The sequence below is a fragment of the Streptomyces tibetensis genome (assembly GCF_007655005.1).
GTDB lineage: Bacteria > Actinomycetota > Actinomycetes > Streptomycetales > Streptomycetaceae > Streptomyces > Streptomyces tibetensis.
This window is the reverse complement of the sequence record NZ_SZVW01000026.1, coordinates 57672-141838: the sequence shown is the minus strand read 5'-3', so window position 1 is coordinate 141838 and position 84167 is coordinate 57672. Positions and strand designations below refer to the sequence as shown.

At 71.8% G+C, this 84167-nt stretch carries 76 protein-coding genes, 1 other RNA gene and 5 pseudogenes (1 of these 82 only partly in view); 36 read left to right on the top strand and 46 right to left on the bottom strand.

The genetic code is table 11. The annotated features are described in order from the left end of the window. Window positions 1-101: 101 nt before the first annotated feature. Window positions 102-653, bottom strand: a complete 552-nt coding sequence (locus FDO69_RS35615) for a hypothetical protein (RefSeq protein ID WP_104786831.1) — start codon at window positions 651-653, stop codon at window positions 102-104. Window positions 654-831: 178 nt separating this feature from the next. Here FDO69_RS35615 and FDO69_RS35610 point away from each other — a divergent pair, with 178 nt between their 5' ends. After that, the gene (locus FDO69_RS35610) at window positions 832-1260 is read left to right on the top strand and encodes a DUF6153 family protein (RefSeq protein ID WP_234388238.1); all 429 of its coding nucleotides are present in this window, start codon (window positions 832-834) and stop codon (window positions 1258-1260) included. A 97-nt stretch (window positions 1261-1357) separates the two neighbouring features. Beyond that, window positions 1358-2005 carry a DUF305 domain-containing protein gene (locus FDO69_RS35605; RefSeq protein WP_104786826.1) on the top strand — a complete coding sequence of 216 codons (648 nt, stop codon included), beginning with the start codon at window positions 1358-1360 and terminating at the stop codon, window positions 2003-2005. 98 nt (window positions 2006-2103) lie between these two features. Here FDO69_RS35605 and FDO69_RS35600 read toward each other — a convergent pair whose 3' ends face one another. After that, complete coding sequence (locus tag FDO69_RS35600; protein ID WP_104786823.1) at window positions 2104-2457, bottom strand: hypothetical protein; 354 nt, start codon at window positions 2455-2457, stop codon at window positions 2104-2106. Window positions 2458-2508: 51 nt separating this feature from the next. Continuing rightward, window positions 2509-3405: a ketopantoate reductase family protein gene (locus FDO69_RS35595; protein WP_104786820.1), complete on the bottom strand. Its 897-nt coding sequence runs from the start codon at window positions 3403-3405 to the stop codon at window positions 2509-2511. 102 nt (window positions 3406-3507) lie between these two features. Here FDO69_RS35595 and FDO69_RS35590 point away from each other — a divergent pair, with 102 nt between their 5' ends. Next, complete coding sequence (locus tag FDO69_RS35590) at window positions 3508-3738, top strand: DUF2277 domain-containing protein (RefSeq protein ID WP_030836998.1); 231 nt, start codon at window positions 3508-3510, stop codon at window positions 3736-3738. 42 nt (window positions 3739-3780) lie between these two features. Here FDO69_RS35590 and FDO69_RS35585 read toward each other — a convergent pair whose 3' ends face one another. The 6 genes from FDO69_RS35585 to FDO69_RS35560 all read right to left on the bottom strand — a co-directional run bounded on the left by FDO69_RS35585 (window position 3781) and on the right by FDO69_RS35560 (window position 11219). Further along, on the bottom strand, window positions 3781-5067 hold the full coding sequence (locus tag FDO69_RS35585; RefSeq protein WP_104786818.1) for a phosphatase PAP2 family protein: 1287 nt from the start codon (window positions 5065-5067) through the stop codon (window positions 3781-3783). Window positions 5068-5198: 131 nt separating this feature from the next. Beyond that, window positions 5199-5795, bottom strand: coding sequence for a DedA family protein (locus FDO69_RS35580; RefSeq protein ID WP_104786815.1), 597 nt, complete (start codon window positions 5793-5795; stop codon window positions 5199-5201). A gap of 285 nt (window positions 5796-6080) precedes the next feature. Next, window positions 6081-6533, bottom strand: a complete 453-nt coding sequence (locus tag FDO69_RS35575) for a DoxX family protein (protein WP_104786812.1) — start codon at window positions 6531-6533, stop codon at window positions 6081-6083. Window positions 6534-6615: 82 nt separating this feature from the next. Further along, the gene (locus tag FDO69_RS35570) at window positions 6616-8487 is read right to left on the bottom strand and encodes an FAD/NAD(P)-binding protein (RefSeq protein WP_104786855.1); all 1872 of its coding nucleotides are present in this window, start codon (window positions 8485-8487) and stop codon (window positions 6616-6618) included. A gap of 371 nt (window positions 8488-8858) precedes the next feature. After that, the gene (locus FDO69_RS35565; protein WP_104786809.1) at window positions 8859-10496 is read right to left on the bottom strand and encodes an alkaline phosphatase D family protein; all 1638 of its coding nucleotides are present in this window, start codon (window positions 10494-10496) and stop codon (window positions 8859-8861) included. A 78-nt stretch (window positions 10497-10574) separates the two neighbouring features. Then, window positions 10575-11219, bottom strand: coding sequence for an HNH endonuclease family protein (locus FDO69_RS35560; RefSeq protein WP_104786806.1), 645 nt, complete (start codon window positions 11217-11219; stop codon window positions 10575-10577). 389 nt (window positions 11220-11608) lie between these two features. Here FDO69_RS35560 and FDO69_RS35555 point away from each other — a divergent pair, with 389 nt between their 5' ends. After that, window positions 11609-12196, top strand: a complete 588-nt coding sequence (locus FDO69_RS35555) for a TMEM165/GDT1 family protein (protein ID WP_104786804.1) — start codon at window positions 11609-11611, stop codon at window positions 12194-12196. Between the two features lie 208 nt (window positions 12197-12404). After that, the gene (locus FDO69_RS35550) at window positions 12405-13064 is read left to right on the top strand and encodes an HAD-IA family hydrolase (RefSeq protein WP_104786852.1); all 660 of its coding nucleotides are present in this window, start codon (window positions 12405-12407) and stop codon (window positions 13062-13064) included. Window positions 13065-13110: 46 nt separating this feature from the next. Here the strand turns inward: FDO69_RS35550 and FDO69_RS35545 are convergent, their stop codons facing one another. Then, window positions 13111-14235, bottom strand: coding sequence for a peptidoglycan-binding domain-containing protein (locus FDO69_RS35545; RefSeq protein WP_234388237.1), 1125 nt, complete (start codon window positions 14233-14235; stop codon window positions 13111-13113). 159 nt (window positions 14236-14394) lie between these two features. On the opposite strand from FDO69_RS35545, the gene FDO69_RS35540 reads away from it, so the two are divergent. Further along, window positions 14395-16446 (top strand): MDR family MFS transporter, encoded by a 2052-nt coding sequence (locus FDO69_RS35540; protein WP_104786798.1) that lies wholly within the window; start codon window positions 14395-14397, stop codon window positions 16444-16446. On the opposite strand, the gene FDO69_RS35535 is transcribed toward FDO69_RS35540, so the two are convergent. Next, window positions 16413-16940, bottom strand: a complete 528-nt coding sequence (locus FDO69_RS35535) for a GNAT family N-acetyltransferase (RefSeq protein ID WP_104786850.1) — start codon at window positions 16938-16940, stop codon at window positions 16413-16415. The two genes, FDO69_RS35540 and FDO69_RS35535, sit on opposite strands and share 34 nt — an antisense overlap. A 170-nt stretch (window positions 16941-17110) precedes the next feature. On the opposite strand from FDO69_RS35535, the gene FDO69_RS35530 reads away from it, so the two are divergent. Further along, window positions 17111-17806 (top strand): hypothetical protein, encoded by a 696-nt coding sequence (locus FDO69_RS35530; RefSeq protein WP_104786796.1) that lies wholly within the window; start codon window positions 17111-17113, stop codon window positions 17804-17806. Between the two features lie 4 nt (window positions 17807-17810). Then, window positions 17811-18533: a hypothetical protein gene (locus tag FDO69_RS35525; RefSeq protein WP_170320987.1), complete on the top strand. Its 723-nt coding sequence runs from the start codon at window positions 17811-17813 to the stop codon at window positions 18531-18533. Between the two features lie 19 nt (window positions 18534-18552). On the opposite strand, the gene FDO69_RS35520 is transcribed toward FDO69_RS35525, so the two are convergent. Beyond that, the gene (locus FDO69_RS35520; protein WP_104786793.1) at window positions 18553-18960 is read right to left on the bottom strand and encodes a DnaJ family domain-containing protein; all 408 of its coding nucleotides are present in this window, start codon (window positions 18958-18960) and stop codon (window positions 18553-18555) included. 96 nt (window positions 18961-19056) lie between these two features. Between FDO69_RS35520 and FDO69_RS35515 the strand changes: the two genes are divergently transcribed. Further along, complete coding sequence (locus tag FDO69_RS35515) at window positions 19057-19449, top strand: hypothetical protein (RefSeq protein WP_167526745.1); 393 nt, start codon at window positions 19057-19059, stop codon at window positions 19447-19449. Window positions 19450-19459: 10 nt separating this feature from the next. Here FDO69_RS35515 and FDO69_RS35510 read toward each other — a convergent pair whose 3' ends face one another. Together FDO69_RS35510 and proP are read right to left on the bottom strand one after the other, a co-directional pair. Then, a complete protein-coding gene (locus FDO69_RS35510) occupies window positions 19460-20131 on the bottom strand; it encodes an O-methyltransferase (RefSeq protein ID WP_104786790.1) in 672 nt (223 codons plus the stop codon). Window positions 20132-20220: 89 nt separating this feature from the next. Further along, window positions 20221-21606 carry a glycine betaine/L-proline transporter ProP gene (proP, locus tag FDO69_RS35505; protein ID WP_104786788.1) on the bottom strand — a complete coding sequence of 462 codons (1386 nt, stop codon included), beginning with the start codon at window positions 21604-21606 and terminating at the stop codon, window positions 20221-20223. 346 nt (window positions 21607-21952) lie between these two features. Between proP and FDO69_RS35500 the strand changes: the two genes are divergently transcribed. The 3 genes from FDO69_RS35500 to FDO69_RS41415 all read left to right on the top strand — a co-directional run bounded on the left by FDO69_RS35500 (window position 21953) and on the right by FDO69_RS41415 (window position 25600). After that, window positions 21953-24007, top strand: a complete 2055-nt coding sequence (locus FDO69_RS35500; RefSeq protein ID WP_104786785.1) for a bifunctional glycosyltransferase 87/phosphatase PAP2 family protein — start codon at window positions 21953-21955, stop codon at window positions 24005-24007. Between the two features lie 182 nt (window positions 24008-24189). Further along, the gene (locus tag FDO69_RS41665; RefSeq protein WP_159030680.1) at window positions 24190-24465 is read left to right on the top strand and encodes a peptidoglycan-binding domain-containing protein; all 276 of its coding nucleotides are present in this window, start codon (window positions 24190-24192) and stop codon (window positions 24463-24465) included. 85 nt (window positions 24466-24550) lie between these two features. Further along, complete coding sequence (locus FDO69_RS41415; RefSeq protein WP_159030679.1) at window positions 24551-25600, top strand: M23 family metallopeptidase; 1050 nt, start codon at window positions 24551-24553, stop codon at window positions 25598-25600. A gap of 31 nt (window positions 25601-25631) precedes the next feature. Here the strand turns inward: FDO69_RS41415 and FDO69_RS42475 are convergent. Next, a pseudogene (locus FDO69_RS42475) lies at window positions 25632-25856 on the bottom strand (hypothetical protein); the annotation flags it as partial. On the opposite strand from FDO69_RS42475, the pseudogene FDO69_RS35485 reads away from it, so the two are divergent. Together FDO69_RS35485 and FDO69_RS35480 are read left to right on the top strand one after the other, a co-directional pair. Then, window positions 25831-26130 (top strand): annotated as a pseudogene (locus FDO69_RS35485) (Scr1 family TA system antitoxin-like transcriptional regulator); the annotation flags it as partial. The pseudogenes FDO69_RS42475 and FDO69_RS35485 overlap by 26 nt on opposite strands. Beyond that, entirely contained in the window at window positions 26090-26365 is a 276-nt protein-coding gene (locus tag FDO69_RS35480) for a DUF397 domain-containing protein (RefSeq protein WP_104786778.1), read from the top strand. The pseudogene FDO69_RS35485 and the gene FDO69_RS35480, both read left to right, overlap by 41 nt. Here the strand turns inward: FDO69_RS35480 and FDO69_RS35475 are convergent. Next, a complete protein-coding gene (locus FDO69_RS35475) occupies window positions 26349-27518 on the bottom strand; it encodes a steroid 3-ketoacyl-CoA thiolase (protein WP_104786775.1) in 1170 nt (389 codons plus the stop codon). The two genes, FDO69_RS35480 and FDO69_RS35475, sit on opposite strands and share 17 nt — an antisense overlap. A gap of 218 nt (window positions 27519-27736) precedes the next feature. On the opposite strand from FDO69_RS35475, the gene FDO69_RS35470 reads away from it, so the two are divergent. Next, entirely contained in the window at window positions 27737-28972 is a 1236-nt protein-coding gene (locus FDO69_RS35470) for a cytochrome P450 (RefSeq protein WP_104786772.1), read from the top strand. A gap of 27 nt (window positions 28973-28999) precedes the next feature. On the opposite strand, the gene FDO69_RS35465 is transcribed toward FDO69_RS35470, so the two are convergent. Beyond that, window positions 29000-29812 carry a type 1 periplasmic-binding domain-containing protein gene (locus tag FDO69_RS35465; RefSeq protein WP_104786769.1) on the bottom strand — a complete coding sequence of 271 codons (813 nt, stop codon included), beginning with the start codon at window positions 29810-29812 and terminating at the stop codon, window positions 29000-29002. Between the two features lie 4 nt (window positions 29813-29816). Then, entirely contained in the window at window positions 29817-29957 is a 141-nt protein-coding gene (locus FDO69_RS41410) for a hypothetical protein (protein ID WP_159030678.1), read from the bottom strand. 323 nt (window positions 29958-30280) lie between these two features. Here FDO69_RS41410 and FDO69_RS35460 point away from each other — a divergent pair, with 323 nt between their 5' ends. Next, a complete protein-coding gene (locus FDO69_RS35460; RefSeq protein ID WP_104786767.1) occupies window positions 30281-31273 on the top strand; it encodes a helix-turn-helix transcriptional regulator in 993 nt (330 codons plus the stop codon). On the opposite strand, the gene FDO69_RS35455 is transcribed toward FDO69_RS35460, so the two are convergent. From FDO69_RS35455 to FDO69_RS35420, 8 genes and pseudogenes are all read right to left on the bottom strand, one after another. Next, on the bottom strand, window positions 31208-32176 hold the full coding sequence (locus tag FDO69_RS35455) for a DMT family transporter (RefSeq protein WP_104786764.1): 969 nt from the start codon (window positions 32174-32176) through the stop codon (window positions 31208-31210). The two genes, FDO69_RS35460 and FDO69_RS35455, sit on opposite strands and share 66 nt — an antisense overlap. Window positions 32177-32225: 49 nt before the next feature. Beyond that, entirely contained in the window at window positions 32226-32957 is a 732-nt protein-coding gene (locus FDO69_RS35450) for a 2OG-Fe dioxygenase family protein (protein WP_104786761.1), read from the bottom strand. Window positions 32958-33062: 105 nt separating this feature from the next. After that, window positions 33063-34270, bottom strand: a pseudogene (locus FDO69_RS35445) (argininosuccinate synthase-related protein). A gap of 340 nt (window positions 34271-34610) precedes the next feature. Continuing rightward, window positions 34611-35447 (bottom strand): ECF transporter S component, encoded by an 837-nt coding sequence (locus FDO69_RS35440; RefSeq protein ID WP_104786758.1) that lies wholly within the window; start codon window positions 35445-35447, stop codon window positions 34611-34613. Then, the gene (locus FDO69_RS35435) at window positions 35447-37102 is read right to left on the bottom strand and encodes an ABC transporter ATP-binding protein (protein WP_104786755.1); all 1656 of its coding nucleotides are present in this window, start codon (window positions 37100-37102) and stop codon (window positions 35447-35449) included. Before FDO69_RS35435 ends, FDO69_RS35440 begins: the two co-directional genes overlap by 1 nt. Continuing rightward, complete coding sequence (locus tag FDO69_RS35430; RefSeq protein WP_104786752.1) at window positions 37099-38271, bottom strand: energy-coupling factor transporter transmembrane component T; 1173 nt, start codon at window positions 38269-38271, stop codon at window positions 37099-37101. The genes FDO69_RS35435 and FDO69_RS35430 overlap by 4 nt, the downstream gene beginning before the upstream one ends. 40 nt (window positions 38272-38311) lie before the next feature. After that, on the bottom strand, window positions 38312-38962 hold the full coding sequence (locus FDO69_RS35425; RefSeq protein WP_104786750.1) for an SCO2322 family protein: 651 nt from the start codon (window positions 38960-38962) through the stop codon (window positions 38312-38314). Further along, the gene (locus tag FDO69_RS35420; RefSeq protein WP_104786747.1) at window positions 38959-40188 is read right to left on the bottom strand and encodes a prenyltransferase/squalene oxidase repeat-containing protein; all 1230 of its coding nucleotides are present in this window, start codon (window positions 40186-40188) and stop codon (window positions 38959-38961) included. The genes FDO69_RS35425 and FDO69_RS35420 overlap by 4 nt, the downstream gene beginning before the upstream one ends. Before the next feature lie 368 nt (window positions 40189-40556). Between FDO69_RS35420 and FDO69_RS35415 the strand changes: the two genes are divergently transcribed. Beyond that, complete coding sequence (locus tag FDO69_RS35415; RefSeq protein ID WP_104786744.1) at window positions 40557-41237, top strand: phosphotransferase; 681 nt, start codon at window positions 40557-40559, stop codon at window positions 41235-41237. 183 nt (window positions 41238-41420) lie between these two features. On the opposite strand, the gene FDO69_RS35410 is transcribed toward FDO69_RS35415, so the two are convergent. After that, window positions 41421-42485, bottom strand: a complete 1065-nt coding sequence (locus tag FDO69_RS35410; RefSeq protein ID WP_104786742.1) for an MBL fold metallo-hydrolase — start codon at window positions 42483-42485, stop codon at window positions 41421-41423. Window positions 42486-42644: 159 nt separating this feature from the next. On the opposite strand from FDO69_RS35410, the gene FDO69_RS35405 reads away from it, so the two are divergent. Both FDO69_RS35405 and FDO69_RS35400 read left to right on the top strand, forming a co-directional pair. Continuing rightward, window positions 42645-44096, top strand: a complete 1452-nt coding sequence (locus FDO69_RS35405; RefSeq protein ID WP_104786739.1) for an aldehyde dehydrogenase — start codon at window positions 42645-42647, stop codon at window positions 44094-44096. A gap of 2 nt (window positions 44097-44098) precedes the next feature. Then, window positions 44099-44332 (top strand): ferredoxin, encoded by a 234-nt coding sequence (locus tag FDO69_RS35400; RefSeq protein WP_104786736.1) that lies wholly within the window; start codon window positions 44099-44101, stop codon window positions 44330-44332. Window positions 44333-44618: 286 nt separating this feature from the next. Here the strand turns inward: FDO69_RS35400 and FDO69_RS35395 are convergent, their stop codons facing one another. After that, window positions 44619-45278: a TetR family transcriptional regulator gene (locus tag FDO69_RS35395; RefSeq protein ID WP_104786734.1), complete on the bottom strand. Its 660-nt coding sequence runs from the start codon at window positions 45276-45278 to the stop codon at window positions 44619-44621. A gap of 211 nt (window positions 45279-45489) precedes the next feature. On the opposite strand from FDO69_RS35395, the gene FDO69_RS35390 reads away from it, so the two are divergent. From FDO69_RS35390 to FDO69_RS35380, 3 genes are read left to right on the top strand one after another with little or no spacing between them, the layout of a single operon-like run. Then, on the top strand, window positions 45490-46935 hold the full coding sequence (locus FDO69_RS35390) for a glycosyltransferase family 4 protein (RefSeq protein ID WP_104786731.1): 1446 nt from the start codon (window positions 45490-45492) through the stop codon (window positions 46933-46935). Beyond that, window positions 46929-47678: a class I SAM-dependent methyltransferase gene (locus FDO69_RS35385; protein ID WP_104786729.1), complete on the top strand. Its 750-nt coding sequence runs from the start codon at window positions 46929-46931 to the stop codon at window positions 47676-47678. Before FDO69_RS35390 ends, FDO69_RS35385 begins: the two co-directional genes overlap by 7 nt. Then, a complete protein-coding gene (locus tag FDO69_RS35380) occupies window positions 47675-48745 on the top strand; it encodes a prenyltransferase/squalene oxidase repeat-containing protein (protein ID WP_104786726.1) in 1071 nt (356 codons plus the stop codon). The genes FDO69_RS35385 and FDO69_RS35380 overlap by 4 nt, the downstream gene beginning before the upstream one ends. A 97-nt stretch (window positions 48746-48842) precedes the next feature. Here the strand turns inward: FDO69_RS35380 and FDO69_RS35375 are convergent, their stop codons facing one another. The 7 genes from FDO69_RS35375 to FDO69_RS35345 form a co-directional block, all read right to left on the bottom strand. Continuing rightward, on the bottom strand, window positions 48843-49139 hold the full coding sequence (locus FDO69_RS35375; protein WP_104786724.1) for a hypothetical protein: 297 nt from the start codon (window positions 49137-49139) through the stop codon (window positions 48843-48845). 46 nt (window positions 49140-49185) lie between these two features. After that, the gene (locus FDO69_RS35370) at window positions 49186-50196 is read right to left on the bottom strand and encodes an LLM class F420-dependent oxidoreductase (protein WP_104786721.1); all 1011 of its coding nucleotides are present in this window, start codon (window positions 50194-50196) and stop codon (window positions 49186-49188) included. Window positions 50197-50295: 99 nt separating this feature from the next. Then, on the bottom strand, window positions 50296-51123 hold the full coding sequence (locus FDO69_RS35365) for a DUF5336 domain-containing protein (RefSeq protein ID WP_104786718.1): 828 nt from the start codon (window positions 51121-51123) through the stop codon (window positions 50296-50298). A gap of 158 nt (window positions 51124-51281) precedes the next feature. Beyond that, window positions 51282-52232, bottom strand: coding sequence for an N-acetylmuramoyl-L-alanine amidase (locus tag FDO69_RS35360; protein WP_104786716.1), 951 nt, complete (start codon window positions 52230-52232; stop codon window positions 51282-51284). Between the two features lie 187 nt (window positions 52233-52419). Continuing rightward, window positions 52420-52707, bottom strand: coding sequence for a hypothetical protein (locus FDO69_RS35355; RefSeq protein WP_104786714.1), 288 nt, complete (start codon window positions 52705-52707; stop codon window positions 52420-52422). Window positions 52708-52828: 121 nt separating this feature from the next. Beyond that, entirely contained in the window at window positions 52829-53479 is a 651-nt protein-coding gene (locus FDO69_RS35350; RefSeq protein WP_104786711.1) for a class I SAM-dependent methyltransferase, read from the bottom strand. A gap of 90 nt (window positions 53480-53569) precedes the next feature. Continuing rightward, entirely contained in the window at window positions 53570-55309 is a 1740-nt protein-coding gene (locus FDO69_RS35345) for an MFS transporter (protein WP_104786708.1), read from the bottom strand. 228 nt (window positions 55310-55537) lie between these two features. Between FDO69_RS35345 and FDO69_RS35340 the strand changes: the two genes are divergently transcribed. Then, a complete protein-coding gene (locus FDO69_RS35340) occupies window positions 55538-57010 on the top strand; it encodes an MFS transporter (RefSeq protein ID WP_420878568.1) in 1473 nt (490 codons plus the stop codon). A gap of 11 nt (window positions 57011-57021) precedes the next feature. On the opposite strand, the gene FDO69_RS35335 is transcribed toward FDO69_RS35340, so the two are convergent. Genes FDO69_RS35335 through FDO69_RS35325 form a run of 3 tightly spaced genes read right to left on the bottom strand, consistent with a single transcriptional unit; the run spans window position 57022 to window position 60427 of the window. After that, window positions 57022-57639, bottom strand: a complete 618-nt coding sequence (locus tag FDO69_RS35335; RefSeq protein WP_104786706.1) for a response regulator transcription factor — start codon at window positions 57637-57639, stop codon at window positions 57022-57024. Next, window positions 57636-58850, bottom strand: coding sequence for a hypothetical protein (locus FDO69_RS35330; protein WP_104786703.1), 1215 nt, complete (start codon window positions 58848-58850; stop codon window positions 57636-57638). The genes FDO69_RS35335 and FDO69_RS35330 overlap by 4 nt, the downstream gene beginning before the upstream one ends. Before the next feature lie 23 nt (window positions 58851-58873). Then, window positions 58874-60427 (bottom strand): sensor histidine kinase, encoded by a 1554-nt coding sequence (locus tag FDO69_RS35325; protein ID WP_170320989.1) that lies wholly within the window; start codon window positions 60425-60427, stop codon window positions 58874-58876. A gap of 315 nt (window positions 60428-60742) precedes the next feature. Here FDO69_RS35325 and FDO69_RS35320 point away from each other — a divergent pair, with 315 nt between their 5' ends. Genes FDO69_RS35320 through FDO69_RS35310 form a run of 3 tightly spaced genes read left to right on the top strand, consistent with a single transcriptional unit; the run spans window position 60743 to window position 63700 of the window. Continuing rightward, window positions 60743-61600: a MaoC/PaaZ C-terminal domain-containing protein gene (locus FDO69_RS35320; RefSeq protein ID WP_104786700.1), complete on the top strand. Its 858-nt coding sequence runs from the start codon at window positions 60743-60745 to the stop codon at window positions 61598-61600. Between the two features lie 31 nt (window positions 61601-61631). After that, window positions 61632-62708 (top strand): Zn-dependent alcohol dehydrogenase, encoded by a 1077-nt coding sequence (locus FDO69_RS35315; RefSeq protein ID WP_104786697.1) that lies wholly within the window; start codon window positions 61632-61634, stop codon window positions 62706-62708. A gap of 11 nt (window positions 62709-62719) precedes the next feature. Beyond that, a complete protein-coding gene (locus FDO69_RS35310) occupies window positions 62720-63700 on the top strand; it encodes a 3-oxoacyl-ACP reductase (RefSeq protein WP_104786694.1) in 981 nt (326 codons plus the stop codon). Window positions 63701-63808: 108 nt separating this feature from the next. On the opposite strand, the gene FDO69_RS41405 is transcribed toward FDO69_RS35310, so the two are convergent. Next, on the bottom strand, window positions 63809-63976 hold the full coding sequence (locus FDO69_RS41405) for a hypothetical protein (protein ID WP_167526744.1): 168 nt from the start codon (window positions 63974-63976) through the stop codon (window positions 63809-63811). Window positions 63977-64073: 97 nt separating this feature from the next. After that, complete coding sequence (locus tag FDO69_RS35305) at window positions 64074-65372, bottom strand: hypothetical protein (RefSeq protein ID WP_104786691.1); 1299 nt, start codon at window positions 65370-65372, stop codon at window positions 64074-64076. 197 nt (window positions 65373-65569) lie between these two features. On the opposite strand from FDO69_RS35305, the gene FDO69_RS35300 reads away from it, so the two are divergent. Genes FDO69_RS35300 through FDO69_RS35290 form a run of 3 tightly spaced genes read left to right on the top strand, consistent with a single transcriptional unit; the run spans window position 65570 to window position 68888 of the window. Then, window positions 65570-66424 (top strand): Nif3-like dinuclear metal center hexameric protein, encoded by an 855-nt coding sequence (locus tag FDO69_RS35300; protein ID WP_104786688.1) that lies wholly within the window; start codon window positions 65570-65572, stop codon window positions 66422-66424. Then, a complete protein-coding gene (locus FDO69_RS41660) occupies window positions 66421-67164 on the top strand; it encodes a zinc ribbon domain-containing protein (RefSeq protein ID WP_104786685.1) in 744 nt (247 codons plus the stop codon). The genes FDO69_RS35300 and FDO69_RS41660 overlap by 4 nt, the downstream gene beginning before the upstream one ends. Window positions 67165-67184: 20 nt before the next feature. Further along, window positions 67185-68888, top strand: coding sequence for a bifunctional RNase H/acid phosphatase (locus FDO69_RS35290; protein ID WP_104786682.1), 1704 nt, complete (start codon window positions 67185-67187; stop codon window positions 68886-68888). Here the strand turns inward: FDO69_RS35290 and eda are convergent. The 4 genes from eda to FDO69_RS35270 form a co-directional block, all read right to left on the bottom strand. Beyond that, a complete protein-coding gene (gene eda / locus FDO69_RS35285; RefSeq protein WP_104786679.1) occupies window positions 68863-69513 on the bottom strand; it encodes a bifunctional 4-hydroxy-2-oxoglutarate aldolase/2-dehydro-3-deoxy-phosphogluconate aldolase in 651 nt (216 codons plus the stop codon). The genes FDO69_RS35290 and eda overlap by 26 nt on opposite strands. A 61-nt stretch (window positions 69514-69574) precedes the next feature. Then, a complete protein-coding gene (gene yaaA / locus FDO69_RS35280; protein WP_104786676.1) occupies window positions 69575-70357 on the bottom strand; it encodes a peroxide stress protein YaaA in 783 nt (260 codons plus the stop codon). Window positions 70358-70458: 101 nt separating this feature from the next. Next, window positions 70459-71037 (bottom strand): hypothetical protein, encoded by a 579-nt coding sequence (locus tag FDO69_RS35275; protein ID WP_104786673.1) that lies wholly within the window; start codon window positions 71035-71037, stop codon window positions 70459-70461. Then, the gene (locus FDO69_RS35270; RefSeq protein WP_104786670.1) at window positions 71034-71789 is read right to left on the bottom strand and encodes a MerR family transcriptional regulator; all 756 of its coding nucleotides are present in this window, start codon (window positions 71787-71789) and stop codon (window positions 71034-71036) included. The genes FDO69_RS35275 and FDO69_RS35270 overlap by 4 nt, the downstream gene beginning before the upstream one ends. 163 nt (window positions 71790-71952) lie before the next feature. On the opposite strand from FDO69_RS35270, the pseudogene FDO69_RS35265 reads away from it, so the two are divergent. The 7 genes and pseudogenes from FDO69_RS35265 (at window position 71953) to FDO69_RS35235 (ending at window position 80382) form a co-directional block, all read left to right on the top strand. Next, window positions 71953-72532: pseudogene (locus FDO69_RS35265) on the top strand (Uma2 family endonuclease). Between the two features lie 23 nt (window positions 72533-72555). After that, window positions 72556-73410, top strand: coding sequence for an AraC family transcriptional regulator (locus FDO69_RS35260; RefSeq protein ID WP_104786668.1), 855 nt, complete (start codon window positions 72556-72558; stop codon window positions 73408-73410). 19 nt (window positions 73411-73429) lie between these two features. Beyond that, a pseudogene (locus tag FDO69_RS43155) lies at window positions 73430-74209 on the top strand (DMT family transporter); the annotation flags it as partial. 121 nt (window positions 74210-74330) lie between these two features. Beyond that, window positions 74331-74740, top strand: an RNA gene (gene rnpB / locus FDO69_RS35250) — RNase P RNA component class A. 722 nt (window positions 74741-75462) lie between these two features. Further along, window positions 75463-77382, top strand: a complete 1920-nt coding sequence (locus tag FDO69_RS35245; RefSeq protein WP_104786665.1) for a hypothetical protein — start codon at window positions 75463-75465, stop codon at window positions 77380-77382. A gap of 508 nt (window positions 77383-77890) precedes the next feature. Further along, a complete protein-coding gene (locus FDO69_RS35240; protein ID WP_104786662.1) occupies window positions 77891-79981 on the top strand; it encodes a hypothetical protein in 2091 nt (696 codons plus the stop codon). A gap of 143 nt (window positions 79982-80124) precedes the next feature. Continuing rightward, window positions 80125-80382: a hypothetical protein gene (locus tag FDO69_RS35235; protein ID WP_086799884.1), complete on the top strand. Its 258-nt coding sequence runs from the start codon at window positions 80125-80127 to the stop codon at window positions 80380-80382. A gap of 295 nt (window positions 80383-80677) precedes the next feature. On the opposite strand, the gene FDO69_RS35230 is transcribed toward FDO69_RS35235, so the two are convergent. Together FDO69_RS35230 and FDO69_RS35225 are read right to left on the bottom strand one after the other, a co-directional pair. Further along, the gene (locus tag FDO69_RS35230; RefSeq protein WP_324828290.1) at window positions 80678-81181 is read right to left on the bottom strand and encodes a sensor histidine kinase; all 504 of its coding nucleotides are present in this window, start codon (window positions 81179-81181) and stop codon (window positions 80678-80680) included. A 465-nt stretch (window positions 81182-81646) separates the two neighbouring features. Continuing rightward, window positions 81647-84167: the 3' portion of an NACHT domain-containing protein gene (locus FDO69_RS35225; protein ID WP_104786653.1), read on the bottom strand. 1490 nt of this gene lie beyond the right edge of the window; 2521 of the gene's 4011 nt are visible here — the last part of the coding sequence; its start codon lies off the right edge, out of view — the gene reads right to left on this strand; it ends in the stop codon at window positions 81647-81649.

Sequence of the window (84167 nt, the reverse complement as noted above, 5' to 3'; positions counted from 1 at the left end):
ATCTCGAACATCGCACCCCTTGAGCTGGGGTGTTGCGACGATCGCTAGAACTCAAGATTTCCCCGGGGGGCCTTTCACGTTGCCACGCCCCGGCGGCGGGATCAGTAGTTCGCGTTGGCGAGCAGCTCCCCGTCCTTGTCGTAGACCGTGACGAGGCCGTTCTTCGACTCGTAGCAGGAGGTGAACGCGGAGGCGATGAGTTTGCCCTCGCCCTGGTGGGGGCCCATCAGGCCGCCGCTGAAGTCCGTGAAGACCTCCGCGGCGTCGAGGATGTCGTTGCGCTTGTCCGCGCCGGTCACCTTCGTGACGTGTGCGACCGCGGCCTTCTCCGTGTCCGTGCCGTTCTCGGCGACGCAGTCCCTGAACTGCTCGGCCTGGGGCTTCTCCTCGGTCGCCCCGGCCTTCTTCGGCTTGTCGTCGCCCGGCCTGCCGTCGGCGACGACGGCCTTGTCCTTGTTCGAGGTGTCCCCGCTGTCGTCACCCCCGCCGCTCGTGGCGACGGCGGCGACGACGAAGAGGGCGAGGATGCCCGCGCAGCCGAGGCCCGCGATCTTGCCCACGCCGCGCTTCTTCGGCGGCTGGGGCGCCGGGGCGCCGTAGAAGGGCCGCTGCGGGTGGGGCTCGGTGGGCGGCTGCGGGTACTGCTGGCTCATGGGTCCCCCTCGGGATCATTCGTGTCGTGCGTACGACATGCCGGAGGAGCCGCGTGGTTGTAGAAGGCTGAACGAATTCACCTGATGGGGGTACGGGCGGTCGCACAGCCGCAGTGGACCCGTACGCGCGTCCGCCCCGGGTCGGTGGTTGCTCCGGGCCCTTCTCTACGATGGGCGGGTGAACAGCCCCCGCCGACGCGCACCGCGACTCGTCCTGGGGCCGTGGCATGTGCTGGGCGTGCTGGGGCTGTTGGTGGGGTTGCTGGGGATGCACGGGCTGGCGCCCGGGGGTGGTCTGCCCGGGCAGGGCCATGGGGAGCAGGCGCACGCCTCGCAGGCGGCCGTGCCCCGGAGCCATGGGTTCGAGACCCACGAACCCCCGACGCAGCTCATGCCCTACGGGCACTGCGGTGACGGGCACGTCCAGCACGCCGACGCGACCTGTGCGTCGGGTGCCGTGGGAGGTGGGCCGGTGGTGCCGCCGCTCGTTCCCGACCCGGTCCCCGTGGGTGAGGGGGAGAGCGCCGTTCGGGCGTATGCCGTCGTGGATTCGGAGGGGGCCCGGGCCCCGCCTTCCCTCTCCGAGCTTCAGCTTCTGCGGATCTAGACACCACGTGTCACGCCGGCCGGTACCGACCGGTGGCGGCGTGACGCCTGAGTCGTGTCCGCGATCCTCAGTTCCGTGCAGAAGCAGGAGTTCACACATGAGCAACAGCATTCGTACCCTCGCGCGCCGTGCCGCCCTGGTGGTGGCGACGAGTGCCGCGGCCGTCGTTCTCGCCGCCTGCGGCGGTGACGGTGCCGACCGGGCCGCCGCCGGTCACGGCGACGCCGCAAGCCACAGCCCCACGGGGGCCCCGTCGCCCGCCGGCGCCCACAACGCCCAGGACGTCGCCTTCGCGCAGGGCATGATCCCGCACCACCGGCAGGCGCTGGAGATGGCGCGGCTGGCCGGTGACCGGGCCTCCTCGGACAGGGTCAAGGACCTCGCGGGGCGGATCGAGAAGGCGCAGGATCCGGAGATCCGGACCATGACCGGCTGGCTGAAGACCTGGGGCGAGGACGTCCCCGCGGCCTCCGGCGGCGGCATGGACCACTCCGCGTCGGGCCACTCCGGTATGCCCGGCATGATGGGCGCCGAGGACATGGCCGCGCTGGAGAGGCTGACGGGCAAGGCCTTCGACGTGCAGTTCCTGACCCTGATGGTCGAGCACCACGAAGGGGCCGTGGACATGGCCCGGACCGAGCAGGGCAAGGGCCGCTACGGCCACGCCAAGAGCATGGCCGACGACATCGTCACTGCTCAGAAAGCCGAGATCGGCGAGATGAACAAGCTCCTCGGCAAGAGCTAGAGCCCGAGCTGGCTAGAGCTGGCGCTGGAGCGGACGTGAGAGCCGGCTGGAGTACGTGCTGCAGCGGGTGCAGGGGCTGAGCCGCCAGCCCGGCCCCGTCATGAGGCTCCGCCGGTCTCCTCCGGTGGAGCCTCATGCGCGTGCTTCAGTTCCGAGCGGGCCGCCACCCGCTCGGAACCCGCGAGTTCGGACCAGTAGCGGTGGGTGCTGACGAACACCGCGAGTTCGTGCTCCCGCTGCCGGAGCTTCTCCACCTCGGCCTGTTCGTCCGCGCTCCAGCCGGGGGAGGCGGGCCGTTCCACCTTGCGCCAGCCGTTGTCGTCGCTGAAGCCGTCCAGTGGCACCACCGACCACGGGAGCCGCTTCAGCAGGGCCGACAGCTCGGCCCGGACCTGATGGAGTTCCTCCTGGCCGGCCAGGAGGTCACTCGGAAAGTCATAGGTCGCAGCCACGACCCAATGATACGCCTGTTCGAATTTAGCAGGCGAGTTCCTTCCTGGGGTTCATGCGAACGGGTGCAGCTCACCCACCACCTGAGCCGCCACCGGAGCCGGGATCCCGTGCCGCTCGGCCGCGCGCAGCAACGCGCCGCCGATGGCGTCCAGTTCCAGGGGCCGACCGGCCTCGGCGTCGCGTTGCATCGAGGACTTCATGGCCGGCGGGAAGGCGTCGTACCGGGCGAGCGCCTGGGCCGGGTCCGCCGGGCCGCCGCACGCGCGGCTGACCGCGGCCGTCTCCTCGACCAACGCGGTCAGCTCGTCGCGGTGGCGGGTGCGGACCTCGCCCATGGGGAGGCCGTAGCGCGTGGTGAGCAGGGCGAACGGCGCCAGGAACGACATCTTCGCCCACAGGGCCGCCGTCTCGTCCTCCAGGACGCGGGTGTCCGGACCGGCCGCGGCGAAGGCCTCGGCCAGGGCGTCGAGGCGGGCCCGGGGCACGCCCGTGCCGGCCAGGTCGATCTCCGCGAACGGGCTGCCGTGTTCGACGTCGCCCGGAGCGACACGGGTCGACTCGACGCGGATCACTGCGGGGGCCACCCGGTCGGGCCGGTAGCGGGCGCGCAGGGCCGCCGGGTGTTCGACGCCGTTCAGGAACGGCACGAGGAGGCCGTCGGACAGCACCGGAGCGGGGACCCGGCCCAGGGCGGCGTCGAGTGCCGTGTGTTTGACGGTGACCAGGCACGCGTCGACCGGCTCCCGCAGCTCGGTGTCCGCCTCGACGCGGGCCGTGAAGTCGCCGAAGCGGGCGCTGCGCACCCGGATGCCCTCGGTGCGCAGGGTCTCGGCGGTCTTCTCGCCGGACAGGCAGGTCACTCGGTGGCCGGTGCGGGAGAGCAGGGCGGCGAGCAGACCGCCCACGCCGCCGGGGCCGAGAACGGCCACGGTGAGTGCGTTCGCCATGAGGAGTTCCTCTCGTCGGTCGGCCCCGGGACGGTGGCCGCCTCGCAGCGATCATGGCAGGCGTCGCTGTCGTACGGGGGCCGAAAGGGTGAGACTGGGGGCATGTGCCGGAGTATCAAGACGCTGCGCCCGCCCGCGATGCCCGAAGAGGCCACCGAGGCGGATGTGCGCGCTGCCGCCCTGCAGTACGTGCGGAAGGTTTCGGGATTCCGCGCCCCCGCCGCTCACAACCAGGAGGTGTTCGACCGCGCCGTGGAGGCCGTCGCGCAGGCCACGGCCGAGCTGCTGGACGGCCTCGAGGTCCGCGGAGCCGGGGCCCGGAAGGCGAGCTAGCCGGGCCCCAGGCGCAGACAGCGAGCCAGTCGGCCCGGCGCTTCAGACCGCCGGTTCCGGCTGTGGTTCGGAGCGCGGTGCGGGGACGGGCTTCTCCTCCCACAGCCTGATGGTCCGCAGGTAGCCGTGGACCACCGAGGCCATCGCCAGCAGGAGCAGAGGCGCGAAGAGCCACGGGTACGCGGCCATCTCCAGCGGCAGGAAGCGGTAGGACACGAGCAGCACCGCGAAGACGACCGTCCCGTATCCGACCAGCCGCAGACCCGCCCGGTCCCAGCCGCGGTCGTACGTGCGCAGCGCCGTCTCGACCGTGTATGCGAAGACCACGCCGGCGATGAGGTCCACGCCGTAGTGCCAGCCGAACCCGAGCGTCGCGGCGAGGGTGGCGATCAGCCAGAACGTGCCGGCGAGACGCAGAGCGCGCGGGCCCCTGCGCGAGTGGATGAAGATCGTGGTGGCCCACGCCGTGTGCAGGCTGGGCATGCAGTTGCGCGGGGTGATCCCGTCGAACGGCACCGCGTACGGGGTGGCGACCGGCGGCAGCGTGTCCGGCCACAGGTCGGCCACCGCCCAGTGCCCGCCCTCGGGGCCGTAGGCGAACATCGGCCCGACCACGGGGTAGATCATGTAGACGGCCGGCCCGAGCACGCCGATCAGCAGGAACGTGCGCACCAGGTGGTGGCGCGGGAAGCGCTGCTCGGCGGCCACGTTGCGCAGCTGGTACAGCGCCACACACACCGCGGCCACCGCGAGCTGGGCGTAGACGTAGTCCAGGGCGTGCTCGCCGACCGGGCCGCTCGCCCTGAGGAGCCGGCCCGCCAGCCACGACGGGTTGCCCAGCGCGTGATCGGCCATGGCGATGTACGGGTCGAGTACCAGCGGTCGGGTCTTCGACGTGATCAGCAGCCAGGTGTCCCCGGTCTTGCGGCCGGTCACCAGCAGCAGGCCGAGCCCCACGCCCTTCAGCATCAGGACGCGTTCCGGGCCGGTGCGGCGGGTGAGGGCGACGACCCCGACGCCCAGGATCACCCACAGCGCGCCGTTGCCGAACGGGTGGCCTTCGTCGGGATAGGTGCCGGTCGCCCAGCGGACCAGCAGGAACACGAGGTCGATGCCGATCGCGGCGCCGAGGGCGACGAGCCGTTGCCGCCAGGTGAGCACCACCATCGTCAGGGCGAGGCTGGCGTACAGCAGGAACCCTGACTTGGGGGCGTAGATCACCTCACGTGCCTGCGTGGTGATCGGCCCCGGTATGCCGAGGTGGTACGCGGTGATCTGGAGGGCGACGAGGAATCCGAGAGTGATCACGCCTGCGGCGGCCCACAGCATCGCCCGCGGGTGCCGCCGCGCGGCGGAGGTGATCCGTTCTGCTCGGGAGGCTTCCCGCGACGCCGTCGTCGTCAATGTCTCAGCCGCTTCCAGGTCGTGGTGGTCGGGGGTGGGGTGAGCCGGAGGCCGGACTACGACGTCCGCGGCTCTCGCCGCATCAGGTACGCCGCTCCTGCCCCGGCGCCGAACAGCGCTCCCACCGACACCGCCGTAGCCAGCCAGGTCGCACCCAGCCAGTGGGCGCCAAAGTAGCCGAGGGCGACGCTGTACACGGCCCAGGTGAAGCCGGCGAGGGCCGACCAGGGCAGGAAGTCACGGGCGCGGCGGTGGGCGGCTCCCGCGCCGAGGGAGACCACCGAGCGGCCGGCGGGAGCGAAGCGGGCGACGACGACGAGCGCGCCGCCGCCCCGGGCGAGCGCCGCGCCGAGACGTTCCTGGGCGGTGGTCAGCCGCCGGGAGCGGGAGATCGCCCGGTCGAGGCGGGCGCCGCCGCGCCAGGCGAGGCGGTAGGCGGCCAGGTCACCCAGGACGGAGGCGGTGGCCGCGCAGAGGGTCAGGGCGAGGATGTCGGGCACGTCGGTCGCGGTGCCCGCTGCCGTCGCCGTGGCCGCCGTGATCACCAGGACACCGCTGGGCAGCACCGGCAGGAACACGTCGAGCAGGACGGACAAGGCCACCACCGCGTAGATCCACGGGCTGCCGATCGGCAACCCCACTTGCTCCAGCACCGCGACTCCCCGTGGCTCCCCCGTGGGCCAGACCGTGCCGCGATGGCGCGGGGGGAACGGCAGGAGTGGCCATGACAGCCATAGAGCGTACGCCTGGGGTGTGACGGTCGGTTCACGGGGGGCTCATACGTTCGGTGCGGACTGTTCACCTCGCCTCGGCTTGTCCCGGGTTGTCGCTTATCCACACATGATGTCCGCCTTGCCCCGGCAGTGGGTTGCCGCAGACGGAAACGGCGCCTTCCCCGAGAGGAAGGCGCCGCTGTCGTGTCCGAGGGGCCGGGCGGCTCAGGCGGCCACCGGGGTCTGGTCGGCGGAGCGCTGCTCCTGCGTGGAGGTGCGCTTGGCCAGCAGCCGGTCCAGGCCGAACGCGCCGGAGCCCGTGAAGATCAGCAGGAACATGGCCCAGCAGTACATGGCCGCGCCCTCGCCGCTGTTCTCGATCGGCCACAGGCCCTGGGGCTGGTGGACCTTGAAGTACGCGTACGCCATCGCGCCGGACGAGATGAACGCCGCGATGCGGGTGCCGAGGCCCAGCAGCACCAGTATGCCGCCGACGAGTTCGATCACGGCCGCGTACCAGTTGGGCCAGGCGCCGGTCGCGGCGGTGCCGCCCTTGCCGTCCGCACCGCCGAGGACGCCGAAGAGTGCGACGGCGCCGTGGCAGGCGAAGAGCAGGCCGATGACGATCCGGAACAGTCCGAGCGCGTACGGCTGGGCGCCGTTGAGGCGAGCGGTCATGTGGGGGGTCTCTCCTTCGGTTGGCCGGCCTGGGGAGGCCGGTCGGGGACGGATACCGCGGAGTAACCCACGTTAGGTGCGCCTAATTGATGCTTGCAAGTTCAACATTTGGCCACTGCTTTGCCTCCCGTTGAGGCTGAATTTCAGGCCCAGCCGCACGTAGAACGGCTCTCGCCACCGCATCCGCGTCCGAAAGTGTGACCGAATCCACCCCTGGCCGGGCGCCCGCGGCGGTCACCCAGTGCACGCCTTCTGTCGGCACACCGATCGCGAACCGCCGTGTGTGTGCAACTCCTTGACGATCCACCAGGCGATAGGGGCGCGCAGTGACGTCCAACCCGCCTGTCTCATAACCATCGACGGTGTGCGGGCGGCACCGCCCGCCGCGCAGCAGGCCGGCCAGAAGGGCGTCGGCGGTGTGCCGCAGGTCCGGTTCCGGCAGGCGGGCCTCTATGAGCGTGCTCACACGCACGGCCGACCCCGGAACGTCGGGGGAGTGCGCCACCCAGCCCCCGTCCTCGTGTGTCACCCGCAACCGCGGCCCGAGCACCCGCACCACCCCCGCCTGCACCAGCGCCGCGAGTTCCTCGACGCGGCGACGCGGCGGGCCGATGGACAGGAACGCGTTGAGCGGGGTGTACCAGCGGTCCAGGTGATCCCGGCGGGAGGCACCGGCCAGGCCCCCGTGGTCGACGATCAGCCGCAGTTCGTTGCGCAGGTCGCGCAGCACGTCCAGCGCCGCCTTCGACGGGCCGTGCACATTGCCCAGGGCGGCCTGCGCGGCGTCCTCGCGCAGATACGACAGCAGCCAGTCGTCCCACGCGCCGGGATGCCCGAAGACCCGCCCGGCGTACGGGCGGGACACCCGCTCCCAGCACCAGCGGTCGGCGTCCGGCACCCCGAACTCCGCCGGCAGCAGGGCCTGAAGGGGATCGCCGTGCGGGACGGCGAGGAAGCGGTCGGTGAACTCCCGCTCGCGCCCCGCATGCCCCGCGGCCCGCCGGATCAGCGCGCCGTAGTAGACCGTCTCCACCTCCTTCGCCACCAACGGCCATATCTCCGTCAGGAAATCGGGCGCCTCCCCGGAGTCCGCGCGCTTGCGGAACCCGGCGATCACCTCCGGGGTGAGGACGAGCGGGACGTGCCGGCCGTACGGCCCCTTCGCGTTGTCTCCGCGCGCCTGGTACGGAACTCCGCGCCTGGAACCGGCGAAGAGCCGCGGCTCACGGCCCGAGGGCAGGTACCGCAGCCCCTCGGCGTCCCGTACGAAACGGCCGCCCCGGCCGGTCGTCAGCAGGGCCGTGTGGTCGAAGAAGTTGAGGCCGAGACCGCGCAGCAGCACGGGCTCGCCCGGGGGCACGGAGGACAGGTCGACGTCGGCCGGGTTCGCGGGCGGGACGTGACGCAGGCCGTGCCGCGCGGCGTGGGCCGCGTGCCGCAGCAGATCCGGGCCGGCGGTCCTCGGCAGATGCCCCTGGGCCAGCACCACCGCGGACAGGCCGGTCAGGGTGGGGCCGTCGTCGAGGGTGAGGGCCTGGCGGTCGCCGGGGGAGTCGTCGAGCCGCACCGCGCGGGCCCGGTGCGTCTCGACCCGTACGGACGGCGGCGCGTGCCGTACCACCTCGGCGAACACCCACTCCAGGTAGCGGCCGTAGTCGGCCCGGGTCGGGTACTCGTCCGGGCCCAGCCTGCCGCCCGCCCACTCGTGCAGGCTCGGACCCGGGCGGATCGGGCCCGAGCAGTCCACGCTGTCGTCGGTGAACAGGGTCACCTGGCAGGCCACGGTGTTCATCAGCAGCTCGGGCGACTGGGCGGTGCGCCAGACGCGGCCGGGGCCGGGCGGGTCCGGGTCGATCACGTGGACCGTCAGCCGGGCGCCGGGTGGCAGGAGTTCCGGGGCGGAGGCGCACAGGCGTTCCAGGACGCTGGTGCCGCGTGGCCCGGCGCCGACCAGGGCGACGGAGACACCCTCGGGTCTCGTGGCAGGTCCGGGACCCTCGGCCGGTCCGGGACCCTCGGCCGGTCCGGGACCCTCGGCCGGTCCGGGACCCTCGGCCTCCTCCGTCTCCTGGGTTCCCTCGGCCTCCTGGCTTTCCTCGGTTTCCTGGGTTTCCTCGTGCGACGCAGACAAGGGTGGGACTCCCGGGCGTGGGGGGGCGCGTTCGGCGGTCCGCCGGGCAGGAAGCGGACGGTCCGCCTCATCATGCCGTCGCCGGAGAGGGGTACCGGGGTTCGTGGGGAAGGATTGACGGTCGCTGTGGGATGCCTCACGAGCATCACGGGACATCCCCGAGCACAGCACGGCAAACGGGTGGAACAGCCGGATTACGGGGCGAGCTCGGAGTCCAGCAGCGTCATCAGGCGGGGGCCCGCCCCCTCGCGGGCCTTGGCCTGCTCCAGCCGCAGCCGGGCGGAGCGGCCGCGCATGGTGAGGGTCATGAGCTGGTTGCCGAACCAGGGGCCGCCCGTCTTTCGCCAGCCGACCGGCGAGCTCGGGAGGCGGCCGTGCCGGGCCAGGCCGCGGCCGAGACCCCGCGCCAGCGCGCTCCACCCGATGCGGAAGGCCAGCCGCATCGACAGCGGCACCGAGTTGTGGACGGGGGAGCAGACGAGCTGCACGACCCGGGCGTCCGGGCCCCCGTCGGGCCACGAGGGCTCGGCGATGTAGGCGTGGTGCACGTCCCCGGACAGCACGCACACCGTCGCCGGCGCGTCCCGACCCGAGCCCGCCTCGGCGATCAGCTCCGCCAGCCCCGCGAAGGACTCGGGGAACGCCGACCAGTGCTCCAGGTCCGCGGCGCGCCGCACCTTCTCCCCGAACCGCGCCCAGCGCTCGCCCCGTTCACCACCGCACAGTGCCGCGTTCCATCCCTCGGCGTCGTGCACCAGGTGCGGCAGCAGCCAGGGCAGCGAGGTGCCGATCAGCAGGTGGTCGTAGGCCTCGGACCTGTCCCGCACCTGCTCGCGCAGCCAGGCCTCCTCGCCCGGATCGAGCATCGCGCGCTCGTCCTCGGCGAGGACCCGGGCGGCCCGGCTGTCCACCATCACCAGACGTACGCGCCCGAAGTCACGCCGGTAGCTCCAGCGGGCCGTGGCCGCGTCGGCGTCGGCCCGGGCGGCGAAGGTGCGCAGCACGTCGGTGCCGTCGGGGACCGTGCACACCGCCTCGTACACCGGGTCGGCCGCCAGCTCCTCCAGGGAGAGGTTGCCCAGGTGCTGGTGGACCCAGTACGACATCAGGCCGCTCAGCAGCCGCTCCTGCCACCAGCCGGTGGAGCGCATGTCGGCGAGCCAGGCGGCGGAGGTGTTCCAGTCGTCGATCACGTCGTGGTCGTCGAAGATCATGAAACTGGGCACGGTGGACAGCAGCCAGCGGATGCGCGGGTCGAGCCAGGACTCGTAGTAGAGGTGGGTGTACTCCTCGTAGTCCGCGACCCCGCTGCCCGGTCCCTCCTTCAGGTCGCGGCGGCCCGCCAGCCAGCGTTGGGTGGAGTCGGAGGTCTCGTCGGCGTACACCTGGTCGCCGAGCAGCAGCAGCACGTGCGGCCGCTCGCCCTCGGGGTCGGCGGCTAGGCGGGTGGCGAGGGCGTCCAGGGCGTCCGGGCCGACGGGGTCGTCGCCGCCCGCCGGCGGGGAGGCCCAGCGGCAGGAGCCGAAGGCGACCTCGAAGTCGCCGTCCGGGCCCGGCGCGTGGATCGCCGAGGGCGGGAAGGGAGAGCCGGGCAGCGGCCACACCCGGGTGCCGTCGAGGTGCACCTCGTACGTCGTGGTCGTCCCTGCCGTCAGGCCCCTCACCGGGATCAGCGCGTAGTGGTGACCCGCGATCTGGAAGCTGCGGGCCGTGCCGCCGGCGCCGTCGGCGCAGTGCACCTCGGCGGTGCACGGACGGCTCGTCTCGACCCACACGGTCGCGGACGAGCCGTCGGTGTACCTCAGCAGCGGTCCGAGGCGCAGTGCGCTCATGTCGTTCCCCTCTCCGTCGCCCCGTACGGTACGCAGCGACGGAGGCCGACGGGGAGGTCCCGGCACGACTTCAGCGTGTCAGCAGCTCGCGAGGTAGTTCTGCAGCGCGGACTTCTCGGCCGAGTCGACCGAGAGGCCGTAGTAGTACTTCACCTGCACCCAGGCGCGGACGTAGGTGCAGCGGTACGCCGTCCGGGAGGGCATCCAGGTGGCCGGGTCCTGGTCGCCCTTGGCCTGGTTGACGTTGTCGGTGACCGCGATGAGCTGCGGGCGGGTGAGGTCGTTGGCGAACGACTGGCGGCGGGACGTCGTCCAGGAGTCGGCGCCGGAGTCCCAGGCCTCGGCCAGCGGGACCAGGTGGTCGATGTCCAGGTCGGCGGCGGCGGTCCAGGTGGCGCCGTCGTAGACGGAGTACCAGCTGCCGCTGGTGGCGGCGCAGGAGGAGTCCTGCTGGACGTTGGTGCCGTCGCGCTTGAGGACGACCTCGCGGGTGTTGCAGGCGCCGGACTGGGTGATCCAGTGCGGGAAGAGGTCGCGGTCGTAGCCGGTGCGGTCCTCGGCCGCCACGGTGAGCGAGGCGAGGTAGGTGCGGGCGGTGGCGGCGCTCACGGGGGTGGGGAGGGCGGCGGAGGCCGTGGGGGCGTTGAAGAGGCCCACGGAGGATATGAGCGCGGCGGCCGCGGCGGCGACACTCAGCCGTCGACGCGCGTAGAACCTGGGCATGCGAACTCCCTGGGGAGAGGGGGGTGTTGGCTTTGCGAGCGAGGGAATGCTCGCGCTGCCGTGTGACGCACAGATGTGCGCCCGGTGAGAAGTTAGTGACGCGGCCATGACATGACAAGATTCAAGGCGGAACTTTTCACTCCGGGCGCGTCCCGTACCATGGACGGCGCAGAAGGGGAGTAGCTCTTCGCCGGACCGTCGACATACTGCTCAGCCCGCCTGAGCCGGCGCCCGGAGGCCGGTCCTTTCCCGGACCTGCCAGCGAGACCTTCGGCAGAGCAGTGCACGCCCGTGCCCCCGGCACGGGTCCCGATGTGCTGCCGTGCCGAGGTGTCGCGTACGAAGGTTCAGCACTCTCGGTGGGGCAGCCCCGACCGATTGAGGAACCCTTGATCAGCCTGACCGTGACGGCCGTCGTCTTCGGCGTCGTCTTCCTCGCAGAACTGCCGGACAAGACCGCCCTCGCCGGCCTCGTCCTCGGCACCCGCTACCGCGCCTCCTACGTCTTCGCCGGTGTCGCCGCCGCCTTCGCGCTGCACGTCGTGCTCGCCGTCGCGGCGGGCAGTGTGCTGACCCTGCTGCCGCAGCAGATCGTGCAGGCCCTCACGGGCGTGCTCTTCCTGGGCGGGGCCGCGGTGCTGCTGCTGACGAAGGGTGGGGCCGATGGTGACGCGGAGGTCCGCAAGCCGGAGAACCAGTCCTTCTGGAAGGTCTCCGGTGCCGGATTCATGCTCATCCTGGTCGCCGAGTTCGGCGATCTGACCCAGATCATGACGGCCAACCTGGCCGCCCGCTACGACGACCCGCTCTCCGTCGGCCTGGGCGCGGTGCTCGCGCTGTGGGCGGTGGCCGGGATCGGCATCGTCGGCGGAAAGGCCCTGATGAAGAAGGTGCCGCTGCGGCTGATCACGCAGATCGCGGCGCTGGTCATGCTGGCGCTCGGGCTGTGGAGCCTGTGGGAGGCCGTGACCGGCTGAGCCGGGCGGGCTGAACAGTGGGTGAACGCCGGCAGGGGCCCCTGGCGCGAAGGCGGCCTTGTTTTGTACCGTGGGGGAACAAAGTGGCCTCCGCCCGTTTTCCCTGACCGGCGGGCGGGGCCGCCTTGTCTCCCCGGGGCGTGCCGGTCGCGATCCGTCGTCAGCCCCTCTCCCGCGCTGGAACGCGCCCCGAGCCTTGGAGCTGCCGATGACGGCCACCGCCGTGCTCACCGCCCGCGCCCTCCTGCTGGACATGGACGGCACCCTCGTCAACTCCGACGCCTCGGTCGAGCGCGTCTGGCGGCGCTGGGCCGAGCGCCACGGGCTGGACGGGGACGAGGTCATGAAGGTCGTGCACGGCCGGCAGGGCTACGCCTCCATGGCGCTGCTGCTGCCCGAGCGGCCCATGGAGCACAACCACGCGGACAACGCCCGGATGCTCGCCGAGGAGACGGCCGACACGGAGGGTGTCGTCGCGATCCCCGGGGCGCTGGAGTTCCTGGCCTCGCTGCGGGGGCTGCCGCACGCGCTGGTGACCTCGGCCGACGTGCCGCTCTCGACGGCGCGGATGGCCGCGGCCGGTCTCGAACCGCCCGCGGTGCGGGTGACGGCGGAGTCCGTCGGGGCGAGCAAGCCCGACCCCGAGGGTTTCCTGAAGGGTGCCGCCGAGCTGGGGATCGCTCCCGCCGACTGTGTGGTGTTCGAGGACTCCGGAGCCGGCATAGCGGCCGGCCGCGCCGCCGGGATGACGGTGGTCGGCATCGGTCCCCGGGCCGCGGTCCACGAGCCGGACGTGGTGGTCGAGGACCTCACGAAGGTGCGCGTGTCGCACGCGGGCGACGGGACGATCCACCTGCACATCGGCTGAGCCCGCGGCCGTGCGACGCGGCATCACCGCACGACGGCCCCGGGCGTCACGGCTCCCGGGTTTCCGACTCCAGCTCGGCCCGGGTCTCCCGGTCGTAGACGCCGAGGTCGTCGCTCTGGATGCCGCGTGACCACTGGTAGGTACGCACCGCTTCCTGGAGGCGGTCGTCGAAGGTGCCGTCGGTGTCGTCGTCGTACATGTACAACTGGCGCAGCCGGAGCTGGAGTTCGGTGACCTCCGGGCCGCGGTCGCCGAGGCGCAGGACGGTGGGGCCGCCCTTCTGGCGGGAGTTGTCCGGGGATGCCTGCTCGGCGCCGGTCGCCGTGGCGGACGGCTGTGATGCCGACGGGGAGGGCGACCGCGACGGGCTCGCCGAGGCGCTCGGCGCGGACGGCGACGGCGAGACGGACGGGCTCCCGGTACGGGACGGCGACGGCCGTGGTGCCGCCGGGGCCGGGGGAGCCGCCGAGGCGCTGCCCGGCGGGGGTGTGGAGGCCGCGCTGCTCGATGGGGCGTCCGGCACACTCGCGCGGATGTCGTCCGGCAGGGCGGTGTCGCGGGAGGGGCTCTCGTAGGAGAACAGCCCGCTCGCGTACCCGGCCGCCGCGACGACGGCGACACACGCACCGGCGGTGGCGAGCAGCAGGGTGCGCCGCCGTCGCCCGGACCTCGGCGCGCCGGGCCCGCTCCCGTCCGGCGCGCCGCGGCGCGCCCGCGCCGTTCCGTCGAACAGCCGTAGGTCGGTGACGCTCGGCTCGGTCGCGGCGGGCGCCGGGGGAGTCGGGGCCACGGAAGTGGGCGGCGCGGCCGGGAGCACGGCGGTGGCGTCCGTCTCGACGGGCCGCATCGGCAGGGTGACGTCGGCGGTGGCGTCCGTCTCGACGGGCCGCATCGGCAGGGTGACGTCGGCGGGGCCGGCCGGCCGGGCGGCACTCCCGGCAGGGCCGGTCGCGTCGCCCGGGAGCGGAGCGGGAGGAGCCTTCGTGGTGGGGTCGATCTCCACGTACGGGCGGATCCGCAGCGGGTCGAAGTCCTCCGCTGCCGCCGCCTGGGCCGTGCGGGCGTCGTGCAGGGCCTCGGCGGCCCGGTGCGTGCAGGCGCAGGCGGGGGTGTTGTCCCGCTGTCTGGGCGCGCCGCACTCCGGGCACGGGTGGCCGTTCGGCGGTTCCACGCGTTCCTCCCTCCCCTCGCGAACTCCAGAGATTATCCAGATCTTCTCCACAGTGTGGTCGGGGAGCCCCCGGAAGCGCGGCTTCCAAAAGGGCCCGGCAGGCCATAACGGGTCACAGCGGTCACGATGGAAAAAGTCACAGGAGACGCGGGAGGTCGGATGGCCGAGGACGGGTACGCCACCACGCTGACGCCCCCGGGCACGGCCCCTCGGGAGCAGGTGCCCGGCAACGTCCTGGTCTCCATCGGCGCCCTGCTCCTCGGCATGCTGCTGGCCGCCCTCGACCAGACCATCGTGGCGACAGCGCTGCCCACGATCGTCAGCGATCTCGGCGGGCTGGACCACCTGTCCTGGGTGGTCACCGCGTATCTGCTGGCCGCGACCGCCGCCACCCCCCTGTGGGGCAAGCTCGGCGACCAGTACGGACGCAAGAGGCTGTTCCAGACCGCGATCGTGATCTTCCTGATCGGGTCCGCGCTGTGCGGCGCCGCACAGGACATGGGCCAGCTGATCGCGTTCCGGGCCCTGCAGGGGCTCGGCGGCGGCGGACTGATCGTGCTGTCGATGGCGATCGTCGGCGACCTGGTGCCCCCTCGCGAACGCGGCCGCTACCAGGGGCTGTTCGGGGCCGTCTTCGGCGCGACCAGCGTGCTCGGACCGCTGCTGGGCGGCCTGTTCACCCAGCATCTGAGCTGGCGCTGGGTGTTCTACGTCAACCTGCCCGTCGGCGTCGTGGCGCTCGCCGTGATCGCAGCCGTCCTGCACATCCCGCGCCGGGCGCGACGACACGTCATCGACTACCTCGGCACCTTCCTCATCGCCTCGGTCGCCACCTGCCTGGTCCTGGTCGCATCGCTCGGCGGGACGACCTGGGCATGGGGGTCCTGGCAGATCGTCGGCCTCGCGGTCCTGGGCGTCGTCCTCGCCGTCGCCTTCGTGGCCGTCGAGCAGCGGGCCGCCGAACCCGTCCTGCCGCTCAAACTGTTCCGGGTACGCACCTTCACGCTCGCCGCCGTGATCAGCTTCGTCGTCGGGTTCGCCATGTTCGGCGCCATGACGTACCTGCCGACCTTCCTCCAGGTCGTGCAGGGCATCAGCCCGACCATGTCCGGGGTCCACATGCTGCCGATGGTGCTGGGCCTGCTGCTGGCCTCGACCGCCTCCGGGCAGATCGTCAGCCGGACCGGCCGCTGGAAGGTGTTCCCGATCGCCGGCACCGGCATCACCACGCTCGGGCTGCTCCTGCTCCACCGACTCGACGAGCACAGCTCCACCGCCCAGCTGAGCGGCTACTTCTTCGTCTTCGGGCTCGGGCTCGGGCTGGTGATGCAGGTCCTCGTGCTCATCGTGCAGAACGCCGTCCCCTACGAGGATCTTGGCGTGGCCACCTCCGGCGCGACCTTCTTCCGCTCCATCGGCGCCTCGTTCGGCGTGGCCGTCTTCGGCACGGTCTTCGCGGGCCGGCTCGGCGACCAGCTCACCGACGCCTTCCGGGGCGCCCGGCTGCCGCCCGGCACCTCCGTGGACACGCTGGAGGCCGACCCGCGGGGCATCGCCGCCCTGCCGCCCGGCCTGCGCCCGCCGGCCCTGCACGCCTACGCCGTCTCCATCACGGACGTCTTCCTGTACGCAGCCCCCGTCGCGCTCCTCGGCTTCGTACTGGCCTGGTTCCTGAAGGAGGACCGGCTGCGCGGCTCGGTCACCGCACCCGACGCCAGCGAGACCCTCGCCAGCAACCCCGTCGAGCGGTCCTCGTACGACGAGGTGTGCCGGGCGCTGTCGGTGCTCGGCACCCGCGCGGGACGACGCGAGATCTACCGGAAGATCACCGCCCGTGCGGGCTACGACCTGCTGCCCGCGACGAGCTGGCTGCTGCTGCGGATGCGGCGCTACGGCTCCGTGGAGCCGGGCGTGCTCGCCGACGCCATGCCCCTGCCGCTGACCGTGATCATGGAGGCCGCCCGGCAGGCCGAGGAACGCCGCCTCGCCGTGCGCCGGGGCGTCGACATGGCCCTGACCGACGAGGGACGCGAGGTCGCCGGCCGGCTGGCCCAGGCCCGCGAGGAGTCCCTCGCCGAGCTCCTCGGCGACTGGTGGGGGCCGGACCGGCCGGCCGACCTGGAGCAGCTCGTGCGGGAGCTGAACGCCGAACTGTGCGGCTCGCGACGCGAGCGGCCCTACCGGGTGCGCCCTTCGCAGGAGCCCGCCTGAGGCCGGGTCAGTTCCTTGCTGAACCAGTGCTCCGCGTACCGGTCGTCGTTGTGCGGTTCGGTCTCCGTGTAGCCGAGGCGGGCGTACAGACCGCGGGCCTCGACGAGATCGCCGCGGGTGTCGAGGATCATCCGGGTGGCGCCGAGCGCGCGTGCGGCGTCCTCGGCGGCCCGGACCAGGAGCGGCGCGCCGCCCCGACCGCGCATCACCTCGTACAGGAACACCCGCTTCAGCTCGGCGGTCGCGCCGTCCAGCAGCCGTACGCCCGCGCTGCCGGCCGGCTCACCGCCGTACCGGGCGACGAGCAACCGGCCGCCCGGCGGGGCGAGATCGGCGCCCGACTGGGCCGCGATCTCCCGCTCCAGCTCGGCCGGGTCGGTCCGGCGCCCCTCGTGCAGCAGGTACCAGCGATCGCTGACCTCGGTGTAGTACGCCCGCCACAGGGCGGCGGCGACGGGTGAGTCGTACGGTTCCGGCGTCACGGTCCACATCACGAACCGCATTCTCCGCAGCCGCCCCCTCGGACACGCAACCGAATAATTCCGGCTACGTGTTCCCGCCCTCGTGCGGCCGGGCGCCGTTTGGAGACGGGCTTTGGGGCTACCCGACGGGCGAACCGGCTCGCGAGGAGAGCCGGTTGGGCCGAGAAACCCGGAAGGCATTCATGTCCACTGGCCTGATCATTGCTCTGATCGTGATCGCGGCGGTCGTCATCATCGCGGCCGTCATGACCCTGCGCGCCCGCGGCCCTCGGCAGGGCCCGAGCCTGAAGCGGCGCTTCGGACCCGAGTACGACCGGGCCGTCGCCCGGCACGACGGTGACGCCAAAGCGGCCGAGCGCGAACTGACCGAGCGCGTGCAGCGCCACGGCGATCTGCGCGAGCGGTCGCTGGAGCCGGCGCAGCGCGAGCAGTACGAGGCGCGCTGGACGGCCGCTCAGGAGCGGTTCGTCGACTCGCCGCGCGAGGCCGTCGCCGAAGCGGACCGGTTGCTCGCCGAGCTCGCCGGTGCCCGGGGTTTCCCGGACGGCGGGCAGTACGAGGAACAGCTGGCCGCGCTGTCCGTGCACCACGCCCACCACGTGGACGGCTACCGGCGCGTGCACCGCGCGGCGCACCTGCGCGCGGAGGACGCCCGTGACGGCGGCCAGGGCACGGAAGACATGCGTGAGGCCTTTGTGGCGGCCCGCGCCCTGTTCGAGGAACTGGTGAAGCCGGCCCGCCACGACGGCGGTGGCCACACCGGTGCACGGCACGACAGCGGCCGCGAGCGCGCGGCTGTGAACGGCGGCCGCAAGGCCCCGGCCCGCGGCGGGCACCTGCCCTGGGCGATGAACCGACGTCAGGCGAAGGAGAGTTGAGGCAATGACCGACATGACCCGACCGCCCGGTGACCAGACGCCGGCCGCCCCGGACGCCCGCGGCGAGAGCGCCCTGGGCACCGGCCACCGCCCGACCGCACCGGGCACGGACCGCCGCGAGACGGCCCGGGACCTGGAACCGGACCGCGGCGCGGACCGTGACCTCGCAACGGACCGCGGCGCCACGCACGGCACCGACGCGGACCGCGCCGCGGCGCACGGCACGGACGTGCCCGCCACCGACCGGAACGACCTCGGCCGGAACGACCTCGGCCGGAACGACCTCGGCCGGAACGACCTCGGCCGGAACGACCTCGACAGGAACGACCTCGACCGGACGGGAACCGACCCGCACGGCACCGGCCGGCACGGCACCGACGCCCTGCGCGGCGAGCACGGCACCGGCCCCGGCAAGGTCGGCTCCGCCAAGAACCGGGCCAACCTCCTCGCCCACGAGGAGTGCGACAAGCTCGGCTCGCAGCTGCACCATGCCGTCGCCGGGTTCGTCGACGGGCCCCGGGCCGCCGTCGAGGAGGCCGACCACGTGCTGGAGGAGATCGCGGCCCGCTTCACCGAGGCCGTGACGCAGCGCCGTCGCACCCTGCGCCACTCCTGGCAGTCCGTCGAGGGCGGCGAGAGCAGGTCCGTGTCGTCGGCCGACACCGAGCAGCTCCGGCTGGCCCTGAAGGACTACCGCGAGCTGGCCGAGAAACTGCTGCATGTGTGACGCGGGGTGATCGCCCCGGTCAGTGATCCGCCCGGCGCTCCCGCCACAGCCGTACGACGTCCTCGACGTCGTACGGCTTCTTTCCCAGCGGGGGGCCGGGCGGCGGCTTGAACATCATGTCGCGGATCTTCACGTTGACCTCGTCGATGATCTTCCGGACGATCCGCTCCGAGGGGGCCGCGAGCGCGGCCTCCAGCGCGTCCTCCGCCTCCTTGCGCAGGGCCAGCGCCGGCGGGAGGACGGAGAAGCCCTCGCGGGCCATCTTCCGCTTGACCCACCACAGTTCGTCGTAGGTGCTCTCGACCTCAGGGGGGAGCGGTGCGCCCGCGCCCGGCAGCCGGTCGAACTCCCCGCGTGCCTCCGCGTCACGGATCTGCTTGTCGACCCAGGACTCGAAGTCGACGCCCGGTGGCTTTCGCTCGGTCATGAGGCCATTGTGCCGGACACCGCGTGGCCGGGCGTTTTATCATGCGGCGGGTCAAGAACCTGGCTGACCCACCAGGACGTCTCAGGAGGAGCGCACGTGCTCGAACTCACCATGGCCACCGTCGCGGAGGCGGAGGCGGGCGCCACGGCCGGCATGCTCATGGCCGACGCGCCCAGCGAGCCGGGCGCGGTGCTGCGGGTGGGCCGCGACAAGTCCGTGTGCCGGCTGAGCACGCCGGACGACTGGCTGTTCGTCTCCCGCGTCCACCTGGAGTTCCTGTGCGGGCCGGAGGGGACCTGGCAGGTCACCTGGCTGCGCGGCTCCCAGCCCGACCCGTCCTCCGAGGTACGGCTGATGATGGGGGAGCACGCCCGGCCCCTGACCTACGGCGGCACCGTCCCGCTGCCCCGGGGCGGCAGCGGCGAGATCATCATCCAGGACCGCACCGCCCCGCGCAGCGTCAACGTGGGCTTCTACCACGAGGTGTGACGGCCCGGCCTCACGCCAGCACGCGTGCCAGCGCGAACCCGTCGTAGCCCTTCATCCCCACCGTCTGGATCGCCGTGCCGCTCAGCCTCGGATGGCCGGCGATCAGCTCGATCGCCGTGCGGGTGCCCGTCACGTCCGGGGCGGTGCTGTCCGCGTCGACGACCCGGCCGCCCCGTACGACGTTGTCGAGGACGATCAGGCTGCCCGTGCTGGTGAGCCTGATCGCCCACTCCACGTAGTGCGGGTTGTTGGCCTTGTCGGCGTCGATGAAGACCAGGTCGAACGGGGGCGGGTTCTCGTCGGCCAGCTTGGGCAGCGACTCCAGTGCCGGGCCCACCCGCACCTCGACCAGATTCTCCAGGCCCGCGCGGGCGATGTTGCGGACGGCGACCTCGGCGTGCCGGGGGTCGTACTCCAGGGAGACCAGCCGGCCGTCGGCGGGCAGGGCGCGGCCCAGCCAGATGGTGCTGTAGCCGCCGAGCGTGCCGATCTCCAGGATGTGCCGGGCGCCCTGGATCTGGGCGAGGAGCTGGAGGAGCTTGCCCTGGTTCCCGGCGACGTTGATGTGCGGAAGCCCGGCGGCGTCGCTGTCCCGCAGGGCGGCCGCCAGGGCATCGTCGTCCGGGGCGAGGTGGGCGGTGAAGTAGGCGTCGACCTCGTCCCAGACGTGCGACTCGCTCATGCACCTCTACCTTTCGTCGGCATTGTTAGCATCCCTAACTACTGGCGCTGACGAAGATAGTTGGTGCGCGCGGCGCTGTCAGCGGGATTTCACTCGGCGTGTCGACCCGCCACCGAGGGCGCCGAACCGGGCAGCGGACGCCCCGCCGACTCCGCCATGCGCCACACCGCGAAACCGCCGATCACGGCTGCGGCCATCATGTAGTACGCGGGCATCATCATGTTCCCGGTCGCGCCGATCAGGGCCGTGACCACCAGCGGGGTCGTGCCGCCGAACAGGGACACCGAGACGTTGAAGCCGATGGACAGCGAGCCGTAGCGGACCTTCGTCGGGAACAGCGCGGGCAGGGCCGAGGGCATCGACGCCGTGAAGCAGACCAGCAGCATGCCGAGGGCGCCCATGCCGAGCGCGACGGCCAGCAGGCTGCCCTGGCGGATCAGCAGCAGGGCCGGGACGGACAGCAGCAGGAAGCCCGCACAGCCGGTGGCGATCACCGGGCGGCGGCCGACCCGGTCGGTCAGCGCGCCGACGAACGGCTGGGCGATCATCATCACGGCCATCACGGCGAGCACGACCAGCAGGCCGTGCGTCTCGTCGTAGTGGAGCTGACCGGTCAGGTAGCTCGGCATGTACGACAGCAGCATGTAGTCGGTGACGTTGAAGACCAGCACCAGGCCGACGCAGAGCAGCAGTGCGCGCCACTGGCCGGTGACCATCTCGCGCAGGGGGGTCTTCGGGCGGTTGTTCTCGGCCTTCTCCGCCTCGGCCGCGAACGCCGGGGTCTCCTCCAGGCGCAGCCGGAGGTAGAGGCCGATGATGCCCATGGGGCCCGCTACCAGGAACGGGATGCGCCAGCCCCAGGAGGTCAGGTCGTCGGCGGAGAGCAGGGCGGTCATGATCGTGACCAGGCCGGCGCCGCCGATGTAGCCGGCGAGCGTGCCGAACTCCAGCCAGCTGCCGAGGAAGCCGCGCCGCTTGTCGGGGGCGTACTCGGCGATGAACGTGGAGGCGCCGGCGTACTCGCCGCCGGTGGAGAAGCCCTGCACGAGGCGGGCGACCAGGAGCAGGATCGGCGCGCCGACACCGATCGTCGCGTACGACGGGATCAGACCGATCGCGAAGGTGCCCGCCGCCATCATGATCATGGTGACGGCGAGGACCTTCTGGCGGCCCACGCGGTCGCCGAGCGGGCCGAAGATCATGCCGCCGAGGGGGCGGACCAGGAAGGCCGCGGCGAAGGCGCCGAACGTGGACAGCAGCTGGGCGGTGGGGTTGCCCGACGGGAAGAAGACCTTGCCCAGCGTGACGGCGATGTAGCTGTAGACACCGAAGTCGAACCATTCCATCGCGTTGCCGAGCGCGGCCGCCTTCACGGCGCGCTTGACGAGCGCGGGGTCGGTGACGGTGGGGTCGGGGGTTTTCGCTTTGCGGGTCTTCACGAGAGAAGCGGGGGTGACGACTGAGGCAGTCGACAAGGCTCGCTCGCCTACCTTTCGACGGGGACAGGGGTGCGGTCCCGCGCGGCGGCGCTGTCGTACGGGCCGAATGAGCGACGATAGGCGGATTTGCTCCGCTCACGGACGGTACGAAAGTCATTGCACGCTGCACGTAAACCGTCGCTGTGCAGGTGCTTCTGCCCCCTCTCCAGCGGTTCCCACCTGATCTTCATGTGATCCTTGTCGCTTCCAGGTGTGCAGTTGCCAAGGGATCCGTGGTTGCCCGCGCCTTCTTTCCCGGGCTCGCGTGATCCCCATAGGGTTCGCGGGAGAAACCCCTCATTCTGGATATATGGGGTGAACTGCTGCGGAAGGCCGATGAGACGTGGCGAATGCGGATCACGGCGGACGACCGGCGGAGGGCTTCGGAGCGACGGCCGTCGACGGGGTCCGCACACGCCTGCGCGCCGCCCGGCTCGGGCTGTGGCTGATCGCCGCCGTCCTCGCCGCCCGGCAGGTGGCCGCGGTCCTCGCCACTCCGCGCGGTGAGCGGCTGACGGACCTGGAGACCTGGGTCGGCCCGAACGGCGTCCTCCATGTCAACGGCTCGCTCTACGACTCCACCCGCTTCACGGGCACACCCTTCTCGGGCCTGGCCCTCAAACCCCTCACCCGTTCGGCCGAACAGGCCCTCGGCTGGGGCTGGACCTTCGGCACGCTGCTGCTCGTGGTCGCCCTCGGCCTGACCGTCGCCCGCGCCCTGCCCCAGCCGGTCAGCCGCCGTACGGCACTGCTGGCCGCGCCGGTCGCCGTCAGCCTGCTGATGCTGTCCCTGCCCGTCCGCAGCACCCTGTCACTCGGCCAGACCAGCATCATCCCGGTCCTGCTCGTTCTGCTGGGCTGCTTCACCGTCCGCGGCCAGCGGACCAGCGGCCTGCTGATCGGCGTCGCGGCGGCGCTCCAGCCCACGCTGCTGCTGTTCACACCCCTGTTGTGGTGCACCGGCCGCAGACGCGCCGCGCTCGCCACCGGCGTCACCTTCGCCGCCTGCACCGGGCTCACCTGGGCGGCGATGCCGCACGACTCCTCCCAGTACTGGGTCCACCACCTGGCGGGCGCCGGCCTCGGCGGCCGGGCCGACGACCTCGCCAACCAGTCCCTGCACGGCGCCCTGCTCCGGCTCGGACTGGACGGCCCCGCGGAGGTCGCGCTCTTCCTGTCGCTCGGCGCGGCCGTCGCCGTCCTCGCCCTGCGCCGGGCCGTGCGCTGCTTCCAGGACGGCAGGCCGCTGCTCGCTGTCGCGATCACCGGCTGTGCCGCGATCGTCGTCTCGCCCACGGCCTGGCAGCACCAGCTGTTGTGGGTGCTGCTCGCGGTGGTCGGCCGGGTCGGCACGCGCGCGTCGGACCGGTACGTGTGGCCGGTCACCATCGTCCTGGTGATGACCCTTCCGGCCCGGATGCTGCTGCCCGACATGGCGCTCCTGCGGCCGCTGCGCGACAACGTCGTCCTGCTGGCCGCTCTCGCCGCCGCCACCGCCGTGCCGTTCCTGTCCCGCTCCTCGCCCGCCTACCGGTCACCGGAACCGCCCGCCTACGCGCCCACCGCCCCGGCCCGCTTCCGGCACGTGCCGCTGATGCCGTTCCTGCGCCGGGTCCTCGGCAGGCCCAACCTCCTGCTCGAACTGCTCCTCCTGCGCGTCACCTACGCCGCCTACTCGCAGGTCCGTCTCGCCGCCACCGGCGGCAGCAACTCGGCCGGGCGCGTCGAGGCCGAGGAGCACGGCAGGCGGATCTACGACCTCGAACGCGCCCTGCGCCTCGACATCGAGCACTGGCTCAACCGCACCGTCGTCACGATCGACTGGCTGCGCGACGTCCTCGACTTCTACTACACCTCATTGCACTTCGTGGTCCCGCTGGCCGTCCTCGCGTTCCTCTACCGGCGCCGCCCCGGCGACTACCGCTGGGCCCGCTCCGCACTCGGCCTCGCCACGCTGCTCGCCCTGGTCGGATTCTGGCTCTACCCGCTCGCCCCGCCCCGACTGATGCCGACGCTCGGCTTCATCGACACCGTGCACGGCACCCAGGACTTCTCCCGGCCCGACTACGGCACGCTCACGCACCTCACCAACCAGTACGCGGCCATGCCGTCCCTGCACTTCGGCTGGGCGCTGTGGTGCGGCATCGTGATCGCGGTGCTGGCGTCACGGTGGTGGGTGAAGGCGCTGGCCGTGCTGCATCCGCTGCTCACGGCCGCCTCCATCGTGGCGACCGGCAACCACTGGGTGCTCGACGCGGCCGGGGGAGCGGTGGTGGTGGCGGTGGGCTTCGGGCTCACGTACGCCCTCCAGGGGCCACGCCGGCCTGCCTCCACCGCCCGGCCGCCCGGGCGCGATCCGTCTCCGAGATGCAACTCGGTTCAGGGCCGCGCACGATGAGAAAAAGGCACCCTCCCTGGAGGTGAACCGGGATGCGACGTCTGCTCACCGCCGTAGCGGCGCTGGCCGTTCCCATCTCCCTTGCCGGCGCACCGGCTGTAGCGGCATCACATGGCACTTCTGCGACCGCCGTGGTGAAACACGCCCAAGTCGCCGGAAAGTTGAACGGTCCAACAGCCCTCGTGGCTCAGGGGCCGGATGACATATGCAACTTCACCGACAGCCGACCGACCCTCCAGAGGGGGTCCTCCGGGGCGGCAGTCCAGCAGGCCCAGTGCTACCTGAACCAGGCGATCGGCGCGGGCCTGGACGAGGACGGCGACTTCGGCCGACTCACGCAGTCCGCGACGAGGGACTTCCAGCGGTGTGCCGGCATCGTCGTCGACGGCCGCATCGGAGCTCAGACCTGGTCGTTCCTCTCCTTCTGGGCCAACGCGCCGGGCGCTCCCTTCTGCTGACGGGCTTCGGAGGGATTCCGAGCATCGTGATCGTGCCGAGCACGTGACCGGATCGCGCGCTGATGCAGGTGGAGGACCCAGTTCGATGACCGCCCCTCTTCGCACGTGGGCATCTTGGCTCGCGCTGGCAACGACCGCCGCGTTCCTGGTGCCTGTTCCTTCGGGGGAGGCCGCACCGAGTGACCGGCCGACCGTGGTGTCCCGGGTTTCCGCCACCAAGGGGTGGCAGGACACGGGGTTCAAGGTCGAGGCAGGCGAGACCTACACGGTCTCCTATCTGAGCGGCACCTGGACGGTCGACCACCGGACCTTCCCACGCGTTGGGGCCAGTGGTTACGCATCGTCGGCGGACAGCCGGATCCACCAAGGATGCAAGCTGGACGACCACAGGCCTTACGGAACCCTCTACCTGGCGGAAGGAACGGGCGATGCCGCTGCGCCGGTGGCACAGGGGCGGATCCTTCACGCATCACGGGGCGGTCGGGTTCGCCTGCGTATCAACGACGACGATCGCTGCCTCGCGGACAACGCGGGATCGGTGAGGGTGAAGCTCTCCAGGGGGGTCCCCGCCACAGCACTCACCGATCCGTTCCGCCACGGCTCCGGCGAAGGCCGAGCGCCGTACCGCGTTGTTCAGGGGTACCACAACAACAAGGGCCGTTGTGTCATCGGGCGCGGCCCTGATCACTGCGCCAACCAGCTGTTCTCCGTCGACCTGGAGCCGACGGACAAGGCAGCTGTCTCGGCGAAGGTCTATTCCCCTGCCCCCGGAACGGTGAGGTGGCGGGACAGCGACACCGGATGCCTCGGGATGGACCTGGCCGACGGCATGAATCTCACCGTCTGTCACATGTCCTCGTTCAATGTCGCCGCAGGGGCCTCGGTGCGACGGAACGAGGTACTGGGCGTACGGCGCACGCCCTGGGTTCATCTCGGTGTAGATGATCGCAGGGCCGGCAGGCCGTACCGGCCCGTGACCCTGACGGCCACCACGAGCGGGTGGGATCACACGCTGGACGGTGCGGCCTTGACTTCCGGTCATGAGGACGGTGTCGGTGACGTGGAAGCCGTTCAATGGGGCGGGCGCTCCTACCGTGTCCGAAACGAGGAGTGGGCTGGACTGGAAGGACCTTGATCCTCGGAGGGCCCGCCGCATTCGACACCTGCGGGATGCGCGGCAGTTCATCGCTGCCGTCCGTGACCTCCACCCGCACACCGGTGCGCTGCCGCAGCAACAGCAGCGCGCAGCGCCGGTCCGGGACGTGCCGTACGACGTTGGCGAGCAGCTCGGTCACGCCCACCTCCACGGCGTCCGACAGCTCGGGCATCCGCCACTCCTCCAAGAAGGAGCGGACGATGCGGCGGTTTGAAGGCAACCCACGGGTCAACATTCAGATCTTGCCGTTCTCGGCTGGAGCGCACGCAGGAATGCAGGGCTCGTTCGACGTCTACCGCTTCGCAAGCGATGCCAGCATCGTCTATACGGAGGGATACGGCAGCGGGCATCCCACCGCGAATCCGGAGACCGTCAAGGACTGCTCGCTCCGTTACGATCATCTCCAGGCCGCCGCGCTCTCCCTCAGGGACTCGGCGAAGTTGATCCGGCGAGTGATGGAGGAGCGCTATGGCGAGCATCACGATTCCGGCGGGGACTCAGTGGCGTAGTTCCAGCTATAGCGGCGATCAGGGCGGCAATTGCGTGGAGTGCGCGCCAGTCGGCACGCTGACCTGGCGCAAGTCGAGGCACAGCGGTGACCAAGGCGGTGATTGTGTGGAGGTCGCCGAAACCTCTGCCACCGTCGCGCTGCGCGACAGCAAGACCCCGGCGGGACCGATCCTCACCCTCGATCCCGCCGCCTTCACCACCTTCGTCAACTGGGCGTCTACAACCGCTGAATGATCGTGCCGGTGGCCAAACCGCCCCCCGCACACATGGTGATCAGCGCGAACTCCTTGTCGGCCCGCTCCAGTTCGTGAAGTGCCGTCGTGATGAGCCGGGCCCCGGTCGCTCCCACCGGGTGCCCGAGCGCGATCGCGCCGCCGTTGACGTTCACCTTCGACAGGTCCTGGTCGAAGACCCGCGCCCAGCTCAGCACCACCGACGCGAACGCCTCGTTGATCTCCACGAGGTCGATGTCCTTCAACGACATCCCGGCCTTGCCCAGCACGGCGTTCGTCGCGTCGATGGGGCCGTCGAGGTGGAAGTGCGGGTCGGAACCGACCAGCGCCTGGGCCACGATCCGGGCCCGGGGCCTCAGCTTCAACGCCCGGGCCATCCTCTTCGACGCCCACATGATCGCCGCCGCCCCGTCGGAGATCTGGGACGAGTTGCCCGCCGTATGCACCGCCGTCGGCATGATCGGCTTCAGCGCGGCCAGCGCCTCTGCCGTGGTGTCGCGCAGACCCTCGTCCTTGTCGACCAGGCGCCACATGCCCTGCCCGGCGTGCTGCTCCTCCTCGGTCGTGGGCACCTGGACCGCGAACGTCTCTCGTTTGAAACGCTCCTCCGCCCAGGCGTGGGCGGCCCGTTCCTGCGAGGCGAGGCCCAGCGCGTCGACGTCCTCACGGGTCAGGCCACGGTGGCGGGCGATCCGCTCGGCCGCCTCGAACTGGTTGGGGAGGTCCACGTTCCACTCGTCGGGGAACGGCTTGCCCGGCCCGTGCTTGGAGCCCGACCCCAGCGGTACCCGGGACATCGACTCCACCCCGCAGGAGATGCCGACGTCGATCACGCCCGCCGCGACCATGTTGGCCACCATGTGCGAGGCCTGCTGGGAGGACCCGCACTGCGCGTCCACGGTCGTCGCGGCCGTCTCGTACGGGAGCCCCATGGTCAGCCAGGCCGTGCGCGCGGGGTTCATGGACTGCTCGCCGGCGTGGGTGACCGTACCGCCGACGATCTGCTCGACGCAGTCCGCGGGAATGCCGGTGCGGCCGAGGAGTTCGCGATAGGTCTCGCCCAGGAGGTAGGCGGGGTGCAGATGGGCGAGCGCGCCGCCGCGCTTGCCGATCGGGGTGCGTACGGCTTCGACGATCACGGGTTCGGCAGCCATGGGTGCGGGTCCTCTCCGGGAGGCTCAGCGGAACTAGTACGCGTTCTAGTTCTGCAAGCAGTGTGCTGAGCGCCACTCGGTGACCGCAATAGTCGTGCGGGCAATTGGCGGGCCCGTGCCTCTTGCTACTTGTAGAACCCGTTACTACCGTCACCGCAACTCCGCACAGCTGATGGGCCGTCAGACCGATGAGTCGGTACGAATGGTGGGAGCCGCCCATGCCCTGTCCCGCGCTGCCCGACGGGTTCGACTTCACCGACCCCGACCTGCTGCACCACCGCGTGCCCCTGCCGGAGTTCGCCGAGCTGCGCCGGGCCGAACCGGTCTGCTGGGTGCCGCAGCCGGCCGGTCTCGCCGGCTTCCAGGACGAGGGCTACTGGGCCGTCACCCGGCACGCCGACGTCAAGTACGTCTCCACACACCCGGAGCTGTTCTCGTCGTCCCTCAACACGGCGATCATCCGCTTCAACGAGCACATCGAGCGCGACGCCATCGACGCGCAGCGGCTCATCCTGCTGAACATGGACCCCCCGGAGCACACCCGGGTCCGGCAGATCGTGCAGCGCGGCTTCACGCCCCGGGCGATCCGGGCGCTGGAGGACCGGCTGCGGGCGCGGGCCCGGGCCATCGTCGCGTCCGCCCGCGCGCACACCGGCCCGTTCGACTTCGTCACCCAGGTCGCCTGCGAACTGCCCCTCCAGGCGATCGCCGAGCTGATGGGCGTCCCCCAGGAGGACCGGGACAAGATCTTCGACTGGTCCAACAAGATGATCGCCTACGACGATCCCGAGTACGCCATCACCGAGGAGGTCGGCGCCGAATCGGCCACGGAGATCATCGCCTACGCGATGAACATGGCCGCCGACCGCAAGCAGTGCCCGGCCCACGACATCGTCACACAGCTCGTCGCGGCGGAGGACGAGGGCAACCTCGGCTCCGACGAGTTCGGCTTCTTCGTGCTGATGCTGGCCGTCGCGGGCAACGAGACCACCCGCAACGCCATCACCCACGGCATGCACGCCTTCCTCACCCACCCCGATCAGTGGGAGCTGTACAAGAGCGAGCGCCCGGAGACGGCGGCGGAGGAGATCGTGCGCTGGGCGACCCCGGTCGCCGCCTTCCAGCGCACGGCCACCCAGGACACCGAACTCGGCGGCAAGCGCATCCGCAAGGGCGACCGGCTGGGGCTGTTCTACGCCTCGGCCAACCACGACCCCGAGGTCTTCGACGACCCGGACACCTTCGACGTCACCCGCGATCCCAACCCGCACCTCGGCTTCGGCGGCGGCGGCCCGCACTACTGCCTGGGCAAGTCCCTCGCCGTGCTGGAGATCAACCTCATCTTCAACGCGATCGCCGACGCCATGCCCGGGCTGAGGCTGGTCGGGGACCCGCGGCGGTTGCGGTCGGCGTGGATCAACGGGGTCAAGGAGCTGCCGGTGAGCACGGGCTGACGGTGAACCCCGCCGGTGGGAGGGAGGTCACAGCGGCGTTCTCGCCGCGCACGTCCACGGGAGCCGGGAGATCAGCCAGCCGTCACCCAGGGGGGCTCCGTCGGCGGTGAGCAGGATTCCCGAACGCGCCCGCACGGCGTCCGTCAGCGCCGTTCCGCGCGGTGCGTGATCCTCGGACACGGCCTGCGCGAGTGCCGTGAGAGCGGCTCTGGCGCGGCGTACCGCGCACGTCTGGGGGTGGATGGCCCACACCTCGCGGCCCGATGCCGCCTGGCGCAGGTGAGCGAACGAGACCAGCCCGCAGTCCGTCGGCATGAGGACGGGACCCGTGCCCCGCAGGAAACGCGCGAACCGGTCCTGCGGCGCCAGCACCGCCAGCGCGCCACCGGGGCCCGGCGCGAGCCCCACCCTGTCGGCCTCCTCGACGACCGCGCGCCCGAGCGCGCGCCAGCGGGGTTCCTCGTCCGGGGCGACGGCGAGCGCGCTCACGCCGAGAGCCGTCGCCGCCTCGACGATCCTGCGGGCCAGTACGTCCCCGTCCGGTGCCCAGCTCAGCGCGGGCGCCCCGGCTCTGACGAAGGGAAGCAGACAGGGGAGCCGGGCGGCTCGGTACACCGGCAGGGCCCTGCGGGCGTCCTCCGTGTCGCTGTGGCCGACGACGGCCGCGTGTCCGGCGCAGGCCACGGTCCGGGCGACCTCCGGCGCCTCGTCGTAGACGTGCCACTCGGCGGCGTCCGGGCGGGCCCTGCGGATCCGTTCCAGCTGGCCGAGGAGAGCCGCTCCCCAGTCCGTGCGCGGCCCGGTCAGCGGCGCGACGACGGCGATGCTCGGTCTGGCCACCCGGTCAGCCCCAGATCAGTGAGTCGCCGCTGGTCACGACGGCCCGGGTCGCGGTCGTGGTCGCCGCGGCGCTCTGCACGCCACCGAGGACGAGAGCGGTGGCGAGAAGCGCGAACAGGCCACGGAGCAGCTGGGAATCGGACATGAGGGTCCCCCTGGGTGATCGTCGCTCGACGGGCGTCGAGTCGCTGGTCGGTCGCTGCGTGGTCGGCGGCGACGCTGGGCGATCATCATGGTCCGGCGGAACCGTCCGCGGCCATCCGGAGGGAGGTCCGGCACCGGCCATGTCCAGGGGCGGACGGCGTGCGGAGCACGGTGGGCAGCCGTCCGTCGCTCGTCCGTTCAGCCATCCACGGCGGTCCGAATGGCGGACCACCGCTTTCCCGCTGCGGGGGACCCTTCCTAAGATCCCCGAGGGAGCGCTTCACGGGGGACAGCGCTCATCACTCAGTAGGGGGACCCATTCCGGTGGACGTGCGTGCCCGAGCCCAGGAGCTCTACCGCCTCGCTCTCGACAACGCGGACTGGAACCCGCAGACCCTCACCGAACACCGCGGCTGGAGCGGGAGCGAGCTCGCCGGCGCGCTCCAACTGCTCGGCGAACTTGGCCTGTTGGTGCCGTCGTCGGGTCACCGCAACGGCTGGACGGCCCTCGCCCCGGACACCGCACTGCGCAAGCTGCTTCTCGACGAGGAACAGCACACGGACGCCCTGCTGAGCGCCGTCCGGCAGACCCGCTCCGCGCTCGCCCAGGTGTTGGCGGACTTCCAGCCGGTGTACGCCCGGGAGTTGGCCTCCGTTCAGATGGAGGTGGTCAATGGTATGGCCAATGTATCCGCGGTTCTGGAGGACGCCTCGCGGCGGGCGGAGGAGGAAGTGCTGTCCCTGCACCCCGGTCGCCCGCTGCCCGCGGAGATGGTGGAGGCGGGGCTCGAACGCGACCGGCTCGTGCTGGGCCGCGGCGTGAGGATGCGGACGATCCATCTGCGCTCGGCGGCCTCCACCCCCCACGTGACGGCGTATCTGCGGCGGCTGAACGGCGCGGGCGCCCAGGTCCGCACCGCGCACACCCTGCCCATGCGGCTCATCGTGGTGGACGGCTCGCTGGCGATCGTGCCGGCGTCCCGGACCGCGGACGGGGAGATCGCCGCCATCGTGCTGCGCGGCGAAACGCTGGCCGGGGTGTTCCGGGGGATCTTCCAGCACAGCTGGGAAAGCGCCACTGTGCTGACCGAGTCGGCGACCGACAGCCCCGAGGGCGACTGGCACCCGACCGGCCGCCACCGTGAGCTGGTGCGGATGCTCGGGGGCGGACTCACAGACGAGGCGATGGCCCGCAAGCTCGGGGTCTCCGAGCGCACGGTCCGCCGCCTCGTCTCCGAACTGACCGAACGGCTAGGAACGGCCAGCCGGTTCCAGGCCGGTGTCTGCGCCGTCCGGCTCGGCTGGCTCGACGACTGACGTCTGCCGCGGGGCGGCCGCGCTGCGGCCCCACGCCGTGCCCGCGAGCACGAGGAGCGCGCCCAGCAGCCCCACCCAGCCCGGCCGGTCCCCCGCGAGGGTGACCCCCACGACGGCGGCCCACACCGGCTCGGTGCCCAGCAGCAGGCTGACCCGGGAGGGCGAGGTACGGCGTACGGCCCACATCTGCACGAAGAACGCGAACAGGGTGCAGAACACCGACAGATAGAGCAGCCAGAGCCAGTCCCCGGCGTCCAGATCCGCCGCGGCGGCCCACGTGGTGCTGCCGGTGCCGGGCAGCGTGGACAGCACCGCGAACACCGCGACCGCGCCGCCCAGTTGCACCGTGGTCATCGACATCGAGTCCGCGCCCTGCACCGACCGCATGCGCGACATCGCCAGCACGTGCACGGTACGGGCCACGGCCGCGCCCAGCATCAGCAGATCACCGAGGGACGGCGCGGTGAACCCGGCGCCCTGCGTGAGGAGCAGAACACCCAGCACCGACAGACCCGCCGCCGCCAGGAACGACCCGGAGGGCCGCCTGCCCGTGATCCGGCTCTCCGCGAGCGGCGTGAAGATCATGGTGAGGCTGATGATGAGCCCGGCGTTGGTCGCCGAGGTGTGCACGACGCCGTACGTCTCCAACAGGAAGATCCCGGACAGGATCAGCCCGAGGACGCCGGCCCCGCGCAGCTGCGCCCCCTCCAGCGCCCTGAGCTTGCGCCACCCGGTGCCGACCAGGACCGGCAGCACCACACCGAACCGCAGGACGAGCACGGCCAGCACGGTCTGCGCCGTGGTGACCTCCTTGGCGGCTAGATAACTGGAGCCCCACACCACCGCCACCAGCAGGACGGGCAGATCGGTCAGCCAGGCGCGGCGGGCCGCTTTGACGGTCATGGGGGCTCCTAGGGCAGCGGACGGTGGAGGTCGGAGGGGTGGAGGTGGCTCAGCGCGCCGTGTAGGCGATCACCAGCACGTCGCGGTGGGCGGCGCGTTCGGGGTCCACCGGGCGCACCGGGGTCACCGAGTGCAGCGTGCGGCGGTCGTCGCCCAGCAGCAGGTCACCGGGCTCGGACAGGGTAGCTGTGATCAGGTGTTCGCCGGCGTTGGTGTAGACGGCGCTCTCACCGCCGGTGACGTTGTTGCGGCCGATGAGCAGCGAGGTGATGAAGGTGACACCGTCTCGGTGCCGTCCTTCGGGCGCGGGCTGCCCCTGCTGGTCGGCGGAGGCGCTGATGCGGTACGGGTGCAGTTTCACGTTCCATGACGCCGTGCCGTCGACGTCGGTGAAGATCCGGCCGAGTTCGACGATGACGGACCGCAGCAGCGGCTCACCGGTGAAGGACTCCGTCAGCGGGGCGAAGACGCGCTCGATGCCGCCGTTGAGCGGATTGATGTCCGACTCCTGACGGTACGGCGCGTGCGGCAGCAGGGTGAGGGCGCCCGCGGCCGGGTCGAGCTCGAACTGGCCGTAGCGGCGGTACCGGTAGGTGCCCCCGTCGGCCATGTACGTGTCGAGGGTGAGCTCGTCCCAGTGGGCGGCGAACCGCGCCCAGTCGGCGGCGCCGACACCGGCGAGCGCGGAGAGCTGCGCGGAGGCCATCAGATGACCGCCGCGCCCGGCGAGGGCGTTGACGGCGTCGTCGGCGGCGGGGTGGCGGGTTGCGGCAGTGGTCATGGCGTACTCCGTGGGTGAGACCGCGGTGAGGTCCGCGGGTGGGATCCGCGTGTGGAATCCGCGAATGAAGGAGAAGGGGGCGAGAAGGGGGGCGCGCAGGGTCGGTCAGACGGCGGCGAGGGCCGGGGCGGCCGCAGGGGCGAACGGCGCGGACTCCGCGCTGATCGACCGCTCCTCCCACGCCTCCCGGTCGCGCAGATACAGCGGCTCTCCGGCGGTGATGGAGCGCGTGTCGGCACCACCGCTGCGCAGCCGCCAGGTCACGGACCCGGTGGTGCGGGCGGCGCAGGCATCGATGAACACCTGTGCGGCGAGCCGCAGTTCGCCGAACCAGCGGCCTTCGAGGGCCTCGCGTGTCCAGACCTGCTCCAGATGCCGCTTCTCGCGGATGAGTTCGGCGTCCAGGCAGGCGCTCTCGATGTGCCGGTAGCCGCTGAGCAGGAGCCAGGCGGCGGGCTCTCCCGGATCTCGAGGACCTTCTCGCCGTGGTCGAGGTGCTCCAGGCCGGAGTAGCGGCCGAGTCCGTACGCGCCGACCCTTCGGTTGAGGCGCTCGATCAGCCGGGTCAGAGGCAGCCGCTCTCCGTCGAGAGCGACGGGCAGTCCCTGCTCGAAGGTGACGGTGAGGGTGTCGGTGTCGCCGGGGAGGGCGGTCGGCCGGCTCCAGGTGTACATCTCCTCGGGGACCTCGTGGAGCTCGGGGTCGTCGAGGATGCCCGACTCGAACTCGCGGCACCACAGGTTGGAATCGCCGCTGACGATCCGCCCGGCGAGCAGATCGATGCCGGCGTCGCGCAGCTCGGCCAGCTTGTCGTCGCGCGTGACGGGATCGAGGTCGTAGGGGCTGCCGAACACGCCCTCGTAACCGAGCAGCGTCAGCGCACCGTTGAGGCGGCGCAGGGTGTTCTGGGAGCGGTTGGCGGTGTGCAGCACGGCCTGCGCGCCGAGCGCACGGGCCAATTCGACCGCGCTGTGCGCGATCAGCGGACGGCTCAGCGTGGAGCTGACGGGGTGGATCCCGAGGTACACGGCCTGGGCGGCGATCGCGGGAGCGACGTACTGCTCGGCGAACTCGGCCCGGCGGTGGAGGATGTGGATCGTCGCGCCGAGCGCCTCGGCGACCTGGCGTTTGTAGCCGCTCGACTCGTCCTCGCCGATGTCCACGCTCACGGCGTGCACCTCGCGGATGCCCATCCGCCGCAGCCGCAGCAGCAGATACGAACTGTCGAGCCCGCCGCTGAACAGCGTCACGACGGGGAGGTCCGGGTCCAGGGAGTCGAGCTGCGAGAAGGAACGTATGAGCGGGGAACGCATGGCCTCTCCAACCTCTGCACTGGTCACAGGCAAGGAGACTTCCGTGCGGACCCCCGGCCCGACAATGCGTCCCGGCAGTCCGCGCCCGGCCATGACCGGACCCGGACGCGGATCTCGACGCCGGTTACGGGCGAGCCGCCCCTCAAGATCGCCCCATGAGAAAGGCGGCGGCCGAGGGGATCAGAGGCCGCCGCCTTCGCTCCAGAGGAACAGCTCCTGCGGCTGCCCGCAAAGCTCCCTGTTCCTACGAGTGGCCGTATGCGGGACGAGGGTTCCGGCAGTGACCTGGTGCGGTCTCCACGACCTCGCTTCGTACGTGACCCGGGTCATGTGGGGCGTTTCACTGCCGGGGCGCCTCGAACGTGACCGGCGCCTCGAAGGCCGCCCGTCGCGTGGCCCGGCGCAGCGCCCTGAGGACCGCGGGCCCCAGGACGAGGGTCAGCACGACCGTGACGAGGGCCCGGCCCAGATCCCAGCCGAGCGATGTGGCGACGCAGTACGCGACGAAACGGGCCAGGTTCTCGGCGACCGGCGCCTGCGGGTCGAAGGCCACGTTCGAGGCGAGAGCGCCCATGAAAGGCCAGCCCGCCATGTTCATCACCGTGCCGTAGGCGAACGCGGCGAGGAAGCCGTAACCGGCGAGCAGCGCGAGCTCGGCCCGGCCGCGCAGCCGGTCCGGGCCGGGCAGCAGGCCCGCGCCCATCGCGAACCAGCCCATCGCCAGCATCTGGAACGGCAGCCACGGCCCGACCCCGCCCGTGAGCAGCGCCGACGCGAACATCGTCACCGAGCCGAGCACGAACCCGAAGCCCGGGCCGAGCACCCGGCCGCTCAGCACCATCAGGAAGAACATCGGCTCGATACCGGCGGTACCGGCCCCGATCGGCCGCAGGGCCGCTCCCGTGGCGGCCAGCACGCCCAGCATCGCGACCGCCTTGGGTCCCAGACCGGCCTCCGAGACGGCCGCGCCCACGACCGCCACGAGCAGCACCAGCAGGCCCGCGAAGAGCCAGGGCGCGTCCTGCGCGTGCGCGCTGATCCGCGAGGTGGGCGGGGTGAGGAAAGGCCAGCCGAAAGCGGCCACGCCCACCGCGCTGACCAGGGCCAGGGCGGCGAGGGAGCGGGGGCCGAGGCGGACGGCCCGGGCCTGCCGCTGCGGGGTCGTCGGGGTGTCCATCAGCCGGCCTCGGGGTGCAGGGCCGCGCGGACCTGGGAGACCGTGAGCCAGTGCTGGGGCGCCAGGATCTTGGTGACCTGCGGTGCGAAGGACGGCGAGGAGACCACGATGTCGGCCGTCGGGCCGTCGGCGATCACCTCGCCCTCGGCCAGCAGCACCACCCGGTGGGCGATCTCGGCCGCGAGTTCCACGTCGTGCGTCGCCAGGACGATGGCATGCCCCTCGGCGGCCAGCGCGCGCAGCACCGCCACCAGCCGGGCCTTGGCCGCGTAGTCCAGGCCCCGGGTCGGCTCGTCCAGCAGGAGCAGCGGCGGCCGGGCGGTCAGCACCACGGCCAGGGCCAGCGCGAGCCGCTGCCCCTCCGAGAGGTCCCGGGGGTGGGTGCCGTCGGTGACGCCCGGCAGCAGCTCGGTGACCAGGGCCCGGCAGGTGCCGGGGGCTGCGCCCGCGTCCCTGTCGGCCGCCGCGCACTCGGCGGCGACGGTGTCGGCGCAGAGCAGGTCGCGAGGCTCCTGCGGGACCAGGCCGACCATGCGGACGAGGTCCTTGGGGGCGGTGCGGTGGGGGGTGGCTTCGCCGAGACGGACGGTTCCGGAGCTGGGTTTGACGAGGCCGACCAGGGCGTTGAGCAGGGTGGATTTGCCGGCGCCGTTGCGGCCCATGAGGGCGACGGTCTCGCCGGGGGTGATGGTCAGGTCGATGTGGTGCAGGGCTTGGACGCGGCCGCGGGTGACCGAGAGGGCTCGTACTTCGCCTACGGGGGTGGGGTGTGCGGAGTGTTGGCGGGAGCAGGTGGGTTGTGGTTGATCGCGCAGTTCCCCGCGCCCCTTTGGGGCGGCGTTTTCCAGCTGTTGCTTGAGGTTTCCTGCCCTGCGGCGGGCGTCGCGGACTGTCAGGGGGAGCGGGGACCAGCCCGCCAGGCGGCCCAGGGCCACCACCGGGGGGTACACCGGGGACACGGCCATCACCTCGGCCGGGGGGCCGAGGACCGGGGCGGCGCCCGGGCCGGGCAGGAGGACGACCTGGTCGGCGTACTGGATGACGCGTTCCAGCCGGTGCTCGGCCATGAGGACCGTCGTGCCGAGGTCGTGGACGAGCCGCTGCAGGACGGCCAGCACCTCCTCGGCGGCCGCCGGGTCCAGCGCGGAGGTCGGCTCGTCCAGGACGAGGACGCTCGGGTGCGGGGTGAGGACCGAGCCGATCGCGACGCGCTGCTGCTGGCCTCCGGAGAGGGTGGCGATGGGTCGGTCCCGCAGGCCGGCGAGGCCGAGCAGGTCGAGCGTCTCCTCGACGCGGCGGCGCATCACGTCCGGGGCGAGGCCCAGCGACTCCATGCCGTAGGCGAGTTCGTCCTCGACGGTGTCGGTGACGAAGTGGGCGAGCGGGTCCTGACCGACCGTGCCCACGACGTCGGCCAGTTCGCGCGGCTTGTGGGTGCGGGTGTCGCGGCCGGCGACCGTGACCCGGCCGCGCAGGGTGCCGCCGGTGAAGTGCGGTACGAGACCGCTGACCGCGCCCAGCACCGTGGACTTGCCCACGCCGGAGGGGCCCGCCAGCAGGACGAGTTCGCCTTCCGGGACCTCGAAGTCGATGCCCCGCACAGTGGGTCCGTCGGCCCCGTCGTAGGTCACGGAGACATCCTCGAAGCGGATCACGACGGCTCCTTGGGGTCGGGGGCGACGAACGCGGGCAGCAGACCGAGGAGTACGGCCGCGGCCGGCCCGAGGGGGAGGGCGGGGGCCACCAGGGGGACCACGCCCGGGTGCAGGGCCGCGGGGTCGCGGGCCGCGGCGAGGGCGAGCAGAGCCGCGACCGCCACGCCGGAGGCGACGACCAGCCAGGCGCGCACGTCCCAGCGGTCCGGACGGTAGCGGGTGCGCAGGGACCGGCGGCCGCCGAGCTTCAGGCCCGCGAGGGCGGCGGTGAGACCCGCGAGGAGTACGGGGAAGCCGTAGCCGGCGCCCTCGGCCGTGAGCAGCCCGTACGTTCCCGCGCAGACGCCCAGCAGGCCGCCGAGGGTGAGGGCGGCGGTGGTACGGCGTATGGCGGGCGGGACCCGGGCGGTACGGCCGTAGCCGCGGGCGTCCATCGCGGCGGCCAGGGAGACCGAGCGCTCGAGCGCGCCCTCCAGGACCGGGAGCGCCACCTGCAACAGACCCCTGAGGCCCTTGTCCGGGCGGCCGCGCAGACGGCGGGCGGCTCGCAGGCGCTGGACGTCGGCGATGAGGTTCGGGGCGAAGGTGAGGGCGACGACGACCGCGACGCCCAGCTCGTACAGGGCGCCCGGCAGGGACTTCAGGAGGCGGGAGGGGTTGGCGAGGGCGTTCGCGGCGCCGACACAGACAAGGAGCGTGGCCAGTCTCAGCCCGTCGTACAGGGCGAAGGTGAGGGCCTCCGCGGTCACCTCGCCGCCCAGGCGGATGCCCTGGGCCCAGGCGGGGAGGGGAAGCTCGGGGAGGGTGAGGAGGGTGTGCGTGCCCGGGATGGGGGAGCCGAGGACGGTCGCGAAGAGCAGACGGACGAGGATCACGGCGAGGGCGAGTTTCACGAAGGCGCCGTAGGAGCGGGACCAGGGGGTGTCGGGGCGGCGGGTGGCCACGACGTAGGCGGAGACCGTGATGAGGAGGGCGAGGAGCAGGGGGTTGGTGGTGCGGGTGGCCGCGGTGCCGAGGGCGAGCGCCCAGAGCCACCAGGCTCCGGGGTGCAGTTGTGCGCGGCGTTGGCGCCCGGGCCGGGGTGGGTGCGCAACCCGGCGCTGCGGGGTGCCGCCTGCGCCCACCCTCCCCCGAGCTCTCGGCTCCGCTCGAGCAGGGGGGACCCCCATCGCCCCGGCGGCACGACTGCCCGCAGGCTGGGCGGGACGGTTATCCACGCCGTCGTACCTGCCAGATCGCCGCTCCGCCCAGGAGCACCACCACGGCGACACCCGCGACCAGGCCGAGGGACGGGCCGCCGTCCGACGGGTTCCTCTTCTCCGCCGCCGGCTTCTGCTGCTCCTTGTGGTTCTCCTTCTGACGCTGCCGGACCTGTTCGCCGCAGCCCTGCTCCGGATAGCCCGAGATCGCGCACAGCAGGGCGTTGGTGTCGTAGCGCAGCGGCTTGGCGACTGCCGCCAGGGCCTCGGCCGTCGTCGCGTCGGGGGAGATCCGGGCGCAGACCGTGCGGGCGGCGGGCGGGGTTTCGCCCTCGGGGGCGTCCGAGGGTGTGCCGAAGTCGAGGACCAGGGCCACTCGCTTGCTGCCGTCCCGCGCGGGCGTCTTCGCGCAGATCGTCGCGAAGTCGGCCTTGCCGCGCGGCCGGGCCGCGTCCGCGGAGTCCTCGCTCACCGCGAAACGGAAGCCCTGGACGTCGCCGTCCGAGGGGCGGGCCAGGGACGGGCCCTGCGTGGCGTAGACCCAGTGGCCGGCGTCGCGCTCCCAGAACGACCAGTACCGGTAACCGGCGGCCTGGGCCTGACCAGCGCCCGCGCACAGCAGGAGCGAGGCCAGGAGGAGGAGAAGGGCCCGGCGGATCACAGCTGCTGCTTCTTGCGGCCGGTGAACAGGAAGCCGATGCCGATGCCGGCGACCAGGCAGACACCGACGTACCACCAGACGCCGAAGAAGTCCGAGCCGGACTCCTCCTTCTGCTCCGAGGACTTGGTCGTCCCGGCGGTCTTCCCGGCGGTCTGCGGGGCCGGGCCCGTCGCGCCCAGCTGCTTCACGAGGTCCGCGCCGCCGAAGTCGCGCGGGTTCGTGCCCGTCGCGTGGGCGGCGAGGATCAGCTGGGCGTAGGCGGCCGGACCGCTCTGGGCGGCCCAGGACGCGGAGTTCTTCTCCAGCCACCGCACCGACTTCTCGGCCTGCGCGGTCTCACCCAGCGCGGCGAGCGCGACGACCGCGTCGGCGGTGTTGCCGTAGTCGGGCTGGGGCTCGGCACCGGCCAGGGCGGACATGAGGTGCCCGTCGTCCTTGGCGAGGGCGGTGGTGAGGTAGGCGGCCCCGTTGGCCGCGGCCTGCTCCGGCGTCCCGGCCTTCGCGCAGCCCGCACCGGACTTCTCACCGGCCCTCTCGCCGGGCTTGACGACCATGCCCTGGCCCAGCGCGCCCAGCACACCGGCGGCCGTGGCGTCCGCGTTGGCGGCGAGCTCGCCCTTCTTGTCCGGCTGGAACGCGAAGGCGCCGCCGTCGTCCCCGCCGCAGGGCAGGGCGAGCTTCAGCAGCGCGTCGTAGGGCGACTTGCCGTCCTTCTCGACCCGGCCGGGCTTCTCGCCCGCGGCGGCGAGCGCGCCTATGACGACCGACGTCGAGTTGGTGTCGCTGGCGCCGCCGGGCGAGTAGCCCCAGCCGCCGTCCTTGTTCTGAACGGACTTCAGCCAGCCGACGGCCTTGCCGGTGACGTCGTCGTGCCCGCCGAGCGCGGTCAGGGCCTGGACGGCGGCGGACGTGGCGTTGGTGTCCCGCAGGGTCTTGGCGTCGCACGCGGTGGTGGGGTCGGGGCGGTACGAGGCGAAGGAGCCGTCCGCGCACTGCTGACGCGCCAGCCACTGTACGGACTTCGCCGCCGACTTCACCCCCACCGTGTCCTGCGCGAGCAGCGCGAGGGACTGCCGCCAGACCCCGTCGTACTTCGGGTCGGTGCCGCCGTACAGGGCGGAGGGGAACGCCTGGGAGGGCGACGGGGACGGGGCGGCGGCGGCCGGGGTGGCGGCGCCGATCACGGCGACGGCGGCCAGGACCGCGGCGCTGCGGCGGACGTTCATGATCGGCGGGTGCCTCTCCCTGTGGGGGAGCCGGGCAGCGCGGGACACCCCCGGGCGGCTCGGCTCCGTATACCTCGACGGTGCCGCGCACCGGCGGGCTGCCGGGCACGCGAGCCGGTCACGAACCGTACGAAGCGATCCGGCTCCCGCCTGTGCGCGACGGTCACGATAAGGGCCTCCCCTGCTCGAGCGAAGTCGAGAGCTTGGGGAAGGGTCAGCGCCGGAATTGCACCGGCTTCCCCCCGTACGGCGTGATGACGACCCGCTTACTGTACCCGCACGTAGGAATCGGGCCGAGGGTGCCCGGTGGGGCACCCGCAGGGAGGAAACGGGCCGAGGGGGTGCCGGTCGAGGGGTAGCTTCGGCCCATGCCGACCACACCGCCACCGGGAAAGCTGCTCGGCTCGGGACGCCGTGCCGACGTCTACGAGATCGACGAGGCGTGGGTGCTGCGCCGTGAGCGCGACGGTGGGGGTGACGCGGTGGCCGAGGGGGCGGTGATGGAGCACGTGCGCGCCCACGGGTATCCGGTGCCGCGGGTCCGCCCGGCCGGTTCCCGCTCCGACCTGGTGATGGAACGGCTCTCCGGCCCGACCATGCTCCAGGCCTGCCTGGCGGGCACCCTCGCCCCGACCGAGGCGGGCTCCGTCCTCGCCCGGCTGCTGCGCGACCTCCACGCCGTCCCCGCCCCGCGCTCCGCCGACCCGGCCGTCAGCGTCCTCCACCTGGACCTGCACCCGGAGAACGTGATCCTCACCGCCGACGGCCCCCGGGTCATCGACTGGTCCGACGCGGAGGAGGGCGACCCGGGGCTGGACTGGGCGGCGACCGCGGTGATCGTCGCGCAGGCCGCCGTCACCGGTGACGCCCTGTCCGCGCCTGCCGAGGCCATGCTGACCGCCCTTTTGGCCGGCCCGTCCCCGCTCACGCGCCCGGCCCTGACCGAAGCCCTGCGTCGCCGGGGCGCGAGTCCGACGATGAACCGGGGTGAAGCCGAACTCCTGGGACCCGCCGAGGAGTTGATTCTTGCTCGGAGGTGGAGAGGCTGACGTGGGGCCTCCGGCCACACGCAGGAGCGCGGCGTCGCCCGCAAGAACTGAGCCGTCAGGTCCGAGCCGTCAAATCCGAGCCGTCAGGTCCGAGCCGTCCGGTCTCCTGAACGCACTCAGCAGGCCGGGGACGCGCTGGACCCGTAAAGCAGCGGCGGAACGTGTCCCGGTCCGACCTGGACTTCACACCGCCACGTACGTCACCGGCTCACTCCCCGGCACCGCCTCCGCCCGGCCCAGCTTCACCAGCCGCCGCAGGTGCGCCTCGGCCTCCGAGACGGCGATGGTGCGGGAGCCGTAGGGGATCTGGTCCCAGGGGCGGTTCCACTCCATGCGTTCGGCGAGCTGCCAGGGGGTGAGGGGCTCGGCGAGCAGGGTCAGCAGGTCGGTCAGGCGGGACTCGTGGTGGGTGAGCAGCGCGCCGACGCGGGCGGCGGCGTCGGAGAACGGGTGCTGGTGGGCCGGGAGGATCTCGGCGGGGGCCAGTCGGCCGACGCGTTCGAGGGAGTCGAGGTAGTCGCCCAGGGGGTCGGTGACGTCCCCCAAGCTCTCGGCTTCGCTCGAGCAGGGGGGACCCCCACTGTCCTCGGGGTCCTCGTAGAGGCCGATGTGCGGGGTGATCCCGGGCAGCAGGTGGTCGCCGGAGAACAGGCGTCCGTGGCCGGGGAGTTGCGCGGGGTGGGCCTCTTCGAGGTGGAGGCAGACGTGGCCGGGCGTGTGCCCCGGGGTCCAGATCGCGCGCAGCCGGCGGCCGGGGAGGTCGAGGAGTTCTCCGGGGACGATGTCGCGGTCGGGCAGGGCGGGGGAGAGGCCGGGCAGGGTGCGGCGGCCTGGCCGGCGCAGGGGCGCGATGTGCTCCTCGGGCGCACCGGCCGCGGCGAGCTTGGCCGCCATGTACGTGAACCAGCGCTCGGGACGGGCCTGGCGGGTCCGCCGTACGACCGCGGTGTCCGCCGCGTGCATCGCGATCCAGGCGCCCGACGCCCGACGGACCCGGCCGGACAGGCCGTGGTGGTCCGGGTGGTGGTGGGTGATGACCACGCCGTGGATCTCGGCGACCGAGGTGCCGCAGGCCGTGAGGCCCTGCGCGAGGGTGTTCCAGGAGTCCGGGTCGTCCCAGCCGGTGTCGATCAGCACCGGGCCGCGGTCGGTGTCGACGACGTACACCAGTGTGTGGCCGAGCGGGTTGTCCGGGATCGGGACCCGGAGCGACCGGACGCCTCCGCCATGGTCGGTCACCTGTGTCATGGGGTCCCCCGTCGCCGGCTCCCCGCCACTATAACTAGAACGGGTTCCAGCGAGGACCCTCCGTGTGGTGCGCGGTCCGTGGACTCCTCGGGGCGGGGCTGGTATCAGTGGGCGTATCTGATGAACCGTCAGAGAAGGCTCCCGGGAAGGCAGTCGGCCATGACCGAGCTCGTGGAACACGGACAGCTGTTCATCGGCGGGGAGTTGACCGACCCCCTGGGCCAGGACGTCATCGAGGTGATCTCGCCGCACACCGAGGAGGTCATCGGACGTGTCCCGCACGCCTCGACGGCGGATGTGGACCGGGCCGTGGCGGCGGCGCGGCGGGCGTTCGACGAGGGGCCCTGGCCGCGCATGAGCCTCGACGAGCGCATCGACGTGGTGGGCAGGATCAAGGACGCCATCACCGTCCGGCACGACGAGATCGCCCGCCTGATCTCCGCCCAGAACGGCTCGCCCTACTCCTGGAGCGTCCTCGCCCAGGCCCTCGGCGCGGTGATGGTCTGGGACTCGGCGATCACCGTCGCCCGGGACTTCACCCACGAGGAGCGGCGCGACGGGGTGCTCGGCAGGATCCTCGTACGGCGCGAGCCCGTCGGGGTCGTGGCCGCCGTGGTCCCCTGGAACGTCCCGCAGTTCGTCGCCGCCGCCAAGCTCGCCCCGGCCCTGCTCACCGGCTGCACGGTCGTCCTCAAGCCCTCGCCCGAGTCCCCGCTCGACGCCTACCTGCTCGGCGAGATCGCCCGCGAGGCCGGGCTGCCGGAGGGAGTGCTGTCGATCCTGCCCGCCGACCGGGACGTCAGCGAGTACCTGGTCGGGCACCCCGGCATCGACAAGGTGTCCTTCACCGGGTCGGTCGCGGCCGGAAAACGCGTCATGGAGGTCGCCGCCCGCAACCTCACCCGCGTGACGCTCGAACTGGGCGGCAAGTCCGCCGCCGTCGTCCTGCCCGACGCGGACGTCGAGACGGCCGTCGCGGGCATCGCCCCCGCGGCCTGGATGAACAACGGCCAGGCGTGCGTCGCCCAGACCCGCATCCTCCTGCCGCGCTCCCGCTACGACGAGTTCGCCGACGCCCTGGCCGCCGCGGCCGGCGCCCTGACGGTCGGCGACCCCCTGGACCCGGCCACCCAGGTGGGCCCGCTGGTGGCCCGGCGGCAGCAGCAGCGCAACCTCGACTACATCCGCATCGGTCAGGAAGAGGGCGCCAAGATCCTGACCGGCGGCGGACGCCCGGCCGGCCTGGACCGCGGCTGGTACGTCGAACCGACCCTCTTCGGCGACGTGGACAACTCCATGCGCATCGCCCGCGAGGAGATCTTCGGCCCGGTCATCTGCCTGCTGCCCTACGACGACGAGTCCGACGCCGTGAAGATCGCCAACGACTCCGACTACGGGCTGAGCGGCAGCGTCTGGACGGCGGACGTCGAGCACGGCATCGACATCGCCCGGCAGGTCCGCACGGGCACGTACTCCGTCAACACCTTCAGCCTGGACATGCTGGGCCCCTTCGGCGGCTACAAGAACTCGGGCCTGGGGCGGGAGTTCGGGCCCGAGGGGTACGGTGAGTACCTGGAGCACAAGATGATCCACCTCCCGGCGCAGGGGTAGCGATGGGTGACCGCTGGCGCGTCGAGGTCGACCGCTCCCTGTGCATCGGCTCCGCGCAGTGCCTCCACCACGCGCCGGACGGCTTCCGCCTGGACGCCGCCCGCCAGTCCCGTCCGGCCGCCCCCGACATGGACGCGAACGAGCGGGTGCTGGAGGCGGCGGAGTGCTGCCCGGCGGAGGCGATCGTGATCACGTTGAGGGACAGCGGGGAGGCGGTGTTCCCGCCGGAGGAGTGACACCTGAAAAATCATGGATTGAGGGGTGTCATTCCCTTTCAGGCGTTTTATCCTGGAAGTCGGCCTACGAGGCGAGTGAGGGAGTCCGACCGGAGTAGCCGACGTCGGCGGGAAGTGAAGTTGGAGCTTCCGCTGGTGCCGACTGCGACGGTAGGGCTGAGAGGCCGGAAGGGCGCAGGGCCGAAAGGCCGGGCGACCGGAAGGCGACCCCCATCACCTGATCCGGACCATGCCGGCGAAGGGAACCCGTCTCGTAGGTCCTTTGCGTGCCCGGGGCCCGCGGCGCTCACGGGGTGGTCGGCGACGTGAGGTCGATCAGGCGGCACACCGTCTCGATGTCGATCTTCACCTGGGCGATCGAGGCCCGGCCCGACAGCCAGGTGACCAGCGCCGAATGCCAGGTGTGCTCGATGACCCGGACCGCCGAGAGCTGCTCGGGGGTCGGGTTCTCCTGGCCCATCGCGTCCAGGATGATCGCCGTCGTCTGACGGGAGACCTGGTCGACCTCCGGGCTCACGCTGCGGTCGGCGAACGTCAGCGCCCGGACCATCGCATCGGCCAGATGGGGCTCGCGCTGCAACGCCCGGAAGGCCCGCATCAGCGTCTCCGCGACCCGCTCGGCCGCCGTCTCGCCCTGCGGGGGCTTCTTCCGCAGCGTGCCGTGCATGTGCTCCAACTGGTCCTGCATCGTGGCGACCAGCAGGTGGATCTTGGACGGGAAGTAGCGGTACAGCGTGCCGAGCGCCACCTGGGAGGACTCCGCGACCTCCCGCATCTGCACGGCGTCGAAGCCGCCCCGGCTGGCCAGCTGCGCACTCGCGTGCAGGATGCGGCGACGGCGGGCCTCCTGCCGTTCCGTGAGGGGCGGGGAGGCGGGGGCTGCCGCTCTGGCTTCCACCTTGGCCGGCTTGTTCACCTTGGCGCTCACCTTGGCTTCCGCGGGCATGTGTCGGTCCCGTTCCGTGACCGTCCGTGAGGACGAGTGATCACACAGCATGGCACGGTGCCGGTCGTGGCGTGAATCACCTGATCCACTGCTCACAGCACCCTTACCTGCCGGTAGATTCGGAGCCTCCGGACGATCAAGTCTGAAACTTGTTCTAGATTAGCGTCCCGGCGTAATCTCGCGGGACAGTGCAGGGAGAAGGGGGCCCGGAGTGACCGCTGAGGCCAGGGAGGCCGGGGCTCCTCAGGCCCCCGCTGCCGACGGCTTGCGACCGCTCGACATCGCGCTCCTCACCTATAAAGGGAACCCGTTCTGTGGTGGCCAGGGCGTCTATGTCCGGCACCTCTCGCGCGAACTGGCCCGCCTCGGCCACCGGGTCGAGGTCATCGGCGCCCAGCCGTACCCCGTCCTCGACGAGGGCCACGCCGGGCTCAGCCTCACCGAGCTGCCCAGCCTCGACCTGTACCGCCAGCCGGATCCTTTCCGCACGCCCGGGCGCGGCGAGTACCGCGACTGGATCGACGCGCTGGAAGTCGCGACGATGTGGACGGGCGGTTTCCCGGAACCCCTGACGTTCTCCCTGCGCGCCCGCCGCCATCTGCGCGCCCGCCGCGGCGAGTTCGACGTCGTGCACGACAACCAGACCCTCGGCTACGGCCTGCTGGGCGATGTCGGCGCGCCCCTGGTGACCACCATCCACCACCCCATCACCGTCGACCGGCAGCTGGAGCTGGACGCGGCGGACGGACGCAAGCGGCGCCTGTCGGTGCGGCGCTGGTACGCCTTCACGCGCATGCAGAAGCGCGTCGCGCGCCGGCTGCCGTCCGTGCTCACCGTGTCCGGCACCTCGCAGCAGGAGATCATCGACCACCTCGGCGTCCGGCGGGACCGCATCCACGTGGTCCACATCGGCGCCGACACCGACCTGTTCTCGCCGGATCCCTCGGTGCCCGTCGTGCCGGGCCGGATCGTGACGACGTCCAGCGCGGACGTGCCGCTGAAGGGCCTGGTGCACCTCGTCGAGGCGCTCGCCAAGGTGCGGACCGAGCACCCCGGCGCCCATCTCGTCGTCGTCGGCAAGCGACCCACCGAAGGACCGGTCGCCCGGGCGATGGAACAGTACGGCCTCGCCGGTGCCGTCGAGTTCGTCAAGGGCATCTCCGACGCGGAACTCGTCGACCTCGTGCGCTCGGCCCAGGTCGCCTGCGTGCCGTCGCTCTACGAGGGTTTCTCGCTCCCGGCCGCCGAGGCCATGGCGACGGGCACGCCCCTGCTCGCCACGACCGGCGGTGCCATACCCGAGGTCGCCGGCCGCGACGGGGAGACGTGCCTGGCGGTACCGCCCGGCGACGCGGGCGCCCTGGCCGCCGGCCTGGACCGCCTGCTGTCCGACGCGGACCTGCGCGCCCGCCTCGGCACGGCCGGACGGGAGCGCGTGCTCCGGCACTTCACCTGGGCCAGGGCCGCGGAGGGCACGGTGGCCCGCTACCGCGAGGCGATCGACCGGGCCGGGGGTCACCACGTGCAGCGGGATTCCGGCCGTTCGGCCCCCACGACGGGTGCTGTATCCACACCCCCCGCAGTCACAGCAGGTGCTGTCTCCGCAGCCCCGGCAGATGTAGAAGGCGTCAACTCCGAAAGCAGGGCCACGTGCTGACCGTCGACTTCTCCCGGTTCCCGCTCGCCCCGGGGGACCGGGTCCTGGACCTCGGCTGCGGGGCCGGACGGCACGCGTTCGAGTGTTACCGGCGCGGCGCGCAGGTCGTGGCGCTGGACCAGAACGCCGAGGAGATCCGCGAGGTCGCGAAGTGGTTCGCGGCGATGAAGGAGGCCGGTGAGGCCCCCGAGGGCGCCACCGCCACCGCGATGGAGGGCGACGCCCTCGCGCTGCCCTTCCCCGACGAGTCCTTCGACGTCGTGATCATCTCCGAGGTCATGGAGCACATCCCGGACGACAAGGGCGTCCTCGCGGAGATGGTGCGGGTGCTGAAGCCCGGCGGGCGCATCGCCGTCACCGTCCCGCGCTACGGCCCCGAGAAGGTCTGCTGGAGCCTCTCCGACGCCTACCACGAGGTCGAGGGCGGCCACATCCGCATCTACAAGGCGGACGAGCTGCTGGCGAAGATCCGCGAGGCCGGACTCAAGCCCTACGGCACGCACCACGCCCACGCCCTGCACTCGCCCTACTGGTGGCTCAAGTGCGCGTTCGGCGTCGACAACGACAAGGCGCTGCCGGTGCGGGCGTACCACAAGCTGCTCGTCTGGGACATCATGAAGAAGCCGCTGGCCACCCGGGTCGCCGAGCAGGCGCTGAACCCGCTGATCGGCAAGAGCTTCGTGGCGTACGCGACCAAGCCGCACCTGCCGCGTCTTGCCGACACCGGGGCGGACGCCACGTGACCACTCCCCGGACGGAACATCTGGTCCTGCCCGGGGTCCTCACCGCAGGGCAGGCCGCCGCGACCGTCGCCGGCATCCTCGCCGTGCAGCGCGAGGACGGTGCGATCCCCTGGTTCCGGGGGCACCACCTCGACCCGTGGGACCACGTCGAGGCGGCCATGGCCCTCGACACGGCCGACGAGCACGAGGCCGCCGAGCGGGCCTACCTGTGGCTGGCCCGGCACCAGAACGAGGACGGCTCCTGGTACGCCGCCTACACCGACGGCGAGGCCGACGCGGTCACCGACCGGGGCCGGGAGACCAACTTCGTCGCCTACATAGCCGTCGGCGTCTGGCACCACTACCTCTCCACCGGCGACGACGCGTTCCTGGACCGGATGTGGCCGGCGGTGTACGCGGCGGTGGAGTTCGTGCTGCGCCTGCAGCAGCCCGGCGGGCAGATCGGCTGGCGCCGCGACGACGACGGCACGGAGACGACGGACGCGCTGCTGACGGGCAGCTCCTCCATCCACCACGCGCTGCGCTGCGCTCTCGCCATCGCCGAGCAGCGCGAAGAGGCCCAACCCGACTGGGAGTTGGCGGCGGGCGCGCTGCGGCACGCCATACGCCACCACCCCGAGCGGTTCCTCGACAAGAACCGGTACTCGATGGACTGGTACTACCCGGTGCTCGGCGGTGCGCTGACCGGCGCGGAGGCCAAGGCCCGCATCGAGGAGGACTGGGACCGGTTCGTCGTACCCGGGCTGGGGGTGCGGTGCGTGGTGCCCAACCCGTGGGTGACGGGGGGCGAGTCGGCCGAACTCGCCCTCGCGTTGTGGGCGATGGGGGAGTCCGACCGGGCGTTGGAGATCCTGCAGTCGATCCAGCACCTGCGTGATCCGGAGAGCGGGCTGTACTGGACCGGGTACGTCTTCGACGACGAGGCGATCTGGCCTCGGGAGTTGACCACGTGGACCGCCGGGTCGCTGTTGCTGGCCGTTGCCGCGTTGGGTGGGCACGAGGCCACGTGCCAGGTGTTCGGCGGGGCCGAGTTGCCTTTCGGGCTTGAGTCGGACTGCTGCGCCTAGGAGCTCGGGGGGCTCGCCTGTTGTGCGGGCGCGGGTAGTGCGGGGTTGATCGCGCAGTTCCCCGCGCCCCTGAGGGGGCGAGCCCCTGAAGGCGTTCTTAGTGCCGGTGTGAAACGCGGTTGGCGATGGCGTGGCCGATGAGCAGGTACACCACCGCTGCCAGGCCGTAGCCGCAGACCACTCGGGCCCAGGCCTCGTCGAACGTGAACAGGTCGTGCGACCAGCCGGCGAGCCAGCGGGCCGCGTCGTGGATGAACTGGACGAACGAGTTGCCGGGGTTGGCGTCCAGCAGGTACATCAGGATCCAGAGACCCAGGATGAGGGCCATGATGTCGGCCACGACCGCCACGATCGTGCCGGCTTGAGTCGCACCGTTGCGATATCGAGGGGACATGTCTTCCGGATTGCCCTTGAACTCTGGATGAAACCCGGGGATTCGCTCAGGAGTTCAACTCCGTGAGAACCCGCAGCGTGTGCGGGTCGGGGCTGAGCACGAGAAGGTCCGTCACCGGGCCCTTGCGCCACACCTCCAGCCGCTCGGCGATCCGTTCGCGCGGGCCGACCAAGGAGATCTCGTCGGCGAAGGCGTCGGGGACCGCCAGCACGGCCTCCTCCCGGCGGCCGGAGAGGAACAGCTCCTGGATGCGGCGGGCCTCGGCCTCGTAGCCCATGCGGGCCATCAGGTCGGCGTGGAAGTTGCGGGCCGCGTGGCCCATGCCGCCGATGTAGAAGCCGAGCATCGCCTTGACGGGCAGCAGGCCTTCGGCGACGTCGTCGCAGACCCGGGCCCGGGCCATCGGCGCGACCAGGAACCCTTCAGGCAGCTCCGCCAGGGCCGGGCCGTAGACCTCGGGCCGGGTCGGCGCCCAGTACAGCGGCAGCCAGCCGTCGGCGATCCGGGTCGTCTGGGCGACGTTCTTCGGGCCCTCCGCGCCCAGCAGGATCGGCAGATCGCCGCGCAACGGGTGGGTGATCGGTTTGAGGGGCTTGCCGAGGCCGGTGGCGTCCGGGCCCCGGTAGGGGTGGGAGTGGAAGCGGCCCGCCAGTTCGACGGGGGCCTCGCGGCGCAGCACCTGCCGCAGGACGTCGACGTACTCGCGGGTGGCGGTGAGCGGCGAGGCGGGGAACGGGCGGCCGTACCAGCCCTCGACGACCTGCGGGCCGGAGAGGCCGAGGCCCAGCATCACGCGGCCGCCGGAGAGGTGGTCCAGGGTGAGGGCGTGCATCGCGGTCGTGGCCGGCGAGCGGGCCGCCATCTGCGCGACCGCCGTGCCGAGGCGGATGCGGGAGGTGTGCGCCGCGATCCAGGTGAGCGGGGTGAAGGCGTCCGAGCCCCAGGACTCCGCCGTCCAGACCGAGTCGTAGCCGAGCCGCTCCGCCTCCTGTGCGAGGGCCACATGGTCGGGGGAGGGGCCGCGGCCCCAGTAGCCGAGCGCGAGACCGAGCCGCATGCCTGCCTCCTGACGGTATGTCAGCTGACGGGGGCGACGACTGTACGGCAACGGCCCCCCGCCCGGAAGGGCGAGGGGCCGTGCGAGAGGTGTGCGGGCTCAGCCGCGCTGGATGCCCGACGTGTCCTGCAGGACGCCGCGGCGGCCGTCCTGTGTCTGGGCGACCAGGGCCGCTCCGCGCTGTTCGACGGCCAGGTACCAGGTACCCGGGGCGAGTTCGGCGATCGGCGTGGGCGAGCCGTCCTCCGCGAACAGCGGCCGCGGCACCGGCACCGCGAACCAGAACGGGGAGAAGTCCCCGGCCGGCGGCTGCGGAGCCTGGGCCTGCGCCGGCTGCGGCTGCTGACCGCCGTACGGCTGCCCCGGCTGCGGCTGGCCGTAGCCGCCGGGCTGCTGCGCGCCCGGGTAGCCGTAACCACCGGGGGGCTGGGCGCCGTAGGGCTGCGGGGCGGCCGGGCGGGGGGCAGGGATGAGGGCGCCCTTGAGCACCGGGACGAGGGGGGTGGCGATGGCGGCGGCGGCCATCAGCAGCGTGGCGACGAGGGCGAGGATCATGCCGACGCCGGGGCTCGGAAGGTAGTCGGCGCGGGTTCCCTCGATGTTGTCGTAGCCGCCGGTCACGTCGAAGACGTTGCCGAGCGCGCTCCACGCGGCGAACACCGTGAAGGCGGCGCCGAACTGGCCGAGCTCGATCCCGGCGATCTTCGGCAGCTGCGGCAGGCCCCGCGCGACGACGACCAGCGCGCCGCCGATGATCCCGGCCAGCACGACGCTGAACACGACCGGGCCGCTGCCCCACAGGCTGGGGAGGTCGACGCTGTCGGGGACATTGTCGAACGAGTAGAGGTCGAGGAACGACGCGATCAACAGCAACACCGCTGCACCGATCACCACGCCGTCGCCCCGAGTGAGGGAGCGGATATTCACTTCAGGTCCTTCGTAGGTCGTCTCATCGTCCGTGGAGGCGTCGCTGTCACCATGCCGCCGTGTGGACTCGGTGTGAAGCGCGGGGGTGGCCCCTCATCGTAAGGAGGACCCTATCGTCCGCCAGGTCAGGGTGTCCGCCGGGATCTACCGGTCCGCAACTACCCGCGCAGAAACATCACGATTCCCTCGGAGATCCCTTGCGCCGCCTTCTGCCGCCAGGCGCCGCTGGTGAGCAACGCCGCGTCCTTGCTATCGCGCATGTTGCCGCACTCGATGAACACCTTGGGAACCGTTGACAGATTGAGACCGCCCAGGTCCTTACGCGTGACGAGACCGCTGCCGTCGCCGATGTAGTTGGAGGGCGCGCTGCCGGTGACCGCGACGAAGCGGCCCGCGACGTGCTCGCCGAGATCGCGGGAGGGGCCGACGATCGCCCGGGTGTCCGCGGCGCCCGCGTGGACCGAGCCGGGCAGGATCACGTGGAAGCCGCGGTTGCCGGCGCCCGAGCCGTCCGCGTGGATCGAGACGACGGCGTCGGCCTTCGCCTGGTTGCCGATCCGGGCCCGCTCGTCCACGCACGGCCCGAACGGCCGGTCGCCGTCCTGCGTCAGCTTCACCGTGGCCCCCTGCTTCTCCAGCAGCGTGCGCATCCGGTGCGCCACGTCCAGCGTGAACCTGGCCTCGGTGTAACCGTCGTTGGTGGACGTGCCCGTGGTGTCGCACTCCTTGGAGTTCGTCCCGATGTCCACCTTGCGGTTGATCTCGGACGCGTGCTGGAAGTTGCCCGGGTTGTGCCCCGGGTCGACGACGACGACCTTGCCCTTGAGCGGGCCGGAGGCAGCGGGCGCGGAGGCGGAGGGGGTGCCCGTGGGGTCCGGCGAGGCGCTCGGCTTCTTGGCGTCGTCGGAGGGCGCGCCCGACGCGGCGGGCGAGGAGGACCGCACGGTCGCCCGCCCCGAACCCCCGTCGTCCCCGGAGCCGCCCACCGTCTCGTACACCAGCCAGCCGAGCAGCGCCCCCGGCACCAGCGCGGCGAGCGCGACGGTCAGGGGGCCGCGGCGGGGGCGGCGGGGCTGGGGAGGTTCGAAGTCCGGGCCTACGTACGACACGCCTGCCACCCTAGCGGCCGTCGGCAGGGGCGGCGGGCCGAGGAGGGCCCGGCGGGTGGTGGCCGGGTCGGCGGGTGGTGGCCTGGCTGACGGGTTCTGGCGTGGCCGACGGGTATGGGCCGGGTCGTGTCCGCCGTCGTCCCGTCGTCCGCCCGGAGAGGGGCGAGCGGGACGTCGCTGACCCGGCCTACGCCCCGTTCCCGCCGTCGCCCCCGTGCCGTACCGCCTCCTTCACCCGCGCCTCCACCTCCTGACGCGGTGTGCCCTCCTGCTTCGCGTACCCGGTCACCGCCGCCTGGACGTCCCGGGCGAGATCGCGCCAGGCGCGCCAGGCCGTCTCCCAGGTGGTGGTCTGCCGGTCGCTCCACTTGGTCTGGGTGGGCGGCCCGTACGCGTCCTGGAGGTGACGCACGCGGGCGTACGCCTCGTCCGCCGCGCGCTGCTTCTCCACGAGCTCTTCGAAGGTGTGTGCCACGCGCCCGGATCCTTGGGCAGTGGCTCCCGCCCGCCGACGCGCCACGCCGCCCGTGGGCCGACCGAGAAGGGGTGTCGGGGGTGCGGTTCACCCGCCCAGCCGCCCAGCGCGTGCCGGTGCGTCAGATGCCCGGGCCCGTGCGCCGCAGCACCCGCAGCGAGTCCGTCGCCGAGACCTCGGTGAACGCGCCGGAGGCGAGGGCCCTCAGGTAGATCCGGTAGGGGGCCTGGCCGGTGAACTCGTCCTGCGGGTCGGGGAAGACGTCGTGGATGAGCAGCAGACCGCCCTCGGCGACATGCGGCGCCCAGCCCTCGTAGTCGGCCGTGGCGTGCTCGTCGGTGTGGCCGCCGTCGATGAAGACGAACCCCAGCGGCGTCCGCCAGAACGCGGCGATCCGCGGGGAACGCCCCACCAGCGCCACCACGTGCTCCTCCAGGCCCGCCCGGTGGAGCGTGCGGCGGAACGTGGGCAGCGTGTCCATCAGGCCGATCTCGGGGTCGACCGTCTCCGGGTCGTGGTACTCCCAGCCCGGCTGCTGCTCCTCGCTGCCGCGGTGGTGGTCGACGGTGAGCGCGCCGACCCCGGCCGCGCGGGCCGCGTCGGCGAGCAGGATCGTGGACCGGCCGCAGTAGGTGCCGACCTCCAGCAGCGGCAGCCCGAGCCGCCCGGCCTCCACGGCCGCCGCGTACAGCGCCAGGCCCTCACCGACGGGCATGAACCCCTTCGCCGCCTCGAACGCGGCCAGGATCTCGGGCTTCGGGGCCGCGGGCATGGGGTTCCTCTCGGTGGTACGACGGTTCGGGCGCCATCGTGCCGTACCCCCTGCCGCGAGCACGACAGGGGGTACCGGTGAGGAGCAGCGTCAGGCCGAGACCGTCTCGCCCGGGAGCGACAGGTCCAGGTCGATCGGGCGCTCGTCGCCCGCGTGGGTCGCGGACGAGGCGAGCGGGCCGTGGCCCGTGGCCCGGGCGGCCACCACGTAGGAGCCCTGGGCGGGGACGATGAGCGCGTAGCTGCCGTCCTCGGCGGAGAGCGTCGCACCGGCCTGACGGCCGCGGCGGTCGATCAGCGTGACCTTGGCGCGGGCGACGGGGGAGCCGTCGGCGCCCAGCACCCGGCCCTGGAAACCGCGCAGCACCTGCTCGGCACGCTCCAGCGCCGCGTCCTCCTCGCTGCCGGCGCGCAGCTGCGGCTTGTTCGACGACCGGCTGCCCGGCAGGAACAGCGCCAGGAGCAGGCCCACGGCCACCGCGCCCGTCGCGATCAGGAAGGAGACCCGGAAGCCGTGCATGGTCGGGATCTCGACGCCGCCGACGTTGTTCGCGGTGTTCGCCAGCACCATGCCGATCACGGCGCTGGAGACCGAGGTGCCGATGGAGCGCATCAGGGTGTTGAGGCCGTTGGCCGCACCCGTCTCCGACGCCGGGACGGCGCCCACGATCAGGGCGGGCAGCGAGGAGTAGGCGAGGCCGATGCCCGCGCCCAGGAGGACCGAGATGACCAGGCTCTGCCAGGCGGCGCTCATCAGGCCGAGGCCGGCGCCGTAGCCGATCGCGATGATCAGCAGGCCGAGGATCAGGGTGAACTTGGGGCCGTACTTCGCGGACAGCCGGGCGTAGACGGGCGCCGTGAACATCATCGTCAGGCCGAGCGGCGCGACGAGCAGCCCCGCGACGACCATCGACTGGCCGAGGCCGTAGCCGGTGGACGTCGGCAGCTGGAGCAGCTGCGGCAGGACCAGGGAGACGACGTAGAAGGAGACGCCGACCATGATCGAGGCGAGGTTGGTGAAGAGGACGGCCGGGCGGGCCGTGGTGCGCAGGTCGACCAGCGGGGCCTTCAGGCGCAGCTCCATCACGCCCCACAGCACGAGCACCAGCGCCGAGGCGGCGAACAGGCCGAGGGTGGTGCCGGAGGCCCAGCCCCAGTCGCTGCCCTTGGTGATCGGCAGCAGGAACAGCACGAGTCCGGCGGACAGGCCGAGCGCGCCCGGCAGGTCGAAGGAGCCCTTGGCGCGCATCGGGGACTCCGGCACGACGAGAAGGGTGAGGGCGATGGCCAGGACGCCGAGGCCGGCGGCCCCGTAGTAGAGGGCGTGCCAGTCGCTGTGCTGGGCGACCAGGGCGGCGGCGGGCAGGGCGAGGCCGCCGCCGACGCCGATGGAGGAACTCATCAGGGCCATCGCCGAGCCGAGCTTCTCGCGGGGCAGCATGTCGCGCATCAGGCCGATGCCGAGCGGGATCGCGCCCATCGCGAAGCCCTGCAGCGTACGGCCGGCGATCATGAGCAGCAGGTCGCTGGTGAGCGCGCTGACCAAGGCGCCGACGACCATCACGGCCAGGCTCAGGATCAGCATGCGGCGCTTGCCGTAGAGGTCGCCGAGGCGGCCCATGATCGGGGTGGCCACCGCTCCCGAGAGGAGGGTCGAGGTGAGGACCCAGGTGGCGTTGCTGGGGGCGGTGTCCAGCAGTTGCGGCAGATCCTTGATCACCGGGACGAGCAGGGTCTGCATCACCGCGACAACGATGCCCGCGAAGGCGAGCACCGGGACCACGGCCCCGCTCGCTCTGCCGGCGGGGCGGTCTGTCGTCGTCTGCGTCATTGAGGAGGGCCTCCAGGCCGGGGAGCGTCGGGTTACGTGGAGTCTGAACCTTGTATGTCCAGGCAACTATTCCGTTGCTTTGGCACCCTAACGAAAACTTGACCTTTCCTTGGTCCTGGCGGGGGATTGCGGGGGGATCCGTGGCGGTTTGTCCGGAGGCCTAGGTCCCCGGACCGAGAACCGGGCCCTGCGAAATCCCGATGCAAGGGGCGCAAGGGCGTTGAGAGCATGACACCCATGCTCGAATCCGCCGATGCCGCCACCGCCCGACGCCCCCGCATGTCCCGACTCCCCCGACCGCCCCGGCTGCGTCCGCGCGGAACGCCGCCGATGTGGCTCGTGGTGGCGCTCACGTGCGCCGGGCAGTTCCTCGTCGTGCTGGACGTGTCCGTCGTCAACGTGGCGCTGCCGTCGATGCGGACCGGACTGGGGCTCAGCGAGCAGGGCCTGCAGTGGGTGGTGAACGCCTACGCCATCGCCTTCGCCGGATTCATGCTGCTCGGCGGACGCGCCGGGGACCTCTACGGCCGCAAGCGGATGTTCCTCGTCGGGCTCGGCCTGTTCACCCTGGCCTCCGCCGCGGGCGGTCTCGCGCAGGACGACTGGCAGCTGCTGGTGGCGCGGGCCGTGCAGGGGCTCGGCGCGGCGGTGCTGGCGCCCTCGACGCTGACGATCCTCACGGCGTCGGTGCCGGAGGGCGCCGCGAGGGCCCGGGCCATCGGGACCTGGACGGCCGTCGGGGCCGGTGGCGGCGCGGCGGGAGGTCTGGTCGGCGGGCTGCTGGTGGAGACGCTCTCCTGGCGCTGGGTGCTGCTGATCAACGTGCCCGTCGGGGCCGTGGTGCTGTGCGCCGCCGCCTGGTTCCTCACCGAGGGCCGCGCCGGGGACGGCCGCCGCCTCGACCTGCCGGGCGCGCTCCTCGTCACGGCCGGTCTCGGCACGCTGGCCTACGGCATCTCCCAGACGGAGGCGGCGGGCTGGACGGCACCGGCCACCCTGCTGCCGCTGCTCGCCGGGCTGGTCCTCCTCGGGGCGTTCCTGGCGGTCGAGGCCCGCACGGCGAGCCCGCTGATGCCGCTCGGCCTCCTGCGCCTGCGCTCGGTCTCCTCGGCGAACGTCTCGATGTTCCTGTGCGGCTCCGCGATGTTCTGCATGTGGTTCTTCATGACCCTCTACGCGCAGAACGTCCTCGGCTACACCCCGATCGAGGCCGGCCTCGCCCTCGTCCCGAGCTCCCTCGCCGTCATCCTCGGCTCCAAGCTCGCACCGCGCCTGATGCGGCCGGTCGGTCCGCGCAACGTCGCCGCCCTCGGAACCCTGGTCGCCGTGGCCGGATTCGCCTGGCAGTCCACGATGACCTCCGACGGCTCCTACGCCACGGCGATCCTCGTCCCCGGCGTCCTCATGATGCTCGGCGCGGGCCTGGCGGCGACCCCCCTCGCCTCCCTGGCCACCTCCGGCGCCGCCCCCGAGGAGGCGGGCCTGGTCTCCGGCCTCGTCAACACGTCCCGCACGATGGGCGGTTCCCTGGGTCTGGCGGTCCTGTCCACCCTCGCGGCAGCCGAGTCGGCGGGCAGCACGACCCCCGAGGCCCTGACCGAGGGCTACGCCCTCGCGTTCCGCGTCGGAGCGGGGGTCCTGACGGCCGGGGTCGTGCTGATGTGGCTGTGGCTGCCACGGCGGGCGGCCCAGGCGCCGTAAGAGACGCGGGGTTACAGCCAGCCCTGGCGGCGGGCCTCGCGGAGGGCTTCCATGCGGTTGCGGGTGGCCGTCTTGCCGATCGCGGAGGAGAGGTAGTTGCGGACGGTGGACTCCGAGAGGTGGAGCCTGGCCGCGATGTCGGCGACCGTGGCGCCGTCCGCGGAGGCCTTGAGCGCGTCGCTCTCGCGTGCCGTGAGGGGGTTGGGGCCCGCGCTGAGGGCGGCGGTGGCCAGGGCCGGGTCGACGACCGTCTCGCCCGCCAGGACCCGGCGGACGGCGGCCGCGAGTTCCTCCACGGGGCCGTCCTTGACCAGGAAACCGGCCGCTCCCGCCTCCATGGCGCGGCGCAGGTAGCCGGGGCGGCCGAAGGTCGTCAGGATCAGCACGCGGCAGTCGGGGACTCGGACGCGCAGGTCCGCCGCGGCGTCCAGACCGCTCCTGCCCGGCAGTTCGATGTCGAGGAGGGCCACGTCCGGACGGTGGGCGAGGGCCGCGTCCAGGATCGCGTCTCCCGCGGCCACCTGCGCGACGACCTCGATGTCGTCCTCCATCCCCAGCAGCAGCGCGAGCGCACCGCGCATCATCCCCTGGTCCTCCGCGAGCAGCACGCGGATGCGCCGGCCGGTCACGGGCCCGGGGCGGGGCGGGCCGTGTCCAGCAGCGAGGCCAGCGTCCGCGTGAAGGACGCCGCCGAGTGGTCCGCGTGGTCGCGGATGCGCGCCGCGACCGTGTCGGCGCCCCCGCCCTCCAGGAGGCCGACGATCCGGTCCAGGTCCTGCCCGTGCCCCTCCTGGGTGGTCAGGTAGAAGTCCGTCGCGTCGTACGCCATGTGGAAGACGTGCTTCTTCACATCGCTCAGCGTCAGATAGTCGTCGTGCGTCTTGGGGGTCGGCTCGGGCGCGCCGACGCACACCGCAGGGGTACCGGCGCCCCAGGCGTTGACGGCCAGGTGGTACGTGTCCGTGATGACCAGCCGGTAGCGGGGCAGGACCCCGACCAGATCGCCGACCGTGGGACTCCCCGGGCGGGCCGCGATGTGGCCGACCGCGGCGGGGACGTCCCGGTCGAACCAGGGCAGCCACTCCAGCGGGGCGCCCAGCCGGTCGGACAGGCCCTGGCAGAAGGCGGGCAGCCAGTCGGGGATCGGCGTACGGGCGCCCAGGAAGACGCCGATGGCCCCGCCCTCGGGCACCGACCGGGACCACTGCGAGACCGGGAGGTGGTCGAGGTCGCCGGGGCGGGACAGCAGCGCGGCGTCCGATCCGAAGTGGTCGGTCGTACGGTCCCGGCGCAGATGCGCGATCTTCGCCGCCGAGAGCGGATCCCGCACCCACATCCGGTGGCTGTGCGTCACCAGGCGGGAGAACAGCGGGCCGTACTCCTTGTCCTCGTAGTCGGACTGCGTGTTGTGCAGGATCGTCCCGCCGTAGCTGAGGGTCCGTGCGAGGACCTCGTCCGGCTGGTCGGCCAGGAGCAGGGCCCGGTTCAGCTGCGCCCGGGCGTCGTCCCGGTCCGTGGCGAAGCCGAAGTCGAGCAGGCGGTTCGTCGCGTCTTGGGCCAGGTAGTGCCGGGTGTGCAGGAAGTCGCCCCAGAAGACGACCGCGTCATGGTCGCGGAGCGTGTCGAGGTGCTCGGCCAGCGGATGGAAGCGGAACGGGAAGGCGGTGCCGCGCGCACCCTCGCGCAGCGGCACGGTCTCCGGCGTGTGCAGCGTGTACCAGGTGGCGTCGAACGCGGTGTCCATCCGCCGCCGCAGGGACTCGAACGCCAAGTCCACGGTCAGCATGCCCGTGTTGCGGTACCCGATGTTCGGCGCGGTGATGACGGCGACGCGTCCCATGTGCTCCCGTTCCCCTAGGGCCCTCAACCGTTCCCGGCGGCCTCGACGTGTGGTCGCGCGGACCACCGGCCAACGTACACGTCCGGGTCGTTGCGGAAGCCCGCCGCCCCCGACCCCTCCGGCCGCTCCTCCGCCGCGTCCGCCGGAAGCTCCGCCGCCACCGCGAAGCCGCCCCTGGCCCGCGACCCCGCGTTCAGCGAGCCACCCGCCGCCGCGAGCCGCTCCGTCAGGCCGGTCAGCCCTGTGCCGGCGGAGTCGACCCTTGTACGGGTGGAATCGGCCTCTGTGCGGGCGGAGCCGGTGAGTCCTGTGCTGTGGGGACCGGCGCCCGTGCGGGCGGAGCCGGTGAGTCCTGTGCTGTGGGGACCGGCGCCCGTGCGGGCGGAGCCGGTGAGTCCTGTGCCGTCACAGTTGCTCAGCCCCTTGCCGTCGGAACCCGTAGGTGCCGCGTCGCAGCGCAGCACCGTGTCCCCGGCGACGGCCCCGCCACCGTCGTCCACAACCGTCAGCCGTACCCGCTCCCCGCCTCCCGCCAGCGTGATCTCGCAGCGCCCCGCCCCGCTGTGCCGGACGACGTTGGTGACCGCCTCCCGGACCACCCAGCCCAGCAGTGCCTCCGTCTGCGGCCCGGGCGGCGGGCCGGAGCGGCTCACCACGAGCGTGATGCCCGCCGCCGTCAGGACCGAGCGGGCCCGGTCGAGTTCCGCGGCGAGGCTGCCCTGCCGGTAGCCGCTCACCGCCTCGCGGATCTCCGTCAGGGCCTGCCGGCCCACCGCCTCGATGTCGGTGATCTGGGCCAGCGCCGCGTCCAGGTCGCGGCCGGCCAGCCGACGGGCCGCCTCCGACTTCACGACGATCACCGACATCGTGTGCCCGAGCAGGTCGTGCAGGTCGCGGGAGAAGCGCAGCCGTTCCTTCTCGACCGCCCGGTGGGCCAGCTCCTCACGGGCGGCGCGCAGTTCGCGCACCGCCTCGGAGAGCCGCATGATCGCGGCCGTCACCATCGTGGAGATCCAGGTGGCGTACGCGATGTCGAGGCCGCCCCAGCCGTCGTGGAACCAGGCCACCGCGCCCGCCAGTACCGCCAGGACCGTACCGGCGGGCCGCAGGTGCCTCAGCCGCAGGGCCGCGCCGGTCGCCAGGCCGAGCAGGGGGAAGAACAGCAGCCAGTTGCCGCCGTAGCCGGCGGCGAGCGCGCAGGTCACGGCCGCCAGCAGGGCGAGTGCGACCCGGGTGGACAGGGCCTCGCGCGTCCGCTTGTCGAACGAGCGGAACGCCACGTAGATGTACAGGCTGTTGAAGGTCAGCAGGCCCAGGCCGCCGATCCACGGGTCCGCGGCGCGGCCCTCGAAGAGGTTGGAGAAGGCGCCCATCCCCAGCAGCAGCCACGGCAGCAGGGTGAACCCGGTGGGCGGCGGGCCGGCGGCCGCGTCGGGTCCGCCCGCTTTCCGGGCCGCCCGACACTCGGCCTTGAGCCGGCCCTTGTTCGCCTTGTAGTAGCGCTGGTGCTCCCGGGCCTCACGGACATCCGACCGCATGGCCTCGAACCGGCACCTGACCTTGTCTCTCCAGGACATCTCCCCCTCCTTCGTCCCGACCGCGCCGGCGAACGGCACGACCCGCCGGGCCCGCGTGGTCATGGCAACGACGGTACGGACCCGCCGGGCCGCGCGGCAGATGCGCTTGTACGGACCGCGGCAGGACATATGTCATCGCCCGCCGATCTGACACGGCGTCAGGAGTCTTCACAACTGCCGGGGCCTCGGCTATACAGAGGGCGCGGGACTGGAACGCGTTTCAGTTCGCGTCCCGGTCCGGTCCCAGACGGCCTCGGTGCGGCCGACGGTGCGGACGGCCGTACCGAGGTCCTTCCTCCGGCGATCAGGAGCCCCATGCCCATCGACGCAGCCAAGGCGCTCGCCGCCGCACCCCGGACCGGCGAACTCTCCTGGGACCCCAAGGACGTGCAGCTCTACCACCTGGGCATCGGCGCGGGCAGCCCCGCCACCGACCCCGACGAACTGCGCTACACCCTGGAGACCCGGCTGCACGTCCTGCCGAGCTTCGCCACCGCCGCCGGCGGCGGAAAGCCCGGCGTCACCAGCGGGCTGTCCATGCCCGGCGTCGAGGTCGACCTGGCCCGCGTCCTGCACGGCGGCCAGAACCTCGTCATCCACCGGCCCATCCCGGCCACGGGCACCGCCACCGCGACCAACCGGATCGCCGCCGTGTACGACAAGGGCACCGCGGCCGTCCTCGTGCTGCGCACCGACGTCGCGGACACCGAAGGCCCGTTGTGGACCAACGACGCCCAGATCTTCATCCGCGGCGAGGGCGGCTGGGGCGGCGACCGCGGCCCCTCCGCCCGCCTCGAACCCCCCGTCGGGCAGCCCGACCGGACCGTCGAACGGCCGGTCCGCGACGACCAGGCCCTGCTCTACCGCCTCTCCGGTGACTTCAACCCGCTGCACGCCGACCCGGAGTTCGCCAAGGTCGCCGGATTCGAGCGGCCCATCCTGCACGGCCTGTGCACCTACGGCATCACGCTCAAGGCGGTCGTCGACACCCTGCTCGGCGGGGACGTGACCCGGGTGCGCTCCTACGCCACCCGGTTCGCCGGGGTCGTGTACCCGGGGGAGACCCTGCGGATCCGCATGTGGCACACACCCGGCTCCACCCGGGTCGCCGTCAGTGCCGTCGAGCGCGAGGACGCTCCCGTCCTCGCCGACACCGTCGTCGAACACACCTGAACCACCACGCCGTACGAGGGGAGCCCGCACAATGCGCGCAGCCGTACTGCACGAGATCGGCCAGGACAAGCTGGAGGTCCTCGACGACGTCGAGGCGGTGGGGTTCGGGCCCGGCAGGGTCAGGATCCGGGTGCGCGCCACGGGGCTGTGCCACTCGGACCTGTCCGCCATGAGCGGCGTGCTCCCGCAGCCCGGCCCCTTCGTACCCGGCCACGAGGGGGCGGGAGAGATCCTCGAAGTCGGCGAGGGCGTCGGCCGGCTGAAGGCCGGCGACCGGGTCGTCGTGTGCTGGCTGCCCGCCTGCGGCGCCTGCCCCGCCTGCAAGCGCGGCCAGAGTCAGCTGTGCCTGGCCGGGTTCATGAACGCCGGCACCCCCAACTTCAAGCGCCCCGGCGGGGACCTCTTCGGCTTCGCCGGCACCGGCACCTTCACCGAGGAGGTCGTCGTCGACGCCGGCTGCGCGGTGCCGATACCCGACGACGTGCCCTTCGACATCGCCGCCCTCATCGGCTGCGGGGTGACCACCGGCCTCGGCGCCGCGCTCAACACGGCCGACGTGGAAGCCGGTTCGTCGGTCGCCGTCATCGGCTGCGGGGGCGTCGGCATCTCCGCGATCCAGGGGGCCCGGCTGAAGGGCGCCGCCGAGATCGTCGCCGTCGACCCGGTGGCCTCGCGCCGCGAGTCGGCACTGAGGTTCGGCGCGTCGCGGGCCGTCTCCCCGGAGGAACTGCCCGACGCCAAGCAGCAGGTGACCGGCGGCGAGGGCTTCGACTACGTCTTCGAGGTCGTCGGCAGGTCCGCCACCGCCCGCACCGCCTACGAGAACACCCGGCGCGGCGGCACCCTCGTCATCGTCGGCGCGGGAGCCATGGACGACTTCCTCCAGCTCAGCATGTTCGAGCTGTTCTTCGACGAGAAGCGGATCCTGCCGTCCATGTACGGCGGCGGCGACGTGCTGACCTCCTACGAACGCACCATCGCCCTGTGGCGTGCGGGCCGGATCGACCTGGCGGGCCTGATCACCCACCGGGTGCCGCTCGCCGACATCAACGAGGCGCTGGACCAGATGCGCACCGGGACGTCCCTGCGTACCTGCATAGAGATCTGAGGACTCCGCCGATGTCACTGCCACTTCAGGGGCTGTCCGCCGTCGTCACGGGCGCCGGCCGCGGGATCGGCCGGGCCGAGGCGCTGGAACTCGCCCGGCTCGGCGCCGCCGTCGTCGTCAACGACTACGGGCAGCCCGGCCGAGGGGGGTCCCCCCTGCTCGAGGGGAGCCGAGAGCTTGGGGGAGGCACGGGCGAGGCGGCGGCGGGGCCCGCCGAGGAGGTCGCCGCCGAGATCCGGGCGGCGGGCGGGAGCGCCCTCGCGCAGTGCGGCGACGTCTCCGACTTCGCGCAGGCCCGGGCGCTCGTCGAGTCGGCCGTCACCGCGTACGGCAAGCTGGACATCCTCGTCAACAACGCGGGCATCCTGCGCGACCGCATGGTCTTCTCGATGACCGAGGAGGAGTGGGACTCCGTCGTCCGCGTGCACCTCAAGGGCCATTTCAACACCACCCGGTTCGCCGCCGCGCATTGGCGGGAGCGGTCCAAGCGGGCCGGGGAGCCGGTGTTCGGGCGGATCGTGAACACCTCCTCGGAGGCGTTCCTCGCGGGCTCCGCCGGACAGCCCAACTACGCGGCGGCCAAGGGCGGGATCGTCGGCCTCACCACCTCCACCGCCCTCGCCCTCGCCCGGTACGGCGTCACGGCCAACGCCATCTGCCCCCGTGCCCGCACCCGGATGACCGAGGACGTCTTCGCGGGCATCGAGCAGCCGTCCGGCGCCGCTCTCGACCCGCTCGCCCCCGAGCACGTCGCCCCGCTCGTCGGCTATCTGGCCTCGCCCGCCGCCGCCCACGTCAACGGGCAGCTCCTCGTGGTGCACGGCGGGATGGTCGCCGTCGTCGAACGGCCGCGGGTCGCCGCCAGGTTCGACAGCAAGCAGGACACCTTCACCTACGACGAACTGGAGGCGGTCCTCGGCCCGTACTACGCGGACCGGCCGGCGGGGGAGACGTTCGCCGCGGCGGAGGTGCTGGGTCTGAAGCGCGGGTGAAAGCGGCCGCAAGCGGGTGCCGGGCGGTGACGGGCGGCGACAGACACGGAACGGCCCTGCCCGCTTGTGGCGGGAAGGGCCGTTCTCGGTGTGGTGACCGGCGTGCCGTCAGGCCGCGGTCACGGCCTGCTCGGTCTTCGCCACCGGCTTGCGGTGACGTCCGCGCGGAGCCGTCTCGCCGTCCTGCGTGGAGACCTCACCACGGTGCCGGCCGGGGCCGGAGGAGGGCTGCTGGACGTCGGCATTGCTCGGGTGGCTCGTGCTGGCGTCGCTCATCGGATGGAATTCACCCCGTCAACATGATCTTTTTTACAGCCGGGTGAGTCTAACCGGCACCCCTGACCTCGGATCCAGGCGGCCACGCCAACCGGCACTAGTTCGTTACAAGGCGTCCCAACGGCGCTTCCTGAAGGGGCACAGGACGTGCGGCCGAGGGCGTCGGAGGCTGGGCGGCCGGGGCCGGCGGGCAGGGCTCGCCCGGCGCTGTGAGCCGTCCCGGGTGTCCAGGAGGCGGGGCCGCCTGCTGCGGTTGCGAGGGCGGCTGTTGCGACGGCGGCTGTTGCGCCTGCGGCCCCGGCACGGCCCCGGGCTCCGGCTCGGCGGCGGGGGGCGGGCTCACCTGCGCCACCCCGCACGGCACGGCCTCCGTCGCGTACGGCAGCCGCAGCACCCCCTCCGCTGTCCACAGGCCCGTACCCGTCAACCACCCCTCGGGCGCCCGGAGATGGTGCACCCGCCGCTCGGCGGGACGCCAGACAGCGACCCAGCTGCCCGTCGGCCCGTCCACCCGCAACGCCACCGCGCAGCTCTCGGGCGTCAGCACCTGCCCCGGCTGGATGGCGAACGGTGTGACGGAGCAGTCCCGCACCCGCAGGCACTCCGGGAAGCGCACCGGGAGCGTGCTGCCGAGGACACCCCAGCCCAGCCGGTCCTGCCCCGGCGAGGGCGCGTCCGAGCGGACGATCAGCAGCCCGCTGTCGTGGTCGGCGAGCAGCACCCGGTCGTCGCTGTCGGCGGCGATCTGCAGCAGCGGCGACACCTCACCGCCGCACTCCAGGTCCACCACGACGGCCTTGGTGCGGCCCTCGGTCTCCCGGTCCAGTGCCAGCATCCGTCCCGACCGGTCCAGCCATACCCCGCCCGAGCAGCGGCCGGGCAGCTCCGCCAGCCGCTCGGGCCCGAAGGCACCGCCCGCCACCAGCCACACCGACGTCGTGCGCGGCCCCACGGCGAGGGCGTAGGCCCGTTCGCCGTCCGGGGCGGGTGGCAGCAGCCGCAGCCGGCCGGACCGGTCCGGACAGCCGACCGCACCCAGGGGCAGCTCGCCGGTGCCCGGGCCGGTCGGGTACAGCAGAGAGAAGGCGTGCCGCCCGCCCACCACCCGGTGGATGAGCACCCGCCCGTCGGCCATCGGCTGCACCTCGGTGCCGGGCTCCTCCGGTTGGTTGCGCGGCAGGGGCACCGCGTACGGCTCAGGGCCGTCCAGGGTCCAGCGCTCCGGATACCAGGAGCCGCCTGCCGACGCGAGACGCGCGCCGTAGGCGCCGTCCGCGGTGAATGTGCAGCCGGCCGGCGCGGACCCGTCCCCGCGGCCGTCTCCGCGGCCGTCCCAGCCGCCGTACTCGTCACCGTTCTCGAATCCCGCCGAAGGCTCGACAGCACAGACCGTCATCGATCGGTCACCTCCAGTGACGAAGGTAGTTCGCCTGCAGGAGTGTGGAATTCCGCGGCAGCGGGCTTCACACATAAGGGTGTTCCAGGAACGATTCGCCTGAGGAAAAGGGGGCGATTGTGCTGAGCGGGGCGATGGGTGCCGGGAGCGGGCGGTGGCGGTGCAACGCCACAGATCAGGCGGGTAGCCTTGCTCCCGTGCCCCGTCTGTCTGAAGTCATCGCCGCGCTGGAGACCCTGTGGCCCGCCGAGCGGGCCGAGTCCTGGGACGCGGTCGGCACCGTCGCGGGCGACCCGGACCAGGAGGTCACGCGGGTCCTGTTCGCCGTCGACCCGGTCCAGGAGATCGTCGACGAGGCGGTGAAGCTGGGCGCCGACCTGCTCGTCACCCACCACCCGCTCTATCTGCGCGGCACGACGACGGTCGCGGCGACGCACTTCAAGGGCCGTGTCGTCCACACCCTCATCAAGAACGACATCGCGCTGCACGTCGCCCACACAAACGCCGACACCGCCGACCCGGGTGTCTCCGACGCCCTCGCGGGCGCCCTGGACCTGCGGGTCACCGGGCCGCTCGTGCCCGATGCCGGCGACCCCGAGGGCCGCCGGGGCCTCGGCCGGCTCTGCGCGCTGGACCACCCGGTGACCGTCCGCGAACTCGCCGCCCGCGCCGCCGAACGGCTGCCCGCCACCGCGCAGGGCATCCGCGTCGCCGGCGACCCCGAGGCGCTCGTGCGCACGGTCGCCGTCAGCGGCGGCTCCGGCGACAGCCTCTTCGACCACGTCCGCGCCGCCGGGGCCGACGCCTTCCTCACCGCGGACCTGCGCCACCACCCCGTCTCCGAGGCCCGCGCCCACACCCCCCTCGCGCTGCTCGACGCGGCGCACTGGGCCACCGAGTGGCCCTGGTGCGAGCTGGCCGCGAGCCAGCTCGACGAGATCTCCGACCGGCACGGATGGGACCTGCGCGTCCACGTCTCGAAGACGGTCACCGACCCCTGGACCGCGCACGCGGCCTCGTCCCCTTCTGATCCCCTTGGAGCCCCGAACTGAACGCCGCGCCCGCCGACCAGATCCGTCTCCTCGACGTCCAGGACCTCGACGTCCGCCTCCAGCAGCTCGCGCACAAGCGCAAGTCGCTGCCCGAGCACGCCGAGATCGAGTCGCTGACCAAGGACCACACCCAGCTGCGCGACCTGCTCGTGGCCGCGCAGACCGAGGAGAGCGACACCGCCCGCGAGCAGACCAAGGCCGAGCAGGACGTGGACCAGGTGCGCCAGCGCGCCACCCGCGACCAGCAGCGCCTCGACTCGGGCGCCGTCACCTCCCCCAAGGACTTGGAGAACCTCCAGCGCGAGATCGCCTCCCTCGCCAAGCGGCAGGGCGATCTGGAGGACGTGGTGCTGGAGGTCATGGAGCGCCGCGAGTCCGCGCAGGAGCGGGTCGCCGAGCTGACCGAGCGCGTCTCCTCCGTCCAGTCGAAGATCGACGACGCGACCGCGCGCCGCGACGCCGCCTTCGAGCAGATCGACGGCGAGGTCGCCACGATCACCAAGGAGCGCGAGGTCGTCGCCGGCTCGATTCCGGCCGATCTGCTGGGGCTCTACGACAAGCTGCGCGGCCAGCAGGGCGGCGTCGGCGCGGCGAAGCTGTACGCGCGCAGCTGCCAGGGCTGCCGGCAGGAGCTCGCCATCACCGAGCTGGCCGAGATCCGCAAGGCGGCTCCCGACACGGTGGTCCGCTGCGAGAACTGCCGCCGCATCCTGGTGCGCACGTCCGAGTCCGGCCTCTAGGCTTTCAGGGAGCCCTTCCAGTGCGGGAGTTCATCGTCGAGGCCGACGGCGGGTCACGGGGCAACCCGGGGCCGGCCGGCTACGGGGCCGTGGTCAGCGACGCGGCTACGGGGGAGACCCTGCGCGAGACCGCCGAGTACCTCGGCGTCGCCACGAACAACGTCGCCGAGTACCGCGGCCTCCTCGCCGGCCTGCGCGCCGCCCACGCGCTGGACCCGGACGCGACGGTCCACGTCCGGATGGACTCCAAGCTCGTCATCGAGCAGATGTCCGGCCGCTGGAAGATCAAGCACCCCGACATGAAGCCCCTGGCCGCGCAGGCCGCCCGGGTCTTCCCGCCGGGTCGGGTCACGTACGAGTGGATGCCGAGGGCCGAGAACAAGCACGCCGACCGGCTGGCCAACGAGGCGATGGACGCGGGGGCCAGGGGCGAGCGGTGGTCGGAGGCGGAGTCGACAGCGGAACTGGACACGGCGGCCGGGGCTGCGGCTGGGGGCGCTGGGGGCGCTGGGGGCGCCGGGGGTGCTGAGGGTGTTGTCCCGCCGGAGCCGCCCGGTGACGCGGCGGCGGGTGCGGCGCGAGTGCGCGGAGCCCTGGCGGAAGGCCGCGCGGCGGCCGCGGAGACCGCGGCGGCCGGCTCGGGCCCGGATGCCGCGCGGGCCTCGACGGAATCCGGCCGGGGCGTCCCGGCCGCGGCGGCTTCCGGCTCGGCGGCGGATGACGCCGATGCGCGTGCCGCGCGGGCCGTCGAGGGTGCGCGTGCCGTGCAGGACGACGCCGATGTCGACACCCGCGCCGCGGCGGCGGGCTCGGGCCCGGAGGCAGCGCAGGCCGACGCCGATGGCGACACCCGCGCGGCGAAGGCCGACGCCGATGCCCGTGCATCCGTCGGTGCCGCGAAGGCCGACACCGATGCCCAGACCGCCAAGGTCGGGGCCGACACCCGCGCTGCCCAGGCCGCAAAGGGCAGCGGGGACACCCGTGCCGCTCAAGCCGCGCAGGGGGACGCCGGCACCCGTGCCGCTCAAGCCGCGAAGGCCGGCGCCGACACCCGTGCCGCCAAGGCCGTCGCCGCCCCCGGCTGGGCCCCCGCCGACATGGGCGCACCCGCCACCTTCGTGCTGCTGAGGCACGGCGAGACGCCGTTGACCCCTCAGAAGCGGTTCTCCGGGAGCGGTGGCACCGACCCCTCCCTGTCCGACGTGGGACGGGACCAGGCCGAGCGGGCCGCCGCGATGCTGGCCAGGCGGGGCACGATCCAGGCCGTCGTGTCGTCGCCGCTGGCCCGTACGCGGGAGACCGCCGGGATCGTCGCCGCCCGGCTCGGACTCGACGTGGCCATCGACGACGGACTGCGCGAGACCGACTTCGGCGCCTGGGAGGGACTCACCTTCGCCGAGGTGCGCGAGCGCCACCCCGACGACCTGAACGCCTGGCTGGCCTCACCGGACGCCGAACCCACCGGAGGCGGCGAGAGCTTCGCGGCGACGGCCGTCCGGCTCGCCGCCACCCGCGACAAGCTGGTCGCCACCCACGCGGGCCGCACGGTCCTGCTCGTCACGCACGTGACCCCGATCAAGACGCTCGTCCGGCTCGCCCTGGGCGCCCCGCCCGAGTCCCTGTTCCGGATGGAACTGTCGGCCGCGTCCCTGTCGGTGGTCGCCTACTACGCGGACGGCAACGCCAGCGTCCGCCTCCTCAACGACACGTCCCACCTGCGCTGAGCGCCGACGCCTCCCGGGCCAGCGCCTCGACACGGCCCCAGTCGCGCGAAGCGACGGCATCCCGCGGCAGCATCCAGCTCCCGCCCACGCACCCGACGTTGGGCAGGGCCAGATAGTCCGGAGCCGTGTCCGGGCCAATCCCGCCCGTCGGGCAGAACCGCGCCTGCGGCAACGGCCCCGACAGCGACTTCAGGTACGCCGTTCCGCCCGCGGCCTGCGCCGGGAAGAACTTCATCTCGCGCACCCCGCGCTCCAGCAGCGCCACCACCTCGGACGCGGTCGACACCCCCGGCAGGAACGGCACCCCCGACGCCCGCATCGCCTCCAGCAGCCCGTCCGTCCAGCCGGGACTGACCAGGAACCGTGAGCCCGCCGCCACCGCCTGTCCGACCTGCTCGGGCCGGATCACCGTCCCGGCCCCGACCACCGCCCCCGGCACCTCCCGGGCGATCTCCCGGATCGCCTCCAGGGCCGCGGGCGTCCGCAACGTCACCTCGATCGCGGGCAGCCCGCCCGCGACCAGCGCCCGCGCGAGCGGTACGGCATCGCCCACGTCCTCGATGACGACGACGGGAACGACGGGCGCGAGGTCCAGCACGGAGGCGGGCAGGGCAGGGGAGACCATGGCGTCATCCTGCCGTCGGCATGCACAGTGCGCAAAGGTCGTTGCGCCTCATGCAACGACGTCAGTGCACTTCATCCACCAGCACATCCAGCGACCAGGCCTGCCCCTGCTTCGCGGGCGCCTGTGCCTCCACCACGTACCCGAGATCCCGGAGCGCCTCCACCAGCTCGGCGGGACCCTTCGGGTCGGTCCCGGAGGTCAGCAGGCTGCGCACGATCCGCCCCTTGGTCGCCTTGTTGAAGTGGCTGACCACCTTCCGGGTCGGCGCGTGCAGCACCCGCACGGACGCCGTCCGCCCGGCGACCTCCCCCTTCGGCTTCCACGCGGCGGCGTACGCGGCGGACCGCAGATCCAGCACCAGCCCGCCCCCGGCCACCTCGGGCAGCACCGTCGCCATCGGCGTACGCCAGTGCGCGCCCAGCGCCCCGAGCCCCGGCAGCTTCACACCCATCGAGCACCGGTAGGACGGAATCCGGTCCGTCACCCGCACGGCACCCCACAGCCCGGAGAACACGAGCAGCGACCGCGCGGCCCGCCGCTTGGCGGCCGTGTCCAGCGACGCCAGGCCGAGGGCGTCGTAGAGCACGCCGGTGTAGATCTCCCCGGCCGGCCGCGCCCCCGCCGTGCGCAGCTCCGCGTTCTTCGCGACCTCGCCCCGCAGCCCCTCGCTCAGCCCCAGCACCTCGCGTGCCTTGTCCTCGTCGCCGGCGCACAGCTCGGCCAGCTCGGTGAGCACGGCCTCCCGGGCGGCGGTCAGCCCCGGCAGCGACAGCGACTCCGGCTTCAGCGGGGCACCGCGGCCGGAGGAGGCCTTGCCTTCGGACGGCGGCAGCAGGACAAGCACGGGGGTACTCCTTCGATCGAACTCCGCCGACAGCGTACGGGGGCCCGGGGGAAGCTCAGCAGCGTGCCCGGCCGGGGGCGCGCACGAGCCCGTCGGCGGGCTCAGCAGCGTGCCCGGCCGAGGGCGCGCACGAGCCCGTGGGCGTCGTCGGCGTGGAAGCGGACGACCCGCACTTCCCGGCGCCGCCCGAAGAAGCCGACATGCGTGACGGGTTCGGTCAGTTCGAGCGTGACGCTGGTCTGCGAGCCCACCTCCACATCCAGCTCCTCGTCGGCCGGCTCGTGCGTCATCCGCAGCTCACGCCGTACGGAGCCGATCCGCTCCAGCGGCACCAGCAGGTCGACATGGACGTACCGCCGTATCCGCAGGGTTCCGCCGGCCGCATCCAGCACATGCGGACGGACGACGGACGAGGCGTGCAGCCCGACGACGAACACGATCGTGTACACGTCCAGGAAGAGGAACGCCGCGTGCACGGCGGGCCAGTCCCGCAGCAGCACGGACAACGCGACCGTCTCGACGAAGCACACGAAAGCGAACCCGGCCATCACCGCGCCCTGCCCCCGCGCATACCCGAAGGCCACCCCGCTGCCCGCCCCGTGCGTACGCCGCGCCACCCACAGGGCGAGACTCGCCAGCAACCGCACCTCGTGCCGGACCAGCAGCCACCCGACCCTCATCGCCGCTCCTCGGTGAGGATCCGCAGCGCACGGCGGACAGCCTCCGCCTGGGCCGGTGCGAGGTCGTCGTAGAACGCGCGCAGGAAGCTGTCGTCCTGGTCGGCCTCCCCACCCTCCGGCAACAGCCCCGGCGGTATGCAGTCAGCGAGCGCCCGGGCCGCCTCGGTGACGCGCGGATCGTCCGGCCCGGCACCGGCGAGCGCGTCGAGCAGCGCATAGGCCTCACCGGCCCGCGCCACGGCCTCCGGACTCCCCAGCGCCTCGCCCACCGACGACACCAGCCGCTCCCGTTCCCCGTCCGGCACGGCGGTCTCCTGGAACGCGATGATCTCGCGGTCCTTGACGGCCATGGGCGAGTCCGACAGGTGCGCGGTGCCGGCGAACAGCGCGGCCAGCTCCGGTGACACCGGACCCTCCGCCGGCAACCCGCCCTCCACCTCCAGCAGGACCCGCAACCGCGCCCGCCGCTCCCGCAGGGCCTCTTCCTGCCGCGCCAGATCCTCGTCCAGCTCGGTCAGCACCTCGACGAGGTCCTTGCCGGCCTCGTCCGCGAGCACGTCCCGCACCTCCGCGAGCCCCAGCCCCAGCTCCGTCAGCCGCCGGATCCGCGCCAGCACCACGGCATGCCGCAACCCGTACTCCCGATACCCGTTGTCCCGCCGCTCGGGCTCGGGCAGCAGCCCCAGATGGTGGTAGTGCCGCACGGCCCGCGTGGTGACGCCGACGACGCCGGCGAGTTCTCCGATCCGCATGCCACCAGTGAAGACGTTGACGCTGCGGCAGGGTCAAGCACGCCGTCCGGCCTTCTGACGACGACCATGATCGTGTGCCACGATCGAGGGAGCGGTTCCCGATCTCACGGCGGGTGGTTCGGCGATGTCCCAGTCTGGCGGGCGACAGAAGGAGGGGCGTGACATGACTGCCATGGCCCACGAGCCGCTCTCGCAGGAAGACGTCCTGCTGGAGGGCTTCCTCGCCCTGGACACGCCGGAGGGCTTCCGGGCCGAGCTGATCGAGGGGGAGATCGTTGTGACGCCGCCGCCGGACGGGGATCACGAGAAGTACATCAGCAGGATCGTGAGGCAAGTGATCAGGCGCTCCCGGACCGACATGGACTTCTCGGGAAACAAGGGGCTGAAGATGAGGAGCGGGGGCTCCTGCCCCAAGAACCACTTGGTTCCGGACGTCACCTTCCGGCCCCATCGAGCGGGACTTGTTCGGCGGGGTCGGCTCTTGGATGTCATGCGAAGGCGTCGCCATGGTGATGGAGGTGACCTCCACCAAGCCGCAGGCCGACCGCGAGGCCAAACGCCGTTGCTATGCCCGCGCGGGCATCCCGCTCTGCCTGCTCGTCGACCGGGACACGGCACAAGTCACGGTGTTCAGCGAGCCGAAGGACGACGACTACCGGGAGCACTGCGCCCGCCCCTTCGGCAAGCCCATCGCTCTTCCGGAACCGTTCGCCTTCGACCTGGACACGGCCGACCTCCTCTGATCCCCTGAGGGCGGGGGTGCGACATGGGGATACGAGAACAGGTCAGCTGGACCAGGGCACGTCTGGGCCGCGCCGGGCCGCCCCTCGACCTCCTCACCGCCCACTTCGACAGCCACGTCTACGCGCCCCACGCCCACGACGAGTTCACCATCGGCGTCACCGTCGGCGGCTCGGAGGTCATCGCGTACCGGGGCGGGCACATCCACTCCTACCCCGGCTCGATCGTCGTCCTGGAGCCCGGCGAGATGCACACCGGAGGCCCGGCCGCCTGCGACGGCTACGCCTACCAGGCCCTCTACGCCGAACCGGCCCTCCTCACCGACGGCACCCTCGGCGGCCTCCCGCACTTCCGCGACCCCGTCCTCCACGACCCGGAGCTGGCGGTGGCCCTGCGCGCCGCCCACACCGACATCAGCGCCTGCCCCGACCCGCTGGAGGCCGAGTCCCGGCTGCCCTGGCTGCTCACGGCCCTGGCCCGCCGCCACTCCACGGCCAGGGCGACCGACGACACCGTGCCCGGCGCCGGCCACATCGCCAGATCCGTACGCGACCGCCTGGCGGACGAACTGCTGGAACCTCCCTCCCTGGCCGCCCTCGCCACCGACCTCGGCCTGTCCCGCTACCAGCTCCTGCGCGCGTTCCGCACGACGATGGGCGTACCGCCGTACGCCTGGCTCGCCCAGCACCGGGTGGCCCGGGCCAGGGGCCTCCTGGAGGCCGGACTGCGCCCCGCCGAGGTCGCGGGCCTCGTCGGCTTCGCGGACCAGGCGCACCTCACCCGCTGGTTCCGCAGGGTGCTGGGGGTGACCCCGGCGGCGTACCGCAACAGCGTTCACGTCGCGCCGTACCGCAACAGCGTTCAAGACACCGTGGGGTGAGAAGCCCGAGACTCATCCCATGACTGCACGCGGCTGGTTCCTGTTCTCCCTGATGGGAGTCGTCTGGGGTGTCCCCTACCTGATGATCAAGGTGGCGGTGGACGAGCTGTCCCCGTCCATGGTGGTGTTCGCACGCTGCGCCCTCGGCGCCGCGCTCCTGCTCCCCTTCGCCCTCCGCCAGGGCGGCTTCGCCCGCACCGTCCGGACCCACTGGAAGCCGATGCTGGCCTTCGCCGTCATCGAGATCGTCGGCCCCTGGTGGACCCTGACCGACGCCGAGCGCCACCTGTCCAGCTCGACCGCCGGGCTCCTCATCGCGGGTGTGCCGATCGTCGCCCTGCTCCTGGCCCGCTTCTTCGGCGCAGCCGAGCGGGTGGGCGCCCGCCGCATCACGGGCCTGGCCCTGGGTCTCGCGGGTGTCACCGTCCTCACCCTGCCGCACCTCACCGGCGGCGACGCCCTGTCGATGGCCGAGGTGCTGGTGACGGTCGTCGGCTATGCCACGGCCCCGTTGATAGCGGCCCGGTACCTCAAGGACGTCCCGACGCTCCAGCTGATCACCCCGTGCCTGACGCTGGCCGCCGTGGTCTACGCCCCCGCGGCATTCCTCACCCGTCCCGCGACCATGCCGTCGGGCGAGGTCCTGGTATCCCTCGCCGGCCTGGGAGTGGTCTGCACCGCGATCGCGTTCGTGGCCTTCCTGGAGCTGATCAAGGAGGTCGGCCCGACCCGGGCCGGCGTGATCACGTACGTCAACCCGGCGGTGGCGGTCGCCGCGGGCGCGCTCTTCCTGGACGAGAAGCTGACGCTCGGCATCGGCGTGGCCTTCACCCTGATCCTGGCGGGCTCGGTCCTGGCCACGGCCGCGACGCCGAAGCGGGACGTCCGCCGGGTACGGGTACCATGGTCGACACGGCAGACGAGCCGGGCGGACGGCCGCGTGGAGTCCCCCTGACGGGGAGCTTCCCGAGGAACGTCCGGGCTCCACAGGGCAGGGTGGTGGCTAACGGCCACCCGGGGTGACCCGCGGGACAGTGCCACAGAAAGCAGACCGCCGGGGACCTCGGTCCTCGGTAAGGGTGAAACGGTGGTGTAAGAGACCACCAGTGCCCAGGGTGACCTGGGCAGCTAGGTAAACCCCACCCGGAGCAAGGTCAAGAGGAGCCGCCGTAAAAAGCGGCTCTGCGCGGACGATCGAGGGCTGCCCGCCCGAGTCCGCGGGTAGACCGCACGAGGCCGGCGGCAACGCCGGCCCTAGATGGATGGCCGTCGCCCCGGCTCCCGCGAGGGAACCGGGGAACAGAACCCGGCGTACAGCCCGACTCGTCTGCCGCTCTCTATTTCCGCAGGTCAGAGCCCATGTTCACTCGTTGAACAAACCGGCCGGGTCGAATCCGGGTCGAATCCGGGCCGTGCAGGTGGGTGACAACGTGGCGATGTACGCCGCGTATGTTGACTCTGTCCAACCTATAAGGGGATGAATGGGGCCTATTGGGCGCCTGCTCGGGTGTGAGGGCAGTTGACAGTCCGCAGACGGCGAGTCGAGAGGCCCCAGGCATACTCGAAAGTATCGTCCGGCGTGTCTCCGTATGCGTGTTGTGTATGGGCGTGCGGGGTTGGCGGTCCACCCCACCTGTGTTTATCGCGCTCGCCTTCCGTATTTCCACGAGCCAGGTCCTTGCCGGTCGCCTCCTGTGTGGCCGATGCCTATGTTTGGCACGCACTGGCGCTCCCGACTACTTCGGCGCCGTCAAGTTCGCGGTCGAGGTCAGAGCGGGCATCGACTTGGGCATCGGCCTTGAGCGAGGTGCCTGGGATCTCGCTGATGGCGCACGGGCCTGACGCGAAGAGACGCTGATAGGCGGCTTTCCTGGAGGGCGAAGCCGTTGGCGCGGTCGACGGCGTGCCTTGTCGCAGCCGATGTGCTGGACATGCCGGCCGGGGGTTATTCGCTTGGCTCCGCCTGTCCCCGGCGTCGATCCTGATAGCCGCTAGAACGAGATGCCGAGAGCCGAGCCCATGGTCGACGGTACATGCACGACAGGAGCACCGATGGACGCCGGAGACTACCTCGCGCAGCAGATCGAGGCCATGCGGCAGATGCTCGCCGACACCGAGCCTGCCTCCCTGCGGACCAGCTATCTGGCCGATCCGTCGGCCGGTAACCCGGTGCTCCAGGGATCGACCGCGACGGCTCTCGTACCTCGCTGGAACGAACGCTCCAGTGGATTGTGGGTCCCCGCATCCTTCCAGGAACCGGCGCCAATCGATCTGACCGCGGTCTACCTCACACCGGAAGAGATCTTCGGATTCCAGCTGCCTGCCGACTACACCCGGCGCCAACTGCAGCGCCTTCCCCTGGAGGGGGTTCTGCGCTTTTGCGCCCTGGCCCTCAACGCCTTGGCCGTTCCCGGCGCATCCGCCAGCGAGGTCGACCAGCAGTTCGCCGACCGGCTGTTTAAGGAGCCGATCCGCGGGCGGGTTCTCAACCTGCTCCGGGACGAGACCCGTCGACTCCTCGTTCCCCAGGCCTTCATGCTCCTGGCCCGTATGGCTATGGAAGCCTCGCCGGACACACTGTCGGAAGGCACATCCCAAGGCGACGTCCTGGGCGCCTTTTTCGCCCTCACGCAGATGATGGGAGTGTTCCCCGACTCCGGCCCGACCATCATCGGCGACCGGCCGGGCACGCTGGGCCGCGAGATCATCGCCAACCAGCACTTCAACCACAACTGGTCCGTCGCGGGATTCCTGGCCCGCTATGCGCGCCGCTGGCTGCAATTGCCGGCCGAGCACCAGGGTGAGCCGGGCATCGTCGACCTCGGTGAGGTCTACCGGGACTGCACGGGCATCCAGTTCGACTCCCTGGCGGCCGTCGCCGGCTACCTGTGGATGGTCACCACGTCCGGCCGTTTCGTCATCGAACCGGGCGAACTGGGCGGCCTAAACATACCTGCCGAGCAGGTCGAGGCTGTGCTGGCGCTAATCAGCACCGACCTGTCGGGCATGCGCGAGGCGGTGCGCAGTCAACAGCCCGATCAGCGCACCGAATGGGCTTTCGACCCCTTCCAGCAGTGGCCGGTCCTCCGCTTGCCCGAGGGCCGGCTGCTTGTCCTCGACCCCCGCCACCTGCTCAACCGCGCCTTCGGATGGCTGCCGATCTGGGACATCAAGTTTCCGCCGCCGGGGCACACCAGGCCCGTCGGCCACCGCAAGCTTGCGGCTCGGGCCGAGTCGACCCTGCGTCACCTCAGCGAGGTCTACGTCAGCGAGGTTCTGCACCGGATCGTGGGCGACGAGGGCACCACCCGCCGGGTCTACGACGACGCCGAACTCAAGGCCGCCTACACCGCCGAGGGCCAGCGCATCGCCGACGCCGCGATCGACTACCCCGGCACCTGGATCGTCATCGAGGTCACGACCTCCCAGCTGCGCCGCGAAGCCGCCACCGCCGTACCCGGCGAATCACAGATCGAGGACATCGACAAGCTCATCGAGGAACTCGACCAGATCGACGCGACCATCGCGGCACTACGCCGCGACGAGGCCGCGCTCACCGGCACGTCGGCTCCCGCTGAGCGCCGCTACCTGCCCCTGCTCGTGCTGCCTGAGGGCTTCCCCGTCAACCCGGTAACCCTCACCGTCATCCGTGAACGCGCCCGGGCGCGCGGGCTGTTGCAGGCGCCGGACACCGATCCGGTGGAGATCGTGGACATCGAAGAACTGGAAATGATCGAAGGCATCCAGGAGGAGTCCGGCCCCGGGATGCTGGACATCCTGCGCGGCAAGCAGTCCGGCGGGCTGCGCATCGCCGCCGTACGCGACCACATCTTCCACGTCATGCGACTGCATCCCCGCCGACCCGCCCGGCAGTCCGAACTGCTGGACGCGGCGCTGAAGTCGCTCGCCGACGCCCTGCCGCGCCCGCCGCATGGCGGCACTGTCACCGACCACAACCGCCCACGAGGCTGACCATCGCACACCTGACGGGACATCAACGCTACCCGTTAGACGGCAGGGCGTACGCGGTCTCACGCGAACCCGGGCCTCCGTCAGCCGATCTGCCCCTCGACGCCGTCCTTAGCGTGGGTGCCCTCGATGCCGGGATCGCAGTAGAATCTGGTCGGTGCCCCACCGAGGCCCTCGCCCCAGCGGGGGCGGGGGCCTCAGGCGTGCGCGGACCGTACCGCAGTCCAACAGGGCAGGTTCAGTGGCCACTTGCCCGCTGGTCTAGAGCCCTTGCACGCAGACACCCTGCTAACATGAAAGCACGTCACGTGTGATAAGACGTACCGCCTCCTCTTTAGCGCTGCGGCCCTGAAGAAGATGCTGATGGTCCTCGGAACCGTCGCGGTGCGAACGCTCGCAGGTGTCGCCGAAGCGCCGGGCACCGAGTGTCCCCGGAGCGGACAGCGAGTGTGTGGGCCCCGATGGCTCCGCTGCACGCGGACTTCCGGGATGCCCACGAGAGGTCTCTTCCGTGACCATCAATTCCATCGTTCTCGCCGGGAATTCGGCTGACGACCCAAGCGATGACCTCGAGGCCGAGCCGGTCGAAGCGCCGCTGCAGGTGGTCCCCGTGGCGACCACCACCACTGCGGTCGGCACACCGACACTGCGCGTAGTAGACCCTCGGTCGGCCGCCAAGGCCGCGACTGAGCTCGGCGCGCTCAAGGGCGTGGACCTGGATCCGGACACGCTCCGGCGGCTACTGATGTGCTGCGTGGAGCCCGACGGGTTCCGTGTCACGCGTCACCGGACCGGTACCGGGTGGCTCTCGATCATCGAGACCCGCCAATTCGTGACCCTGTTCACGCTGACCCCGAGCAACGACCGGCTTGGGGACCAGCTGATCTATGCCGCCGATCCGTCGTTCGACGCCAAGACCGTGAAAACGGACGGTCGCCGGATTGGCCACATCGCGGTCCCGATGCCGGAGTCGGACGGCATGTACGCGAAGTTGGTCTACACGGCCACCAAGGACACTCTTCTGGAGGCCACCGACCGCAACTGCCAGGCCGTGCGCAAGGACAACCCGCAGCACGACATCGGCCCCGACATCATCCACCGCTCACTGACCACGGTCTTCACGACCCTCCGCTACACCGGTCGGACCAACGAGCTGGAGCAGGTCAGCGTGGACGGCAACAGCCGGCTGGCCAGTGCCTACGCACAGATCAAGATCGACCCGCGCTGGCTGCCTCAGCGGCTGCGTAAGCAGTACGAGGATGACGAGCGCCCGATGCTGTTGCCCTCGATGTTGATGGACTGCGACCTCAACGAACGTCGCGATCTGACCCGCAAGATCATCAAGGCAAACGAGGACCGGCTCGCCCTTCCGGTGGGCAAGTCGCTCAAGGACCTTAAGGAGCGCAATCGGGCTGTCTGCGCGCTCAACGCCCTTACCGCGCCGGTCCAGGTGATCGTCGGATACGAGGACGACGACCCCGAGACCCATGGCGTGACCCGGTTCGCCTCGGCGGTGCGCTCGCTGCTGGTGCGGATGAACGTCGGGGTGAAGACCTTCGACACGGGCGCCCAGAACGCGGTCATGGCGGAAGAGATCGTGCTCGCCGCGCAGCAGAGTGGGCACTTCGACGAAGACCAGGTCGAACTGCTGATCGGCCGGGAAGATGTCTCCGAGGTCATGGAGGCGTACGGCCTCGACCCCGACCTGCGCGACCTGCGGGCCATGATGGTCATCAGCCTCTGTTCGGTGAACTCCGCCAAGCTCAACAAGCCCATGCGTGAGAAGTTCGGCAAGCGGAAGGTGATGCTCTCGCACCGCTCCGCCGTCGCAAGCGAGTTGGTCCTGCGCTCCTATGGCGCCGTCATGAGCTCCAACGACCTAGAACGCAGCCGCACTGCGCTCAACTCCGGCTGCATCTGGCAGTCGCTCGTCGACCACCCCTGGCGGCCGGCAATGATCAACGACGACGACTCCGTCGATTTGGTGCTGAAGCTCGCGCTCAAGGAACTGGCGCCGGTCGGAGACAAAGAAGTTGTTACCGGGGAGCCGGGCCGCTACGCCAGGCTGCTCGGAGTGCTCGGCATGGTGGCCCTGGTCATCGGTGGCGGGCTGACCAGCCCCAAGGGCTCCAGTGAGAAGGAAGTCAACGACCTCATCGACCGGTCCAGCGTCGCGAGTATCGTCGACAAGCTGACGAACTTCCCCTGGGGCCTGCGCATGCTGGCCGAGAACATCAAGCGAAACCGCGCCGGTACGTCGCTGCTCGGGATCCGGGTTCCCGACGGGACGACGGACATCGAGACCTTCGACGACGCGACGGCCTCGGTGACCGCGCGGGACGCCCGTCTGCGCCATGCGGTGCGCATCGCAGTACAGGGCAGCGCCGAGAAGACCGCAGCCTCCGCAGAGGAGAACGCCTTCAACGAGCTGTGCCGCAAGATCGTGCATGCCGACGAAGCATTCCAGAACTACCGGGCGATCCGTAGCCAGAATCCGTCTCCGGAGCTCATGCCCTTTCACCAGACCGACGGGCCGATCAAGAAGCTTGAGGTGATGGCCAAGGCCCTGAATCGAATGACGGCGGAGGACCACGAGCAGTGAGCACTTCGCCATGGGCCGGGGTTGTGCCTATGACCAGGAGTCGGTACCTGTACCTTGCCGATCTTGCCGGAGACAATCTCCTGGCCAGCCGCCCCGTCGCTCAGAACATTGATAGGCCGTACGACGGCGATGAGGAGAAGGCCGTGTACGTCGTGGTCAACCGCGACGGCCTCGCGTGTTACGCCGGTCAGACCCGTCCCGCCAAGTCGTGGACGGGGGCAGCGGGCATCCGGCTCAACCAGCACATGGTGGAGCCGTCCAAGCGTGACGAGTGGGACAGCTTCTGGGTGCTACCCCTGAAGTGGTCCACCAAGCCCACCATCGTCAACTGGTACGAAAGGACCGTCGCGGCACGCTTGATGCTGCCGCTTCGCCACCGCCGGAGCCGCAGCAGCTTCTGAGGCGCACTCGACTTCCGGTCGAGAGGTCCAGGTGCAAGTTCTGGCCGGCGCTCCACCGAGGTCCTCGCCCCCATCTGGGGCGGGGGCCTCTGTTGCGGCAACTTCACCGCCCGTCTCGCGACCGCCTCTAGACCTACCCGCCAGCCAATCTGGCAGGCCAGCATGCTTCCACCTCAACCGCTCCCAAGTCCGTTAGTCGAGGAACTCGTTGGGCTCGGCTTGCCATATCGGCCGCGTGCGGCAGCAGGACCCGGAAGACCGCTCTCTGTCCCGGCGCGGTCCTCAGTTCCACCCGTCAACGATGGGCGCTGACCAGGGACAGGCCGAGGCCGGCGCCGGTCGTGCCGGTGCGGGAGCGGCCGGCTCGGCAGCAGCGTTCGAAGACCCGGTCGGCCTGTTCCTGGGGCAGGCCGGGGCCCTGGTCGGCGACTTCGAGGACGGCGTGGCCGTCGGAGGTGCCGACTCCGATGCGGATCGGGGATCCGGTGGGGGCGCGGGCGATGGCGTTGCCGACCAGGTTGGAGACGACCTGGCGCAGGGCGGCCTCGTCGGCCAGGGCCGCGGCGGAGGCGGGGGTGTCGTCGTCGGGGCCGGTGAGGGTGACCGGGCGGGTGGGGGCCAGGGCGCGTACGTCGTGAAGGGCGTCGACGGCGAGCGTGCGCGGGTCGGTGGGGGCGAGCTGGAGGGGGATGCCCGTGGGGTCAGCTCCGGCCTGGGTCTCGTCGAGGCGGGCGAGCTTCAGCAAGTCCTTCACCCGGCGGGCCAGACGTTTGGCCTCGCGACATCGTCCTGCTGCCATCCCCGTTCTGCCCATCGGACGGCCGGGCATCAGCCGTTTCACCGAGGAGCTAGGCGCTGCGCTCGCGGGCAACGGACTGACTCTGGTCACGCATCTGGCGCGTGCGTAAGGAAGATCCCTGCCGGACGTGTGCGCCCACGTGGACGACTCTGCCGCGATCGGGTTCGGGCGCCCGTTTGACGAGGGCCGGTCGAAGCCCTCCACCGTGCGGGCGTCAGCGTCGTGGTCCCGCCCCCGGAGGCGGGAGACTCTCCGGCGACCGGATTCATCGGCCGCATCCAGAATGGCGGGGGCGCCGCTCTCACGTCCAGGACGTCTTCACCGCGATGGCCTGCAACGTCGCACGCGTCGCCGACTGGATCGACACTGCACCCAGAACACCACGCCGGGCTACGCACTTCCGCACTCTGTGCTCAACCATCAAGTGACCAGCCCAAGATCACCAACAGAGCCACGGCATTGGCTTTAGGGCTCGTCGAGCACCTTGATATCGCGCCATACGTGCTCGTACTTCTCACGCGCCACACGGACCCACGGGGGTGGAGCGCTCCATTCGACGGTCACCTCGCGCTCGCCCCAGGCGACCTGCACGATCCGGCGATCACCTGCAAAGTCGACCACGAGATCACGGCGAAGGAAAAGCAGCTGTCCACGCCACGGGTCCTCCGTTCGGAAGACCGCCGAGGCGCGGACGCCGTCGACGTCGACGAGGTCCAGCGTGCCGGGGAGTTGACGAAGCCTGAATCGAGCGGCGAACTCGTAGGACGGCACGTCATAGGACCGATCGAGCGCAGTTGGTGACTCTCCTTCACCGGTAGCGAGTTCTACGGCCACCTGGCCAACGCCGATGCCCTCCTCCTGCCAGTCGCGACGCAATGACGGGCGGGAGTCGGGATCGTCGTCGAAGCGGATGTCGAACCGCGGACTCCACGGTGTCTCACCAGCAAACACCCCCCGGATCGTGGGGATTTCGGGGAAGAAGTGGTTTCCGGGGTATTCAAGGCCCTGAGCGAGCTTGAGCGCGGGGGCTGTATCCGTGGGCTCCAGCAGGAGCGTACGGAAGAACCCGAACACCTTTCGCCCATCGCGCCGGTGTTCCAGAAAGCCCTCGACGAGCAGCCATTCTTCAGCGACCTCATGGAGGCTCGCCGACGACCGCAGTCCCGCCGGAACGTGCACTGCGCCAGTGCGGAGCCATTCCTCGTCGTTCGTCGGACTGGCCGGCGCCCACTCCGGGAGTGGGAAGGGCATCACCGGGGGTTCATCGGGAAACGTCGGGTCGACGTCCGGTGCGACGTTGCGCCCGCCGGCTCCCCACCACTCCGGGAGGCGTCCGGCGTCGGCGAGACGGCCAATTAGTTCGTAATAGGCGATCCATCCATACTTCTTGCCGTAACGCTCCACTCTTGTGCGCCTGGATGAAGAGCGCCTCTCGGAGGCCTCCATGATGTTCCGATCGACGTCGCCGAGCATCGCGGTACGCCATCCGAGCTCCCAGACGCGGGCCATGACCTCACCGCGAGCACGACGGAAATCAGCGTGGGCGAAGTCGTAGTTGCTCCTGCCCTCGATGGCGGATCCGATCACGTAGTTCTCGAAGTCCAGGCCGAAGGTTTTGTCGCACTCCTCGGCGTTCGGGTCGTCCTCCGCCATCACGGGAGCCGGAGGTACGACCCCGAACGTCAGCGCGAGCGGGTCAACTCCCCCAGGAACGGCGCCACGGTGGAGGATCCCGGCGAGTTCATAGGTTGCCCGCACGTAGCTGCGCAGCAGTTCATGAGAAGTCGGCATGGTCCCGCTGTCGAGGAAGCGGTCACGCAGCTCGCCGAGCCACTCCGTGAGCGCGTGCTCGAACGAACCACCCGGGTCGGGCATCTGGTGGGCGCTGGCGGCGCCGAACGCGGCCCCGATAACGCGCTCGACAACGTACGGGTCGTCAACATCGACCATACGAACAGCAAGATCGAAAAGACGCTGCGGTTCCGGTCGGCCGTAGCGTTGCAGGGCCTTGGTCGAGAGATCGCGCACATCGCGGTTCGTGGACGTCAACAGCCATGCCACCGCGAGCGCGTGCAGGTCGTCCGTCTCGGCGCGGTGCATGCTTCCGCTCCAGCGCTCGATCACCCGCTTCAGGTTCTTCAGAAGCAGGTCATCGGCGCGGTGGCGGATCCATTCGGTCCACTTTCGGTCACGCTTCACGAGGGTCAGTGAGCGGAGAACCCGGTCGAGGAAGCCAGCGTTCAGCTTGTGCGCGGAGGACGCGCGGACCTCCCAGAGCCGGTCGAACGGATGCAGACCTCCGTACCCGCGAGGCCTGGGAGCGTTCCAGTTCCCTGTGCCGATCAGTGTCACGAGTTCGTCGACGGTGCGGTCGTCAAGGAACTCGGATTCCGAGTTGAGTTCCTGCGCGAGCACCCAGGACCGGTGCCCTTCCGGGGCGAAGCGCCAGAGGTGGTGCGCTGAGAACCGGCGGGGCACCAGCCCGACGAGGCTGATGACGACGTCTTCACCAAGAGGGTGGCCGTCCTCGCCGACGAGGGACTCCCACAACGTCGCATCTGCGAGGCGGTCCTCCAGCTCGGCATGGGTCAAACGCGCAAGGAGCGCGTCAGCGATGAGATATCCGCCAAGACGATCGAAGAGGAATGCCGTCTCAGTGTCGTCTGTACCGTCGGCCTCCTCTCGGAGGAGAACCCCTTCCTCTTCGAGGCGCCGAAACAAGCTCTCGTCCCAGTTTGTCTCACCGGCGTCGAGAATGGCCTTCGCATCGTCGGACGGCAGGCGGCGGACGCCGCGGGTCCACATCTCCCAGGCGAGTGCGGAGAGGCGCCGCTTGATCTGGTCGACGGGCACCGTGGCACGGGCGGGATCCTGGCCAAGTCGCTGGACGACGCCCTGGCGATACAGCTCGAATACGCCAACCAGTGATGTCGGAAGTGCTTCGGCGCCCACTGGCTCTCGGCGGTCGTGGTTGGCCGCTTCGCAG

Bases quoted from the DNA above. Each gene is read 5' to 3' on its own strand.
- FDO69_RS35615 (WP_104786831.1), bottom strand. From the start codon at position 653: ATGAGCCAGCAGTACCCGCAGCCGCCCACCGAGCCCCACCCGCAGCGG.
- FDO69_RS35605 (WP_104786826.1), top strand. From the start codon at position 1,358: ATGAGCAACAGCATTCGTACCCTCGCGCGCCGTGCCGCCCTGGTGGTG.
- FDO69_RS35595 (WP_104786820.1), bottom strand. From the start codon at position 3,405: ATGGCGAACGCACTCACCGTGGCCGTTCTCGGCCCCGGCGGCGTGGGC.
- FDO69_RS35590 (WP_030836998.1), top strand. From the start codon at position 3,508: ATGTGCCGGAGTATCAAGACGCTGCGCCCGCCCGCGATGCCCGAAGAG.
- FDO69_RS35585 (WP_104786818.1), bottom strand. From the start codon at position 5,067: ATGCTGTGGGCCGCCGCAGGCGTGATCACTCTCGGATTCCTCGTCGCC.
- FDO69_RS35575 (WP_104786812.1), bottom strand. From the start codon at position 6,533: ATGACCGCTCGCCTCAACGGCGCCCAGCCGTACGCGCTCGGACTGTTC.
- FDO69_RS35565 (WP_104786809.1), bottom strand. From the start codon at position 10,496: ATGAGCGCACTGCGCCTCGGACCGCTGCTGAGGTACACCGACGGCTCG.
- FDO69_RS35560 (WP_104786806.1), bottom strand. From the start codon at position 11,219: ATGCCCAGGTTCTACGCGCGTCGACGGCTGAGTGTCGCCGCCGCGGCC.
- FDO69_RS35550 (WP_104786852.1), top strand. From the start codon at position 12,405: ATGACGGCCACCGCCGTGCTCACCGCCCGCGCCCTCCTGCTGGACATG.
- FDO69_RS35540 (WP_104786798.1), top strand. From the start codon at position 14,395: ATGGCCGAGGACGGGTACGCCACCACGCTGACGCCCCCGGGCACGGCC.
- FDO69_RS35530 (WP_104786796.1), top strand. From the start codon at position 17,111: ATGTCCACTGGCCTGATCATTGCTCTGATCGTGATCGCGGCGGTCGTC.
- FDO69_RS35525 (WP_170320987.1), top strand. From the start codon at position 17,811: ATGACCGACATGACCCGACCGCCCGGTGACCAGACGCCGGCCGCCCCG.
- FDO69_RS35520 (WP_104786793.1), bottom strand. From the start codon at position 18,960: ATGACCGAGCGAAAGCCACCGGGCGTCGACTTCGAGTCCTGGGTCGAC.
- FDO69_RS35510 (WP_104786790.1), bottom strand. From the start codon at position 20,131: ATGAGCGAGTCGCACGTCTGGGACGAGGTCGACGCCTACTTCACCGCC.
- FDO69_RS41415 (WP_159030679.1), top strand. From the start codon at position 24,551: ATGACCGCCCCTCTTCGCACGTGGGCATCTTGGCTCGCGCTGGCAACG.
- FDO69_RS35480 (WP_104786778.1), top strand. From the start codon at position 26,090: ATGGCGAGCATCACGATTCCGGCGGGGACTCAGTGGCGTAGTTCCAGC.
- FDO69_RS35475 (WP_104786775.1), bottom strand. From the start codon at position 27,518: ATGGCTGCCGAACCCGTGATCGTCGAAGCCGTACGCACCCCGATCGGC.
- FDO69_RS35470 (WP_104786772.1), top strand. From the start codon at position 27,737: ATGCCCTGTCCCGCGCTGCCCGACGGGTTCGACTTCACCGACCCCGAC.
- FDO69_RS41410 (WP_159030678.1), bottom strand. From the start codon at position 29,957: ATGTCCGATTCCCAGCTGCTCCGTGGCCTGTTCGCGCTTCTCGCCACC.
- FDO69_RS35455 (WP_104786764.1), bottom strand. From the start codon at position 32,176: ATGACCGTCAAAGCGGCCCGCCGCGCCTGGCTGACCGATCTGCCCGTC.
- FDO69_RS35450 (WP_104786761.1), bottom strand. From the start codon at position 32,957: ATGACCACTGCCGCAACCCGCCACCCCGCCGCCGACGACGCCGTCAAC.
- FDO69_RS35440 (WP_104786758.1), bottom strand. From the start codon at position 35,447: ATGGACACCCCGACGACCCCGCAGCGGCAGGCCCGGGCCGTCCGCCTC.
- FDO69_RS35430 (WP_104786752.1), bottom strand. From the start codon at position 38,271: ATGGGGGTCCCCCCTGCTCGAGCGGAGCCGAGAGCTCGGGGGAGGGTG.
- FDO69_RS35420 (WP_104786747.1), bottom strand. From the start codon at position 40,188: ATGAACGTCCGCCGCAGCGCCGCGGTCCTGGCCGCCGTCGCCGTGATC.
- FDO69_RS35415 (WP_104786744.1), top strand. From the start codon at position 40,557: ATGCCGACCACACCGCCACCGGGAAAGCTGCTCGGCTCGGGACGCCGT.
- FDO69_RS35410 (WP_104786742.1), bottom strand. From the start codon at position 42,485: ATGACACAGGTGACCGACCATGGCGGAGGCGTCCGGTCGCTCCGGGTC.
- FDO69_RS35405 (WP_104786739.1), top strand. From the start codon at position 42,645: ATGACCGAGCTCGTGGAACACGGACAGCTGTTCATCGGCGGGGAGTTG.
- FDO69_RS35400 (WP_104786736.1), top strand. From the start codon at position 44,099: ATGGGTGACCGCTGGCGCGTCGAGGTCGACCGCTCCCTGTGCATCGGC.
- FDO69_RS35395 (WP_104786734.1), bottom strand. From the start codon at position 45,278: ATGCCCGCGGAAGCCAAGGTGAGCGCCAAGGTGAACAAGCCGGCCAAG.
- FDO69_RS35375 (WP_104786724.1), bottom strand. From the start codon at position 49,139: ATGTCCCCTCGATATCGCAACGGTGCGACTCAAGCCGGCACGATCGTG.
- FDO69_RS35370 (WP_104786721.1), bottom strand. From the start codon at position 50,196: ATGCGGCTCGGTCTCGCGCTCGGCTACTGGGGCCGCGGCCCCTCCCCC.
- FDO69_RS35350 (WP_104786711.1), bottom strand. From the start codon at position 53,479: ATGCCCGCGGCCCCGAAGCCCGAGATCCTGGCCGCGTTCGAGGCGGCG.
- FDO69_RS35345 (WP_104786708.1), bottom strand. From the start codon at position 55,309: ATGACGCAGACGACGACAGACCGCCCCGCCGGCAGAGCGAGCGGGGCC.
- FDO69_RS35340 (WP_420878568.1), top strand. From the start codon at position 55,538: ATGACACCCATGCTCGAATCCGCCGATGCCGCCACCGCCCGACGCCCC.
- FDO69_RS35330 (WP_104786703.1), bottom strand. From the start codon at position 58,850: ATGGGACGCGTCGCCGTCATCACCGCGCCGAACATCGGGTACCGCAAC.
- FDO69_RS35325 (WP_170320989.1), bottom strand. From the start codon at position 60,427: ATGTCCTGGAGAGACAAGGTCAGGTGCCGGTTCGAGGCCATGCGGTCG.
- FDO69_RS35320 (WP_104786700.1), top strand. From the start codon at position 60,743: ATGCCCATCGACGCAGCCAAGGCGCTCGCCGCCGCACCCCGGACCGGC.
- FDO69_RS35315 (WP_104786697.1), top strand. From the start codon at position 61,632: ATGCGCGCAGCCGTACTGCACGAGATCGGCCAGGACAAGCTGGAGGTC.
- FDO69_RS35310 (WP_104786694.1), top strand. From the start codon at position 62,720: ATGTCACTGCCACTTCAGGGGCTGTCCGCCGTCGTCACGGGCGCCGGC.
- FDO69_RS41405 (WP_167526744.1), bottom strand. From the start codon at position 63,976: ATGAGCGACGCCAGCACGAGCCACCCGAGCAATGCCGACGTCCAGCAG.
- FDO69_RS35305 (WP_104786691.1), bottom strand. From the start codon at position 65,372: ATGACGGTCTGTGCTGTCGAGCCTTCGGCGGGATTCGAGAACGGTGAC.
- eda (WP_104786679.1), bottom strand. From the start codon at position 69,513: ATGGTCTCCCCTGCCCTGCCCGCCTCCGTGCTGGACCTCGCGCCCGTC.
- FDO69_RS35275 (WP_104786673.1), bottom strand. From the start codon at position 71,037: ATGAGGGTCGGGTGGCTGCTGGTCCGGCACGAGGTGCGGTTGCTGGCG.
- FDO69_RS35270 (WP_104786670.1), bottom strand. From the start codon at position 71,789: ATGCGGATCGGAGAACTCGCCGGCGTCGTCGGCGTCACCACGCGGGCC.
- FDO69_RS35260 (WP_104786668.1), top strand. From the start codon at position 72,556: ATGGGGATACGAGAACAGGTCAGCTGGACCAGGGCACGTCTGGGCCGC.
- FDO69_RS35245 (WP_104786665.1), top strand. From the start codon at position 75,463: ATGGACGCCGGAGACTACCTCGCGCAGCAGATCGAGGCCATGCGGCAG.
- FDO69_RS35230 (WP_324828290.1), bottom strand. From the start codon at position 81,181: ATGGCAGCAGGACGATGTCGCGAGGCCAAACGTCTGGCCCGCCGGGTG.